The organism is Albimonas donghaensis, assembly GCF_900106695.1.
GTDB lineage: Bacteria > Pseudomonadota > Alphaproteobacteria > Rhodobacterales > Rhodobacteraceae > Albimonas > Albimonas donghaensis.
Window position 1 is genome coordinate 1 of sequence record NZ_FNMZ01000010.1, and the last position, 112,111, is coordinate 112,111.

At 72.9% G+C, this 112,111-nt stretch carries 97 protein-coding genes, 1 tRNA gene and 1 other RNA gene (1 of these 99 cut by a window edge); 36 read left to right on the forward strand and 63 right to left on the reverse strand.

Features of this window, described 5'->3' with window-relative positions; genetic code table 11:
• Positions 1-283: 283 nt before the first annotated feature.
• Positions 284-1,207 (reverse strand): hypothetical protein, encoded by a 924-nt coding sequence (locus tag BLV24_RS18485; protein ID WP_092684605.1) that lies wholly within the window; start codon positions 1,205-1,207, stop codon positions 284-286.
• A 156-nt stretch (positions 1,208-1,363) separates the two neighbouring features.
• Between BLV24_RS18485 and BLV24_RS18490 the strand changes: the two genes are divergently transcribed.
• Entirely contained in the window at positions 1,364-2,089 is a 726-nt protein-coding gene (locus BLV24_RS18490) for a hypothetical protein (RefSeq protein WP_092684607.1), read from the forward strand.
• Positions 2,090-2,164: 75 nt separating this feature from the next.
• On the forward strand, positions 2,165-2,902 hold the full coding sequence (locus BLV24_RS18495; protein WP_143040360.1) for an FkbM family methyltransferase: 738 nt from the start codon (positions 2,165-2,167) through the stop codon (positions 2,900-2,902).
• Positions 2,903-2,965: 63 nt separating this feature from the next.
• Here BLV24_RS18495 and BLV24_RS18500 read toward each other — a convergent pair whose 3' ends face one another.
• Both BLV24_RS18500 and BLV24_RS18505 read right to left on the reverse strand, forming a co-directional pair.
• Positions 2,966-3,253 (reverse strand): SWEET family sugar transporter, encoded by a 288-nt coding sequence (locus BLV24_RS18500; RefSeq protein WP_092684611.1) that lies wholly within the window; start codon positions 3,251-3,253, stop codon positions 2,966-2,968.
• A gap of 426 nt (positions 3,254-3,679) precedes the next feature.
• On the reverse strand, positions 3,680-4,336 hold the full coding sequence (locus tag BLV24_RS18505) for an HAD-IA family hydrolase (protein WP_092684613.1): 657 nt from the start codon (positions 4,334-4,336) through the stop codon (positions 3,680-3,682).
• Between the two features lie 513 nt (positions 4,337-4,849).
• Between BLV24_RS18505 and murA the strand changes: the two genes are divergently transcribed.
• From murA to BLV24_RS18530, 5 genes are all read left to right on the forward strand, one after another.
• Positions 4,850-6,115 (forward strand): UDP-N-acetylglucosamine 1-carboxyvinyltransferase, encoded by a 1,266-nt coding sequence (murA, locus tag BLV24_RS18510; protein WP_092684615.1) that lies wholly within the window; start codon positions 4,850-4,852, stop codon positions 6,113-6,115.
• 213 nt (positions 6,116-6,328) lie between these two features.
• Positions 6,329-7,189, forward strand: coding sequence for a sulfotransferase family protein (locus BLV24_RS18515; RefSeq protein WP_092684617.1), 861 nt, complete (start codon positions 6,329-6,331; stop codon positions 7,187-7,189).
• A 215-nt stretch (positions 7,190-7,404) separates the two neighbouring features.
• Entirely contained in the window at positions 7,405-7,602 is a 198-nt protein-coding gene (locus BLV24_RS18520; RefSeq protein WP_092684619.1) for a zinc-finger domain-containing protein, read from the forward strand.
• 2 nt (positions 7,603-7,604) lie between these two features.
• Entirely contained in the window at positions 7,605-10,505 is a 2,901-nt protein-coding gene (gene polA, locus BLV24_RS18525) for a DNA polymerase I (RefSeq protein WP_092684621.1), read from the forward strand.
• Between the two features lie 321 nt (positions 10,506-10,826).
• Positions 10,827-11,219 carry a histidine triad nucleotide-binding protein gene (locus tag BLV24_RS18530; RefSeq protein ID WP_092684623.1) on the forward strand — a complete coding sequence of 131 codons (393 nt, stop codon included), beginning with the start codon at positions 10,827-10,829 and terminating at the stop codon, positions 11,217-11,219.
• 60 nt (positions 11,220-11,279) lie between these two features.
• Here BLV24_RS18530 and BLV24_RS18535 read toward each other — a convergent pair whose 3' ends face one another.
• The 3 genes from BLV24_RS18535 to BLV24_RS18545 all read right to left on the reverse strand — a co-directional run bounded on the left by BLV24_RS18535 (position 11,280) and on the right by BLV24_RS18545 (position 14,166).
• Positions 11,280-11,936, reverse strand: coding sequence for a DUF1194 domain-containing protein (locus BLV24_RS18535; protein ID WP_176954824.1), 657 nt, complete (start codon positions 11,934-11,936; stop codon positions 11,280-11,282).
• A gap of 659 nt (positions 11,937-12,595) precedes the next feature.
• A complete protein-coding gene (locus tag BLV24_RS18540; RefSeq protein ID WP_245710660.1) occupies positions 12,596-13,297 on the reverse strand; it encodes a DUF1194 domain-containing protein in 702 nt (233 codons plus the stop codon).
• A 440-nt stretch (positions 13,298-13,737) separates the two neighbouring features.
• A complete protein-coding gene (locus BLV24_RS18545) occupies positions 13,738-14,166 on the reverse strand; it encodes a VOC family protein (RefSeq protein WP_092684629.1) in 429 nt (142 codons plus the stop codon).
• Positions 14,167-14,401: 235 nt separating this feature from the next.
• On the opposite strand from BLV24_RS18545, the gene thyX reads away from it, so the two are divergent.
• The gene (thyX, locus tag BLV24_RS18550; RefSeq protein ID WP_092684630.1) at positions 14,402-15,334 is read left to right on the forward strand and encodes an FAD-dependent thymidylate synthase; all 933 of its coding nucleotides are present in this window, start codon (positions 14,402-14,404) and stop codon (positions 15,332-15,334) included.
• Positions 15,335-15,684: 350 nt separating this feature from the next.
• Here thyX and BLV24_RS18555 read toward each other — a convergent pair whose 3' ends face one another.
• A complete protein-coding gene (locus BLV24_RS18555; protein WP_176954825.1) occupies positions 15,685-16,125 on the reverse strand; it encodes an acyl-CoA thioesterase in 441 nt (146 codons plus the stop codon).
• Positions 16,126-16,446: 321 nt separating this feature from the next.
• Here BLV24_RS18555 and BLV24_RS18560 point away from each other — a divergent pair, with 321 nt between their 5' ends.
• Entirely contained in the window at positions 16,447-17,157 is a 711-nt protein-coding gene (locus BLV24_RS18560; protein ID WP_092684634.1) for an HAD family hydrolase, read from the forward strand.
• 983 nt (positions 17,158-18,140) lie between these two features.
• Here BLV24_RS18560 and BLV24_RS22095 read toward each other — a convergent pair.
• Complete coding sequence (locus BLV24_RS22095; protein WP_176954826.1) at positions 18,141-18,758, reverse strand: hypothetical protein; 618 nt, start codon at positions 18,756-18,758, stop codon at positions 18,141-18,143.
• 234 nt (positions 18,759-18,992) lie between these two features.
• On the opposite strand from BLV24_RS22095, the gene BLV24_RS18570 reads away from it, so the two are divergent.
• Positions 18,993-21,281 (forward strand): xanthine dehydrogenase family protein molybdopterin-binding subunit, encoded by a 2,289-nt coding sequence (locus BLV24_RS18570; RefSeq protein ID WP_092684638.1) that lies wholly within the window; start codon positions 18,993-18,995, stop codon positions 21,279-21,281.
• A gap of 222 nt (positions 21,282-21,503) precedes the next feature.
• Here the strand turns inward: BLV24_RS18570 and BLV24_RS18575 are convergent, their stop codons facing one another.
• On the reverse strand, positions 21,504-21,851 hold the full coding sequence (locus tag BLV24_RS18575; RefSeq protein WP_092684640.1) for a hypothetical protein: 348 nt from the start codon (positions 21,849-21,851) through the stop codon (positions 21,504-21,506).
• A gap of 263 nt (positions 21,852-22,114) precedes the next feature.
• On the opposite strand from BLV24_RS18575, the gene BLV24_RS18580 reads away from it, so the two are divergent.
• Together BLV24_RS18580 and aat are read left to right on the forward strand one after the other, a co-directional pair.
• The gene (locus tag BLV24_RS18580) at positions 22,115-23,452 is read left to right on the forward strand and encodes a T6SS phospholipase effector Tle1-like catalytic domain-containing protein (RefSeq protein ID WP_092684642.1); all 1,338 of its coding nucleotides are present in this window, start codon (positions 22,115-22,117) and stop codon (positions 23,450-23,452) included.
• 344 nt (positions 23,453-23,796) lie between these two features.
• Positions 23,797-24,453 (forward strand): leucyl/phenylalanyl-tRNA--protein transferase, encoded by a 657-nt coding sequence (aat, locus tag BLV24_RS18585; protein WP_176954827.1) that lies wholly within the window; start codon positions 23,797-23,799, stop codon positions 24,451-24,453.
• Here aat and BLV24_RS18590 read toward each other — a convergent pair.
• The 4 genes from BLV24_RS18590 to BLV24_RS18605 all read right to left on the reverse strand — a co-directional run bounded on the left by BLV24_RS18590 (position 24,390) and on the right by BLV24_RS18605 (position 26,980).
• Positions 24,390-24,959 carry a DUF2155 domain-containing protein gene (locus BLV24_RS18590; RefSeq protein ID WP_092684644.1) on the reverse strand — a complete coding sequence of 190 codons (570 nt, stop codon included), beginning with the start codon at positions 24,957-24,959 and terminating at the stop codon, positions 24,390-24,392. The genes aat and BLV24_RS18590 overlap by 64 nt on opposite strands.
• Positions 24,956-25,780, reverse strand: coding sequence for a class I SAM-dependent methyltransferase (locus BLV24_RS18595; protein WP_092684646.1), 825 nt, complete (start codon positions 25,778-25,780; stop codon positions 24,956-24,958). Before BLV24_RS18595 ends, BLV24_RS18590 begins: the two co-directional genes overlap by 4 nt.
• Positions 25,777-26,235: an outer membrane lipid asymmetry maintenance protein MlaD gene (gene mlaD, locus BLV24_RS18600; protein WP_092684648.1), complete on the reverse strand. Its 459-nt coding sequence runs from the start codon at positions 26,233-26,235 to the stop codon at positions 25,777-25,779. The genes BLV24_RS18595 and mlaD overlap by 4 nt, the downstream gene beginning before the upstream one ends.
• Positions 26,236-26,599: 364 nt before the next feature.
• The gene (locus BLV24_RS18605; RefSeq protein WP_092684650.1) at positions 26,600-26,980 is read right to left on the reverse strand and encodes an NADH:ubiquinone oxidoreductase subunit NDUFA12; all 381 of its coding nucleotides are present in this window, start codon (positions 26,978-26,980) and stop codon (positions 26,600-26,602) included.
• A 311-nt stretch (positions 26,981-27,291) separates the two neighbouring features.
• Between BLV24_RS18605 and BLV24_RS18610 the strand changes: the two genes are divergently transcribed.
• Positions 27,292-28,785 (forward strand): phosphomannomutase/phosphoglucomutase, encoded by a 1,494-nt coding sequence (locus BLV24_RS18610; RefSeq protein WP_092684652.1) that lies wholly within the window; start codon positions 27,292-27,294, stop codon positions 28,783-28,785.
• A gap of 14 nt (positions 28,786-28,799) precedes the next feature.
• The gene (locus tag BLV24_RS18615) at positions 28,800-29,486 is read left to right on the forward strand and encodes an SDR family oxidoreductase (protein ID WP_092684654.1); all 687 of its coding nucleotides are present in this window, start codon (positions 28,800-28,802) and stop codon (positions 29,484-29,486) included.
• A gap of 283 nt (positions 29,487-29,769) precedes the next feature.
• Here BLV24_RS18615 and BLV24_RS18620 read toward each other — a convergent pair whose 3' ends face one another.
• Positions 29,770-30,399, reverse strand: coding sequence for a YqgE/AlgH family protein (locus BLV24_RS18620; RefSeq protein WP_092684843.1), 630 nt, complete (start codon positions 30,397-30,399; stop codon positions 29,770-29,772).
• 355 nt (positions 30,400-30,754) lie between these two features.
• Between BLV24_RS18620 and BLV24_RS18625 the strand changes: the two genes are divergently transcribed.
• The 3 genes from BLV24_RS18625 to BLV24_RS18635 all read left to right on the forward strand — a co-directional run bounded on the left by BLV24_RS18625 (position 30,755) and on the right by BLV24_RS18635 (position 33,316).
• On the forward strand, positions 30,755-31,654 hold the full coding sequence (locus BLV24_RS18625; RefSeq protein ID WP_176954828.1) for a protein-disulfide reductase DsbD domain-containing protein: 900 nt from the start codon (positions 30,755-30,757) through the stop codon (positions 31,652-31,654).
• A gap of 207 nt (positions 31,655-31,861) precedes the next feature.
• On the forward strand, positions 31,862-32,305 hold the full coding sequence (locus tag BLV24_RS18630; RefSeq protein ID WP_092684658.1) for a MaoC family dehydratase: 444 nt from the start codon (positions 31,862-31,864) through the stop codon (positions 32,303-32,305).
• Between the two features lie 57 nt (positions 32,306-32,362).
• A complete protein-coding gene (locus tag BLV24_RS18635; protein WP_092684661.1) occupies positions 32,363-33,316 on the forward strand; it encodes a bifunctional riboflavin kinase/FAD synthetase in 954 nt (317 codons plus the stop codon).
• A 136-nt stretch (positions 33,317-33,452) separates the two neighbouring features.
• Here the strand turns inward: BLV24_RS18635 and BLV24_RS18640 are convergent.
• The 3 genes from BLV24_RS18640 to BLV24_RS22930 all read right to left on the reverse strand — a co-directional run bounded on the left by BLV24_RS18640 (position 33,453) and on the right by BLV24_RS22930 (position 34,636).
• A tRNA-Pro gene (locus tag BLV24_RS18640) sits at positions 33,453-33,529 on the reverse strand.
• A gap of 103 nt (positions 33,530-33,632) precedes the next feature.
• Positions 33,633-34,043, reverse strand: a complete 411-nt coding sequence (locus tag BLV24_RS18645; RefSeq protein WP_245710661.1) for a DUF192 domain-containing protein — start codon at positions 34,041-34,043, stop codon at positions 33,633-33,635.
• 74 nt (positions 34,044-34,117) lie between these two features.
• A complete protein-coding gene (locus BLV24_RS22930; protein WP_281242943.1) occupies positions 34,118-34,636 on the reverse strand; it encodes a cold-shock protein in 519 nt (172 codons plus the stop codon).
• Between the two features lie 464 nt (positions 34,637-35,100).
• Between BLV24_RS22930 and BLV24_RS18655 the strand changes: the two genes are divergently transcribed.
• From BLV24_RS18655 to BLV24_RS18670, 4 genes are all read left to right on the forward strand, one after another.
• A complete protein-coding gene (locus BLV24_RS18655; protein WP_092684665.1) occupies positions 35,101-35,655 on the forward strand; it encodes a hypothetical protein in 555 nt (184 codons plus the stop codon).
• Between the two features lie 204 nt (positions 35,656-35,859).
• The gene (locus BLV24_RS18660) at positions 35,860-37,671 is read left to right on the forward strand and encodes an aminopeptidase P family protein (protein ID WP_092684667.1); all 1,812 of its coding nucleotides are present in this window, start codon (positions 35,860-35,862) and stop codon (positions 37,669-37,671) included.
• A gap of 16 nt (positions 37,672-37,687) precedes the next feature.
• Positions 37,688-38,056, forward strand: coding sequence for a DUF427 domain-containing protein (locus tag BLV24_RS18665; protein WP_092684670.1), 369 nt, complete (start codon positions 37,688-37,690; stop codon positions 38,054-38,056).
• A gap of 108 nt (positions 38,057-38,164) precedes the next feature.
• Positions 38,165-38,743 (forward strand): GNAT family N-acetyltransferase, encoded by a 579-nt coding sequence (locus BLV24_RS18670; RefSeq protein WP_092684672.1) that lies wholly within the window; start codon positions 38,165-38,167, stop codon positions 38,741-38,743.
• A gap of 136 nt (positions 38,744-38,879) precedes the next feature.
• Here BLV24_RS18670 and BLV24_RS18675 read toward each other — a convergent pair whose 3' ends face one another.
• From BLV24_RS18675 to BLV24_RS22100, 3 genes are all read right to left on the reverse strand, one after another.
• Positions 38,880-39,053, reverse strand: coding sequence for a DUF1328 domain-containing protein (locus BLV24_RS18675; protein WP_092684674.1), 174 nt, complete (start codon positions 39,051-39,053; stop codon positions 38,880-38,882).
• A 191-nt stretch (positions 39,054-39,244) separates the two neighbouring features.
• Positions 39,245-40,993, reverse strand: a complete 1,749-nt coding sequence (locus BLV24_RS18680; protein WP_092684676.1) for a chloride channel protein — start codon at positions 40,991-40,993, stop codon at positions 39,245-39,247.
• 102 nt (positions 40,994-41,095) lie between these two features.
• Entirely contained in the window at positions 41,096-41,641 is a 546-nt protein-coding gene (locus BLV24_RS22100; protein ID WP_176954829.1) for a thioesterase family protein, read from the reverse strand.
• A 438-nt stretch (positions 41,642-42,079) separates the two neighbouring features.
• On the opposite strand from BLV24_RS22100, the gene BLV24_RS18690 reads away from it, so the two are divergent.
• The 5 genes from BLV24_RS18690 (at position 42,080) to BLV24_RS18710 (ending at position 46,592) form a co-directional block, all read left to right on the forward strand.
• Positions 42,080-42,523 carry a DUF2946 family protein gene (locus tag BLV24_RS18690; RefSeq protein WP_176954830.1) on the forward strand — a complete coding sequence of 148 codons (444 nt, stop codon included), beginning with the start codon at positions 42,080-42,082 and terminating at the stop codon, positions 42,521-42,523.
• 149 nt (positions 42,524-42,672) lie between these two features.
• Positions 42,673-44,142, forward strand: coding sequence for a PepSY-associated TM helix domain-containing protein (locus BLV24_RS18695; RefSeq protein ID WP_092684682.1), 1,470 nt, complete (start codon positions 42,673-42,675; stop codon positions 44,140-44,142).
• Positions 44,143-44,234: 92 nt separating this feature from the next.
• On the forward strand, positions 44,235-45,608 hold the full coding sequence (locus tag BLV24_RS18700) for an FAD-binding oxidoreductase (RefSeq protein WP_092684684.1): 1,374 nt from the start codon (positions 44,235-44,237) through the stop codon (positions 45,606-45,608).
• Positions 45,608-46,096: an SgcJ/EcaC family oxidoreductase gene (locus tag BLV24_RS18705; protein ID WP_092684686.1), complete on the forward strand. Its 489-nt coding sequence runs from the start codon at positions 45,608-45,610 to the stop codon at positions 46,094-46,096. Before BLV24_RS18700 ends, BLV24_RS18705 begins: the two co-directional genes overlap by 1 nt.
• Positions 46,097-46,157: 61 nt before the next feature.
• Entirely contained in the window at positions 46,158-46,592 is a 435-nt protein-coding gene (locus BLV24_RS18710; RefSeq protein ID WP_092684688.1) for a DUF1330 domain-containing protein, read from the forward strand.
• Between the two features lie 132 nt (positions 46,593-46,724).
• On the opposite strand, the gene recN is transcribed toward BLV24_RS18710, so the two are convergent.
• From recN to BLV24_RS23005, 27 genes are all read right to left on the reverse strand, one after another.
• Positions 46,725-48,383, reverse strand: a complete 1,659-nt coding sequence (gene recN / locus BLV24_RS18715) for a DNA repair protein RecN (RefSeq protein ID WP_092684690.1) — start codon at positions 48,381-48,383, stop codon at positions 46,725-46,727.
• Between the two features lie 20 nt (positions 48,384-48,403).
• On the reverse strand, positions 48,404-49,243 hold the full coding sequence (locus BLV24_RS18720; RefSeq protein WP_092684692.1) for an outer membrane protein assembly factor BamD: 840 nt from the start codon (positions 49,241-49,243) through the stop codon (positions 48,404-48,406).
• A 104-nt stretch (positions 49,244-49,347) separates the two neighbouring features.
• Positions 49,348-50,445, reverse strand: coding sequence for an NAD(P)/FAD-dependent oxidoreductase (locus tag BLV24_RS18725; protein WP_176954831.1), 1,098 nt, complete (start codon positions 50,443-50,445; stop codon positions 49,348-49,350).
• An 80-nt stretch (positions 50,446-50,525) separates the two neighbouring features.
• Complete coding sequence (lpxC, locus tag BLV24_RS18730) at positions 50,526-51,422, reverse strand: UDP-3-O-acyl-N-acetylglucosamine deacetylase (protein ID WP_092684696.1); 897 nt, start codon at positions 51,420-51,422, stop codon at positions 50,526-50,528.
• Between the two features lie 461 nt (positions 51,423-51,883).
• On the reverse strand, positions 51,884-53,563 hold the full coding sequence (gene ftsZ, locus BLV24_RS18735) for a cell division protein FtsZ (RefSeq protein ID WP_092684698.1): 1,680 nt from the start codon (positions 53,561-53,563) through the stop codon (positions 51,884-51,886).
• Between the two features lie 341 nt (positions 53,564-53,904).
• A complete protein-coding gene (ftsA, locus tag BLV24_RS18740) occupies positions 53,905-55,236 on the reverse strand; it encodes a cell division protein FtsA (RefSeq protein ID WP_092684700.1) in 1,332 nt (443 codons plus the stop codon).
• On the reverse strand, positions 55,233-56,171 hold the full coding sequence (locus BLV24_RS18745; RefSeq protein ID WP_092684702.1) for a cell division protein FtsQ/DivIB: 939 nt from the start codon (positions 56,169-56,171) through the stop codon (positions 55,233-55,235). Before BLV24_RS18745 ends, ftsA begins: the two co-directional genes overlap by 4 nt.
• 43 nt (positions 56,172-56,214) lie before the next feature.
• Positions 56,215-57,132, reverse strand: coding sequence for a D-alanine--D-alanine ligase (locus BLV24_RS18750; RefSeq protein WP_092684704.1), 918 nt, complete (start codon positions 57,130-57,132; stop codon positions 56,215-56,217).
• A 253-nt stretch (positions 57,133-57,385) separates the two neighbouring features.
• A complete protein-coding gene (gene murB / locus BLV24_RS18755; protein WP_176954837.1) occupies positions 57,386-58,348 on the reverse strand; it encodes a UDP-N-acetylmuramate dehydrogenase in 963 nt (320 codons plus the stop codon).
• A 372-nt stretch (positions 58,349-58,720) separates the two neighbouring features.
• Entirely contained in the window at positions 58,721-59,680 is a 960-nt protein-coding gene (locus BLV24_RS18760) for an N-carbamoyl-D-amino-acid hydrolase (protein WP_092684706.1), read from the reverse strand.
• Positions 59,677-61,467, reverse strand: a complete 1,791-nt coding sequence (locus BLV24_RS18765; RefSeq protein WP_092684709.1) for a hydantoinase B/oxoprolinase family protein — start codon at positions 61,465-61,467, stop codon at positions 59,677-59,679. Before BLV24_RS18765 ends, BLV24_RS18760 begins: the two co-directional genes overlap by 4 nt.
• A 3-nt stretch (positions 61,468-61,470) precedes the next feature.
• Positions 61,471-63,543, reverse strand: coding sequence for a hydantoinase/oxoprolinase family protein (locus BLV24_RS18770; protein ID WP_092684711.1), 2,073 nt, complete (start codon positions 63,541-63,543; stop codon positions 61,471-61,473).
• Entirely contained in the window at positions 63,540-65,027 is a 1,488-nt protein-coding gene (locus tag BLV24_RS18775) for an amidohydrolase family protein (RefSeq protein WP_092684713.1), read from the reverse strand. Before BLV24_RS18775 ends, BLV24_RS18770 begins: the two co-directional genes overlap by 4 nt.
• Before the next feature lie 30 nt (positions 65,028-65,057).
• Positions 65,058-65,783 (reverse strand): GntR family transcriptional regulator, encoded by a 726-nt coding sequence (locus tag BLV24_RS18780; protein ID WP_092684715.1) that lies wholly within the window; start codon positions 65,781-65,783, stop codon positions 65,058-65,060.
• A gap of 206 nt (positions 65,784-65,989) precedes the next feature.
• Positions 65,990-67,438: a UDP-N-acetylmuramate--L-alanine ligase gene (gene murC, locus BLV24_RS18785; RefSeq protein WP_092684717.1), complete on the reverse strand. Its 1,449-nt coding sequence runs from the start codon at positions 67,436-67,438 to the stop codon at positions 65,990-65,992.
• A 50-nt stretch (positions 67,439-67,488) separates the two neighbouring features.
• Positions 67,489-68,595, reverse strand: coding sequence for a UDP-N-acetylglucosamine--N-acetylmuramyl-(pentapeptide) pyrophosphoryl-undecaprenol N-acetylglucosamine transferase (locus BLV24_RS18790; protein WP_092684719.1), 1,107 nt, complete (start codon positions 68,593-68,595; stop codon positions 67,489-67,491).
• Between the two features lie 142 nt (positions 68,596-68,737).
• On the reverse strand, positions 68,738-69,901 hold the full coding sequence (locus tag BLV24_RS18795; RefSeq protein ID WP_092684721.1) for an FtsW/RodA/SpoVE family cell cycle protein: 1,164 nt from the start codon (positions 69,899-69,901) through the stop codon (positions 68,738-68,740).
• Entirely contained in the window at positions 69,898-71,388 is a 1,491-nt protein-coding gene (gene murD, locus BLV24_RS18800; RefSeq protein WP_092684723.1) for a UDP-N-acetylmuramoyl-L-alanine--D-glutamate ligase, read from the reverse strand. The genes BLV24_RS18795 and murD overlap by 4 nt, the downstream gene beginning before the upstream one ends.
• Before the next feature lie 58 nt (positions 71,389-71,446).
• On the reverse strand, positions 71,447-72,535 hold the full coding sequence (gene mraY, locus BLV24_RS18805) for a phospho-N-acetylmuramoyl-pentapeptide-transferase (protein ID WP_092684725.1): 1,089 nt from the start codon (positions 72,533-72,535) through the stop codon (positions 71,447-71,449).
• 17 nt (positions 72,536-72,552) lie between these two features.
• Positions 72,553-74,019 (reverse strand): UDP-N-acetylmuramoyl-tripeptide--D-alanyl-D-alanine ligase, encoded by a 1,467-nt coding sequence (locus BLV24_RS18810; protein WP_092684727.1) that lies wholly within the window; start codon positions 74,017-74,019, stop codon positions 72,553-72,555.
• Positions 74,016-75,578 carry a UDP-N-acetylmuramoyl-L-alanyl-D-glutamate--2,6-diaminopimelate ligase gene (locus BLV24_RS18815; RefSeq protein ID WP_092684730.1) on the reverse strand — a complete coding sequence of 521 codons (1,563 nt, stop codon included), beginning with the start codon at positions 75,576-75,578 and terminating at the stop codon, positions 74,016-74,018. Before BLV24_RS18815 ends, BLV24_RS18810 begins: the two co-directional genes overlap by 4 nt.
• On the reverse strand, positions 75,575-77,764 hold the full coding sequence (locus BLV24_RS18820) for a peptidoglycan D,D-transpeptidase FtsI family protein (RefSeq protein WP_218133471.1): 2,190 nt from the start codon (positions 77,762-77,764) through the stop codon (positions 75,575-75,577). Before BLV24_RS18820 ends, BLV24_RS18815 begins: the two co-directional genes overlap by 4 nt.
• A gap of 19 nt (positions 77,765-77,783) precedes the next feature.
• Positions 77,784-78,581 carry a cell division protein FtsL gene (gene ftsL, locus BLV24_RS18825; RefSeq protein WP_092684732.1) on the reverse strand — a complete coding sequence of 266 codons (798 nt, stop codon included), beginning with the start codon at positions 78,579-78,581 and terminating at the stop codon, positions 77,784-77,786.
• Entirely contained in the window at positions 78,581-79,669 is a 1,089-nt protein-coding gene (gene rsmH, locus BLV24_RS18830) for a 16S rRNA (cytosine(1402)-N(4))-methyltransferase RsmH (RefSeq protein WP_092684734.1), read from the reverse strand. Before rsmH ends, ftsL begins: the two co-directional genes overlap by 1 nt.
• A complete protein-coding gene (locus tag BLV24_RS18835) occupies positions 79,666-80,163 on the reverse strand; it encodes a division/cell wall cluster transcriptional repressor MraZ (RefSeq protein WP_092684736.1) in 498 nt (165 codons plus the stop codon). The genes rsmH and BLV24_RS18835 overlap by 4 nt, the downstream gene beginning before the upstream one ends.
• A 546-nt stretch (positions 80,164-80,709) precedes the next feature.
• An RNA gene (gene rnpB, locus BLV24_RS18840) (RNase P RNA component class A) lies at positions 80,710-81,144 on the reverse strand.
• A 25-nt stretch (positions 81,145-81,169) separates the two neighbouring features.
• The gene (locus tag BLV24_RS23005) at positions 81,170-82,129 is read right to left on the reverse strand and encodes an N-acetylmuramoyl-L-alanine amidase (RefSeq protein WP_092684738.1); all 960 of its coding nucleotides are present in this window, start codon (positions 82,127-82,129) and stop codon (positions 81,170-81,172) included.
• 47 nt (positions 82,130-82,176) lie between these two features.
• Here BLV24_RS23005 and BLV24_RS18850 point away from each other — a divergent pair, with 47 nt between their 5' ends.
• Positions 82,177-82,788, forward strand: a complete 612-nt coding sequence (locus BLV24_RS18850; RefSeq protein ID WP_092684740.1) for a hypothetical protein — start codon at positions 82,177-82,179, stop codon at positions 82,786-82,788.
• A gap of 215 nt (positions 82,789-83,003) precedes the next feature.
• On the opposite strand, the gene BLV24_RS18855 is transcribed toward BLV24_RS18850, so the two are convergent.
• Complete coding sequence (locus tag BLV24_RS18855; protein WP_143040363.1) at positions 83,004-84,452, reverse strand: pseudouridine synthase; 1,449 nt, start codon at positions 84,450-84,452, stop codon at positions 83,004-83,006.
• 81 nt (positions 84,453-84,533) lie between these two features.
• Here BLV24_RS18855 and BLV24_RS18860 point away from each other — a divergent pair, with 81 nt between their 5' ends.
• The gene (locus BLV24_RS18860) at positions 84,534-85,241 is read left to right on the forward strand and encodes a GNAT family N-acetyltransferase (protein WP_092684742.1); all 708 of its coding nucleotides are present in this window, start codon (positions 84,534-84,536) and stop codon (positions 85,239-85,241) included.
• Between the two features lie 83 nt (positions 85,242-85,324).
• Positions 85,325-85,765, forward strand: coding sequence for a nucleoside deaminase (locus BLV24_RS18865; protein ID WP_245710668.1), 441 nt, complete (start codon positions 85,325-85,327; stop codon positions 85,763-85,765).
• 337 nt (positions 85,766-86,102) lie between these two features.
• On the opposite strand, the gene BLV24_RS18870 is transcribed toward BLV24_RS18865, so the two are convergent.
• Positions 86,103-86,786 carry a metal-dependent hydrolase gene (locus BLV24_RS18870; RefSeq protein WP_092684746.1) on the reverse strand — a complete coding sequence of 228 codons (684 nt, stop codon included), beginning with the start codon at positions 86,784-86,786 and terminating at the stop codon, positions 86,103-86,105.
• A gap of 531 nt (positions 86,787-87,317) precedes the next feature.
• Here BLV24_RS18870 and BLV24_RS18875 point away from each other — a divergent pair.
• The 3 genes from BLV24_RS18875 to gatA all read left to right on the forward strand — a co-directional run bounded on the left by BLV24_RS18875 (position 87,318) and on the right by gatA (position 89,931).
• The gene (locus BLV24_RS18875; protein ID WP_092684748.1) at positions 87,318-88,049 is read left to right on the forward strand and encodes a ceramidase domain-containing protein; all 732 of its coding nucleotides are present in this window, start codon (positions 87,318-87,320) and stop codon (positions 88,047-88,049) included.
• Positions 88,050-88,088: 39 nt separating this feature from the next.
• Positions 88,089-88,376 (forward strand): Asp-tRNA(Asn)/Glu-tRNA(Gln) amidotransferase subunit GatC, encoded by a 288-nt coding sequence (gene gatC / locus BLV24_RS18880; protein ID WP_092684750.1) that lies wholly within the window; start codon positions 88,089-88,091, stop codon positions 88,374-88,376.
• A 64-nt stretch (positions 88,377-88,440) separates the two neighbouring features.
• Complete coding sequence (gene gatA, locus BLV24_RS18885) at positions 88,441-89,931, forward strand: Asp-tRNA(Asn)/Glu-tRNA(Gln) amidotransferase subunit GatA (protein WP_092684752.1); 1,491 nt, start codon at positions 88,441-88,443, stop codon at positions 89,929-89,931.
• Between the two features lie 72 nt (positions 89,932-90,003).
• Here gatA and BLV24_RS18890 read toward each other — a convergent pair whose 3' ends face one another.
• Complete coding sequence (locus BLV24_RS18890; RefSeq protein WP_092684754.1) at positions 90,004-92,391, reverse strand: hypothetical protein; 2,388 nt, start codon at positions 92,389-92,391, stop codon at positions 90,004-90,006.
• Between the two features lie 281 nt (positions 92,392-92,672).
• On the reverse strand, positions 92,673-93,680 hold the full coding sequence (locus BLV24_RS18895; RefSeq protein WP_092684756.1) for an NADP-dependent oxidoreductase: 1,008 nt from the start codon (positions 93,678-93,680) through the stop codon (positions 92,673-92,675).
• Between the two features lie 119 nt (positions 93,681-93,799).
• On the opposite strand from BLV24_RS18895, the gene BLV24_RS18900 reads away from it, so the two are divergent.
• Positions 93,800-94,312, forward strand: coding sequence for a winged helix-turn-helix transcriptional regulator (locus tag BLV24_RS18900; protein WP_092684757.1), 513 nt, complete (start codon positions 93,800-93,802; stop codon positions 94,310-94,312).
• Between the two features lie 66 nt (positions 94,313-94,378).
• On the forward strand, positions 94,379-95,356 hold the full coding sequence (locus BLV24_RS18905; protein ID WP_092684760.1) for an NAD(P)H-dependent flavin oxidoreductase: 978 nt from the start codon (positions 94,379-94,381) through the stop codon (positions 95,354-95,356).
• Between the two features lie 91 nt (positions 95,357-95,447).
• On the opposite strand, the gene BLV24_RS18910 is transcribed toward BLV24_RS18905, so the two are convergent.
• The 8 genes from BLV24_RS18910 to BLV24_RS18945 all read right to left on the reverse strand — a co-directional run bounded on the left by BLV24_RS18910 (position 95,448) and on the right by BLV24_RS18945 (position 103,980).
• Positions 95,448-96,746 carry an NAD(P)/FAD-dependent oxidoreductase gene (locus BLV24_RS18910; protein WP_176954832.1) on the reverse strand — a complete coding sequence of 433 codons (1,299 nt, stop codon included), beginning with the start codon at positions 96,744-96,746 and terminating at the stop codon, positions 95,448-95,450.
• Positions 96,743-97,504 (reverse strand): DUF1028 domain-containing protein, encoded by a 762-nt coding sequence (locus tag BLV24_RS18915; protein ID WP_092684764.1) that lies wholly within the window; start codon positions 97,502-97,504, stop codon positions 96,743-96,745. Before BLV24_RS18915 ends, BLV24_RS18910 begins: the two co-directional genes overlap by 4 nt.
• Positions 97,505-97,516: 12 nt before the next feature.
• A complete protein-coding gene (locus tag BLV24_RS18920) occupies positions 97,517-98,917 on the reverse strand; it encodes an amidohydrolase family protein (RefSeq protein WP_092684766.1) in 1,401 nt (466 codons plus the stop codon).
• Positions 98,914-99,726, reverse strand: a complete 813-nt coding sequence (locus tag BLV24_RS18925; protein WP_092684768.1) for an ABC transporter permease — start codon at positions 99,724-99,726, stop codon at positions 98,914-98,916. The genes BLV24_RS18920 and BLV24_RS18925 overlap by 4 nt, the downstream gene beginning before the upstream one ends.
• Complete coding sequence (locus BLV24_RS18930) at positions 99,726-100,562, reverse strand: ABC transporter permease (RefSeq protein ID WP_092684770.1); 837 nt, start codon at positions 100,560-100,562, stop codon at positions 99,726-99,728. The genes BLV24_RS18925 and BLV24_RS18930 overlap by 1 nt, the downstream gene beginning before the upstream one ends.
• A 109-nt stretch (positions 100,563-100,671) precedes the next feature.
• Complete coding sequence (locus tag BLV24_RS18935) at positions 100,672-101,811, reverse strand: ABC transporter substrate-binding protein (protein ID WP_092684772.1); 1,140 nt, start codon at positions 101,809-101,811, stop codon at positions 100,672-100,674.
• 66 nt (positions 101,812-101,877) lie between these two features.
• Positions 101,878-102,948 carry an ABC transporter ATP-binding protein gene (locus tag BLV24_RS18940; RefSeq protein WP_092684774.1) on the reverse strand — a complete coding sequence of 357 codons (1,071 nt, stop codon included), beginning with the start codon at positions 102,946-102,948 and terminating at the stop codon, positions 101,878-101,880.
• Between the two features lie 120 nt (positions 102,949-103,068).
• Positions 103,069-103,980, reverse strand: coding sequence for a LysR family transcriptional regulator (locus tag BLV24_RS18945; protein ID WP_092684776.1), 912 nt, complete (start codon positions 103,978-103,980; stop codon positions 103,069-103,071).
• 105 nt (positions 103,981-104,085) lie between these two features.
• On the opposite strand from BLV24_RS18945, the gene BLV24_RS18950 reads away from it, so the two are divergent.
• Positions 104,086-105,024: an N-carbamoyl-D-amino-acid hydrolase gene (locus BLV24_RS18950; protein ID WP_176954833.1), complete on the forward strand. Its 939-nt coding sequence runs from the start codon at positions 104,086-104,088 to the stop codon at positions 105,022-105,024.
• A 125-nt stretch (positions 105,025-105,149) separates the two neighbouring features.
• Here the strand turns inward: BLV24_RS18950 and BLV24_RS18955 are convergent, their stop codons facing one another.
• From BLV24_RS18955 to BLV24_RS18970, 4 genes are all read right to left on the reverse strand, one after another.
• The gene (locus BLV24_RS18955) at positions 105,150-106,073 is read right to left on the reverse strand and encodes a sugar kinase (protein ID WP_092684780.1); all 924 of its coding nucleotides are present in this window, start codon (positions 106,071-106,073) and stop codon (positions 105,150-105,152) included.
• Positions 106,074-106,177: 104 nt separating this feature from the next.
• A complete protein-coding gene (locus BLV24_RS18960) occupies positions 106,178-107,551 on the reverse strand; it encodes an aspartate aminotransferase family protein (protein WP_092684782.1) in 1,374 nt (457 codons plus the stop codon).
• Between the two features lie 422 nt (positions 107,552-107,973).
• Positions 107,974-108,462: a MaoC family dehydratase gene (locus tag BLV24_RS18965; protein WP_092684784.1), complete on the reverse strand. Its 489-nt coding sequence runs from the start codon at positions 108,460-108,462 to the stop codon at positions 107,974-107,976.
• A 25-nt stretch (positions 108,463-108,487) separates the two neighbouring features.
• Positions 108,488-109,609: a CaiB/BaiF CoA transferase family protein gene (locus BLV24_RS18970; protein ID WP_176954834.1), complete on the reverse strand. Its 1,122-nt coding sequence runs from the start codon at positions 109,607-109,609 to the stop codon at positions 108,488-108,490.
• Between the two features lie 218 nt (positions 109,610-109,827).
• On the opposite strand from BLV24_RS18970, the gene BLV24_RS18975 reads away from it, so the two are divergent.
• On the forward strand, positions 109,828-112,111 hold the 5' portion of the coding sequence (locus BLV24_RS18975; RefSeq protein ID WP_092684788.1) for a thiamine pyrophosphate-dependent enzyme. It continues 125 nt past the right edge of the window; 2,284 of the gene's 2,409 nt are visible here — the first part of the coding sequence; its start codon is at positions 109,828-109,830; the stop codon falls past the right edge of the window.

Consider the following 112,111-nt stretch of genomic DNA (forward strand, 5'->3'; position numbering starts at 1 on the left):
ACCGAGTGACGTGCAGTAGCGTCCTAAAACGCCGGTCAAACCCATTAGGCTCGAACCGCCCGCACGTCCCTTCCCATCCAAAACTGTCAAAGAGCAGGAGCCTTTCGGCCCCGCCGGTGAGATCCGCTTTCGCTTCCCTTCCGGCCCGTCCGCGGCGGCCTCGTTGTTGGCCGCCCCGTCTGTGAGGGCGGGGTATAAGGAGGTTCTCCGGGGGTGGCAACAGCTTTTTTGAAGAAACTGAGAATTCTTTCCCCTTTGATAAAAAGAGACTGATTTCAAAGGCTTACAAACCGCCCTCCGGCGCGGTGCGGGCTTCCGTGACGGAAGCATCTCGGTTTTCCAACTGGTTTTCGACGGCCGCGAGACGGGTTCGCGACAGCGGGTCCGACTCCGCTTCAGCCGTTATGGCGACAGGGATTTCCGGGGCCAGAAGACGGACGCAAAGGGCCTCCGACTCGCCCCCTGCGAACGCCTCCGGCGCGGCGGCGGCGGCGGCGACGATCTCGAAAAGACTCGCCGCCGACGGATCGAGCCCCCGCGCCCCGCGAGTCACCGCCTCCGCCATCCCCGGCGCATCGGGCCGCCCGAGCGCCAGAGCAGGACCGGAGCGGGGCGCGTCGGGCGCGATGCCGAAGCAGGCGCGCAGATGCGAGGCCACGCCCCGCATCTCCGCCGCCCCGGGGACAGGACAGGGGTGGACCGCATCGGCCCCGATGAGCTTGTCCCAGGCGTGGACCCGCAGGGGCCGTGGCGCGAACACCCCGGCGGCCAGCGCGTCCTGCACGCAGTCGAGCCGCCCCAGTCCAAGCGAGATCACCGAGACCGCGTCTTCCGGGATCCCCGCAGCCTCGCGCGCCAGGTGACGGGGCAGCGCCTCGCCCAGCAGGGCCAGCAGGTCGGGCCGCGCGCCATACCAGAGGGGAATGGCGCGCGTAACGCGCGCGCGCGCGGGGAAGGCCTGCACGATCCAGTCGGAGGGCGGGGCCGCGCGCCCGCCCCGCCCGCCGCCATCGGGGCCGGCGGCGATGGGGGTCAGCCCGCGGAACAGCGCGCCGGAGCCGGGGTTGATCCAGACCCGCGTCCCGGCGCTCTCCCCCGGAGGGGCCGTGTCCGGCGCCGGGCGCAGCGCGTCGCCGGCCCGCCCGACGACCCCGCGCAACGGGGCGAAGTCGGCCCGCGCCCAGGCGGCGCGCAGCGCGGTCAGCATGATCCCCCCTTCCCGACACGCGGGCGCGACCCGCGGCCGCCTCCCTTCTGGATGACGAGGGGGCGTTGCTCCGACATGCGCGCGCTCCTAGGGTCCGGATCGGGGGGAGACGGGAGGCGGGACGCCTCGCGCGCCCCCGATGTGGCGGGAGGCACGATGGCGCGCGCAGCGTTCAACCTCAACCTGTTCTCCAACGTGGCCTCGCCCGATCCGGGCCGCTGCCTGGGCGGGCACGCGGCGCGCTCCTTCCTGGAGACGTTTCCCGACGCGGCGGATCTCGACCTGCGCATCCGCCTGTTCTGCGACCCCAACCCCAACCCCGACGCGTTCGAGCCCTGGGTGGAGACCGTGCGCGCCGCCCTGCCCGGCCATGAGGTGGAGGTGCATCGCAGCCGCGGGCTCGCCGACGGCTATCGTCGGTCGGTCGAGCTGTCGGAGGGCGCCTATGCCTGCCAGCTCGAACATGACTTCGTGTTCCGGGCCGATCGCATCCCCCACGCGCTCCGCACCCTGACCGGGGCGATGGCGGCGGGCGGCATCACGCATCTGCGGTTCAACAAGCGCTGGAACCGGGCGGTGGGCTACGATCACTTCATGCGTCCGGCGGAGGGGCTGGCGGCGCCGATGTGCCGGGTCTCGGGCCGGTCGAACAATCCGCACCTGCTGGACGTCGCCCATGCGCGCGCCCGGGTGCTGCCCTTCATCCCCCGCGACGCGGCGAAGGCCGAGGGGCTGGAGGGCGTGGTCGAACTCTATGCCGGGGGCGGGCATGTCTACGGCCCGCTGGGCCATCCGGCGACGGTGGGACACCTGGACGGACGGGCGCTGCGCTGGCGGGACGGGCTGTTCCGGCGGCTGTGGCTGGCGCGGCGGACCGGCTGACCCGGGGCGCGGCGTCGGCGGCGGCGGCGGCGCGAAGACCCGCGCAAGCGGGCGATGGGGGGAAAGAGGGAACCTATGCGGAGATTGTGGTGGAGCCTGCGCAAGCGGGTGGCGGGGCTGGGGCGGCGCCCGCGCGTGGTCGCCCGGCTGGGCGCGCAGTGGGAGCTGGACCCCCGCGACTGGCTGGACCGGCGGATGCTGGCCGGCCAGCCCTTCGAGGCCGCGCAGCGCGCCCGCTTCGCCGAACGGGTCGAGGCGGCCGGGGCCGATCTGCTGTTCGATATCGGCGCCAATTTCGGGCTCTATTCCGTGACGCTCGGGCTCGCCCGGTCCGCGATGCGGATCGAGGCCTTCGAGCCGGTCGCCCGCACCCGCGCCAAGCTGGTCCGCAATCTCGGGCTCAACGGGCTGGAGGGGCGGGCGCGGGTGCATGCGCTGGCGCTCTCGGACCGCGGGGGGGAGGCGGAGATCGCCATCGACCCGCGGTCCTCGGGCCTGTCCACGCTGTCCGCCTCGGACGCGGAGGCGGCGCGGCGGGATTTCTCGGCCTCGGAGACGGTGCGGGTGGCGCGGCTCGACGACCTGGACTGCGCGCGCGGGGTCGAAGCGCGCGTGCTGGCGATCAAAATCGACGTCGAAGGGCACGAGACCGCGACCCTGGCCGGGATGGCGGGCCTTCTCGCGCGCAATCGCGGCGTGGCCATGATCGAGACGCGGGCCCGCAACCTCGACGCGGTGATCGCGGCGATGGCGTCGGCCGGCTGGCGCCCGACCGGCGAGATCGAGGAGGAGCGATTCTTCGAAAAGGCCTGAGCGCGTCTTCGCAAGGGGCTGCGCGCGTCTTCGAAAAGGACTGGGCGCGCGGGCCCGCGACCGTCAGCCGGCGCGGGCGCGATTACGGTCGCGCGCCATTTCCCGCAGTTTCAGGAACAGCAGCGAGGCGACCAGCGCCGCCGTCACCCCGTTGGCGGCGGCGAGCGGCCCGTCCCCGATGGCCAGCCCGTAGACCAGCCACAGGTCCACCCCGGCGAAGAAGGCCAGGAGCATCCCAAGCGACAGGTCGCGGGCCGAGCCCGAGGCCCAGGTCTTGAAGACCTGCGGCAGGAAGGAGAGCGTGGTCAGCGCCGCGGCGGCGTAGCCCATCATTTCGATCGGATCGGTCATCGGCGCCTCGGGGCTCGGTTCGGTTGCGTTCGGCTTGCGCGGTGCGGGGGCGTCGCGCCCGGCGCATTGGACGCGCGGGACCCGCGCGCGCAAGCGGTCAGCCGGGCGCGGGGCGGCATGTCGCGGAGGCCGCGCGCCGGCCCGTCCGCCAGGCCGCCCGGTTCCGCCCGCGCGGCGGTCAGGCGACGGCGAGAGCGGCGAGGTCTTCGCGTCAAGCGCCGGGCCCGCGCGGAACCGCCCGCCCGGTCCGGAACGGGCGCCCCGCCCGGGTCGCCTGCGGGGCGGAGCGCGGCGAAGCGGACCGCGACGCCGCTCCGACGCGAGAGGATGGTGCGCGCGGGCGTGTTCGCGGGGGGTGTTCGCGGGGCCTCCCCGCCGAACGCCGCCCGGGGCGTCGTCGCCGCGCCCTCCGATCAGCGCGCCGGCTCAGACCGCGAGCCCCGCCGCGCGCATCGCCCGGGCGAGACCCTCGGCGCCCTCGACCGCATCGACCACATGGCCGCGCCATCCGCGGGCCCGCGCGGCGGCGATGTTCTCGGGCTTGTCATCCGCGAAGAACAGGTCGGGGCCCGCGAGGCCGGTGCGCGCCTCGACAATCTCGTAGATGGCGGGCTCGGGCTTGATCGTCCCCTCGCGGCCGCTGACCACCTCGATGTCGAACTCCGCCAGAATCGGGAATCGCCGCTGGGCGACCAGGAACGTGTCGGCGGCGAAATTGGTCAAGGCGACCACCGGCAGGCCCAGCGCCCTGGTGGCGCGGAACAGCGCCTCGACGCCCGGCAGGACCGGGCCGAACATCTCGTCCCAGCGCGCCCGCCAGGCCCGGATCAGCGCGGCGTCCTCGGGGTGGCGTGCGGCGAGGGCCTCGACCTCGGCGGCGAGATCGCCGTTGCGGTCCCCGGCGAGGTTCATGTTGTGGAAGTCGACCCGCTCGAACAGCGCGGCGCGGGCGGCGGGATCGGGGATCAGCGCCTCGTAGACGCGGGCGGGTTGCCAGTCGACCAGGACGTTGCCGATGTCGAAGACCATGGCGCGGGGCGGCGTGACGGCGGCGGGTGAGGGAACGGTGGCGGTCGGGGTCATGGCGAAGTTCCTGGCGCGGGCGCCGGCGCAGGAAGGCCGGACAGCGGAAGGGGGCGGCGGAGAGGGCGGCGGGACGGCTGCGGTCGCCGCGCACCCTGTCGCGGCGCTCTCCGCGCTGGCAAGCGACGCGGCGACGCGGAACGCCGACGGGTCGCCGCGGGGTGGGGGGGCGCGCGGGCCCCCGAGAGGGACGACGCCCCGGCGGGCCGCCCCTTCCCGCGCCTACCCTCCCCGCGCCGTCCCGTCTCTTCGCGCTCGCTTCGCTCGCACCCGGCGCGCAACGCCGCCGCCGCGGACCTGTCCACCCGCGCCCCGGCCCGAGGGCCGCGCCGGCGCCCGATCTCCAGCGGCGCGACGGCGGAGGCGCGGCCTCCCGCCCACGCGGCGTCACGGCGCCGGCCCCCTCGGCGCCCCGCCCTATCCCGGCCACGGCGTCGTCATTGCGCCGCCCCGAGGGGAGGGATACCACCGGCCTCCACGGCAGCTTGGCGCGCAGGAACGGGAGACGGGCGGATGGACAGGATCGCGGTCACGGGCGGACGCCCGCTTTCGGGCGAAATCGCCGTCTCGGGCGCCAAGAACGCCTGCCTCGCGCTGATGCCCGCGGCGCTGCTCACCGACGCGCCGCTGACGCTGACCAACGCGCCGCGGCTCGCCGATATCGCCACCATGACCGAACTGCTCGCCTCGCTGGGCTGCGAGGTCGCCCCCCTGCAGGGCGGCCGCGTCCTGGCCATCGGCGCCGAGACCATCGCCTCGCACCGCGCCGACTACGACATCGTGCGCAAGATGCGCGCCTCGATCCTGGTGCTGGGTCCGCTGCTGGCGCGTCACGGCCATGCCGAGGTGTCGCTGCCCGGCGGCTGCGCCATCGGCGCCCGGCCCGTCGACCTGCACCTGATGGCCTTCGAGGCGATGGGCGCCGAACTGGAGCTGCGCGACGGCTATGTCCACGCCCGCGCCCCCGCCGGCGGTCTCAAGGGGGCGGTGATCCGCTTCCCGCTGGTCTCGGTCGGGGCCACCGAGAACGCGCTGATGGCCGCCACGCTGGCCCGCGGCACGACCGTCATCGAGAACGCCGCGCAGGAGCCCGAGATCGCCGACCTCGCCGCCTGCCTGACCGCCATGGGCGCCCGCATCTCCGGCGCCGGGACCGCGACCCTCACCATCGAGGGCGTCGACGCCCTGCACGGCGCCACCCACCCGGTGATCGCCGACCGGATCGAGATGGGCACCTACATGATCGCCCCCGCCATCGCCGGCGGCTCGGTGGAGCTGACCGGCGCCGGCCGGCCGCTGATCGGCGCGCTCTGGGACCGGCTGGAGGAAGCCGGCCTCGGCCTGGAGGAGACCGCCCGCGGCGTCCGCGTGACCCGGGGCGAGTCCCCGCTGCGTCCCCTGCACGTGATAACCGAGCCCTATCCGGGCTTCCCCACCGACCTTCAGGCGCAGCTGATGGCGATGCTGACGCTGGCCGGCGGCGAAAGCGTGCTGGAGGAGCGGATCTTCGAGAACCGCTTCATGCACGCGCCCGAGCTGATCCGCATGGGCGCGCGCATCGACGTGCATGGCGGCACGGCGAAGATCAACGGCGTGGCCGGGTTGCGCGGCGCGCCGGTGATGGCGACGGACCTGAGGGCCTCGGTGTCGCTGATCCTCGCCGGGCTCGCGGCGGAGGGGGAGACGGTGGTGAGCCGCGTCTACCATCTCGACCGCGGCTATGAACGGCTGGAGGAGAAGCTGTCGGCCTGCGGCGCCCAGGTCGAACGCCTGCGCTGACCGCCTCGGGCGGGAGCCGCGCGCCCGACCGGACAAGCGCGGCGCCGCGGCGCCCGCGCGGCGCTGGACCGGGGCGCCCGGCGGCGCCGTCCCCCCGCCCCAGGCGGCGCGCCCCGCGATCCGGGCGCTTGCATCCCGCCGCCGGGCTCATCACCTTGTCCCACGGCGTCCCCCGGCGCCTCCGCGCCCCGAGAGCCGCCCGAGGAGCCCGTCATGCCCGCCCCCGCCCCGACCTCCGACGCGCCCCCGGTCCATTTCTTCCTGCACGTCCCCAAATGCGCCGGCACCACCGTCGAGCGGCATTTCGAGCGGACGCTGGGCGCGGGCTTCCTGCTCGCTCCCCGCTGGCGCCACCCGCTGCGCGACGTGATCGGCAACCGCTACCCGTCCCTTTCCCCCGCAGACCTGACCGGGGTGCGCGCGGTCTCCGGCCACTCCCTCTCCCGCTCGCTCGCCGACAAGTTCCCGGGGCGCGCGGTGCGGCCCTCGGTGCTGATCCGCGACCCGGTGGGATTCCTCGTGTCCTTCTGGAACTACCGCTGGATGCGCCACGAGACCCGCGGCCAGCCCGCGCCCCCGCCCTTCGCCGAATGGCGGCGCACCCAGCGGCGCAACCCGATCACCCGTTTCCTGCTGCACCGCTACTTCGAAATCGGCTACCCCGCGCTCTACCGCCATTCCACCCGCGCGCGGTTCCTGTATCTGGACGCGGCCTTCACCGGCTTCCACTTCGTCGGCTCCTACCGCCGCTGCGACGAGGCGCTGGCCGGGATCTCGGCGGAGCTCGGCGTGGATGAAACCGTCGAATCCGAGAATGTCGGCGAGGCCAAACGCCTGCGCGCGGCGGACCTGTCCCCCGAGGAGGTGGCGGAGATCGAGACGCAGAACGCCGCCGACGCCCTGCTCTTCGCCCGCTGGAAGGATCGCGGCTTCGGCGACGGCGCGGCGGGCGGGCTTCCCGCCGGCGCCCTGCCCGCCGCGGACGCCGCCGCGCACCTGCCCGACCATGACGGGCTGACGAATCTCGTCTCCGACATCGACAGCGCCGTGCGCCGCAAGCTCTGGCGGCGGTAGCGAAGACGCGCCCTCCCGCCCCCTGCCCCCCTCCCCTGCCCCCTGCCCCCCTCCCCCCCGCACCCGGCGCCGCATTCCCGACGGCCGCCACGCCGCGCGGGCGCCCCCGCGACACCCTTGTCCGGGTGGTCGCGCGGCCCCTTCCCCGCCTTGCCCGCGCCCGCCACGCCGCTATGATGCGCGGCCAACGCCTCCAGCTGATGCGAGACCCGCCCATGACCCTCGACGCGCCCGAAACCGAGATCGTCGCCAAATCGCGCATCGCCTGCGACGGACCGGGCCCGGCCCTCGGCCATCCCCGCGTCTGGCTGCAGATCCCCGTCGACTCCGGCTTCGTGGAATGCGGCTATTGCGACAAGCGCTTCATTCTGAAGGGCGGTCCCGCCGACACGTCCTCCACTCCGGAATCGTGACCATGGCCGAGCCCGCGATCGGCCCCGGCGACCATCTGGAGCTGATCGACGGGTCCGGCTTCATCTTCCGCGCCTATCACGCCCTGCCCGCGCTGACCCGCAAGTCCGACGGCCTGCCCATCGGCGCGGTCGCCGGCTTCTGCAACATGCTGCAGAAGATGCTGGAGGCCCGCGTCCAGGCCGCCGCCGACGCCCCCACCCATGCGGCGGTGATCTTCGACCATTCCTCGAAGACCTTCCGCTCCGACATCTATCCCGAATACAAGGCCCACCGGCCCGAGCCGCCCGAGGACCTGCGTCCCCAGTTCGGCCTGATCCGCGACGCCACCCGCGCCTTCAACCTGCCCTGCATCGAGATGGAGGGCTACGAGGCCGACGACCTCATCGCCACCTACGCCCGCATGGCCGAGGAGGCCGGCGCCCGCGTGACCATCGTCAGCTCCGACAAGGATCTGATGCAGCTGGTCACCGACCTGGTGTCGATCTGCAAACCCGGTCTCAAGGGCCAGGGCGACGAGATCATCGGGGCCGAGGGCGTGCGCGAGAAATTCGGCGTCGGCCCGGATCGGGTGATCGACGTGCAGGCGCTGGCCGGGGATTCGGTCGACAACGTGCCCGGCGCGCCCGGCATCGGCCTGAAGACCGCGGCCCTGCTGATCAACGAATACGGAGACCTCGACACGCTGCTTGCCCGCGCCGAGGAGATCAAGCAGCCCAAGCGCCGCCAGACCCTGATCGACAACGCCGACCAGGTCCGCACCTCGCGCGAGCTGGTGACGCTCTGCGCCGAGGCGCCCGTCACCGACGGCCCGGCCGATTTCGCCCTGCGCGACCCGGACCCGGACACGCTGCTGGGCTTCCTGCGGCTGATGGAGTTCCGCACCCTGACCGCGCGGGTGGCCGAGCGGCTCGGCGTCTCCGACCTGCCCCCCGCCGCGGCGCCCGAAGGCTCGTCCGCCGCCGCCGCCGCCGGTCCCAAATCCGCCGAATCCGGCGCCGCGGCCTCCGCCGACTGGGAAGACCCCGCGCTGAAGGCGCCCATCGACCCGGAGGCCTACGAGGTCGTGCGCGACGCCGCCGCCCTCCAGGTCTGGCTCGACCGCATCGAGGCCCGCGGCTGGGTGGCGGTGGACACCGAGACCACCTCGCTCGACGAGATGCAGGCCGATCTGGTCGGCGTGTCGCTCTCGGTCGAGCCCGGCCAGGCCTGCTACATCCCGCTGGCGCATATGGAGGGGGGGACCGCCGACGGCGACCTGCTCTCCGCCCCCGCCGCCCGCGCGCCCGGCCAGATGGACCGGGAGGAGGCGTTGGCGATGCTGCGCCCGATGCTGGCCGATCCGGCGATCCTCAAGATCGGGCAGAACCTGAAATACGACCTCAAGGTGCTGGCCCGCCACGGCACGCCCGTCGCGCCCATCGACGACACCATGCTGATGAGCTACGCGCTCGGCTCCGGCCTGCATTCCCACGGCATGGACGCGCTGTCCGACCGCTTCCTGTCGCACCAGCCGATCCCGATCAAGACCCTGCTGGGGACCGGCAAATCCGCGATCACCTTCGACCGCGTGCCCATCGACAAGGCCGCCCCCTACGCGGCCGAGGACGCCGACGTCACCCTTCGCCTGCACCGCATCCTCAAGCCCCGGCTGGCGAAGGAGAAAGTGGCGGCGGTCTACGAGGTGATGGAACGCCCCCTGGTCCCCGTGCTCGCGCGCATGGAGATGGCGGGGATCAAGGTCGACCGAGACCAGCTCTCGCGCCTGTCCTCCCGCTTCGCCCAGCGCATGGCGGGGCTGGAGGCGGAGATCCAGGAGCTGGCGGGGCAGAGCTTCAACGTCGGCTCCCCCAAGCAGCTCGGCGAGATCCTGTTCGAGAAAATGGAGATGCCGGGCGGCAAGAAGGGCAAGAACGGCGCCTGGGGCACGGGGGCGGATGTGCTGGAGACGCTGGCCGCCGAACAGGGCTCGGACCTCGCGGCGCGGGTGCTGGACTGGCGCCAGGTCTCCAAGCTGAAATCCACCTATACCGACGCGCTGCAGACCCATATCAACCCGGATACGGGGCGGGTCCACACGTCGTTCAGCCTCGCCGCCACCTCGACCGGGCGGCTCGCCTCCACCGATCCGAACCTGCAGAACATCCCCGTCCGCTCGGAAGAGGGCCGCGAGATCCGCGAGGCCTTCGTGGCCGAGCCGGGGAACGTGATCGTCAGCCTCGACTATTCCCAGATCGAACTGCGCATCCTCGCCCATATCGCCGGAATCGACGCGCTGAAGCAGGCGTTCAAGGACGGGCAGGACATCCACGCCATGACCGCCTCGGAAGTGTTCGGCGTGCCGATGGACCAGATGACGCCGGAGATCCGCCGCCAGGCCAAGGCGATCAATTTCGGGGTGATCTACGGGATCTCGGCCTTCGGGCTGGCCAACAACCTGCGCATCCCCCGCGACGAGGCCAAGGCCTTCATCGACGCCTATTTCGCGAAGTTCCCCGGCATCCGCGCCTATATGGACGCGACCGTCGCGGGGGCGAAGGAGAAGGGCTATGTCGAAACCCTGTTCGGCCGGCGCATCCACATGCCCGAGATCGGCGCCAAGGGCCCGCGGGCGAGCTTCGCCCAGCGCGCCGCGATCAACGCGCCGATCCAGGGCTCCGCGGCGGACGTGATCCGGCGGGCGATGGTGCGGGTGGAGCCGGCGATGGAAGCCGCCGGGCTTTCGGGCCGGATGCTGCTCCAGGTCCATGACGAACTGCTGTTCGAGGTTCCCGAGGCCGAAGCCGAAAAGACCATCGACGTGGTGCGCGCGGCGATGGAGGGCGCGGCCCATCCCGCCGTCTCGCTGGCCACGCCGCTGGTGGTGGACGCGGGCCAGGGCAAGAACTGGGCCGCCGCGCACTGATCCCCTGCGCGGGCGCCGCGCGTCCCGCATCCGCCAGGCCGCGCCGTCCCGCCCGCGCGGCGGGGCGCCGGGGTCGCGCGCGACGCCGTTTCCCGACCCGAAACCGATCCGCGCGACGTCAGCCGATGGAAGCGCCGCCTACCCCTCCCCCACGGGGAGGGGCGCCCGAAGGCCATTCATGGCCGGAGAGATAGGAATGCCCCGGCACGGGGCGCCGATGCGGTGCCGATGCGGTGGACGCCCGCCCACGCCTTGCGCTACGCCTGACCGGCCATGACCCGGGGCCGCCGCGCCCCGCCCGTTCCCGCTCCGGAGCCTTCGATGCCCTACGCCTATGACGACCAGAACATCTTCGCCAAGATCCTGCGCGGCGAGATCCCCTGCAAGAAGGTGCACGAGACCGAGCGCTCGCTCGCCTTCCACGACATCAACCCGCAGGCCCCGACCCATGTGCTGGTGATCCCCAAGGGCGCCTATGTGAACTACGACCATTTCGCGCTGGAGGCCTCGGCCGAGGAGATCGTCGATTTCACCCGCTGCGTGGGCGAGGTCGCGAAGATGCTCGGCCATCCCGAGAGCGAGGGCGGGAACGGCTACCGGATCCTGTCCAATGCCGGCCCGGACGCGCATCAGGAGGTGCCGCACCTGCACATCCACATCTTCGGGGGGGCCTTCCTGGGCCGCATGGTCTCGGTCCCCGGCCGGGCGCGCTGACCCCGCCGTCCGGGATGTCCTCCCGCCCGGGTCCCGCCCCGGCCCCGCCCGGCATTTCGATCAGCGGCGCGGCGCGGGTGCGAGGCCCGCGAGACGCGGCGCCTTCGGCGTCGCGGCTCGCGAGATCAGGGCGTCGGCCCGGATCTCGCGCAGCAGCTTGCGGAGAATGGCGGGAGGATAGGCCTCGAAGTCCCTGGCGGTCTCCACGAAGGCGCGGGGGCCGATGATGACCTCGGCCCGGTAATGCGCGGCAGGGGGCGGATCGGCCCCGGCGATGGCGAGACCGTTGATCGTCCAGCCCTCGGCCAGCGCGCGCAGGCGGGCGGCGGCGGGGGCGGCGCCCTCGTTGCTGGCGCCGTCGCCGGAGACGTCGATCACCTTGCGCGCGCAGTCCTCGGGGGCGGCCCGGCCGACGCCCACCGCATGATCTATGGCGTCGCCGATGGCGGTGGAGAAATGCCGCCAGGCGCGCGGCATGGCGCCCAGCGCCACGGCGAAGCCGCGCATCGAGGCGGGGCTGGAGAGCCGCGTCCAGCCCAACGCCAGATGCTGGCGCCCGGCGCCGGTCCATTGCGTGACGGCGACGGCGAGGTCCCCGTCCAGCGCGCTCACCACCTCCTGCAGATCCGGGCTGCGGAAGGCGTCGGCGAGGCCGTCGGCCTGCAGGCGCCATTCGCCCGGATCAACGGAGCCGGAAACGTCGAGCGCCAGGACCAACGCCAGGGCGCAACCGGGTCCCGCGCTCTGCGCCTGGGCCCGCGCCGGGCCGGGGAGGCTCCAGGCGGCGACGCAGACGAGCAGCGCAAGCGCCGCGCCGCGCCCCCGACGTCGGACGCCGCGCGACGACCCGGGCGCCTGGCGGCTGCGGAGCGCCCGCGCGGCGGTGTCGATGGGGCGCCGGGCGGAGACGTCTCGGAGCGGCTCGCGCACGCGAAACCGCGGCATGGGGCGAAAGCGGACGCCCGGCGACAGGCGAGCCGGGGGCGGAACGCCCCGGCGCAGGATCATCCGCATTCCCGACAGCGGCCTCCAAGCCCGCGGCGGGCGGGCGCGGCTTGGCGCAGACGCGCGCCGCCTGGGCGAGACGGGTCGGGGAGCCCCCGTCGGTCGCCGCAACGCCTCGAAGCAGGACAACAAGCCAACACGCGCGGAACGGGTGGCGGAACGGCGGAGGGAGCCCGGGGCGCCGCCGCCGCGCGGTTCGGTCGCCGGGGCGGCGGAAGGCGCCTCGGAAGAAGGCCGGATGACGGTCCATCGCGCGACAGGGGGGAGCGACGCCGAAGGGACGGGGCGCGACGGCGCGCGGCGCGCCGCGCCCGACCGACCCGGGCCGCCGAAACCGCGTGCCGGCCCGCGTCCCGCCCCGCCGCGCGGGCTCACCCCGGGCCGTCCCGCATCAGCAGGCCGATGGCCATGGGCGGCCGGATCTCCCGCAGCAGCTTGCGCTTCATGGCGCGGGCGTAGTCTCGGTAGTCGCGCGCCACCTCCACGAAGGCGCCGGGGCCCTTGATGACCGTGGTCTCGAAATAGCGCCGCAGCTGCGGGCGGGCGATGCCGCCGACCACCAGCGCGTTCACCGTCACGTCCTGAAGCTCGAAATTGCGATAGGCGTGCAGGGGTTCGTAGCCGTCGTTGTTGGCGCCGTCGCCCGATATGTCGAGCACCCTGCGATCGCAGACCGGCGCCTCCTTCAGCAGGCGCGCGGCGAAGCCGATGGCATGGCCCAGCGCGGTCGGGTAGTCGGCATGGCTGCGCCCGAAGCCGCGGATGCGGGCGGCGAGCGCGTCGATCTCAGCGGGGGTGTTGAGCGCGGTCCAGCCGGCGACGACCTCGTGCTGCCAGCGTCCCGACCATTCGTAGACGGCGATGGTCACGAACCCGCCGGGGGCCAGGATCGCCTCCTTCACATCCGGATCCTCCAGCGCCGAGGCGAGACCGTCGGCCTGCAGCCCGTATTCGGTCGGATCGACGGAGGAGGAGACGTCGAGCGCCAGAGCCAGCGCCAGCGAGCACGCCGAGGCCGGGGCCGCCGCCCCCGCGCCGACGGCGAGGACCGCGCCCGCGACGGCGCAGCGCAACGCGGCGACGGGCGCGCCGGGTCGCCGGGGAGCGAGGGCGCCCGGCCGGGGGGCGCGGCGCGGGATCGGGCGAAACGGGGAAGACGGAAGGACCGCCGGGAGAACCGCGGCGAGCCCGGCGGGGATGGCGGCGACGCGCCTTGCGTGCGGGGGTCTCTCCGCCGGCGGATCAACGGGGGCTGGATCGGCGCGATCCCCGACGCCGCGGCGCCCCGCGGCACGGCCGTTGACGAACGCGCCAGGAAGACGGAGGGCGCTCCCGCCCCCGGCGCGCGGGCTGACCGGGGCGGGCGCTGGGGCCATCAGCCCCCGCGCCCGCCCCTCCGCATCCCCCGGCCCGCGTCGTCGCTCCTCCCGCCTCGCGCCGACCGGACGCGCGCGGCGCCGGGGCGAAAACCGGGAGAGGAAGGCGCGGAGGCCGGGGGGATGCGGCATGCGGATCACCAGGTTCCGGTGTTCTCCATGCTCGCCCACGGCTCGGCGGGCGGCAGGGACTCGCCCATCTGCAGAAGCTCGACCGAGATCCCGTCGGGGCTTTTCACGAAGGCCATGCGCCCGTCGCGCGGCGGACGGTTGATCACCACCCCGCCGGCCTGAAGCTTCGCGCACATGTCGTAGATATTCTCGACCGCATAGGCGAGGTGGCCGAAGTTGCGGCCGCCCTGGTAGTCCTCATCGGACCCCCAGTTGTAGGTCAGTTCCACCGCCGCGTCCTCCTGCCCCGGGGGGGCGAGGAAAACCAACGTGAATTTCCCGGCTTCGCTGTCCACGCGGCGGACCTCCTCCAACCCCAGCAGGTCGCAGTAGAAGGCCTTTGAGGCTTCTATGTCCTTAACGCGCACCATGGTGTGGAGATATTCGATCTTCATCTGGGGGCTCCTTCTGCGCCCGCCGCGCCGGACGCGGGAGAGGGCGCGAAAATTCGGTCTGGCGGCGGACGCCCGCTCGGCGCCGGCCCATGGACTACACTAGCCTGCTATCGGCGCCGGTCCACCGCCCTGACGCCGGTCGTCATGCCGCGGGCGGTTCCTCCGACAGCACGCCTTTGCGACGTCGGCTCATCCGGTATAAAGCCGGAATGCGCTGACAAGGGAGATCGTGCGGATGACGTTGAGCCCCGAACACCAGGCCGAGATCGACGCCAGCCGCGCCGCCACGCGGACCACCTTGCGGCCCGTGGCCGAGGGACTGGAGCAGCGGCTATACGAGGCGCTGCCGGCGCTCGACCACGGCTTCGTGCGCGTGGTGGACTACATGGGCGACGACGCGGCCATCGTGCAGGCGGCCCGCGTGTCCTACGGCGCCGGCACCCGCAAGGCCCGCGACGACCGCGGCCTGATCCGCTACCTCATGCGCCACTGGCACTCGACCCCCTTCGAGATGTGCGAGATCAAGCTGCATGTGAAGCTGCCGATCTTCGTGGCCCGGCAATGGATCCGGCACCGCACCGCCAACGTCAACGAGTACTCGGCGCGCTATTCGATCCTGGACCGGGAGTTCTACATCCCGGCGCCGGAGCATCTGGCGGCCCAGGCGTCCAATAACCGGCAGGGCCGGGGCGACGTGCTGGAGGGGGCGGAGGCCGAGGCCGTCCTGCGCATGCTGCGCGAGGACAGCGCGCGTTGCTACGACCACTACGCCGGCATGCTGAACGAGACGGCGGACGGCTCGCCCGCCGATCCGGACAAGGCCGGGCTGGCGCGGGAGCTGGCGCGGATGAACCTGACCGCCAACGTCTACACCCAGTGGTACTGGAAGATCGACCTGCACAACCTGTTCCACTTCCTGCGGCTGCGGGCCGATCCCCATGCGCAGTACGAGATCCGGGTCTATGCGGACATCATGTGCGAGCTGGCCAGGGCCTGGGTCCCGGCGGCCTACGAGGCGTTCGAGGAATACCGGCTGGGCTCGGTGCAGTTCTCGGCCTCGGCCATGGGCTGCCTGAAGCGGATGCTGGCCGGCGAGTCGGTGACGCAGGAGAGCTCGGGGATGAGCCCGGGCGAATGGCGGGAGTTCCAGGCGGCGCTGGCCGACTGACGCGCCCGCCGCCGCGCGGGCTTCGGCGGGGGGAGCCGCGCGACGACCGGATCAAGGGATGCGCCGGGGCGCCCGCGCGGCGCGGCGCCGGGGTCGCGAGCCGCGGCGTCCCGGGCGGCGCCGGCGCGATCCCGCGTCACCCGGGCGCCGGCGGCCCACCGGCCCACCGGCTCAACGGCGCCCCGCGCGATCAGGCGGCGCCCCCACTCTCCCGTCCAAGCTCGCGCGCGCCCCGCCGCGGGGGGGCGTTCACCGCCCTCGCGACGGCGCTACGCCGCGCGGGCGCCCCGGGGCGGCCTGGCGAAACGGTCGTCGCGCGGCCTCCTCGCGCAGCGGCGCGCGCCCTCGCCTCACCCTTTCGCGACCACCAGCGTGTTGGCCGCATCGATGAGGAATTGCGGCAGCGGCTCGGGCCGACGGATCTTGCCGTCGCAATAGACATGCACGTAGCGGCATGCGGCGTTGGCCAGCTCCTCGCCCTCGGCGAACATGGCCAGCCCGTAGGTCAGCGAGGAATTGCCGATCCGATCCATCCGCATCGCCACCTCGACCCGCTGCGGCCACTTCACCTCGGCGTAGAAGGTGCATTGCGTGTCGGCGACGATGCCGATGCAGGGGCCGTCGGGAAGGATCAGCTTGGGGACCTCCATCAGCCACTCGTTCACGGCGGAATCGAAGTATTCGTAATACACGACATTGTTCATGTGCATGTACTGATCGTTGTCCCTCAGCCGCGTGGTCATCGGCACGAAGCGCGCGTAGTCGGCGCGAGAGGGGCGCGGGGCTTTCATCTGGGCGGTTTCCTCGGGTTGTCTTGCAGGGCGTCGGCCGAAGCGCGTCTGCGCGCGCTTCCGGCCATCGGGCGGGCCGGACGGGCCGGCGGGAAGAACCGCGCGGGCGACATACCCGCGGGAATGCATCCTCCAACGCCGCCCGCCCCGGGGCAAGCCCCGCAGGCCCCGCGCCCGCCGGACGCCTTGCCGCGGCGGCGCCCGCCCCGTCCCCCGCCCGCGTCCCGCACTCCATCGCCCCCGCCCGCCTTCCGTCGCCCCCCGCTCCGCGCTATCACCTCGGACGACCCAGACGCCCCGCAGCCGCACCCGGAGCCGCCGATGATCCGCGCCATCCTGTTCGACAAGGACGGAACCCTGCTCGACTTCGACGCCACCTGGCGGGGCTTCGTGCGCGAGGTGCTGACCGATCTCGTCCCCGGCGACGGCCCCGACCGCGCCGCCCTGCGCGACCGGCTGTCGGACATTGCCGGGCTCGATCCGGTTTCCGGGCGGTTCCGGGCGGGGTCGCCGATCGTGGCGGGTTCGACGGCCGAGGTCGCGGCGATCTGGGCCGCCGAACTGCCCGGCGCCGACGCCCGCCGCATCGAGATCGAGGCCAACCGCCGCGCCGCGGAGGCCGCGCAGGCCGGCCCCCAGCCCGCGGCCCCCGACATGGCCGGGCTGATGGCCGGGTTCCGCGCCCGCGGCCTGAAGCTGGGCATCGCCACCCATGACGCCGAGGCCCCGGCCCGCGCCCACATGGCCGCGCTGGGCATCGCCGAGGCCTTCGATTTCGTCGCCGGCTATGACAGCGGCCATGGCCTGAAGCCGGGTCCCGGCATGGTGCTGGCCTTCGCCGAGGCGGTGGGCGTTGCGCCGGGCGAAGTCGCGATGATCGGCGACAGCATCCACGACCTCGGCGCCGGGCGCGCGGCAGGGGCGGGGCTGGTGGTCGGCGTGCTGACCGGCCCGGCCGACGCCGCGACCCTGGCCCCCGGCGCCGACCACGTCATCGCCTCGATCGCCGACCTGCCCGCCCTGCTGGGCTGAGACCGCGGCGCGCGGAGCCCCCCTATCGCCCGCGCGAACGGCGGAGGGCGCCGCCCGCCGCGACGGAGAGGCCCCGTCCCGGTCCGCGTCGCTTAGGAGCCCGCGCCCGGCCGGCCGCCGCTCCCGCAGGGCCGGTCCACCGGACTTGCCTTCGACCAGCCCCTGCCCCAGCCTGATCGACCCTGCCGCCCGACCGAACCGCGCCCCCGCCCTTCCGGGCCCGGTTCCGTTCAGCGCCCCCCACGCCGCGCCGCGCGGGCGCTCCTTCCGCCACCCTCGGGCCCGACGACGCGCGGCCCCCGGCCCCGCCGCGCTCCGCCCGCAAGCTGGGCCTGACGGGGCGCGAACATGGAAAGGCCAAGGCGCTCGCCCACCGCCCCGATGACGGGATCGCGAGCCGCGACCGGGGGGAACACGTGGACAACGCCGGCCGCCTCCGGGCGCGGGCATTCGGGCGGAAGAGGCGGCCTCGAACGCCCCGTTCCGGCGATGGCGCCCCCCTGCCGGCAGGCCAAGGACATCCCCGAGACCGCCGCCGACAAGGTTCGCACCTGCGAAAAATCGTTCCCCATCTTCGACTTAGAGGCCAGGATCCTTTCGCGCCCTGATCAACGTCGCCTTCGCCGTCGCCCCGGAGGGCGACCCGCTGACAGGCGCCCTGCGCGCCCCCCCGGCTTCCGGGCCGCCGGCACGGCCATGACGAAGATCTCGCAGGGTGGCGCCGCGTTCGGCCTCAGCCCTTCCGACTGCGCGCGCTCAACGCCCTGCGGCGGGAGGATGGCTGGGGCCTTTGGGTCCGCGAACGCCGTCCCGCGCCCGCCCCGCGCCCCCTGCCCGCAAACGCAAAACGCCGGACACGCTCCCCTGCGTCTCCGGCGCGGACGGGGCGAACCCCGCCTTCCCCCGGCCAGTCCCGGACGCCTTTCGGCGCCGGTCAGGCCATCTGGTGTCTGCGTGCCCCGCCAGCGCGCGGCGCGGCGGGATCAATCGGCGTTTGGCCGCGCCTCCGCCATTCCGTCGTCCGTGCCCGAAACCTCCGTCCCGGCGTCCGGCGCCAGCGATCCCAGCGCCGAGGTCAGGCCGGCCAGCGGCCGCTCGTCCGCGCGGCGCTCGGGCGCATCGCTGAACCCGCCCCGCGACGGCGTGGCCGAAACCGAGGCCAGCCACTCATGCGACGGCGCCTCCGCCAGTCTGGTCACGGGCGTGTCGGAAACGCTGGACGGCGCGGCCATGGCCGCATCCTCGCCCTCGCGCAGAAGAATGGTCAGCTCGGCGCCCCGGCAGTCGTCGCCCTGGGCGACGCAGTAGCTCAGCCGCTGGGCGCCGATGCAGCCGGCGCCGTCGTAAAGCACCTGGCCGTCGCGCCGATAGGCGACGCCGCATCCGGGGGCGGCGAGGATCAGCACGCGGTGGCCATCCTCGCGCGTTGCGCCGCGATCATTGGCCGTCACGTCGATCATGTAGGCGCCGTCGGCCGCCGCCGCGACGACATCGTCGCGCGGGTCGAAGCCAGGCCCGACGCCAAGATTTCCGAAGATTTCGCCACGCTGCGCCACTGCGCCGAGCGCGACGGTCAATACGATCCCGGTCAGGATCGTCATGAGTCTGTCGTCACCACGCACGCCAAACACTCCACACCAGGCAACACTACAACTACGCCTTGTACACGGTCCGAGGTTAACGAAGCCCCTGCCTCATGACCAGATAATTGTTCATGATTCCTTCAGAAACCGCCGGACGCGCGGCGATTGCCCTTCATGCGCGCTCCGGGTTAGGTTGAACGCGGCGCGTCGTTCGACCCTGCCGCCATACCCATATAACGCCCGGAGATTGCGATGAAATTCGGTCTTGGCCAGCCCATCCGCCGCAAGGAGGACGCCCGGTTCCTGCGCGGCGAGGGGCAATACCTGGACGACCTCAGCCAGCCGAGCGATCTCAGCGCCTATATTTTTCGCTCCCCGGTCGGACATGGGCGAATCGCGACGCTCGACGTGACCGAGGCCCGCGCCGCCCCCGGCGTGAAGCTGGTCTGGACCCATGCCGACATCGCGGACCGGCTCAACCCGCTGACCAACGACTTCCCGATGGAATCGACCGGCGCCGATCCGGTGAAGCCGGTGACCATGCCCCATCTCGCCTCCGACGCGGTGCGCTTCGCCGGCCAGCCGGTGGCCTTCATCGTCGCCGAGAGCCTCGCCCAGGCCCGCGACGCGGCGGAACTGATCGAATTCGACGTGGACGACGCCCCGGTGGTCATCGACGGCGCCGCGGCGCTGGAGGAGGGCGCCCCCGAACTGCACGAGGAGGCCCCCGGCAACCTCGCCTACACCTGGGCGATCGGGGACAAGGACGCCACCGACGCCGCCTTCGCCTCCGCCCCGCGCACCGTGTCGGTGGAGGTCATCAACCAGCGCGTCGTCGTCGCCTCGATGGAGCCCCGCGCCTGCCGGGCCGAGTGGCTGGCCGGCGAATCCCGCTGGTCGATCTTCGCCGGCACCCAGGGGTCGCACAACCTGCGCGGCAAGCTCGCCCGCCAGCTCGGCGTCGAGCCCGCGATGATCCGCGTGCAGACCCCCGACGTGGGCGGCGGCTTCGGCATGAAGCTCCAGGCCCATCCCGAGGACGCGCTGGTGGTGCTCGCCGCGCGTGAGACCGGGACGCCGGTGCGCTGGACCGCCGACCGCTCGGAGGCGTTCCTCTCCGACGCCCAGGCCCGCGACCTGCGCACCTGGGCCGAGGGCGCCTTCGACGAGACCGGCCGCGTGCTGGCGATGCGCATGCGCTCGGTCTCCAATCTCGGGGCCTATTATTCGACCTTCGGGGCGGCGATCCACTCGTTCTTCTCGTCCCCCATCACCGGCGGCATGTATGACGTGCCGGTGTTCTGGCACGAAACCCGGGGCGCCTTCACCAACACCACGCCCACCGACGCCTATCGCGGCGCCGGGCGCCCGGAGATGATCCACATCACCGAGCAGCTGATGGAGGAGGCCGCCCTCGCCTTCGGCATGGACCGGGCCGAGTTCCGGCGGATCAACCTGATCACTCCGGCGCAGATCCCCTACACCACCCATGGCGGCTGCGTGTTCGATTCGGCCGATCCGGGCCGCAACCTCGACGATGCGCTGGCCGCCGCCGACTGGTCGGGCTTCGCCGCCCGCCGGGCCGAGGCGGAGGCCCGCGGCAAGCTGCTGGGCACGGCGGTGGTCTATTACTTCGAGCGCACCGGCGGCGGCCCGCAGGAGCGCGCGATTCTCGACGTGCGCCCGGAGGGCAAGGTCCGCACCGCCGTCGGCACCCAGTCCACCGGCCAGGGGCATGAGACGGTCTGGGCGCAGGTCATCCACGACAAGCTGGGCGTCAGCCTCGACCAGGTGGAGCTTCTGGCCGGCGATTCGGACCTGCTGGAGACCGGCGGCGGGACCGGGGGCTCGCGCTCTCTGATCATGGCGAGCCGGGTGTTCATCCAGGCCGCCGACCAGATCATCGAGAAGGGCATGGACGGCGCCGCCGAACTGCTGGAGGCCGCCGTCGGCGACATCGAATATTCGGTGGAGGAAGGCGGCCGCTACCGGATCAAGGGCACCGACAAGTCGGTGACGCTGTTCGACGTGGCCGGCCAGATGAACGGGCTGCAAGGCGAAGGCGGGGTCGACGACCGCACCGCCACCTTCCCCAACGGCTGCCATGTGGCGGAGATGGAGGTGGACCCGGAGACCGGCGAATCCTGCCTGACCCGCTACACGATCGTCGACGATTTCGGGGTCATCGTGAATCCGCTGATGGTCGAGGGCCAGGTCCATGGCGGCATCGCCCAGGGCGTCGGCCAGGCGATGGGCGAGACCATGGCCTGGGACCCGGAGACCGCGCAGCCGCTTTCGGGCAGCTTCATGGACTACCAGATGCCCCGGGCCGCGGATTTCCCCGAATTCTCGTTCAAGCTCAACGAGATCCCCTGCACGACCAATCCCCTGGGCGTGAAGGGCTGCGGCGAGGCCGGCTGCGTCGGCGGCATCCCCGCGGTATCGCTCGCCATGCAGGACGCCTTGCGCTCGCGCGGGGTGAAGATCGCCACGCCGCCCTTCACCCCGCAGCGGGTGTGGAAGGCGCTGCAGGCCGCCTGAGCCGGACCCCGCGGGTCGGCGCGCGCCGCCGCCCCGCGACCCCGCCGTCCGGACGCGCGATTCGGAGGCGAACGCGCTGAGCGGAGGGGCTTCGACACGCGAATACGCGAAAGGGCGCCGTCCCCGCCGGGACGGCGCCCTTATCTGTCTGCGCCCGCGGGCGCCGCCCGTTTTCAAAGCGTGCGGCCGCCTTGCGGCTTCGGACGCGCGCGGGGCCCGGACTCAGGCCCGGGCGGGCATCCGCAGCCGAAAGGCGTTGCCGCCGGCGACGCGCCGTTCGGCCACCCAGCTCGCCTCGGCGCAGGCCTGCGCCGCGCCGCGGGCCGGATCGCCGTCGGCGACCAGCTCGAAGCTCAGCGCGCCGTCTTCGTCGGTCAGCACCAGCATGGCCTGCGGCGCGGAGCCCGAGGCGTAGACCCCGGCGGCGACGCGCACCCCTTCGGCCAGACGCAGCGCCGCCTCGCCCGCTTCGCATGCCGGCAGCCCGGCCCGCGCCAGCGCGGCCCCCGCCCAGTCGCCCGCCTTCTCCGCCGCATCGGCGGCGCAGTCGATAAACACAAGATCGCGCATGTCACGCTCCCCTCTTACCCCAGTTCCCACTGGCTCCTGGATGCCACGTGGGCGGTAAATGAGGCGGAAAGCCGACCCCCATTCGGCGGAATTGAAATTCCGCGCATTTTAAATGAAGAGTAAGTCAACATGGCCTCGAACGACCGGGGCCGGCCCGTGCGGATCCCGGGCGCCGGCGCCGGCGCCGTTCCGCGCGGCGCCGTGCGGGGCCGATGCGGGCGGGCCGCCACGGGTTCTCAACTTCCGCCGTGCAGATTGCCCCGATGACCGCCTGTCCGCCGCCCTCCGCTTTCGGCTCCGACGCCGCGTCCCCCTCGTTCGCCGAGGCCGAGGCCGAAGCCAGCGGCGGCGGCCCGGCCCTGGGGCGCCCAGGCCCGGCGCTGCTGACCCGCCGGGCCCTGCGCCGCGGCGCGCTCCGCCCCGACGACGCCCCTTCGGCCCTGCGCGACGCCGCCCCCCGCCCCGCGCGCCGCGGCCGGGCGCTGGTCTGGGTGGTGGACGGCACCCTGTCATCCCGCGAGGAGGGGGAGGAGACCCATTGCGGCCGTCTCATGGGGTTGCTGGAGGCGCGCGGCCGGCGCGCCGACGTCTCCTACGGCTACCATCCCGGCGTGCAGGGCCAGGGCGCGCGGCGCTGGCTGCGCGCGGCGCTGGGGCTCGGGCTCAACGACGCCATCGTCGAGGGCTACGCCCGGCTCGCCTCGCAATGGGCGCCGGGGGACCGGATCTTCCTGTTCGGCTATTCGCGGGGGGCCTATGCCGTGCGCTCGCTGGCCGGGCTGATCGGCCGGGTCGGGCTGCTGCGCCCGGAGGCGGCGCTGGAACGACGCGTGATCCGGGCCTTCCGGCTTTACCAGTCCGGCTCGCCCGAGGCGATCCGCGGCTTCGCGCGACGCTATTGCCATCCGGGGCCGACGCCGGTGCGGATGATCGGGGTCTGGGACACGGTGAAGGCGCTGGGGGCGCCCTGGCCGGTGCTGAGCTTCCTGCACCCGATGGCCACCGAATTCCACGACCACCGGCTGAGCCCGGTGGTGCGCAACGGCTTCCAGGCGCTGGCGCTGGACGAGGACCGGATCGCCTTCGCCCCCGAGATGTGGGAGCGGGCGCCGGGCTGGGGCGGGCGGCTGGAGCAGGTGTGGTTCCCGGGCGCCCATGCCGATGTCGGGGGCCAGGTGGGCGCGTTCCCGGCCGCCGCCGGGCTGGCCGCGGCGCCCTTCCAGTGGATGATGGAACGGGCGGAGGAACTGGGCATGCCCCTGCCCGACGGCTGGCGGGCGGCGCATCCGGTGGATCCGGCGGCGCCGATGCTGGGGCCGCGCAAGGGCATCGGGCGGCTGTTCCTGCTGCGCGCCCCGCGGCGACCCGAGCTGCGGGACGGCCAGCGCCTGCATGAATCCGTCGTCGCCCGCGCCGCCGCCACCGGCTACGCGCCCGCCGCCGCGCTGGCGCCCGAGATGCAGGCCCTGCTGAGCGCCCAGACCCTCGCCCTGCGGGCCGAGGCGGAAGCGGAGGCGGAGGCGGAGGCGGAGACGCCGGACGACGCCCCGCCCGCAACGGCGACGGCGGCGGCCCCTCGCCGCGACGTCTCCGCGGCCTGACCCGGCCCCCCCCGTCGGCCTGACCTGCGCAGGCGCCGCGCCCAAGGTCGCGCCGACAGAACCGGCTTGCACCGCGGCGGTTGAAACGGGGGCGCCCGCGGCCCCGGTCTCCAGCGGCCCGGTCTTCAGCGGCCCGGTCTCCAGCGGCGCCGCAGGCCGTTCCCGCCCCCCCGCGCGCACCCCGCGACCCTCGCGGCCTTCCCGCCCTCTCAACGCCGCGCCGGCGCCACGGCCCCACCCGCGCGCGGGCCGAGGCGCGGCTCCCGCGTCCTCCGCCCGCGCCGCCCTTGGCCATTGCGCCTGACGCGCTCCGCCCCCTAGACTGCGGGAAACGGGAGCCTCGCATGAGCGAACCGGTCGAACCGCTGCGCATCACGCCGACCCTGCTCCTGCGGGCCTACGCCGCCGGGGTCTTCCCCATGGCGCAGAGCGCGGACGCCGAGGACATTTTCTGGGTCGATCCCAAGCGCCGCGGGATCCTGCCGCTCGACGGGCTCCACGTCCCCCGATCGCTCGCCCGCACCCTGCGCCGCGGCGGCCACGAGGTCGCCGTCGACCGGGACTTCGAGGGCGTGCTCGACGGGTGCGCCGGGCGCGAGGAAACCTGGATCAACCCCGAGATCCGCGAGCTCTACGGCACCCTCCACCGGCTCGGCTACGCGCATTCGGTGGAAGTGCGCATGGACGGGGCCCTCGTCGGCGGGCTCTACGGCGTGCAGCTCGGCGCGGCGTTTTTCGGGGAGAGCATGTTCTCCCGCCGCACCGATGCGTCCAAGATCGCGCTGGTTCACCTGGTGGCGCGGCTCCGGGCGGGCGGATTCAGCCTGCTCGACACCCAGTTCGTCACCGACCACCTGCGCAAGCTGGGCGCGGCCGAGGTCAGCCGCGACGTCTATCACCGGATGCTGGAAACGGCGCTGCGGACGCCGGCGGATTTCTACTCGTTGCCCGACGCGCCGGAGGCCGAGCTGGTGCTGCAGCTCTCCACCCAGACATCATAACGCGCGTGGTCCAGCGCCGAAAGCGCGGGCGAGGCGGCGAACATCCACCCGGTGAAGCGCGGCGCGTCCTCGCGCAGGTCCCGGATCTCCAGATAGGCCACGGCGTCGCCGCGCTCATCCCCCACCGGCACGCGGCAGGTGCGCAACGCCAGTTCCAGCCGGTCCTCGACCAGGGTCTCGCCGGCGTCGATCTCCAGCGTCTCGACCTGGCCGGTCATCTTGTCGAGCATCCGCAGCCTGGCGTGGCGCACATCGGTCATGTCCGGGCGCGGCAGGGTCGGCGGCTCGTATTCGCGCAGCCGGCCCTCGGCGTCACGCGGAACCTGGCGGAAGTTGCCCTCCAGCCCGCCGCGGTCGCCGGAACCGCCGGCGCCGTCCAGCCGGTCGGTCCCGCCGGTGGCGCCCTCGGCCTGGGCCAGCGCCAGGGCGGGGATCGCCACGGCCAGCGACATCAGCCCGCCCAGCACGCGGCGGGAAAGACGGAGGCGGAGTTCGAGGCGGCTCATGTCGCGGCCTTTCCGGAGAGGGCGTCGGGGTGGTCGCCGCGTCCGGCCAGCCGCGCACGGAAGCGCAGACGGACGTAATCCGCGGTCCAGCGGCCGCCCGCATCGCACAGCGCGGGGCGGGCCAGCGCGGCGGCGCGCGCGCGGGCCGGGGCCCGGCGCGCCTCCGGCAGCAGCGCCAGCGCGGGGGCGGCGAGGGTGGCCAGCCAGGCCTCCATCCCGGCCGCGACCGGGGTCGGGCGGGGGATCAGCTCGATCCGCTCCACCACGAAGCCGGCGGCTTCCAGACGGGCGGTCTGCTCGGCGGGGGAGGGGAAGCTCCAGATCTCGTGCAGGGTGGTCTCGACGCCTTCCTCGGCCAGCACGGCGATCAGCGCAGTGCGGATGGCGGCGACGTTGCCCATGCCGCCCTGCTCCGCCACGAAGCGGCCGCCGGGGCGCAGGGCGCGGGCGACGCCGGCCAGCACCGCGTCGGGGTCGGTCATCCAGTGCAGGGCCGCGTTGGAAAACACCGCGTCGAACGCGCCGTCGAAGGGCAGCGCGTGGCCATCGCCGACCTGCGCGTCCAGACCCCGCGCGCGCGCCGCCGCCACCATGTCGGGCGAGGCGTCGTAGCCGGTCACATGCGCGCCCGCCGCGACCAGCGCCTCGGTCAGCGCGCCGTCGCCGCAGCCGAGGTCGAGGATCCGCTCCCCCGCCGCCGGGTCCAGCAGCGCCACCACCGGCGCCCCGAGATCGGAGACGAAGCGCGCCGTGGAGGCGTAGCCCGCGGCCGACCAGTGGTCGGCGTCGGCGTCGGCGGTATGCGCGGGGGCGCCGGTCACTGGCTGGTCGAGCCCGACGAGGAGATCGCCCGCCCCACCAGGTCCATGAAATCCACCGAGCCCTGGGTGAACATGATCTCCTCGCCGGGGGCGAGCATGATGTCCGACCCGCCCGGCGTGACGGAGATGTAGTTGCCGCCCAGCAGCCCCTCGGCCGAGATCGCGGCGTCCGAGTCGTCGGGCAGCTTGATGGCGTCGTCGATGGAAAGCGTGACCTGCGCCCGGTAGGTCCGGGGATCGAGCGACATGGCCGAGACCGCGCCGACCTTCACGCCCGCGATGCGCACGTCGGTGCCCACCGACACGCCGACCGCCTTGCGGAAGCCCGCGGTGATCTCGTAGCGGGACCCGCCGCCGGCCGACAGCTCGGTGGTCTGGGCGGCGTAGGCGATGAAGCCGGCGGCGGCCGCCAGGACCGCCGCGCCGATGAGGGTTTCGGCCGCGCTGCTCGCCATGCTTCGCCTCGTCCTTCCTGTCGCGCGGGGCGTCGCCCGCGTCGGATCGCCGTCCGACCCGCGGCCGGCGCCGCGAGCCTGTCGAGTTTTCGCGCGCCGACCCGCAGGGCGCGCGCATCTTGCAACCGTCCCTATCTGGGGAAGCCGAGGGCGAATGTCACCTCTCGTTCCGGTGATGGCGGAGCGGAAACCCGAGCCATGCCCGGAAGGCGCCGACACGCGGGAGACGATCTCTCGGCCCCGCCCCGCCCCGCGCCCCGTGGCAGGAGCCGCCGCGGGGGGGCGTCGCAGGCGCCGTCGAGGTCGTCGTCGGGGGCCGCGTCACGTCGCGCGCGCCCCTCTCCCGACCCGCGGCGCGGGCGGCTTATTCGGGGGACCAGGCCTCGTAATCGCCGGCGACCCGGGGGCGCACGGCCGGGGTCAGCACCGAGCCCGGCGGGTGATAGGCCGCCTCGGTTCCGGTCAGGTTGGGCATATGCGGCTTCTCCCAGGCCTGGCGCTTCAGCGGCGCCTCGGTCGGGGGCTGATCCCAGGTGAAATGCAGCCAGCCATGCCAGTCGGCCGGCACGGAGGAAGCCTCGGCCTCGCCCTTGTAGAGCACCCAGCGGCGCTTGCCGTCGGCGGTGCTCCAGTAGGTGTTGCCCATCTCGTCCTCGCCGACCCGGGTCTGCTTGGAGACGGAGAGACGGGTGGTCAGGGGGGCGCCGTTCCACCAGGTGAAGATGCTCTTGAGCGTGTCGATCATCGCGGCCTCGGCATGATTGTCGCCCTGCTTTTAGCACGGAATGCCGTCAGGTCCATAAACGACGCCGCGGCGCAGCGCCGCCTTTGGACCGGGAAGCGCGCTCCGCCCGCGCCCGACGCGACGCCCGCCCGCGCGCCGTCCCCACGCCAGCCACGGGCCGACCACGGACCGACATCGGGCCGACATCGGGGCGGAACGCCGCCCGAACGGACCCGCGGCGCTCGGGCGCAGTTCGCATCCGGCCTCGCCATCGCCCCATCCGTGGGCCATAAATCGGCCCGACCCTTACCGTCCAGACCGGAGCCCAGACGATGACCAAGCCGCTTCCCGCCGTCGCCCCCAACACCTGGGACGAGCTGCGCGAGCCCATGATCACGCCCCATGGCTTCCGCGAATACGACGCCCGCTGGCGGTTCCCGGACGACATCAACCTGCCCGGCATCACCGCGCTGGGCCTGGGCATCGGCACGCAGATGATCGAGTCCGGCGTGCCCCCGCGCATCGCGGTCGGCAACGACTACCGATCCTATTCGCTGTCGATCAAGAACGCGCTGTCCATCGGCCTGATGCAGGCGGGGATCGAGGTGCTCGACATCGGCCCCTGCATCACGCCCATGGCCTATTTCGCCCAGTTCCACCTGGACTGCGCCGTGGCCATGGTCACCGCCTCGCACAATCCCAACGGCTGGACCGGCGTGAAGATGGGCTTCCACCGCCCCCTCACCCATGGCCCGGACGAGATGGGACGCCTCAAGGACATCGTGCTGAACGGCGAGGGCAAGGAGGCCCCCGGCGGCTCGATCAAGCGCGTCGACGGGGTGATGGACGCCTATATCGACGACCTCTGCGGCGACTTCAAAATGTCCCGCAAGCTGCGGGTGGTCTGCGCCACCGGCAACGGCACCGCCTCCGCCTACGCCACCCGGGTGCTGGAGCGGATCGGGGTCGAGGTCGTGCCCCTGCACACCGAGCTCGACTACACCTTCCCCCACTACAACCCCAACCCCGAGGCCATGGAGATGCTCCACGACATGGCCCGCGCGGTGAAGGAGGCCGGCGCGGATCTGGCGCTCGGCTTCGACGGCGACGGCGACCGCTGCGGCGTGGTGGACGACGAGTGCGACGAGATCTTCGCCGACAAGGTCGGGGTGATCATGGCCCGCGATCTCGCGCCCATGCATCCCGGCGCGACCTTCGTGGCCGACGTGAAGTCCACCGGCCTCTTCGCCTCGGACCCCGAGCTGCTCAAGCACGGCATCAAGGCGGATTACTGGAAGACCGGCCATTCCCACATGAAGCGCCGGGTGGCCGAGATCGGCGCGCTGGCGGGCTTCGAGAAGTCCGGCCACTACTTCCTGGCCGAGCCGATCGGGCGCGGCTACGACGACGGCATGCGCGTGGCGGTGGAGATGTGCAAGGTCCTGGACCGCAACCCCTCCAAGTCCATGTCGGACCTCAAGCACGCCCTGCCCAAGACCTGGTCCACCCCCACCATGTCGCCCTTCTGCCCGGACGGGGAGAAGTATCAGGTGCTGGAGCGCCTGCAGAAGAAGCTGGTCGAACTGGCCGAGTCGGGCGGCAAGCTGGCCGGTCGCGACATCAAGGAGGTCATCACCGTCAACGGCGCCCGCCTGATGCTCGACAACGGCGCCTGGGGGCTGGTGCGCGCCTCCTCCAACACCCCCAATCTGGTGGTGGTCTGCGAGAGCCCGGAATCCGAGGCCGAGATGCGGGCGATCTTCGCCGACCTCGACGCGGTGATCCAGACCGAGCCCTCGGTCGGCGAATACGACCAGAAGATCTGAGGGAGGCGGAGCTCATGACCGACCCCCGGACGATTCTCATCACCGGCGCCGCGCGCGGCATCGGGCTGGAAATGGCCCGGCAGGCCGTGGCGCGGGGCGACCGGGTGATCGCGGCGGTCCGCGATCCGGGCGCGGCGGGGCTGGCCTCGCTTCCCGCCGGCGTGCGGGTCGAGACGCTGGACGTGACCGACCCCGCCTCCTGCGCGGCGCTGGCCGCGCGGCTGGAGGGGGAGACGCTCGATCTCGTGGTCTGCAACGCCGGGGTCTATATCGGCCGGGGCAAGCTGGGCGACGACGTCTTCCCCGTCGAGGCCTGGGCCCGGAGCTTCGCGGTCAACGTCGCCGGGGTGTTCCTGACGGTGGAGGCGCTGTCCCCGCGCCTGCGCCGTCCCGGTGGCCGCATCGCGGTGGTGTCCTCGCAGATGGGCGGCTCGGGGCGGGCGCCGGGCGGCAGCTACATCTACCGCGCCTCCAAGGCGGCGGCGACCAATCTGGCGCGCAACCTGGCCGCGGATCTCGCGCCCGAGGGCGTCTCGGTCGGCGCCTATCACCCCGGCTGGGTGCGCACCGACATGGGCGGCGGCGGCGCCGACATCTCGGTGGAGGAGAGCGCCGCGGGCCTGTTGGCCCGTTTCGACGCCCTGGGCCCCGAGACGACCGGCGCCTTCGAAAGCTATGACGGAACCGCGCTGCCGTTCTGAACCCGCGCGGACGAAAATCGCGGGGGCCTCCGGGCCCCCGTTCGCGCATCGGCGCGATGCGGAAAAAGCGCGGAGGGCGGCCCATGGCGGCGCCTTCGCTTTCCGGCTCCTCCCCTTCTCTCCACGTCCGTTCTCTCGACGTCCCGGGTTGCGACCGCGCCCGCCGGTCCGGTCTTTCGCGTTCGGCGCCGCGGGAAACCTCTCCTCCCGCGCCCCCGGCTCAACGCCGCGCGGGCGCCTCGGGGGCCAGCGGCGCGCGGGTCGGCGCGCGGCTCCCTCCCCTTCAGGCGGACCCGCCCTTCGAGGACAGGAGCGCCGGGTCCACCCCGATCTTGCGCATCGCCGTCTCCCACTTCGCCTCGTCGGCCTCGCCGAAGACCAGCTCGGAATCGGAGGGGCAGGTCAGCCAGCCATTGGCCTGAAGCTCCGCCTCCAGCTGCCCCGGCGCCCAGCCCGCATAGCCCAGCGCCAGCACCGCCTGCCGCGGCCCGCGCCCGGCCGAGATGTCGCGCAGGATGTCCACCGTCGCGGTCAGCGCCAGCCCGCGGGGCAGCGGCTTGGTCGCGCCCGGCGCCTCCCAGTCGTCGGAATGCAGCACGAAACCCCGCGCCCGCTCCACCGGCCCGCCGAAATGCACGGCGAGCCCGGCCGCCTGCTCGCCCGGGTTCACCCCCACCTGTCGCAGCAGATCGGCGAAGCTCAGCCCCTCCGCGCGCTTGTTGACGATCAGGCCCATGGCCCCCTCGTCGCCATGCGCGCACAGGAAGATCACCGATTGGGTGAAGCGCGGGTCGCCCATGCCCGGCATGGCCACCAGCAGTTCGCCTTCCAGCGGGCCGGGCTCGGCCAGGCCCAGCGCCTCGGGCGAGGGCGGGTCGAAGGGCGGATCGGTCGGAGCATCGCGGTCAGGCATGGGCGGGATGATGGACCGCCCCCCCCGCGCGATCAACGGGGGATCGTGGATTCGGTTCCCGGAAACGGCGCCCCGGGGCGCGACCTGACCGCGCCGGGAACGCGCCCTCCGGACGCCCGCGCCCATGGAGCGCCCAGGCGCCGGAACGCCCCGCCGCGACCACGCGCCCGCCCCCCGCACGCGAGGTTCCCCGTTTCGTGACTTCGACCCCGGCCCGCGGCGCGCTATGGGAAGGACCATGATCTCAGCCGCCCCCTCACACGCCGCCCGGCCCATCGCCCGGATCCCCGCCGCCCGACCGCGGCCCGTATCCCCCGATGGGCGATCCCCCGACCTCCGCGCGCCGCGCCGGGTCATGGGGCGGGCTCTGTCCCGCGCGCTCGCCGGCGCGGCGGCCGCGGCCCTGCTCGGCCTGGCCGCGCCGGCGTCCGCCGGCGGCGGGCTCATCGCCACCTGGCGCGTGACCCAGACCCCGGCCGCCCCGCCGGCCCCCAGCGCCGAGGGTCAGCGCTCGCGCACCGCCCTGCTCGCCGGCTGGCCAACCGCCGAGGGCGCGCGCGTCGCCGGCCTGAGCATCGCCATGGAGCCCGGCTGGAAGACCTATTGGCGCGTCCCCGGCGACGCCGGCATCCCGCCCGCCTTCGACTGGTCCGGCTCGACCAACGTCGCGGCCGTCGCCGTGCGCTGGCCGCGCCCTCATGCGTTCGAGAGCTTCGGGATGCTCACGCTGGGCTACAAGGACGCGGTGGTGCTGCCGCTGGAGGTCACCCCCATCGACCCCGCCCAGCCCGTCGCCCTGCGGCTGGAGTTCGCCTACGGCGTCTGCTCGGACATCTGCATGCCCGAGATGACCGAAATGGCGCTCGACCTCCCGCCCGACGCGAAGGCCGACGCCGGGCCGATCCGCGCCGCGCTCGCCGAGCTGCCGCGGCAGGCCTCGGCGGAGGGCGCCGCGCTGGGCGATTGCGCGCTGCACGTGTCGGGCGCCCACAAGGGGGCCGAGGGCGGAGCCCGGACCGATCGCCGGCTGGAGGCCGACCTGCGCCTGCCCTTCGCCGTCCCCGCCGGGGCGGTGGCCGTGGTCGAGGGGGCCGAGCCCGGGCTCTTCGCCCCGGCCAGCCTCGAACCCGCGCCCGGCGGCCTGCGGCTGGCGGCGCGGGTGTCGCCGGGGGCCGGCGCCTGGATCGACCGCGAGGCGATCACCGTCACCCTGGTCGAACCCCACCGCGCCACCGAGTTCCGCGGCTGCCGCTGATCCGCGCCCGGCCGAGCGCCTCCCGATGACGACCAGGCGCATTCGGCGCGAAACAATCTTACGACCTTAGACCACGATCCCGCAGTTTATTGCGCAACATAGTTGCGTGCTCATTTCCCACGCGCTATGTGCAATGCAACACGAGGGGCGAATCCTTCCGCCTCCCGGCCCATTCCCCCGCCCCTCTCTCCCGACGGAGCGCATGACATGCTGGACAACCTCCCCCGCGGAACGATCTGCATCGAGGACATGGAAATCGGCATGTCCCGCTACCTGCTCAAGACCATCACCGACCGCGACATCGAGCTGTTCGCCGAGGTCTCGACCGACCGCAACCCGGTGCATCTGGACGACGACTACGCCCGCGACACCATCTTCGGCGGGCGCATCGCGCACGGGATGCTGACCGCCGGCCTGATCTCCGCCGTGATCGGGGAGCAGCTGCCCGGCCACGGCACGGTCTATATGGGCCAGACCATGAAGTTCCTCGCCCCCGTGCGCCCCGGCGACACGGTCGAGGCGCGGGTCACGGTGCGCGAGATCGAGCACCCCAAGCGTCGGGTCACTCTTGATTGCGCCTGCCGCGTGGGCGATAGGGTCGTGCTCAAGGGCGAGGCGCTGGTGCTCGCGCCCTCCGCCAAGTTCGACTGAGGCCCGCTTCCCCGCCCCGGCGGGGGCTCTGATCCGGGCCGGAAAACCGGGGAGACGATGCGGATCATCCAGTCCGTGGCCGAGGTCCGGCCCGAGGACCGCGGCGCCTCCGCCGCCATGGGGAATTTCGACGGCGTGCATCGCGGCCACCGCTCGGTCATCGACCTGGCGCGGCGTGATGGCGTGCCGCTCGGCGTGGTGACGTTCGAGCCGCATCCCCGCCAGGTCTTCGCGCCCGACGCGCCCCCCTTCCGCCTGATGAACGCGGCCTCCCGCGCGCATCGGCTGGAGCGGATCGGCGTCGACACCCTCTTCGCCCTGCCCTTCGACCGCGCGCTGGCGGGGCTGGAGGCCGAGGCCTTCGCCCGCGATGTGCTGGCCGAGGGGCTGGGTCTGTCCCATGTCGTGGTCGGCGAGGATTTCCGCTTCGGCAAGGCCCGCGGCGGCGATGTGGAGGCCCTGGAGCGCTTCGGCCGCCGCTACGGGTTCGAGGTCACCGCCGCCCCGATGCTGGCCGGAGAGACCGCGGCGGGCGAGACCGCGCGCGTCTCCTCCACCGCCATCCGCGAGGCGCTGACCGAGGGCCATCCCGAGACCGCCGCCGAGATGCTGGGCCACTGGCACCGCATCGACGGCGTGGTGGCGCATGGCGATGCGCGCGGCCGCGACCTCGGCTTCCCGACCGCCAACATGGCGCTGGACGGGCTGCTGCTGCCGAAATTCGGGGTCTATGCGGTGGAGGTCCGGGTGCTGACCGGCCCCCATGCGGGGACCTATGGCGGGGCCGCCAGCCTCGGCGTGCGGCCGACCTTCGGGGTCAACGCCCCGAATCTCGAAACCTACCTGTTCGACTTCTCCGGCGACCTCTACGGGGCGGAGATCTCGGTGGCGCTGGTCAGCTATCTGCGCGATGAGCTGAAATTCGACGGGATCGAGCCGCTGATCGCCCAGATGCACGCGGATTGCGACCTGGCGAAGGCCCGGCTGGCCGAAAAGCGCGACCCCGCCTGAGCGCGCGCTTTCCCCGTGTCCCGCCGGGGCAGGCGAGGGCATTCCGCCCCCCTGCCGTCATCCGCAAGCGGGGACGCGGCGCACGGGGCGCCCGCGGCGTCCGATCGGAGAAGAGGGGTTTGGGCGGGGTGGAGGCTGGTCGGGGCGGCGAGATTCGAACTCGCGGCCTCCGGTTCCCAAAACCGGCGCGCTACCAGGCTACGCTACGCCCCGACGCGCCTCGGATAGCCTCTGCGGGAGCGCCGCACAAGAGCGAGGGCGCGAGGACGGGGTCATGGAGCGGGTCGGCCCCGGACCGGCGGCGCGCGCGGGTCTCTCAGCAGGGCCAGTCGGCCTCGGCCCCGAAGCCGGGATGGCGGGCCTCGGCGCCCGGACCGATGCCGTAGCGCGCGGCGAGGCCGGCATTGACCTCGAGCACCGCCCGGGTGACGCCGTCGGAGGGCAGATGCTCCTCCGAGAAGGGCACGGCGTCGGCGATGACGTTCAGCACCCGCCCCGACGCGTCGAGAAAGATCAGGTCAAGCGGCAGCGGGGTGTTGCGCATCCAGAAGGCGACCGGCCGGGGCGGGTCGAACAGGAACAGCATTCCGTGCGACCGGGCCATTTCCTCGCGGAACATCAGGCCGCGGGCGCGTTCTTCGTCGTCATCGGCGATTTCCACGACGAAGCGCGCGGCGCCCTGGGGGCCGCGCAGATCGATCTGGTCCACCCGGCAAGCCGCGGCCACGGCCTGAGAGGCTCCCGCCGCGACCAGCGTCGCCGCCAGGAGCCAGGTTCGTCCGCGCCGGAGCCATGCGCCGATCACGGGCGCACGACCTCCTCCCAGCGACAGATCTCGCCGGCCATGGCCCCGCGGGGGCCTTCGACCAGACGCACGCAGAGGGCTTCGCCCGGCTGGAGATCCTGGAAGCCGTGTCGGCGCAGGGTCTCCATGTGGACGAAGACGTCGGCGGGATCCCCGAACACGTTGAGGAACCCGAACCCCTTCTGCTTGTTGAACCACTTGACGCGAGCCGCGAGGAACTCCCCCTGCGGCTCGGCCTCGGCCGCGATCTCGGTCGGGCGGGCTTCCTTGGACTCGGAAGTCTCTTCGACCTCCTCGGCCTCGGTCATGCCAACCACCTCCGTCGCCTGCAGTCCGCGATCACCCCTGACCACGGTTAGCGAAACCTTCGCGCCTTCCTCGAGATGTGTGAGCCCCGCCGCGCGCACGCAAGCCGCATGCACCATGACGTCCGGTCCGCCCTCGACCGGAACGACGAACCCATACCCTTTTTCGGCGTCATACCACTTGACCTTGCCGGTCACGAACCGGGACACCTTGATGACTTCCCCAGTCAAAATACTAACCCCAGACTCTGAACGTATCTTACCCGATAGCTCGATATACGTCATTCATGTGACGTGCCGCAACAGTATGCGCACATGCGCATCCCGTCGCTTCCCCACACCTAAATGGCGCGAAAATGCTGAAACGTCCACCTTTTCTGCTCGGGCTTGTCGTCGCGGCGCTGTTGACCTCAGGTTGCTCAAGCGCTCGGAATCAAGCGGATTCCGGTGAACGAGGCCCGCGTTCGTTCATCTACGCCCCCGCCGCGGCGGGGGGCGCATCGCTGCGCGCGGCCTCCGAATCCGACGCAGCGGAAGTTGCGCGCACCGCGGAGCGAATCGCCGAGGCCCCGCATCTGGTCCCCGGCTACCGTCCGCGGCGGGTCGAAAGCGCGGCGATTCCCCTGATCCACGATTCGCCGGAAGGGCGCGCCCTGGCCCTGTTTCCGGCCCCGGTGGCGCTGGCCGAAGGCGATCCCGCCGAACGCTGCGCCGCCCGCGCCGCCGTCGCGGGGCGGGACCTGCGCGGTTCGATCGAGGGCGCGCTGAACATCTGCCTCGCCCAGCTGGCCGAGCTGAGCCCGCCGGCGGGGCCGGAGTGCGGCTGCCGGCTGCTGGCGGCGGGCGACAAGCTTTTCGCCCCGCCCGCGGCGTTCCGCTACGCGCCGGGGATCTCGGCGCGGGTGGTGTCGCGGGGCGCGGGGCTGGACCTGACGCTGGTGGCGGAGGAGCGCTACGACGCCGATGGCGAGCGGGTGCTGCTGCTGCGCCCCGCGCCCGGCGGCGGCGAGGCGGCCGCGCGGATCGGCGAGGACGGGACCGCCACCCTGGTGCTGGACGGCCGCACCTGGAAGGGCCGGGCCATCGCGGAGGGCTTCGAGCGCGGCCGTCGGCGCGAGCGGTTGTATCTGACCCGCGAAGACGGCGCCCGCCTGGCCCTGATCGTGGGCTGGGAGCCCGTCGCCTACGCGATGGAGCGCGACCGCCTGCTGACCTGGCCGGCCTCCTGACGCGGCGCGCGCCCGACGCCGGGCCCCGGCCTCGTTCGACCCCTTCCGCCACCCGTCCGGGCCGCCCTCGCGCCGGCCCGGACGCCGTTGCGGACAACGCCCCGGATTGGGCCCCGGATTGCGCCCCGGATTGAGGCCCAACCTCCCCTTTCCCCTCATCGGCTTTGGCCCTAGCCTCGCCGCGGATCGACAGGGAGGCCGCGCATGTTCCAGAATTTCGAGACCCAGGGCGACCGCGCCGCAGGCCCGGCCCGCCTCAAAGCCCTGCGCGCCGAGATGGCGCGCGTCGGGGCGGACGGGTTTCTCATCCCGCGCGGCGACGCCCATATGGGCGAGACCGTCGCCCCCCGCGACCAGCGCCTGCTCTGGCTCACCGGCTTCACCGGCTCGGCCGGGCTGGCCATCGCGCTGGCCGACCGGGCCGCGATCTGCGTCGACGGGCGCTACACGCTTCAGGTCCGCGACCAGGTGGACGGCGACGCCTTCGACTATGTGCAGATCGAGACCCAGCGCCCCGAAGCCTGGCTGAAAGCCGCCCTGCGGCCGGGCCGGAAGCTGGCCTACGACCCCTGGCTGCACGGCCATGACGGGCTGGAGGCGCTGCGCAAGGCCGCCGAGGAAGCCGGCGCCGAGCTGATCGCCACCGACAATCTCATCGACCGGATATGGGACGACCAGCCGGCCCCGCCCATGGGCCAGGTCATCGTCCAGCCCGAGGATCTGGCCGGCGAAAGCTCCGCCGCCAAGCGCGCCCGGCTGGGGCGGGAACTGGAGGAGGCCGGGCTCGACGCCGCCGTCATCACCCTGCCCGACTCGATCGCCTGGCTGCTCAACATCCGCGGCGCCGACGTCACCCGGATGCCCGCGCCCCACGCCTTCGCCCTGCTGCGCCCCTCCGGCGAGGCGCAGCTCTTCGTCGCCGCCGCCAAGCTGACCGACGAGGTCCGCGCCCATCTCGGCAACCAGGTGGAGATCGCGGAGCCCGAGGCGCTCGGCCCCGCGCTCGACGCGCTCAAGGGAGCGCAGGTGCTGGTGGACCGGGCTTCGGCGCCGGTCTGGGTCTCGCAGCGGCTGGAGGCGGCGGGGGCGACGCTGGAACGGGGCCAGGACCCCTGCGTCCTGCCCAAGGCCCGCAAGAACGCGGCCGAGCTCGACGGCGCCCGCGAGGCGCATCGCCGCGACGGCGCCGCGCTCGCCCGCTTCCTGCGCTGGCTGGAGCTGACCGCGCCCGAAGGCGACCTGACCGAGATCGACGTGGTTCAGGCGCTGGAGGGGTTTCGCCGCGAAACCGGCGTGCTGCGCGACATCTCCTTCGACACCATCTGCGGGGCGGGGCCTGACGGGGCCATCGTGCATTACCGCGTGACCGAAGCCACCGACCGGCGCATCGCGCCCGGGGACCTCGTGCTGGTCGATTCGGGCGCCCAGTATCAGGACGGGACCACCGACGTCACCCGCACCCTGGCCACCGGCCCGATCCCCGAAGGCGCCGCCCGCGCCTTCACCCTCGTGCTGCGCGGGATGATCGACATTTCGCGGGCCCGCTGGCCGAACGGGCTGGCCGGCCGCGATCTCGACGCCATGGCCCGCGCGGCGCTGTGGCGGGCCGGGCTCGACTACGACCACGGCACCGGCCACGGCGTCGGCGCCTATCTGGGCGTGCATGAAGGGCCGGCCGCGCTGTCGAAGCGCTCGACCGTGCCGATCGAGACAGGCATGATCCTGTCGAACGAGCCGGGCTATTACCGGGAGGGAGCCTTCGGGATCCGCATCGAGAACCTGCTGATCGTCACGCCGCCCTCCGTGCCCGACGGCGGCGAACGCGAGATGCTGGGATTCGAGACCCTCACCCTCGCGCCCATCGACCGCCGGCTGATCGAAACCGAATTGCTCGAGCCCGCGCAGCGCGCCTGGCTCGACGCCTATCACGCCCGGGTCGCGGCCGAGATCGCGCCCCTCCTGTCCGATCCCGCCGAGCGCGCCTGGCTGATCTCCGCCTGCGCGCCGCTGGGCTGAGACCGAAAGGCCCGACATGACCGACCAGACCCCCGCCTCCGCCGCGCCGTCCTCGCCGGGCATCTCGCCCGCCCCCGGCATCCGCGTGGTCCGCGCCTGGGGCGCCGTGATCGCCGAGACGACGCGCGCCCAGCTCGCCACGACGCCCGGGGTCGAGGAGCCCGAGGTCTGGTTTCCCAAGGAGGACGCGCTGACCTTCCTAGATCCGACCCAGACCACCGAGGACCGCCCCGGCCTGGGCCTGGTGCGGCTCTACGACATCATGGCGATGAACGGCGCCATCCGCGGCGCCGCCTGGGCGATGGAGACCCCGGCCCCGGGGGCCGAGGACCTCGCCGGCCATGTCGCCTTCGACCAGGAGCGGGTGACGGTCGAGCAGCTCTGAGGGCCGGCCGCCCCTGCGCCGCCCCTGCGCCGCCCCTGCGCCGCCACTGCGCCGCCACTGCGCCGCCACTGCGCCGCCACTGCGCCGCCATTGCGCCGAAAGCAAGCCATGGCACGACGCGAGATCACCACCGAGCGGCTGCGGCTCAGGGGCTGGAAGCCCGAGGACCACGCCCCTTTCGCGGCGATCTGCGGCGACGCGGAGGTCATGCGCCATATCGGAAACGGCGCGACCCGGACCCCGGCCGAGGCGGCGCGATCCATCCGGTCGTTCGAGCATGAGTGGCGCGCGCGAGGCTTCGGCTTGTTCGCGGTCGAGCGCAGGCGCACCGGCGAGCTGATCGGCTTCGCCGGGTTGTCCTGGCCGGGCTTTCTGCCGGAAATCCTGCCTGCGGTCGAAATCGGCTGGAGGTTCTCCAGGGCGAGCTGGGGGCGGGGCTACGCGACCGAGGCCGCTTCCGCCGCGCTGTCCTTCGGCGTGCACGACCTGAGCCTCACGGACATCGTGAGCGTTCATCAGGTCGCGAACCAGGCGTCGGCGCGCATCATGCGCAAGCTCGGCATGGTGTTCGACCGCAGAACGGTCGACCCGACCTGCGGGCGCGAGGTCGGGGTGTATCGTCTGCCGCAGCCGCAGGAGCAGGCCGACGCGACACGGACGGCCGGCCGCCTGCGCGCCCCGACTTGAGCCCGTCGCGCCGGGTCCCGCTCCGCCGGCCGGGCGCCGGCCCCCGGAACGCCGAAAGCCGCCGGCCCCTGGGGGGGACCGGCGGCGTCCGTTTCGGTCGATCCTGCGTCAGTCGATCCTGCGCGGGGCGCCGGCGTCAGACCGGCGGACGGCCGCGCACGGCGCGGGCGATCATGGCGATGATGAACAACACCGCGAAGACGAAGAAGATGATCTTGGCGATGCCCGCCGAGGCCGCGGCGACGCCGCCGAAGCCAAGAACGCCGGCGATGATCGCAACGATCAGAAAAGTCAGGGCCCAACCCAGCATGTCGTGTTCTCCTCGTTTTCAGGACGGTTGTCGAAACCGCGTCTGAGGAGAGAGCTAAGTCGGCCTGTGACGACTTTGCGGCGACGATGCGGACAAACGTGACCATCGCTCGATGATTTGGAGGCTTTTCGGCCCCCTCCCCCGCGCCCGCCTCCCACGCGCGCCCGCCAGACCGGGTTAGGCCGCGCGGCTCAGGAATGCTCCTCGCGGTGGGTCTCGATCAGGGCGCGGTTGAAGGCCTTGAGCGCATCCACGTGGTAGACCGCCCCGATCAGGTCCATGCGCCCGTCGGCATGGGTCTCCACCACCGGGATCATGGTCATGCCCTTGGCGGACTCGAACATCGGCAGCGCCTTCTCCAGCGTGTCCGTGCGCTCCAGCCGCGCGCCCTGCTCCACCAGCGCCCAGCAGGCGCTGTCCGACGCGCAGTCATCCGCCCCCCGCGGCCTCAGCACATGGCGCACCGGGATGGTGCCGGGCACCCAGCTCTCGGGCCCGCCCGCGATGCGGATGTTGCGCTTGGCCAGCAGGGTCAGGAAAAAGCTCTTCTCCACGAACCGGGCCGAAACCACCGTCGCCATCGACACCGAGGCCAGGATCGCGATCCCCGCCTGCCAGTCGCCGGTCAGCTCGAACACGATCATCGCCGTGGACAGCGGCGCCCCCAGCACGGCGGCCGCGAAAGCGCCCATGCCGGCCAGCGCGTAAAGCGACTCGGACCCCGAGACCGACGGGAAGATGTTCACCGCCACATGCCCGAAGGCGAGCCCGGTCATCGCTCCCAGCATCAGCGAGGGCGAGAAAACGCCGCCCCCCATGCGCCCGGCCAGCGTGATGGCCAGCGCCACCGCCTTGATCACCGCGAAGACCACCGCGTCCTGGAAGCCCAGATCGCCCTTGAGCACGCGGGTCGTCGTCTCGTAGCCGACGCCGATGATGTGGGGGAACTGCAGCGCGATCACGCCCAGGATCGCCCCCGCCACGCCGGGCCGCAGCCAGCCGGGCATGCGCAGGCGGCTCTGCACCGCGTCGCCGAAGCTCTCGGCCCGGAACACCGCCTTCATCACCGCCACCGCCGCCAACCCGCTGACCAGGCCGAGGATCAGGAAGGCCGGAAGCTCCTGGTAGAAGGCGAGCGAATGCTCGGGCAGGCGGAACTCGGCGACGTTGCCCATCTGGAGGCGCGAGATCACCGTGCCCGCGATGGCCGCGATGACGATGGGCGCGAAGGCGTGCAGCGCGAAATGGCGCAGCACCACCTCCAGCGCGAACAGGGCGCCGGCGATCGGGGCGTTGAAGCTGGCGGCCACCGCCGCGGCCACCGCGCAGCCCAGCAGGTCGCGGGCGGTGACCGGCGCCGCGTGGATGCGGTCCGACACCCAGGTCGAGATCACCGAGGCCAGGTGCACCACCGGCCCTTCCCGCCCCGTCGAGCCGCCCGTCGACAGCGTGATCAGCGACGCCGCGGCCGAAGCCAGCCCCGAGCGGATCGGCACCCGCCCGTTGCGCAGGGCCGCGGCCTCGATCACCTGGGCGACGGAACCCGCCCGCCCGTCCGGCGTGAACAGGTGCAGGATCACCCCCACCGCCAGCCCGCCGAGGATCGGCACCCCCACCACGATCACCGGGTCCAGCCCGGCCAGCGTGGTGTGCAGCCGATGGTCGTCGGCCCCGTAGATCAGCGTCTGGATCGAGGAGATCGCCAGCCGGAACCCCAGCGCCGCGGCCCCGCCCCCGATGCCCACCAGCAGCGCGATCAGCCAGAACTGCGCCTGGCTCGGCCCGTCCCGGCGCACCGCCGCCCGGGCGCGGGCGAAACGGTCGCGGACATGGCTCAGGGTCTGGGTCCGCAGCGCGCCCAGGCGCGCGAGGATCGATGCGCCCGGGCGCGTGGGCACCGAGGCGCGCAGGCGCGCGAAGATGGAGGGCCGGTCGGCCATGTTCGTCTGGGTCTCCGGAGGGGCGCGGCCCCGCATGGCGGTGCCCGGAACGGGATCGGGGGGCGAGGCCCCCTGCCCCGTCCGCCGGATCGGGAACGGGCCTCAGCCCTTGCGGCGGATGCCGATGGCGGAGCCCGCGCGCTCGGGCCGCGGCAGGCCGGCCTGCGCGTCGCCCAGCGCCGCGATCCGCGCCTGCGCCCAGTCCGGATAGGGCGCGGACTTGCGCGCGTCCAGATCGACGTTGATCGACAGCGATTCCGACACCGCGCAGAGCGAGCCGTCCGAGACCTTCAGCATCTCGCCGTAGAAATGCAGGCGCTTGGCGTCCCAGTCGAGCAGCCGGTAGGCGCAGTGGAAACGCTCGCCCTCCAGCAGTTCGCCGATGTAGTGCAGCGTCTGCTGCAGGATCATCGGACCCATGCGGTCGCGCTTGGCGAAGGCCTCGCCGACGCCGAGGATCGGGCCGAAGATATGTTCGGAGCTGACGTCGAAGGCCCGCGTGTAATAGGCGACGTTCATGTGGCCGTTATAGTCGATCCACTCGGGCGGGACGGCCATTTCCGGCGTCAGGATCGGCGCCGCCTCGAAGACCGGGATCGGGTCTCCGGGCCCGGGGGCGGCGGTTGAGGCGGGATAGCTGACGGACATGGGCGGGCTCCTCCGTGTCCCGCGTCGGTGCGCGGGCGGTCGACGTTTCTTGGCGGCGGCGCGCGGCCGGCCGTGGGGCAGCATGACCCGGCGGCGAGGGGGTTGCAAACCGGATGGGGCGGTCGCGGGGTCGCATTGGAAGCGCGCAGGCGGTGACGGGAGCGCGTTCGGGGGCGCGTTCGGGGGCGCCGTGGCCAGACCCGCCGCCGCGCAAGGATGCGGCCGGCCCCGTGGCCGGCGCGCCCCCGCGCCCCAAGCCCTCGGGACAGGGACGCACGCGCCGGTCGCGGAGCCTGCGCAGCCGGCGCCCCGCCCGGTGCGCAAGGCCCGGCGACGGGCGAGGCGCGGGACAAGCCGCGGCGCTTTCGCGGGACCGGGCGCATGCGGACCCGGGGTCGCATTGAGCGCGCGCGCCCGCCCGGCGCAGAGTGCCCGACCATGATCCGATCTCCGCGCCCCCGCCCGGCCTCGCCGCGCGCCTCGCGCCGTCCCGCGCGGGCGGTCGGGCCGGTCATGTTCGCCACGCTCGCCGCCCTGCTGCTGTCGCTGCGCGCCGTCGGGGCCGCGCTGGCGATGGTTCCCGGCGGCGCGGCGCATGAGGGGCAGGTCCCGATCTGCTCGGGCGCCGGGACCGTGCTGTGGATCTCGCTGGAGACGCTGGCCCCCGTCGCCGAGAACGGCGAAGCTCCGGCCGGGATCGCCGCCGATCCCTGCCCCTGGTTCGGTCTCGCCGCCGCGCTGGAGGCCCCGGCCCCGCCCGAGGCCCCGGTCCCGGCCCCCGAAGCCGCCTCCGTCGTCCCCCACGCGCCACGCGCGCCCCCGGCCTCCGCCCCGGCCGCCGCCTACCGATCGCGCGCGCCCCCGGTCCCGGTCCTGCCCTGATCCTTTCAGCCTGACCCAGAAACCGGGGCCGCGCCGCGCGCGCCGCCGACATCCCCGAACCGCCCCCGCCCGCCGGCACGTCCCGGCGCGGCGCGGCGCGCGTCGGCGCCTGTCGGAACGCGCCGCCGGTCCGATCCAGGACGACCTCCATGACCGACGCTTCCATCCAGGCCCGGCCCGCGCGCCGGGCGCCGGGCGACAACGCCCTCTACCGCGCCGTCTGGCGCTGGCACTTCTATGCGGGGCTTCTGGTCCTGCCCTTCGTGATCCTGCTTTCCGTCACCGGGGGGCTCTACCTCTTCAAGGACGAGATCAACGACCTGCTCCACGGCGACCTGCGCATCGTCGAGGCCCCGGCGGCCGGCGACGCCGCTCCCCCGCCCCCTTCCGCCCTCGTCGCCGCGGCGCTCGCCGCCCATCCGGGCGAGGCCCGCGGCATGGCCCCCGCCCCCGCCCCCGACCGCGCGGCCGCGGTGAAGGTGCGGGGCGCCGACGGCGAGACCTCGCTGGTCTACGTGAACCCCCATGACGGCCAGGTGCTGGGCGCGCTGTGGGACGGCGGCGCCGCCGGCTCGCCCGAGATGTGGACGGTGCGGAAACTGCACTCGCTGGCCCTGCTGGGTTGGGGCGGCGAGCGCGTGATCGAGGCCGCGGCCGGCTGGGTCCTGATGCTCTGCGTCACCGGGATCTACCTGTGGTGGCCGCGGGGCCGGGGGCTGGGCGTCTTCCGCCTGCGCCGCGGCGCGACCGGCCGGCCCTTCTGGCGCGACCTGCACGCGGTGACCGGCCTCTGGGCCGGGGTGGTGATCGTGTTCCTGGCCTTGTCCGGGATGCCCTGGTCGGGCTTCTGGGGGGCGAAGTTCTACGAAACCGCCGACGCGCTGGGGCTCGGCATGCCCGCGGGCTACTGGGGGAGCTATCCCGAATCGACCCCGACCCAGGGCGCCGTGCTCGACCGGACCGCGTGGCTGCTGGAAAAGGCGCCGATGCCGGCCTCCACGGTGCCCGACGCGGCCCCCGATGCGGGCGCCGGCGCGCATGACCACGCCGCCCATGGCGACGTGCCCGCCGCCGCCAGCCCCGCCATGCCCGTCGAGGGCGTCCCCGCAGGGCTCGACCAGGTGGTGGCGATCGTCGAGGCCCGCGGCATCCATCCCGGCTACACGCTGAACTTCCCGCGGGGCGAGACCGGCGTGTTCACCGCCTCGGTCTATCCCGACGACATCACCCGCGAGCAGGTGATCCACGTGGACCGCTATTCCGGCGAGGTGCTGTTCGACATGGGTCTCGCGGATCTCGGCGCGCTGGGGGCGGCGGCGGAATGGGGGGTCTCGATCCACATGGGCCAGGCCTTCGGGCGCACCAACCAGCTGGTGATGCTGGCCGCCTGCCTCGGCATGCTGACCATGGCCGTCGCCGCCGTGGCGATGTGGTGGAAGCGGCGCCCGGCCGGCGGTCTCGGCGCCCCGCGCCCGCCCCGCGACTGGCGCGCCCCCCGCGCGGTGCTGGTCATCGGGGCGGTGTGCTGCGCGCTGTTCCCGCTGACCGGGCTCAGCCTGCTGGCGGTTCTGGCCCTCGACGCCGCGCTTCCCGGCGCCTGGCGGGCCCGGCTGGCCTAGGCGTCTCGGCGCGGGCGGGGCCCCGCTCCGCCCGCGCCACCTTCCCCCCGGCGTCGCACGGGACTAGGCTCCGCCCCGACGGGAGGACCCACATGACCATAGAAAACGCCATCGCCACCCTGCGCGACCGCTTCGGCGACCAGCTGAGCACCGCCCAGGTCATCCGCGAGCATCACGGCCACGACGAGAGCTGGCACCCCGACGCGCTCCCCGATGCGGTGATCTTCCCCGAGACCACCGAACAGGTCTCCGAGATCGTGAAGATCTGCGCGGCCGAATCCTGCCCGATCACGCCCTGGGGCGTGGGCACCAGCCTCGAAGGTCACGCGCTGGCGGTGCAGGGGGGGATCAGCCTCGACCTCGGGCGCATGAACAAGGTGCTGGAGGTCCACCAGGACGACATGGACGCCGTCGTCCAGCCCGGCATCACGCGTGAGGAGCTCAACGCCTATCTGCGCGACACCGGCCTGTTCTTCTCGGTCGATCCGGGCGCCAACGCCACGCTGGGCGGCATGGCGGCCACCCGCGCCTCGGGCACCAACGCCGTGCGCTACGGCACCATGCGCGAGAACGTCATGGCGCTGGAAGCCGTCCTGCCCGACGGCCGCGTCATCCGCGCCGGATCGCGGGCCCGCAAATCCTCCACCGGCTATGACCTGAAGGGGCTGCTGGTCGGCTCCGAGGGCACGCTGGGCATCATCACCGAACTGACCGTGCGGCTCTGGGGCCAGCCGGAGGCGGTGTCGGCGGCCACCTGCGCCTTCGAAACCATCGAGGGCGCCGTCAACGCGGTCATCCAGACCATCCAGATGGGCGTGCCCGTGGCGCGGATCGAGTTTCTCGACCGCCGCTCGATCTCGGCGGTCAACGACTGGGGCAAGCTCGGCCTGCCCGACCAGCCGCACCTGTTCCTGGAATTCCACGGCTCCGAATCCGGGGTGAAGGAGCAGGCGGAAGTGTTCGGAGAGATCGCCGCCGACCATGGCGGGCTCGGCTTCAAATGGACCTCCAACGCCGAGGAGCGCGCCAACCTGTGGAAGGCCCGGCACAACTTCTTCTACGCCATGCGCGCGCAGCGGCCGGGCGCAAAGGGGATCTCCACCGATGTCTGCGTGCCGATCTCGCGGCTGGCGGAGATGCTGCTGGGCGCGCGCGCCGACATGGAGGCGCTGGGCATGGACGGGGCGATCGTCGGCCATGTGGGGGACGGGAACTTCCACGCGGGTCTCAGCTTCGACCCCGACCGGCCGGAGGAGCTGAAGAAGGTCAAGCAGCTCGCCGGGACCTGGTGCGAGCGCGCGATCGCGCTGGGCGGCACCATGTCGGGGGAGCACGGGATCGGCGCCGGCAAGACGCCGTGGATGCGGGCCGAGCACGGGGCCGCGGTGGACCTGATGGTGGAGATCAAGCGGATGATCGACCCCAAGGGCATCTTCAATCCCGGCAAGATGCTGGACGTGAACTGATGGCCGGCGCCGCGCCCGGCCCGAACCCGAATCCGGACCCGGAGGGCGAGGCCGCCCGGCTGGCCCGCGCCTTCCTCGCCTGCTGGTCGGCCCATGACGCGGAGGCGCTGGCCGCGCTGTTCGCGCGCGACGCGGATTTCGTGAACGTGGCGGGGCTGTGGTGGCATGGCGCGGGGCGGATCGGGCGAACCCATGGCGTGGCCTTCCGGACCTATTTCGCCGGCGCCGTTCTGACCGAGGAACGGCTGGAGACCCGCGCGCTCGGCCCCTTCGCCGCCATCGCCCGGGTCCGCGCCCGGATGGAGGGCCAGATCGGCCCCGACGGCGCCGCCGCCGGTCCGCGCCGGGCGATGCTGATCTTCGTATGCGAGACGCGGCCCGAGGGCTGGCGCATCGTCGCCGCCCAGAACACCGACATCGCCCCGGGCGCCGAGACGCGGGTGGCGGACGCCGATACCGGCGCCCTCGCCCCCGCCCGCTACGCCTGACCGGCGCAAGACATCCCGGACCGGGGCGGATCAGATCCCGGCCAACCCAGGAGGAGTTCCCATGACCGAAGCCTGTATCGACCCGACCCGAAGCGCCTTCGAGGCCTTCAAGGCCCTGCCCCGCGACGAGCCGCTGGCGATGCTCAACCTGGTCCGTTTCCGCGACCGCGCCGAATACGAGGCGGGCCATGCGCTCGCCGGCGCCGGGCTCACGGGCGCCGAGGCCTATGCCAATTACGGCCGCGACAGCGCGCCGGTGTTCTCGAAGGTGGGCGGCGCCATCGCCTGGCGCGGGGATTTCCGCTGCGTGCTGATCGGGCCGGAGGACGAGGCCTGGGACGAGGTCTTCGTGGCCAGCTACCCGACCGCCTCCTCCTTCCTCGCGATGGTCACCGACCCGGTCTACCAGCAGGCGGTGAAGCACCGGCAGGCGGCGGTCGCGACGTCGCGCCTGATCCGCTGCGCGCCCGCCGAAGCCGGCGCCGTCTTCGGCTGAGCGCGGGCGCCCGGCCCCCGACGCGGCGCGTCCCTCAAGCGGGCGCCGCGCAGGCGGACCGGGCGCGGCCGGCGCGGTCGCGCAGGCGCGGCGCAGGACAGCGGCGGCGTGGGTCGAGAGGGGGGAGGGCGCCTAGCCCCCCAGCAGGGCGCGGGCGGCGTCGCGGGCGGCGTCGGTGACGGTCTCGCCGGCCAGCATGCGGGCGATCTCGTCCTCCCGCGCCGCGGGGGCCAGCACGGTGACTTCGGTGCGGGTCGTCTCCGCGTCCATCCGCTTTTCGATCCGGTAGTGCCGGTCCGCCCGCGCCGCCACCTGCGGCGAATGCGTGACCACCAGCACCTGCGCCCCGCCCGCGGCCAGCGCCGAGAGCCGCGCCCCCACCGCCGCCGCGGTGGCGCCGCCGACGCCGCGGTCGATCTCGTCGAAGATCATCGCCCGGCTGCCCTCGACCCCGCCGGAGAGACAGACCTTCAGCGCCAGCAGCACCCGACTCAGCTCGCCGCCCGAGGCGACCCTGGCCAGCGGCCCCGCCGGCGCGCCGGGATTGGCGGCGATGCGGAATTCCACGCGATCGAGCCCCTCCGGCCCCGGCGCGCCCTCGGCCACTTCGGTGGAGAACACCGCCCGGTCCAGCTTCAGGGGCGCCAACTCCCCCGTCACCGCCCGGTCGAGCCGGCCCGCCGCCTCGGCGCGAGCCGCGCGCAGACGCATCGCGCAGGCCCGCCAGCCCGCCTCGGCCTCCCGCGCCTCGGCCTCCAGCGCGCCCAGCCGGGCCTCGCCGCCGTCCAGCGCCTCCAGCCTCGCGGCGAAATCCGCGGCCAGCGCCGGCAGCGCCTCCACATCCACCCGATGCTTGCGCGCCAGCCCGCGCAGGGCGAAGAGCCGTTCCTCCGCCCGCTCCAGCCGCATCGGGTCGAATTCCAGCGCGTCCAGCGCGGCCTCGATCCCCGACTGGGCTTCGCCAAGCTCGGTCAGCGCGCGTTCCAGCGCGGAGAGCGGCGCCTCCAGCCGGCCCTCGGCCGCGTCGGCGGCGTCGACCAGCCAGCGGGCGGCGTCGGCCATGCGGCCCTCGGCGCCCTCGTCGGGGCCGAGCGCCTGGGCGGCGCGGGCCACGTCCTCGCGGATGCGCTCGGCGGCCTTCATCAGCCGGCGCTCGGCGTCCAGCGCCTCGTCCTCGCCGGGCTGCGGGTCCAGCTCCGCCAGCTCGCCCGCCGCATGGCGCAGGAAATCCGCGTCGCGCTCCGCCTCCGCCGCCGCGGCCCGCGCCGTCTCCAGCGCCCGTTCGGCGACCCGCGCCTTGTCCCAGGCCGCCCGGCACTCCGCCAACACCCCCGCCACCCCGGCGAACGCGTCCAGGATCGCCCGGTGCCCGCGCGGGTTCAGCAGCCCGCGGTCGTCATGCTGGCCATGGATCTCGATCAGGGTCTCGCCCACCGCCCGCAGCAGCTCCGCCGAGGCGCGCTGGTCGTTGACGAAGCCCGAGGCCCGCCCCCCCGACAGCCGCCGCCGCAGGATCACCGCGTCGCCCGAAGCCGAGATCCCGGCCTCGGCCATGATCTCTCGCGCCGGATGGCCTTCGGGACAGTCGAACTCGGCCGCGACCGAGCCCTCCTTCGCCCCGGCGCGCAGCATGTCGGCCCGCCCCGCGCCGCCCAGCGCCAGGCCCAGCGCGTCGAGCAGGATCGACTTGCCGGCCCCCGTCTCCCCGGTCAGTGCGTTCAGCCCCGCCGACAGGTCGAGCGAGAGCCGCTCGATCAGCACGATGTCCCTGATATCCAGGCTGCGAAGCATGGCGGGCCGCTCCCGCCGGCTCAGATCGTGTCGCCGGTGGTCACGCGGCGGAAGACCTTGGAGATCCAGCTCTCAGGGTCCTCGAACGGCGCGATGTCGGCGCCCTGCATCATGGCGTAGGTGGCCTCGTACCAGGGCGAGCCCGGATAATTGTGCCCCAGGATCGCCGCCGCGGTGCGGGCCTCGGATTCGATGCCCAGGCTCAGATAGGCCTCCACCAGCCGGTGCAGCGCCTCCGGCGTCTGCGAGGTGGTCTGGTAGAAGCTGAGCACCGCCTTGAAGCGGTTGATGGCGGCGATGTAGTTGCCCTGGCCCAGATAGTAGCGGCCGATGGCCATTTCCTTGCCCGCCAGCTGATCGCGGGCGAGGTCGATCTTCAGCCGCGCCTCGCGGGCGTATTCGCTGTTGGGATAGCGGCGGACCACTTCCTCCAGCTCCTGCAACGCGCGCTCGGTCGCGCCCTGGTCGCGGGCCACGTCGACGATCTGGTCGTAGAAGGACATGGCCACGATGTACTGGGCGTAGGCGGCTTCCGGGTCGGACGGGAAGAAGGAGATGTAGCGCTGGGCGGCGGCCACGGCGCTGTCGAACTCGCCCGCCTGGTAATAGGAGAAGGCGGCCATGATCATCGCCCGCTTGGACCACTCCGAATAGGGGTGGACGCGCTCCAGCTCCTCGAAGGCCTGGGCGGCCTGCATCTCGTCGCCGGCGTTCAGCAGCGCCTCGCCCTCGGCGTAGATCTCGGCGGCGGAGCGCCCGGCATAGGGGTCGTAGAACGGGTCCTTGTCGTCGTCGGAGCAGGCGGCCAGGGTCGCGAGAACGAGGGCCAGGGCCAGCCTGGCCGGAGAGAAGCGGATCATCGCGAGGCGGTCCTTTGTTCGGCTTCCAGCTTGGGTCCGCCCGCGGCGGGGCCCCGAATTCCGGCGGGGCGCGCGCTGGCGGCGCGCGGCCCCGGTCCCCGGGTTTACGCGGTCAGGCGGGGCGGTCGCAAGGGCGGGCGGACCGGATCGTCCAGGATCGCGCGGGCGTGACGGGCGGCGAGCCGGGGGGCGAGGATCAGGCCGGGATGCGCGAAGAGCAGGCCCAGCCCCTCCGCGCCCGCCACGGGGCCGAGGATCGGGGCGCCGCCCGCGGGCATGGGCCGCAGCCCGATCCGGGCCGCCGGCGGGCCGGGCCGGAGGGGACCGGCGAAGGCCGCGCGGATCGCCGCCGCCGCGCGGCGACCGGCGGCGGGCCCGTCGGAGGCGGAGGCCGCGCCGGTCAGCCCGCTCCCGAACCCGAAGCGCGTCCCGGCGCGCCCTCCCGGCCGGATCTCGAACCCGGGGCCGGAGATCACCGCATCGGGAACCCCCGCCCCGCCGGAGGGAAACTCCAGCCGGACCGCGGGGGAGAGGCGCAGGGCGCCCGCCGCCTCAGGCAAACCCGCCTCCGTCAGCAGCGCCGCGCTCCCCGCCCCGGCGCAGAGCGTCACGTGATCGGCGCGGATCGGGCCGGCGGCGGTCTCGATCCCCCGGACGCGGCCCGCCTCGATCACCAGGCGCTCGGCGCGCAGGCCGAAGGTGATGCAGGCGCCGGCGGCGCGGGCGGCGGTCAGCAGGGCGCGGACGGCGCGCTCGGGCTCGACCACCGCGCTGCGCGGCTCCAGCGCGGCGAGCGCGGGCGGGCGGCGAAGCTGCGGGAACCGCGCGGCGATGGCGGGGCGGGTCAGCAGACGGGCGCCGGCGCGACGGGCGAGCGCGCGGGTCTCCGCCGGGCGCGCCGCCCAGGTCAGCGCCGGAAGCTCCCGCAGTCCCGTGGCGCCGCGCAGGTCCCGGTCCAGCCGCCGCCAGTCGGCCAGCGCCGCGCGCCGCTCGGCCAGGGTCGCCGCGTCGGCGGAGGCCGGGGCCATCAGCATGTTGAGCCAGCCGAACGCGGCCCCGGTGCAGCCGGCGGCGGGGCCGGCCGCGGCCTCGACCAGCCGCACCCGCGCGCCGCGCCGGGCCAGGTCCAGCGCCAGCGCCGCGCCGGCGATTCCCGCGCCCACGATCAGCACGGCGGGGCGGGCGGCGGAGTCGCGGGACATGCGGGATGACCGGAACAGCGGATGCGGAAACGCCCGCCCCGCGGTCGGCGGGACGGGCGTGGAAAGCATGGCGTCGCGGATCAGGCGGCGGCGCGCAGGCCCATCACGTCATGAGCGGGCATGCCGTCGACCTCGAACCGCCAGGCGTCGGGCCGGGCGAACAGCGCGCGCAGGATGAGGTTGTTCATCTCGTGCCCGCCGCGCCGGCCGATATAGCGGCCGATGATCGGAGCGCCGGCCAGCGCCAGGTCGCCCACCGCGTCCAGCATCTTGTGGCGCACGAATTCGTCGGGACGGCGCAGCCCCTCGGGGTTCACCACCGCGTCGCCATCGACCACGATCGCATTGGCCAGCGACCCGCCCAGCGCCAGCCCCGCCTGCTGCATCGCCTCGACCTCGGCCTTGCGGCAGAAGGTGCGGCAGTCGGCGAGATGCTCCATGAAGGCGCCGTTGACCAGCGTCAGGTTCAGCGACTGGGCGCCGATGGCCTTGTCGGCGAAGTCGATGCCGAAATCGATCTCGAAGCGGGACGCGGGCTCAAGGCGCGCGGTGCGGCCGTGATCCTCGATCTCCACCGGGCGAAGGATGCGGATGGCCCGCGCCTCCCCATGCACGGCGCGCAGGCCGGCGCCGCGGATCGCCTCGGCGAAGGCCGCGGCGGAGCCGTCCATGATCGGGATCTCGGGGCCGTCGATCTCCACCAGCGCGTTGCCCACGCCGCAGCCGGCGAGCGCGGCCATGATGTGTTCGATGGTCGAGACCGAGACGCCTTCGCGGTTGGAGATCACGGTGCACAGGCGGGTGTCGGACACGAGGTCCCAGCGCGCCTGGATCATCGGATCGCGGTCGGTCACGTCGACCCGCTTGAACCAGATGCCGTAATTGCCCGAGGCGGGCAGGATGCGCAGCCGCGCCGGTCGGCCCGAGTGGAGCCCCTGGCCGCGGAATTCGATCGCGTTGCGTACCGTCGCCTGCATGTCGCCCTCTTGGTTCAAGAAGCTGCGCCCGCCTCGCCGTCCGGCTTGTCCGGCCCCGGTTTCCCGGCGCGTCCCCGCTTGGGGCCGCCCCTGTTTCCGAGCCGCGTCGGAGGCTTTTTCGTTGCTCTGGAGGTAGCGGCGGGGGGTCTCAAGGACAAATCAAGGTTTGCAACGCTTTGCGACAGAAAGCTCACAGAGGGGCGCCAAGTTTCTGAAATTGCTACAGAAACAATCATCACGGAGCGGTCACGAAACCCGAAAGCCAAGTGTCGGAACGCGCAGGAAAAATCGGGGCGAGAGGCGACGGAGAAAGGGGCGCCGCGCAAAAAGGCGCCCGACCTTGGGAGGCCGGGCGCCGCAGGTGCGTCGAGCGGTTCGGAATGGCGGCGGCGAGGCGCCCGCCCTCCCGGAGCGGAAAGACGCCTGCGGCCGGGGAAAGCGCCCGGCCGCAGGCGTCGGGGTCAGTTGGCCTGGCGGCGCAGGAAGGCCGGGATCTCGCGCTGGCGATCGGCTTCGGCCGGGTCGTCCTGGCGGGCGTTCAGGCTGGGCTCGCCCCGCGCCGGCTGGGCGCGGCCGGCCTCGGCCTGGTTGGCCCCGGTCATGCGGTGGATCAGGCTGTTGATCCCGAAGCGCGCCCGGTCGCCCTGCGGAGCGCCGGCGGCGACCGGCGCGGGGGCCGGCTGCGGCTGGGGCTGGGCCTGCGGGGCCGGACGCCGCGCCGCCGGATCGCCGGGATGCGCGACCGCGGCGTGCAGCCGGGCCCGGGTCGCCTCGCTCGGCTCGCCGCGGGGGGCGGGCGCCGCCTGGGTCGGGGCCGGGGCGCGGGCCGCGGTGGCCGCTGTCTCCGCCGCGGGGGCGATGAAGGCGCCGCCGTGGTCATAGGGGCTGGCCGGCTCCGGCGCGGGCTCGGCGCGGGCGGCGGTCATCGGGGCCTCGTCGAGGTCGAAGCTCGGCGAGGTCATCGGGGCCGCCGGCTGCGGGGCCGGAGCGACAGCGGCAGCGGGCGCGGGCTGGGGCGTGACCTGGGGCTGGGGCGCGGGGGCCTCGACCCTCTCGGCCGCGACGGGCGCGGGCTCGGCCGGCGCGGCGGCGACCGCAGGGGCCTCGGGCGCGGCCTGGCGCGGGGCCTCGAGCTCGACCCGGCGCACGGGACGCGGGGTCTCGCGCTGCACGTCCTCGGCCTCGATGCCGGTGGCCACCACCGACACGCGCATGACGCCGTCGATATCCGGGTCCAGCGTCGAGCCGACGATGATGTTCGCCTCCGGGTCCACTTCCTGACGGATGCGGTTGGCGGCCTCGTCCAGCTCGAACAGGGTCAGGTCGTAGCCGCCGGTGATGTTGATCAGCACGCCCTTGGCGCCCTTGAGGCTGATCTCGTCCAGCAGCGGGTTGGCGATGGCCTTCTCGGCGGCCTGGATGGCGCGATCCTCGCCCTCGGCCTCGCCGGTGCCCATCATGGCCTTGCCCATCTCGTCCATCACCGAGCGCACGTCGGCGAAGTCGAGGTTGATGAGGCCCGGACGGACCATCAGGTCGGTCACGCCCTTCACGCCCTGGTAGAGCACGTCGTCGGCCATCATGAAGGCGTCGGCGAAGGTGGTCCGCTCATTCGCCAGCCGGAACAGGTTCTGGTTGGGAATGATGATCAGCGTGTCGACGACGCGCTGCAGCTCCTCCACCCCGGACTCGGCGAAGCGCATGCGCTTGGTGCCCTCGAAGTGGAACGGCTTGGTCACGACGCCGACGGTCAGCACGCCCATTTCGCGCGCGGCGCGGGCGATCACGGGGGCGGCGCCGGTGCCGGTGCCGCCGCCCATGCCGGCGGTGATGAAGCACATATGGGCGCCGGCGAGGCTGTCGACGATCTCTTCGATCGATTCCTCGGCGGCCGAGCAGCCCACCGTCGGCTTGGCGCCCGCGCCCAGCCCCTGGGTGGTCGCGGCGCCGAGCTGGATCCGGCGGGTGGCCTGGCTCTGCTGCAGCGCCTGCGCGTCGGTGTTGGCCGCAACGAAATCGACGCCGTCGAGGGCCTTGTCGATCATGTTGTTGACGGCGTTGCCGCCGGCGCCGCCGACGCCGAAGACGGTGATCCGGGGCCGGAGCTCGGTCTGCTCCGGAATCATCAGAGTAAGGGACATGGCGCCCGCCTGTTATTTGCTGACGTCCCCGCCGGACACGCTCACGGAATCTGTCGCCCGGATGCGTGCAGGTAGGGAGGTCGGTTGCCGCTCGATTTCGCCGCGATCCTTTTTGGACGGATCGCGTCTTTCATTGCCGGCCAGACTACCGGATGTCGGGGCCTCGGTCACGCGGAAATCGGTTAATTTCATGGGTTTCCGGGGCGCGCCTCGTCCAGTTCCGCCACATTTGGAGGAATTTGCGTCGCATCAAGGACCTGCGGGCCGATCTTGATATGACGCCTCAACGACGGCCCCGCCGAAGGGTCCGGACGCGGCCCAGGCCGCGCCGGCGGCTCGGCTCACCAGTTGTCCTTGAACCAGCGCACCGCGCGGCGCATCCGGGTGCCGCCGGACAGGCCCGAAGGCGCCTCGAAATCCCAGAACTCGTCATGCGGCCGGACCGAGTAGACCGCGAGCCCGACCAGCGCCGAGAACGCCGGCCCGGTCACGTTCTGCGGCAGCCCCGCCACCCGCAGCGGCCGCCCCACCCGCACCCGCTGGCCCAGCACGCGGCGCGCCGCGTCCTCCAGCCCCGGAAGCTGGCTGCCGCCGCCCGTCAGCACGATCCGGCGCGAGGGCAGGCCTTGGAAACCGGCGCGGTCGAGCAGCATCCGCACTTCCTCGAAGATCTCCTCGACCCGCGGCCGGATCACCCCGATCAACGCCGCGCGGGTGAGCGTGCGCTCCTGCCCCTCGCCGCCGAGCACGGGGGCCGAGATCAGCTCCCGGTCATCCAGCCCCGTGGCCACGACGCCGCCATGCAGCACCTTCATGCGCTCGGCGATGGCGGTCTCCAGCGAGAACGCCTCGGAGATGTCGCGGGTCACATGGGCGCCGCCGACGCGGGCCGAATCGAGACAGATGAGCTGTTTGCGCAGGAAGATCGACACGCCGGTCGACCCCGCCCCCATGTCCACGCAGGCGGCGCCGAGCTCCTGCTCGTCCTCCACCAGGCTGGCGAGCCCCGCGGCGTAGGGCGCCGTCACCACGCCCGCCAGCTCCAGGTCGCAGCGGCGCACGCAGCGCGCCAGGTTGCGCAGGGGCGCGGAGGCGACGGAGAGCACATGCATGTCCACGGCCAGCGACTGGCCGTTCATGCCCCGCGGATCGCTCAGGAAACTGGCGCCGTCCAGGGTGAAGTTCACGGGCAGCGCGTGCAGGATCTCGCGCCCCTCCTCCAGCGGCGGCTCGGGGCAGCCGACCAGGGCCGCGGCCACGTCGGCCTCCGAGACCTCGCCCGACATCACCTCGGCGTCGCCGGTGGCCCCGAAGGACGTGGGCCGCCCGCCCGAGACCGCGGCGACCACCTGGTCGACCCGCACGCCGGCGTTCTTCTCGGCGCGCTGGAGGGCGGTGCGGATGGCGCGCTCGCATTCCTCCATGTCGGTGATCTCGCCCAGGCGCACGCCGCGCGACTGGGTGGTCCCGGCGCCGATCACGCGCATGGCGGCGAACCCGCCCAGCGCCCCGTTCTCCCGCGCGCCGGAGGCCAGCCGCGCCGGGTCGATGCGCAGGATCAGGCAGGAGGTCTTCTCGGTCCCGATATCGAGCACCGCCAGCAGCCCGCGCTTGAGCGCGGAGCGCAGCTGGTCGCGCATCAGGCGCTGGGAATCGAAAAGAGCGTGCCTCATGCGTCCTTGCCCTTGATCAGCGCCTTGGCGCGTTCCAGTTCCGCCACGGCGCGGGCGGTCAGCCGCAGCACCGGGCGCTGCGGGTCGCGAAAGTCGATCACCGAGATCTCCCGGTCCAGAAGATCGTCGGCGGCGTCGAGCGCCAGCAGCCGCTGCAGGGCGGCCTCGGGGTTCTCGGCGGGCAGATGCACCAGCACGTCGCCGCCCAGCGCCAGCGACCAGCGCCGCTCGCCCATCCGGATCAGGCCGCGCAGGCGGTCATGGATCGGCTCGGCCCGCTTCCACAGGACCAGCGCCTCGGCGACGGCGCGGTCGGCGCCCTCGCCCAGGATCAGCGGCAGGTCGGCGCGGTCGGCGCGATGCGCCACCGGGCTGATCAGCACCCCGTCCGCATCCACCAGGTGCAACTGCCCGTCCCAGCGCCACAGCGCCTCGGGCGCGCGCTGCACCAGGCCGATGCGCAGCGCGCCGTCGGGCATCACCTTGGGGACCGCGCGGGCGACGCCGGGCATGGTCTCGATCTCGGTTTTCAGCGCCGGCAGGTCCAGCCGCAGGGACGACACCGGAAAGCTCAGGCCCAGGCGATTCGACACGCGGGCCTGCAATTCGGGCGCCCCGCCCACGATCTCCAGCCGCGACACGGCGAATTCCGGGCGATCCATCAGCGAGGCGCGCAGGGACTCGACCCGTTCATGCACCGCCTCGCGCAGCGTCGCGCTCTGCCAGGCGCCCAGCGCCATCAGCATCAGCGCCGCCGGCGGCGCCAGCCGGCGCAGGGCGAAGCGCACATAGCCGCGCCGCCCCAGCCGGTCGAGCCGATAGCGCAACCGCGAGGGCGAGGGGTCGCGCCGGCGCCGCGGCGTCTCGAAGGGCGCGGGCGGGGCGGGGCGCAGGCGACGCGTCAGGCGCTGCGCGGCGCGCACCGGCGCGATCATCGCGCGCCCCCCCGGCCCGGAGGAGACAAGAGAGCGGAAAGCATCAACGCAGGCACGAGGCGTCCTCCACCATCCAGCGCATCAGGTCTTCGAAGGAGATCCCCGCATGGGCGGCCTGTTCGGGCGCCAGCGAGGTCGGGGTCATGCCGGGCTGGGTGTTGACCTCCAGCAGCGCCAGCCCCGCGACGCCCTTCGTGTCGTCCCAGCGGAAATCCGACCGGCTCAGCCCCCGGCAGCCCAGCGCCGCATGGGCGCGCACGGCGAAGTCCCGGCAGGCGGCCTCGATGTCGGCGGGGATGTCGGCGGGGATCACATGGGTCGACCCGCCATCGGCGTATTTCGCCTGGTAGTCGTACCAGCCGGTATTGGCGAAGATGTCGGTCACCGCCAGCGCCCGGTCGCCCATCACCGCCACGGTCAGCTCGCGACCGGGCACGAAGGCCTCGACCAGCAGCGTGTCGGGCGCGTCGGCGGCCAGCCGCGCCGGGCCGTTGGCGCCCTCGGTCACCAGGTAGACGCCGACCGAAGAGCCTTCGTTGTAGGGCTTCACCACATAGGGCGGCGGCATCGGGTGGCCGGCCTCGACCTCCTCGCGCGGGGCGAGCCGGCCTTCGGCGACCGGCAGCCCGGCGGCGGCGAAGATCTCCTTCGCCTTCACCTTGTCCATGGCCACGGAGGACGCCATGACCCCGGAATGCGTGTAGGGAATTTCGAGCCATTCGAGCAGGCCCTGGACGCAGCCGTCCTCGCCCCAGCGGCCATGAAGGGCGTTGAACACCACGTCGGGGCGGGCCTCGGCCAGGCGTGCGGGCAGGTCGGGGCCCGCGTCGATCTCGGTCACGTCGTAGCCCGCGGCGGCCAGGGCGCGCGCGCATTCGCGGCCCGAGACCAGCGAGACCTCGCGCTCGGCCGAGCGGCCGCCCTTCAGCACCGTGACCCGGGTGGATGCCTTGCCCGACATGCCTGCCTCGATCCCTCGTCCCTCTGCGGAGACGTTCCAGACGCCGCCCGGTCAGCCCGGAAACGACGCCGCGACAGGGAGTTGGCGCGCGCATCGCTGCGTCGCGTCGGTCGCCCTGCCCGCCTGTGATGACCTTCGCCCGGGTTTTCCCGGTGCGTCGGACTGCTCGCGTCCCGGCGAAGCGGGTTCGCGGGACGGGGCGAGCATACGCGGTCAGGGAGCGTTCGCAAACCCTTAAGAGGTTAAGCGAAGCTTAACTCGCAGCCTCTCGCGGCGGCAGGCCGATGCGCCGGATCTCCCATTCCAGCGCGATCCCGCAGGCTGCGCGCACCCGCGCGCGGACCTCCTCGCCCAGCCCTTCCAGGTCGGCGGCGGTGGCCCCTCCGGCATTGACCAGGAAGTTGGAATGCTTCTCCGACATCACCGCCCCGCCCCGGCGCAGGCCCCGGCAGCCGGCGGCGTCGATCAGGGTCCAGGCCTTGAGGTCCATCGGATCCCCCGCCTCGCCGGTCGAGGAATAGCCCGACGGGTTGCGGAAGGTGGACCCGCAGGAGCGGTCCCGGGTGGGCTGGCTGGCCTCGCGCCGGGCGATGTAGTCGGCCATTTTCGCCTCGATCTCCGCGGGGTCGCCGGGGCGGCCGCGCAGCACCGCTTCCACGATCACCGCGTCCTCGGGCAGGTCGGAGGACCGGTAGCCGAAGCCGATCTCCCCGCCCGGCACGGTGACGGAACGGCCGTCGCGCCCCAGATACGTCACCGTCTCCACCACGTCGGCGGCGTAGGCGCCGTAACAGCCGGCGTTCATGCGCACCGCGCCGCCGAGAGCGCCGGGGATCGTGCGCAGGAATTCCAGCCCCGCGATCCCCGCCTCCGCCGCCGCCATCGCCGCGCGCGAATCCAGCAGCGCCGCCCCGACCCGCAACCGGTGATCGGGCAGGACCTCCACCCCGTTGAACCCGCGCCCGAGCCGGACGGCCACGCCCGACAGCCCCCCGTCGCGGATGATGAGGTTGGAGCCCACGCCCAGCGGGGTCAGCGGAATATCCGCCGGCAGGGCCGCGAGAAACCCCGCGAGGTCGTCGCGGTCCGCCGGCTGGAACAGCGCCTCCGCCGGCCCGCCCACGCGCAGCCAGCACAGGTCGGCGAGCGGACGCATCGCGGCGATCCGCCCGCGCGCCACCGGCAGCCGCGCCGACAGCGCCGCCCCGTCGAGCATGGCGTCCCCGCGCTTCGCCTCGCCGGGCGGGGACGGCTCGGCGGCGTGGCTCGGCTGATCGGTCATGCGGGTCGGCTCCTGCGGCGGGGGTCGGCCCCTCCCACATAGCGCGCCCACGCCCCCCGCGCCAATCCACGTCCCCCGCACGGTCCCCCGCACGAATTTTCCGCCGCCGCGCTCAAGGACGGCCCTCGTCGTGGCCATGCAGGCGCACCGGCGCGCCGGCTTCCACGCTCGCCCGGCCCGCCGGTCACGGGGTCGACCGCCCTCCCGCTCCCCTCTCCCCGCTTGGGGAGAGGGACAGGGAGAGGGGCGCCCCGAAGGCCGCTTGCGGCCGAAAGCATGGGCATGCCCGGCACGGGCGCCGTCCGGCTACCCCTGCCCCGTGGGCCCGACGGCGCCCTTCTGGGCGGTGATCGGCCCGTACTGGCCGGGCTCGCGATGGGCGGCGAAGTTGAAATAGGTCTCGCGGTAGATCCGCGCGAGGTCGAGGTCGCAGCGCGCCCGCACCACCTCGTCCTCCAGCGTCGTGGCCATCGCCGCCACCTCGCCCGAGGGCGCCACGATCATCGACTGCCCGATCAGGTGCGAGCCCTCCTCGGTCCCGCATTTCGCCGTCCCCACCACCCAGGTCGCGTTCTGGTAGGCCCCCGCCTGCATGGCGAGCTGGTTGTGGAAATTCGACAGGTCGTCGATCTCCGCATGGCCCGTATGGTCGTTCGGCGTGTTGTAGCCCAGCAGCACCATCTCGACCGAGCGCAGCGCCATCACCCGATAGGTCTCCGGCCAGCGGCGGTCGTTGCAGATGCACATGCCCAGATTGGCGTCCATGCTCCGCCACACCGGAAAGCCCAGGTTCCCCGGCCGGAAATATTTCTTCTCCAGGTGCTGGAAGGCGCGGGCGGGGCGATGATCCGCATGCCCCGGCAGATGAACCTTCCGATACCTGCCGACGATCCGCCCCGTCGGGTCCACGAGAATCGACGTGTTGTAGCGCCGCTTCTCACCGTCCTCGACCGCCAGTTCCGCATAGCCCAGGTAGAACCCGACGCCGAGACGCGCCGCCTCCTCGAACAGGACGCGGGTCTCCTTCCCCGGCATCTCGGTCTCGAAGAAAGCGTCCAGCTCCGCCTCGTCCTCGATCCACCAGCGGGGGAAGAAGGTGGTCAGGCACAGCTCGGGGAACACCACCAGCCGGCACCCCGCCGCGGCGGCCTCGCGCAGCATCTCCAGCAGGCGGGCCACGCATTGCGCGCGCGTCTCCGACAGCGCGATCGGCCCCATCTGCGCCGCGGCCACCACCAGCGGGCGGGCGTCCCGACCGGCGCTCATGCCCGCCCTCCCTTCGCCCGCGTCCCCGCCCGCAACGCCTCGGTGGCCGCGAGGTCCAGCGCCCCGTCCTCCACCACCACCCCGTAAAGCGCCCGCGCCGAGGCCGGCGAAATCAGGTCATCCAGAACATCGTCCAGCACCCTTTCGGGCTCCCGCGCGCAGGGATCCCCATAGCCGCCCCCCGCCGGTCCGGTCGCCACATAGACCTCCCCCTTCTTCGCCGCCCGATAGGCGAGTTTGGAGGGCATGGCCCGCTCCGTCCCGTCCGGCGCGATGGCGGTCAGCGAGGCCGTCCCCCCCTCGCCCCCGCCCGCGAACCCCCAGGGGCGGAAGGCGTGGCCCTCGCCCTCGACCGAGGCGCCGCCGTCGGCCAGGAACTCGAACGCCCGGATCGAGCCGAAGCCGCCGCGCCATTCCCCCGCCCCGGCCACGTCCTCGTTCAGCTCGTAGCGGGTGACGCGCAGGGGGAGGTGTGTCTCGATATCCTCGATCGGGTTGTTGCGGGTGTTGGCGTAGAGCGTATCCACCGCGTCCATCCCGTCCATCCCGAAGCGCCCGCCATAGGCGCCTTCGAAGATCTCCATATGCACCCAGTGCTCCCCGCCCGAGAGGCCGGAGAAGGCGATGACCTTCAGGTTGCCGATGCCGGCCGAGACCATCTCCGGCGCGCATTGCGACAGCGCCTTCATGACCGTGTCGGCGAGCTGGTTGCCGCCGGTGAAGCGGGCGATGACCGGGGCCGGGAAACTGGGGTTGGCGAGGCAGCCCTTGGGCGCCTTGATCGTCACCGGCCGTGTCAGACCCGAATTCTGCGGGATGATCCCATGCACCGCGCTGTCCAGCAGGACCGAGCGCAGGGTCAGCCAGATCGCGATGTCGGTGGTCCCCACGAAGGGCATGTTCACCGGGCGGTCGTCGATCTGGGGCGAGGTCCCCTCCAGGTCCACCTCGATTTCGTCGCCCTTCACCGTCAGCGTCACCGCCATGGTCAGGTGGCGCCGCTCGGGGTCGTCCAGGAAGCCGTCGAGCATGGTGCTCGCCTTGTAGACCCCGTCGGGCAGCGCCGAGATCGCCTTGCGCATCATCGTCTCGGAATGGTCCATCAGCGCGTCCACGGCGGCGGTGACCTGCCCGGCGCCATGCTGGTCGATCAGCTCTCCGAACCGCGCGGCGCCGATTTCGGAGGCCGCGATCTGCGCCTCCATGTCCCCGACCACCAGGTTCGGCGCCCGCACGTTGTCGCGCAGGATCCGCCAGACCTGCGGGATGTCGCGCCCCGCCTCGCGGATCTTGATGGCCTTGAACTGAAGCCCCTCGGCATAGACGTCGATGGCCTCGACGATGCCGGCCGAACCCGGCGTCTGGGCGCCGACATCCAGGTGATGCGCGGTGGTGCAGGCGAATCCCTGCAGCGCCCCGTCGCGGAACACCGGCGACAGGAAGGCGAAATCCGGCCCGTGGGAGGCGCCCCCATAGGGGTCGTTATGCATGATGACGTCGCCGGGCTCGATGGTCTCGCCGCGTTCGGCCATCACCTTCAGGACGTTCTGCACATAGCCCGCGATGGGACCGGACTGCAGGGGGGTGGACTGCATGGATTCGGCGATCTGGCGACCCTGCGCGTCGGTCAGCGCGGCCCCGAAATCCTCCGACTCGCGGATGATCGAGGAATAGGACATGCGCATCAGCTTGTAGCCCATCTCCACCGCGATGGACTGCAACCCGCCCTGGATGACGGAGGCGGAGATCGGGTCGATGGACGAAGCGGTGCTTGCGGTGCGGCTCATGGCTCAGCCCTCCTGCGCGACGCGGATCAACAGGTTGCCGCCCTGGTCGGCGACGAGACTGTCGCCGGGCCGCAGCATCGAGGTCGTGTCCTTCTGGACGATCAGCGCCGGGCCGGGGATCTCGGTGTCGAGCGGCAGCGCCTCGCGCCGATAGACGGGCGTGGGAAGGCGGGTCACGGCCCCCGCCACGCGGAAGGCGACATGGGCGGTGCGGACCAACGCCTCGGCGAGGCTGCCGCCGGGAGGCGGCGCGGGGCGTTCCAGCACCGGCATGGCGCCGACGCCGCGGACCCGGACATTGACGATCTCGATGGCGGCGCCGGGATTGATGCGCCCGTATTCGCGGCGGTGCTGTTCGGTGAAATCGTCGAACACCGCCGCCAGCCCGTCGGCGTCGAGCGACGCGGGGAAGGCGCAGCGCAGCTCGTAGCCCTGCCCGACATAGCGCAGATCGCCGGCGCGCTCGAACGTCATGGCGTCCTCGTCGAAGCCGTCGGCCTCAAGCCGGTCGGTCAGCTCGCCCTGCATCTCGGACAACAACCCTTCCAGCCGGGCCGGATCGGGCTCGGCCGAGGTCGCGAAGACGGACCGCACGAGGTCGTATTTCATGTCCGTCGCCGCCAGCCCCATGGCCGAGGTGATGCCCGGCGCCGGCGGCACGATCACCTCCGGGATGCCCAGCATGGCGGCCACGTCCACCGCCTGAAGCGGCCCGCCGCCGCCGAAGGCCACCAGCGAGAAGGACCGCGGGTCCAGCCCCTTCTGCACGGTGCGCGACCGCACGAGGTTGGCCATGTTGGCGTTGACCACCCTGAGGATGCCGTCGGCGGTGTCCTCCAGCCCCAGGCCCAGGTCCCCGGCCAGCCCGCTCACCACGTCCCGCGCCGCGGCGATGTCGAGCGACATGGCCCCGCCGAGGAAGTTCTCGGGATCCAGCCGGCCCAGCGCCACGTTGGCGTCGGTGACGGTGGGCCGGGTTCCGCCCCGCCCGTAGGCCGCCGGCCCCGGCACGGCGCCGGCCGACCGCGGCCCAACGCGGAAGGCGCCCCCCGCGTCCACATGGGCGATGGAGCCGCCGCCCGCCCCGATGGTGTGAATGTCGATCATCGGGACCAGCACCGGAAATCCGGCGATGGCGGTGTCGCGGGCCGTGGCCTCGGCGAAGGCCCCGTCGCGCACGATGCCGATATCGGCCGAGGTCCCGCCCACGTCGAAGGTGATCAGGTCGCGCCGCCCCGACAGCGCCGCCGCCCAGGCCCCGCCGATGATCCCCGCGGCGGGGCCCGACAGCAGCGTGGCGACGGGCAGTTCCGCCACCATCCGCGCCGTGGCCGCCCCGCCGTTGGAGCCCATCACGTGCAGATCGGCGGAGAACCCGTTCTCCGCCAGCCGCGCCTCCAGCCGCGCCACGTAATCCCCGACCTTGGGGCCGATGAAGGCGTTCATGGCGGTGGTGGTGAAGCGCTCGAACTCCCGGAACTGGGGGGAGACGCCGGCGGAATGAGTGACGAAGAGGCCGGGGCACTCGGCCTCGACGATGGCGCGGGCGCGCAGTTCGTGCCGCGGGTCGAGATAGGAGAACAGGAAGCAGATGGCGATGGCGGCGACCCCGGCGTCGCGCAGCTCGCGGGCGGCCTGCGCGACGGCGGCCTCGTCCAGCGGCTCCAGCTCCACCCCCGGCGGCGCGATGCGCCCGCCCACGGTCTTGCGGAAGCGGCGCTTCACCAGGGGCCGGTCCTGCCACGGCACTTCCTGCCGGATCGAGTAATGCTGCGGGCGCTGGTGGCGGCCGATATGGAGGATGTCGCGAAAGCCGGAATTGGTGATCAGCCCGGCGACCGCGCCGTCATGCTCCAGCACCGCGTTGGTCGCCGTGGTGGTGCCGTGCAGCACGTGGTCCACCTCGCCCGGCGCCACGCCGGCCAGCGCGCACAGGCCGGTCATGCCGGCGAGCACGCCCTCGGACGGATCATGCGGCGTGGTGGGGACCTTGTGGATGACGGTGGTCCCGGCCTCGGTCTCCACCAGCACCAGGTCGGTGAAGGTGCCGCCCACATCGCAGCCGATCAGCTTCATTTCGCGCCCCCTTTGGCGAGCGGCGCGTTGTGGCCGCGCATGGGGAAGACCGGCGGCATCGCCGCGTCGGCGCTGCGCCCGGCCCAGTCGCGGGTGTGGACGAGGTCCATGGACCGCTTCTGCGCGGCCTCGACCCGGACCATGGCGCTTTCGTAGTCGATGAACATGGCGCGGCCATCGGCGACCACCTGCCGCCCGTCCACGTAGACGTCCTTGATCGGCCGCTCCCCGCCCGAGAAGATCAGCGCCCGGATCGGGTCGCGCAGCGGGCGCAGGGAGGCGTGGGTCAGGTCCACCAGCACCAGGTCCGCCTTCGCCCCCGGCGCGACTTTCCCGATATCGTCCCGCCGCAGCGCCTTGGCGCCCCCGACGGTGGCGGCGTGGAACACCATCTCCGCCGTCGGCTTGGCGGCGTTGCCGGAGATGGTGCGGGCGACGTAGATCGCGGTCTTCAGCTCCTCCACCATGTTCTGGGGATGGGTGTCGGTGCCGATGGTCATGTTGACCCCCCGCTCCACATAGCCCGCGAAATGCTGGAGCGAGATGCCCCGGCGCACGAAGACGGTGGGGCAATGCGCGACCGAGGCGCCGGCGTCCGCGATCATCCCCAGATCGTCCGAGGATGTGGTCCAGCCGACCTGCGGATGGCTGTCGAGGAAGATGCCGTGCCCGATCAGGGTGCGGTCGTTGAGGATCCCGATATCGTCCATCCACTGGATCGGCGTGCGCCCGTGGCGACGGATCATCTCGTTGAACTCAACGACTCCCTGGGCGGCGTGGATGGTGAAGGGGAGGTCGCGGGACTGGGCCTCGGACATCGCCTCGCGCAGAAGCCCTTCGAAGCAGGTGTCGATCTGCGACGGGCTGACCACGCCCGAAACCCGGCCCGACGGGTGCTTCGCCGCCGCGTCGAGGCAATCCATGGCGGCGCGCATCGACGCCTCGCCCGCCTTCTCGTCCAGTTCGTAATAGACCGAGTGGCCGTTGGCGGTCTTCCACGGCCCGTTGCGGAACATCGGCGCGGCGAAGGCCCGGATGCCGGTGGCCGCCAGCCCGTCCAGCCAGCCGTCATGCGCGAAGGAGATGTCGCACAGGCTGGTGACCCCGGATTGCAGCAGCTCCGCCAGCGCGACCTCGGTCGAGGCGCGCATGCCCTCCTCGTCGATCTCGAACAGGGTCAGGAATTCATAGAGCGAGCTCATGTAGAAGTTCGGGGAATAGACCTCCTCGGTCAGGCCCTTGAGCATGGTCTCGAAGCTGGGATGCGAGTGGACGTCCACGAAGCCCGGCATGACCATGCGGTCGCGGCCGTCGATCTCGGTGTCGAACGGGCCGGTCCAGGTCCCGTCCGAGGACACGATCCGGTCGCCCTGGAACACCACGTCGACGCCGCGGGCGTATTCGTGGCGCGCCGCCTCCTCGTTCCACACCACCGCCCAGTCGGCGTTTCGGATCACGGTGACGGGGGCTTCGGAGGCTGTCATGGGACGGTCCTTTCGAGAGAGAAGAGCGGGTCAGGAAGAGGCGGCGAGGTCGAGACCCACGAAGCGGGCGAAGGCCTCGACATGGTCGAGGAAGGCGTCGGCGAGCCGGCCGGCCTCGGCCTCCTCGCCCGCCGCCACGGCCTCGCCGATGCGGATGTGGAAATCGGTGATGGCGCCCGGCTCGAACCGGACCTGGCGCGCGTAATGCGCCAGCCAGAACCGGCGCGAGAGCGCGTAGAGCGGGATGATCGAGGCCAGGAACGGGTTGTCCGCGCTGTCCAGCAGCAGGTCCACGAAACGGCGGTCATGGCGCAGGGCGGGGACCGGGTCGGGGGCGTCGCGCATCCGGCGGAAGGCGGCGGCGGTCTCGCGCAGGCGGGCGGCCTGTTCGGGGCTGCGGCGCAGGGCGGCGCGGCGGACCAGCGTCCCCTCCAGCGCCCGGCGGGCCTCCAGCACCCGGAGCTGGGTGGCGAGGTCGATTTCGCGCACCCGCATCCCGCGCCGCGGCCGGGTGACGAGGATGCCGTCCCCCGCCAGCCGTTGCAGCGCCTCGCGCACCGGGGTGCGGCCGACGCCGATGCGCTCGGCGATCCCGTGCTCCGACACCCGGGCGCCGGGGGCGAGCTCCATGGTCACCACCAGATCCTCGACCCGCCGATAGGCCAGATCGGCGAGGCTTTCTCCGGTCGGGGGCGTTCCGGGCGTGAGGGCCTCGGGGTCGGGGGTCTCGGGGGCGGCGGGGTCGGCGAGCGGCATGGGGCGGAGCGTCCGTTACGTGGAGTCGGCTCCGAAAAGGCTAAGGGCAGGCTTCGCCGCGGCGCAACAAGATATGTGGAAATCGACAAACTGCATGCAGGAAAATTCGCCCATAGGCGTTCCTGACCCACGAACCACGCCCGCGGAACGCGAAACGGCCGGGCGCGAGGCCCGGCCGTCACCGATGTCCGCAGGCGGCGCCGTGGCTATTCGGCGGCCTCGCGCCCGGCCAGCGCCTCGGGCAGCGCCTGGGCCCATTGCGTGATCGACCCGGCGCCGAGGCAGACCACGATATCGCCGGGCCGCGCGCGGGCGGCGACGTAATCGGGCAGCGCCTCGGGCGAGGCCAGCGCCACCGCGTCGCGATGGCCGTGCCGGGTGAGACCGGCGACCAGCGCGTCGCGGTCCGCGCCCTCCACCGGCGCCTCGCCGGCGGCGTAGACCTCGGAGATCGCGACCATGTCGGCCTCGTTGAAGCATTTGCAGAAGTCTTCGAACAGCGAGGCGAGCCGCGAATAGCGATGCGGCTGGTGCACCGCGATCACCCTGCCCTGCGCCCCCACCGCCTGCCGGGCGGCGCGCAGCACGGCCGCGATCTCCACCGGGTGATGGCCGTAATCGTCGATGATCGGGGCGCCGTTCCATTCGCCGACCCGCGTGAAGCGCCGGTTCACGCCGCCGAAACGGGCCAGCGCGGCGCGGATGGAGTCGTCAGACAGCCCCAGCTCCAGCGCCACCGCGATGGCGGCGAGCGCGTTCTGCACGTTGTGGTCGCCGGGCATCGGCAGGGACAGACCCTCGATCCGCCGCTCGCCCCGCATCAGCCCGTCGCGCAGGCGGGCGATGACGTCGAATTTCGACACCGCCCCCTCATGGCGCAGGTTCACCGCCACCACGTCGGCCTGAAGCGAGAAGCCGTAGGTGATGACCCGACGGTCATCGACGCGGCCGACCAGGCTCTGCACCTCCGGATGGTCGATGCAGCAGATGGCGGCGCCGTAGAAGGGGAGGTTGGAGACGAACCGGTCGAAGGCCCGGCGCACCCCGTCGAAATCGCCGTAATGGTCCAGGTGCTCGGGGTCGATATTGGTGACGATGGCCAGCGTCGCCGGCAGGCGGATGAAGGTGCCGTCGCTCTCGTCCGCCTCGACCACCATCCATTCGCCGGCGCCCATGCGGGCGTTGGAGCCGTAGGCGTGGATGATGCCGCCGTTGATCACCGTCGGGTCCACGCCGCCCGCGTCCAGCAGCGCCGCGACCATCGAGGTGGTGGTGGTCTTGCCATGGGTGCCGGCCACCGCGACGTTGGATTTCAGGCGCATCAGCTCGGCCAGCATCTCGGCCCGGCGCACGATGGGCAGGCCGGCGGCGCGGGCGGCGTCGAGCTCGGCGTTGCCCGGCTTGATGGCCGACGAGATCACCACGACCTTGGCGCGCCCGATATTCTCCGCGGCCTGGCCGATGAAGACCCGGCCGCCGAGACCGCGGAGCCGCTCCAGGATCTGCGAGTCGCGCTGGTCCGAGCCCTGCACGTCATAGCCCAGGTTCAGCATCACCTCGGCGATGCCGGACATGCCGATGCCGCCCATGCCGACGAAATGGATCGGGCCGATATCCTGCGGCAGGCGGGTGGCGGCGGCTGCGGCGGCGTTCATGGGCGTCTCCGGGGGCGGCGTAGGGGGTGTGGGCGGGGGCCGGGTCGAGGTCAGGCGGGGGTCTCGCCGCGGGCGACGCGCTCGGTCAGGTCGGCCAGCCGCTCGGCGGCGTCGGGACGCCCGAGACCGGCGGCCGCCTGCGCCATGGTCGCGGCGCGGTCGGGATCGGCGAGAACGGCGGCGATGTGCCCCGAAAGCGACGTGGCCGTCAACCCGGCCTCGGGCGCCGCGATCGCCCCGCCGGCGGCGGCGAGCGGCGCCGCGTTGGCGGTCTGGTGATCGTCCATGGCCGAGGGATAGGGCACGAGGATCGAGGGCCGCCCGATCGCGGTCAGCTCCGCCACCGAGGACGCGCCAGCCCGCGCCACCACCAGCTGCGCCGCGGCTATGCGGGCGGGCATGTCGAGGAAGAAGGGCGCGACCTCCGCCCGGACCCCGGCGGCCTCGTAGCGGGCGGCGAGGCCGTCGACCTCCTCTGGGCGGGCCTGCTGGGTGAGCAGCAGGCGGGCGCGCAGGGGCTCGGGCAGCGCCTCGACCGCTTCGGGCACGAGGCGGGAGAACACGCTCGCCCCCTGGCTGCCGCCGAAGACCAGAAGGTTCAGCGCGCCCTCGGGGGAAGGGGGGGCGTAGGGCGTCGCCATCGCCTCGCGCGCCGCGTCGCGGATCGGGTTGCCGACATGCAGGGGCGCAGCGCCCTCGGGCGGGTTGGTCAGCGGCCAGGTCCCGCAGGCCAGCGCCTTCACCCGCGGCCCGAAGGCCTTGTTCACGCGCCCCAGCACGCCGTTCTGCTCATGGATCAGCGCCGGGACGCGAGCCACGGAGGCCGCGCCGAGCGCCGGGATGGAGGGATAGCCGCCGAAGCCCGCCACCGCCGCCGGGCGGTCGCGGCGGAACCAGCGCAGCGTCTCCCACAGCCCGAGCCCGATCAGGAAGGGCGCGCCCAGCTTCGCCAGCGCCCCGCCCCGCGCGAAGGTGGCGGAGCGGACGGGCTTCACCACCACCTCGGGCGGGAAGCCGCCGGCATAGCGGGCGCCGCGGTCGTCGGTGGTCAGGGTCACGCGCCAGCCCCGGCGCAGCATCTCCTGCGCCAGCGCCTGGGCGGGGAACATGTGGCCGCCGGTGCCCCCGGCGGCGATGACCAGATGGGGCGCGCTCATCCCGAGACCCCCGAACAAGCCCGCCCGCGCCTCGGCCCGAGGTCGGCGGGGCGGGCGGGTGGGGACGACCTCGGGCCGAGGCTCGGGCGGGCGGGGCGCGGGCGGGCGGGGCGCGGGCGGGCGGGGCGCGAACCGGGCATCCTCAGCCCCGTCCGACCAGCGCGTCGACCGCGCTGCGCTGCGGCCGCTTGCGGGTCATCGCCAGCAGCAGCCCCATGCCCACGCCCGCCGCGATCAGCGACGAGCCGCCATAGGAGATGAAGGGCAGCGTCATGCCCTTGGCCGGCAGCAGCCGGATGGCGACGCCCAGATTCACGAAGGCCTGCATCCCCACCAGCACCGCCATGCCGGTCCCCGCCAGCCGGGGGAAGGCGTCGCGCTCGTCCTGCAGGCGGCTCAGGGCGCGCAGCGTGATGAACAGGAACAGCCCGATCACCATCAGGCAGGCGACCAGCCCGTATTCCTCGGCCGCCACCGCGATGATGAAGTCGGTATGCGCATCCGGCAGCGTGTTCTTGACCGAACCCTCGCCGACGCCCACCCCGAAGATCCCGCCCTCCTGGATGGCGTTGGTGGCGTAGCCGATCTGGGTGCGCGGATCGACTTCCGCAGCCAGGAACCCGTCGATGCGGCGCGCGAAATGCTCGGAGTTCTCATAGGCGAAGGAGCCCACGGCCACCGCCGCCCCGGCCAGCCCCGCCAGCAGCGGCAGCGAGGCGCCGGCGACGAAATACATCCCGCCCCAGACCGCCATGACCAGCGCCGCCTGTCCGAAATCGGGCTGCAGCGCCAGCACCGCGGTGCAGGTCGCGGCCAGCAGGAAGGACAGCAGCTTGCCCGGAGGGCCGTGACGCTCGAACGTGCCGGCCATGATCCAGGCGGCCGTGCCCACGAAGGCGGGCTTGAGGAACTCCGACGGCTGCACCGACATGCCCCCGAGCGAGATCCAGCGCACCGCGCCCTTGCCGAAATCGGTGCCGATCGCCGGCAGCGCCAGGATCACCAGGAACGAGGCGCAGAAGCCCATCACCGCCAGTCGCCGCACGGTGCGCGGGTCCTGCATGGAGATCCCGACCATCACCGCCAGCGCCACCACCGCGAAGCCCGCCTGCCGGGCGACGAAGTAGAAGGTGGGCAGGTTCAGCTTGTCGGCCAGCGGCGCCGAGGCCGCCATGCCCACCACCAGCCCGATCACGATCAGCGCCAGCACCGCGCCCACCGTCCAGCGGTCGACGGTGCGCCACCAGCGGGTTAGGATCGGCTCGGAGGGGCGGGCCGGGGCCGCGCCGAACACCATCTCGGTCATGGGGTGGTCTCCTGGTCGGAACCGGTTTCGGAGGCGGGTCCGGCGCCGGCTTCGGCTTCGGGAGCGTCCTCCTCCGGCAGGCCGGCGATGCGGCGGGCGCGGGCGCGGAAGGCGTCGCCGCGGGCCTCGAAATTCGGATACTGGTCGAAACTGGCGCAGGCCGGCGACAGCAGGATGGTCTCGCCGGCGCCCGAGGCCGCCCAGGCCCGCTCCACCGCCGAGTCCAGATCCCCGCAGAATTCATGCGGGATCTCGCCCAGGGTCTGCGCGAAGTCCTCCGCCGCCTCGCCGATCAGATAGGCGCAGGCGACCCGGTCGAAGAGCGGGCGCAGGCTCTCGATCCCGCCCGCCTTGGGCACGCCGCCGGCGATCCAGCGGATCCGGTCGTAGGACAGCAGCGCCTTTTCGGCGGCGTCGGCGTTGGTGGCCTTGGAGTCGTTGACGAAGCTCACGCCCTCGCGCTCGGCCACCCGCTCCATGCGATGCGCCAGGCCGGGGAAGGTCCGCATCCCGGCCTCGATCACCTTGGGCGCCAGCCCCAGCGCCCGGCAGGCCGCCCAGGCGGCGCAGGCGTTCTGGTGGTTATGCGCGCCCTTCAGCGTCTCCATCTCCCGCAGGTCGGCGGAGGCCGTCTGCCGCCCGCCCCTGCGCTCGGCCAGGAACCCCTTGCGGGCGGTGACCGCGGGCTCATGGTCCGGCAGCTTGCGGCTGGCGGAGATGGCGACGACCGGGCTTTCGCCCTCCATCCCCCTGCCCCGCAGCCGGTCGGCCAGCGCGCGGCCCTCGGGCTCGTCCAGCCCGATCACCGCGCGCTCCGGCGCGCCGAGTTCGAACAGCCGCGCCTTGGCCGCGAAATAGCCGCCCCGCCCGCCATGCCGGTCCAGGTGATCGTCCGAGAGGTTGAGGAACACCGCCACGTCCGGGGCGAGGGAGCGCGCGGTCTCGATCTGGTAGGACGACAGCTCCAGCACCAGCACGTCGCCGTCATGGATGGGGTCGAGCGCCAGCACCCCCTTGCCGATATTGCCGCCCACCTGGCAGGGGACATGCGCCGTCTCCAGGATATGGCCGATCAGCGCCGTGGTCGTCGACTTGCCGTTGGAGCCGGTGACGCAGACCACCCGCGGGGGCGTGTCGAAATCGTCGAAATCGGAGGCCGCGAGCGCCCGGAACAAAAGCCCCACGTCGTTGTCCACCGGCACGCCGCGGGCCCGGGCCTGCTCCACCGCCGGATGCGGCGCGGGATAGAGCGCGGGGATGCCGGGCGAGACGACGAGCAGCGCCAGCCCCGCCTCCCACGCCCCGTCGCGGGACAGGTCGGCGATCTCGAAGAACTGGGCCTCGGCCCGGGTCCGGGCGGCCTCGCCGTCGTCCCAGCACAGCACCCTGGCGCCGCCCGCCTCCAGCGCCCGGGCGGCGGCGAGCCCGGAGCGGCCCAGCCCCAGCACGCCGACGACGCGGCCTTCGTATCCGGTCACGGGGATCATGCGGCGGCCCTTTCGGAGCGGGAGACGAGCGAGACGCGGAACCGGGAGGTCATGGTCCTCACCGCACCTTCAGCGTGGCGAGGCCGACCAGCGCCAGGATCACCGAGATGATCCAGAAGCGGATCACGATGGTCGGCTCCTGCCAGCCCAGTTTCTCGAAATGGTGGTGGATGGGCGCCATCAGGAACACCCGCCGCTTGGTCAGCTTGTAATAGCCCACCTGGATGATGACCGACAAAGCCTCGACCACGAAGAGCCCGCCGATGATGGCGAGCACGATCTCATGCTTGGTGACCACCGCGATGGCCCCCAGCGCGCCGCCGAGCGCGAGGCTGCCGGTGTCGCCCATGAACACCATGGCGGGCGGCGCGTTGTACCACAGGAAGCCCAGCCCCGCGCCGATCAGGGCGGCGGCGAAGATCACGATCTCTCCGGCGCCCTCGACATAGTGCAGGCCCAGATATTCGGTGAAATCGGTGCGCCCGACCACATAGGCGATGATGCCGAGCGCGCCGCCCGCGATCATCACCGGCATGATCGCCAGCCCGTCCAGCCCGTCGGTCAGGTTCACCGCATTGGCCGCGCCCACGATCACGATCATCGCGAAGGGCACGAACAGCAGGCCCATGTCCCACATCAGATCCTTGAGGATCGGAAAGGCGAGCCGGCCCGTCAGGTCGTCGGGCTGAAGATACATGGTCGCCGCCGACGCCGCCAGCGCGATGGCGAAGCCCGCCCCCAGCCGGATCCTGCCCGGCACGCCGCGCACGTCGAACTTGGAGACCTTGAGGTAGTCGTCCGCGAAGCCGATGGCCCCGAACCCCGCCGTCACCCCCATCACGATCCACACATAGCCCACGTCCAGCCGGCTCCACAGCAGGGTGGAGACCAGCAGCGCGAACAGGATCAGCACGCCCCCCATGGTCGGCGTGCCGGCCTTGGTCAGCAGGTGCCCCTCCGGCCCGTCCTTGCGGATCGGCTGGCCCTTCTTCTGCATCCGGCGCAGGGCGTTGATGATCGGCGTGCCGAACACGAAGCCGAAGATCAGCGCGGTCAGGAAAGCGCCGCCCGCCCGAAAGGTCAGGTAGCGGAAGAGGTTGAAGACGTCCCCCCCCTCCGACAGCGGCGTGAGCAGATGGTAGAGCATGTGACCGGTCGTCCTTCCTAATCCGCATCGCCGTCGGGATCGCCCGCGGCGCGTTCGGGCGCGGGGCGGCCCATCGCCTTCAGCCCGTCGACCACCCGCGCCATGCGCGCGCCCAGCGAGCCCTTGACCATGACCACGTCGCCCGCATCCACGAGCCGCCCGATCTGGTCGGCGAGCTTCGCCGAATCCGCGACCTGGACGCCGCGTTTCGCGGGCGGCAGGGCGGCGTGCATGGCCTTCATCAGCGGCCCGCAGCAATGAACGACGTCGATCCTGTCCAGCGCGGGGTGGGTGGCGAGGCCGGCATGCAACGCCTCCGCCTCCGGCCCCATCTCCAGCATGTCGCCGAGCATGGCGATGCGGCGCGATCGCCCGATGCGCCCCACCCCGTCCTCGCCCTCGGCGCAGGCCAGCACGTCGAGCGCGGCGCCGACCGAGGTCGGGTTGGCGTTGTAGCTTTCGTCGATCAGGTGGACCGCGCCGTCCAGCCCGACCTCCCCCATCTCGATCCGCCAGCGCGAGCCGCGGCCGTCGGGCGCCGTCCAGGTTCCCAGCGCCACCGCGGCGCGGGCCGGGTCGGCGCCCACGGCCTCGACCGCCAGCAGCACGGCCAGCGCGTTGACCGCGAAATGCCGGCCGGGCGCGCCGACCTTGACCAGCGCCTCGCGCCCATGCAGCCGGGCCGAGACCGTGGTCTCCGCGGCGCCCAGCGCCAGCCCGGTCATGCGCGCCTGGCAGCGCGGCGCCTCGCCGAAGCGCAGCACGCGGGCGCCGAAACGGCGGGCGCGGCGGGCGAGGCGCTCGTAATGCGGGTTGTCGCGGTAGAGGATGGCGGCGCCGCCGGGTTCCAGCCCCTCGAAGATCTCGGCCTTGGCGAAGGCGATCTCGCGCTCGTCGCGGAAATGCGCCAGATGCACCGGGGCGACCGTGGTGACGATGGCGGCGTGCGGACGGGCGAGCCGGGTCAGGGGGCGGATCTCTCCGGCATGGTTCATGCCGATCTCGATCACCGCGTAATCCGTCTCCGCCGGCATCCGGGCCAGCGTCAGGGGCACGCCCCAGTGGTTGTTGTAGCTCTTTTCCGCCGCGTGGACCCGGCCCTGGGCGCCCAGCGCCGCGCGCAGCATCTCCTTGGTCGAGGTCTTGCCGACCGAGCCCGTCACTCCGATCACCTTCGCCCCGGTCCGCGCACGGGCGGCGGCGGCCAGCGCCTCCAGCCCCTTCAGCGGATCGTCGACGATCAGCAGGGGCGCGTCGGCGGGCGCCCCTTCGGGGATGCGGGAGACGAGCGCCGCGGCGGCGCCGGCCTCCAGCGCGGCGACGACGAAATCATGGCCGTCGCGCACGTCCTTGAGCGCCACGAACAGGTCGCCCTTCGCCACCGCCCGGCTGTCGATGGAGACGCCGGTCGCGACGAAGGCGCGGGTCGCGCGCCCGCCCGTCGCGGCTTCGGCCGCCTCGCTGGTCCACAGGGGCGTGGTCATGGGGCTGTCCCCTCCTGTCCGTCGCTCTCCGCCAGGCCGTCCAGCGCCGCGACCGCGGCGCGCGCCTGTTCGGCATCGTCGAAGGGATGGGTGATCCCCGCGACGGTCTGCCCGGTCTCGTGTCCCTTTCCGGCGATCAGAAGGCGGTCGGAAGACCCCAGCATGTCAACCCCGGCGAGGATCGCCTCGCCCCGGTCGCCGATCTCCACGGGGGCGGAGTCGGGGGCGGAATCGGCGCCCGCCATACCGGCGATGATCGCGGCCCGGATCGCTTCGGGCGGCTCCGAGCGCGGGTTGTCGTCGGTCACGATGGCGATGTCGGCGGCGCGTGCGGCCTCTCCCATCAGGGGGCGCTTGCCGGGGTCGCGGTCGCCCCCGGCGCCGAAGGCCACGATCAGCCGGCCGGGCGTGTGCAGGCGCAGGGCGGCGATGGCGGTCTCGAGGCTGGCGGCGGTGTGGGAATAGTCCACATAGATGCGCGCGCCGTTGGCGCGGGTCGCCACATGCTCCATCCGCCCCTTCACCGCGCGCAGGGAGGGGAGGGTGGCGAAAACGGCGTCGGCGTCCTCCCCGCAGCCGATGGCGAGGGCGGCGGCCATCAGCGCGTTCTCGCCCTGGAACCCGCCGACGGCGTGGATCGAGGCGCGGCGAGACCGCCCCCGCCAGGTGAAGTCCAGGTCCTGCCCGGTCTCATGATAGGCGGCGCCGGTCAGGCGCAGGTCGGCGTGTTCGCCCCGCCCCACCGCGATCACCCGCTGGCCGCGGGACCGGGCGAGCGCCGCGGCCTGCGCGAAGACCGGATCGTCGGCGTTGAGCGCGGCGGTCCCGCCCTCCGGCAGCACCCGGCCGAACAGGGCGAGCTTCGCCGCCACGTAGTCGGCGTGGTCGCGGTGATAATCCATGTGGTCGCGGGTGATGTTGGTCAGCCCCGCTGCGGTCAGCCGCACCCCGTCGGCGCGGAACTGGGCGAGCCCGTGGGACGACGCCTCCATCGCCGCATGGGTGACGCCGGCCCCGGCCAGTTCCGCCAGCAGGGCGTGCAGCGCCATCGGGTCGGGCGTGGTCAGGCCGCCCGCGCGCTCCACCGCGCCCTCCACGCCCACGGTGCCGAAGGCGGCGGCGCGGCGGCCGAGCCCCTCCCACACCTGCCGCAGGAAGGAGGCGACGGAGGTCTTGCCGTTGGTCCCGGTCACCGCCGCCATGACGGCCGGCTGCGCGTCGAAGAAGGCCGCGGCGGCGCGGGCCAGCGCCAGGCGCGGCTCGGGGACCACCACCAGCGGGAGCGCCTCGGCCGGCGGCGCGGGGCGGTCCCAGAGCCGGCGGACGGTCTCGGCGCCCGGCGCGGAGCACACCACCGCCAGCGCCTGCTGACGCAGGGCGAAGGGCGCGAACTCGGCCCCGTCCATGACGCCCTTGAGCGCGAAGAACACCCATCCCGGCTTCACCTGCCGGCTGTCCGCGGTCAGCCCCGCCACGGGCGCATCGGGCGCGAGCCCGGCCGCGGCGAGATCCGCCGCCGGCAGGCCGAGCCCGGCCAGGGTGATCCCGGCCCCGCTCATCGGCTGGCGATCAGGCCGCCGCCGGCCTGCTCCGCCTCGGCCTCGGCCTCCAGCATCGGGCGCATGCCCAGGATCGGGGCGATGCGGGTGATCGCCTCCTTGACCGAGGGCGCGGCGGTCCAGCCGGCGGGGCGGCGCGGGCCCCATTTGGTTTGGGCCACGGCCTCGTCATAGGTGACGATGATGACATAGCGCGGATCGTGCATCGGGAAGGCGCCCGCGAAGGTCGCCACCACCCGGTTGGCGGCGTAGCCCCCGCCCGACGCCTTTTCGGCCGTGCCGGTCTTGCCGCCGAGATAGTAGCCCGGCACGTCGGCGTTGCGCCCGGTGCCGTCGGTGACCACGCCGCGCAGCATGTCGCGCATCGCGAGGCTGGTCTCCTCCGAGATCACCCGCGCCTCCTCGCCCGGCGGCTGGGCGCCGGCCAACAAGGTCGGCGCCACCCGCAGGCCGCCGTTGACCATGGTCGCGTAGGCCGAGGCCAGGTGCAGCGGCGACGCCGACAGGCCGTGGCCGTAGGAAATGGTGATCACCGAGATCTCGGACCAGTTCGACGGATAGAGCGGCGCCGCGCGCCCGGCCTCCGACAGCTCCACCGGCAGCGGCTCCAGCAGGCCGAGCCGGCCCAGAAGATCCTTCTGCCGCACGCCCCCCGCCATCAGCGCCAGCCGCGCGGTTCCGACATTCGAGCTTTCCACGATCACGTCGCGCATGGTCATGCGCGCCGGCATGGCGTGGCTGTCCGAGATCTTGAACCGGCGCCAGTGCATCGGCCCCTTGGTGTCGACCATGGTGTCGGCGTTGGCGAGCCCCTCCTCCACCATCAGGGCCGCGGTGAAGATCTTGAAGGTGGAGCCGAGTTCGTAGAGCCCCTGAGCCGCGCGGTTGAAGGTCGGGAAATCCGCCGCCTTCACGTCGCCGAAGGGGATCGGCCGCTCGTTCGGGTCGAAATCGGGAAGCGAGACCAGCGACAGCACCTCGCCGGTGCGCGCGTCCATCAGCACGCCCGCGGCGCCCTTGGCGGTGTAGCGCTCCATCCCCTCGCGCAGCACGTCGGCCATGGCGCGCTGCACCCGCAGGTCCAGCGACAGGCGCAGCGGCGCGCCGGCGCGGGCGGGGTCGCGCAGCTCGGCGTCCAGCTTGGCCTCTATGCCGCCGACGCCCACGATCTCGGCCGCGTTCACGCCCTCGCGCCCGAAGCTGGCGCCGCCCAGCACATGCGCGGCCAGCCGGCCGCCGGGATAGACCCGCATCTCGCGCCGGCCGAACTGCAGGCCGGGGTCGCCGATGTCATGGACCCGCACGCGCTCGGCCGGGGTGATGGACTTCTTGATCCACAGGAACCGGCGGCCGTCCTTGAAGCGGGCCTTCAGCTCGTCCGCGTCCAGGTCGGGGAACACCGTCGCCAGCTTCTCGGCGGCGTTGTCGGGGTCCACCATCTCCTGCGGATGGGCGAAGAGCGACCAGACCGGAAGGTTGACGGCCAGCAGCTCGCCGTTGCGGTCGGTGATCTCGGCGCGCATGGCGCTGACCGTGTCGGAGGCGCCGGCGAAGCGGGGCTCCTCGGGTTCGGAGGCCGCGATCAGGCCCATGCGCCCGGCGACCGAGGCGTAGGCGAGGATGAAGGCGAAGCTCAGCAGCTTGAGCCGCCAGCGGGACCGGCCGCGGGCGTCGGCCTCGGCCTTGCGGCGGCTGTCGGCGCGCTTGCGGGCGGCGGCCTCGTTGGGGTCGATGCCGCTTTCGCGGGCCGCGATCAGGTCGGCGAGCCGGGCGCCCTCGGGGCCGTGGCCGTGGACGGCGTCCTCGTCCTCCTCGACATGGCCGAAGGGGACCGCGGCGCCGGTGGCGCGCGGGGCGTCGGGGTCATGCGCGATGGGGGCGCCGCCGTCCGCGGGCCCATGACTGGCGGCGTATTCGGCGGCGACTTCCGGGGCGTCGAGCGGGGCGGCGAGCGGAACGGGGGCCAGGGGGCCGTGAATCTCGTGGCGGAGATCCTCGTCCACGGGCCCCGCGGCCGCGGGGTCGAGCCCGCGCGCCGGACCGAAATCGCGGGCCGAGGCCGGACGCTCCACCAGGCAGGGAGGGCCGGGCAGAAACGCCGGCGCCGCCGGATCGGCGGCGAGTGCGTCGGGGTCGCGACCGCCCGGATCGCCGGGGTTCGCACCGTCCTCGGGAAAGCGGGTCATGGCGCGCGCATCTCCCCTGTCAGCGCCCGGCCGGGCGTGGCGGCGGCATCCAGACGCCGCCCTGGGCCTGCATGACCAGCGACTGGATCAGGTCGGCTTCGCTCATCGGCGCCGGCGCCGAGACGCCCGCGTCCAGCGAGGCCACCTGGACCGGCGCCTCCGACGCGGCATCCGAGGCGGGCTCGACCGGCTCCCCGAGATCCCGGCGCATCCCCTGGCTCAGCCCGTCGAGCCCGGCGACCAGCGCCCCGGCGTCGCCGTCCGGCTCGGGCGCCGCGGCGGGCGCGTCGAAGGCCGGCGCGGGCGAGGGGCCGGAGGTCGCGGCGGCCGGGTCCTGCGGGCCGTCGGGGGCCTTGTCCGCATCCTCGGCGGCGGCCATGGCGGCGGCGTCGGGCGCCTGGACGGGGGCGGCGGGTCCGCGGGTCTCCACCGCCGCCTCCGCCCCGCCCAGCGGCCCGCCGGCCATGGCGAAGACCGCGAGGTTCGGGCTCCGCAGCGGCGCGGGCGCCGGGCCCGGCGCATGCGGCGGCGGCGGCTGGAAGGCGACCGCGGTGGCGGCGCCGAAATGATCCGGGGTCATGGGCGCGAGGCCCAGCGTGTCGGCGTTGATCTCGGCCAGCCGCTCCAGCCGCTCGGGCCGGTTCAGCCAGGCCCATTCGGCGCGCAGCACCGAGATCGATTCGCGTTCCCGCGCGATGCGGGTGTGCAGGCGCTCCACGTCCTCCAGCAGGACGCGGGTGTCGTTGATCACCTGGTAGGCCCAGATCGCCACGAAGCAGACCAGCCCCAGGGCGGCGACATAAAGGATGGACCGCATCACGCCTCTCCTTCCGAACGGGCCCCGGCGCGGGCGCCGGCGGCGGCGAGCCCCGGCAGGCCCAGTCCGCGAGGGTCGAGCGCCATGGCCGGCGCCGAGGTGCGCCGTCCGGCCCGCAGACGGGCGGAGCGGGCGCGGGGGTTGGCCGCAAGCTCGTCCTCGCCGGGCGAGGCGGGCTTGCGCAGGATCGGCTCGAAGCGCGCGGGCTCGCCGGCCTCGACCGGGGCGTGGCGGGATCCCGACGGGGCCCGCCCGGCGCGGGCGGCGAAATAGCGCTTCACGATCCGGTCCTCCAGGGAATGAAAGGTCACCACGGCCAGCACCCCGCCGGGGGCGAGCGCGCGTTCCGCCGCCGCCAGCCCGCGGGCCAGCTCCCCCAGCTCGTCATTCACCGCGATGCGCAGGGCCTGGAAGCTGCGGGTGGCGGGATGCGGCTGGCCGGGGCGGGCGCGGGGCAGACAGGCCCCGATGATCTCCGCCAGGCGCCCGGTGGTCTCGATCGGGCCGGCGCGGCGGGCCTCGACCAGCGCGCGGGCGATGCGGCGGGAGGCGCGCTCCTCCCCATACTGGAACAGGATGTCGGCCAGCGCGGCCTCGGACAGGCGGTTGACCAGATCGGCGGCGGAGGGGCCGTCCTGCTCCATCCGCATGTCGAGCGGCCCGTCGCGCAGGAAGGAGAAGCCGCGCTCGGCCTCGTCGAGCTGCATCGAGGACACCCCGATATCGAGCGCCACGCCCATCAGCCCGCCGGGGACCGGGCCTGCGCCGGCCTCGGCCGCCACCTCGTCCAGCGCGCCGAAGCGGCCGGGCGCGAGGGTCAGCCGGTCGCCGTATTCGCCCGCCCAGGACGCGGCGCGGGCCAGCGCGGCCGGGTCGCGGTCCACCGCGATGACGCGCGAGGCGCCGGCGCCCAGCAGCGCGCGGGTATAGCCGCCGTCGCCCAGCGTGCCGTCTAGGATCACGCCCGGCCAGGCCGCGCCCGGGGCGGCGTCGGCGGGCGCCAGCGCGGCCAGCACCTCGGCCAGAAGCACGGGGACATGGCCTTCGCCGGGGGCGGACGCAGTGGGGGCGATGGGGGCGGAGGTCATTGCAGCATCCCCCCCGGCCCGCCGTTCGATCCCGGCCAGGGCATCGCCGCCAGCGGATCGCCGTCATCCTCGTCGTCGTCCATCATCGGAGCGACATGAAGGTCATAGGCGGCCCGGCTCCACAGCTGGAAGCCTTCGCCCATGCCCACGAACACCGCTTCCGGCTCCAGCCCGAAGGCGTTGCGCAGGTCGGCGCCGATGACGATGCGGCCGTTCTCGTCGACCTGAAGCGGCACGGCGCGGCCCATCAGCCGGTATTCCAGCTTGCGCCGCTTGGGATCGGAGGGGTGCATGTTGGAGATGGCGACGGCCAGCGTCTCGTAGGTGTCGGGGGCGTAGCCCTCGATGCAGCGACGGTCGCGGAAGCCGGGGACCAGGATCAGGTTGCCGTCGGCGCCGCGCGCCTCCAGCGTCTTGCGCCACGCCGCGGGGACGGAGACGCGACCCTTCGCGTCCACCTTGTTGAAGAAACTCGATGTGAACCGCCGCCACATCGGCCGCCAACCCCCCTCGGTTCGGGTCGCCCAAAATACAAAAGCGGACCGCGCGTTTGCCTCGACGCGCGGCCCGCCCTTTTGTCCCTCGGATCTACCTCCTACAATCGCAGCGCCTTTTGGCGTCTTTCAATTGTGGGGCCGATTTTTCTCCGAGTATTGGAGGGCCTGCATGAAACCTGCTCGTTTTTGCTTTGGCCTTGTCTCCGCCTGTTGAAGATTTTCTAGCATGGGCGTTCGTGGGGAACAATGGAAAATTGTGGTCATCCATGGCCCAGTTTGGGATCGCGCCTCATCGCCCCAGATGTGGAGCGTATGGCGTCCAGACCTACCAGATAAGGGGCCGGAGGCGGTTTCGGGTGTGGCGAGCGGGCCTCAGTCACCCCCCTGCCCCGCGCCGAGGCGGGGCCGAAAAGCCACGCGGCCCCGGTTCGGCCCATGCCCGCCCACGCGGTTCCACGCGAATCCCGGGCTTTGACGAATACGGCTCGATTCGCCGCTTCCGTCGTTGATTCGGCGCCTTTTGCGCCTGTTAAGCAAGTTTAATGCAGCGAACGGCCTGTAAGCCGGGTTCTGTCCGGGGCCTCGAAAGACCCCTGGGCGACCATTCATCTGGAACCGGGGTCGCCCCCGGCTTCTCGCGATCCACCATGGCCGGCGGGGCGAAGGCCACCCCTTGCGGCGCATCCGAGGATACCCGCGGCCGGCCCAACTTGATCTTGCTCCCGGCGGGGCTTGCCGTGCCGTCCCCGTCGCCGGGGACGCGGTGGGCTCTTACCCCACCGTTTCAGCCTTGCCGTCCCATGCCGTTCCATGACGGAACGGGGAGAACGGCGGTCTCATCTCTGTGGCGCTTTCCCTCGGCTCGGGGTCACCCCTTCGCCGGCCGGGCGTTACCCGGCGCCGCGCCTCCGTGGAGCCCGGACTTTCCTCACCCCCGCGGGCGCGAGGCCCGGGAAGCGCGGCCGCCCGGCCATCCGCTGCGCCCTTCCGATAGCGCGGCGGGCTACTCGGTGTCGAGATCGAAGTCGGGGCCGAAATCCAGCGGATCCTCGTCCGGGTCTCCTCCCCCGCCCAGCAACGGCGCGGCCGCGGTGGCGCCGCGGGGCGCGCGGGCGGCGCCCTCCGCCCGCGGCGGCTCGCGCAGCGACGGCAGCACGGGGGAGCGGCGGGCGCCGGTGTCCACCGGGAAACGCTCGGCCAGGTCGGCGATGCGCGCGGCCAGCCGGGGGGAGGCCGCGGCCCCGGTCTCCTCGGGGGCGAAGCGCATCTGCAGGGCGCGCAGCAGGTCCGGCCAGCCGGCGTCGCCCTCCGGCATCCGGTAGCCCAGCTTCAGCGCGTTGATGGCGATGGAGGCCTCGGGCGGCAGCATGGCGGTCATGCCCTGCGGGGTCTCGGCCTCGGACCACACGGCATGGCCGCGGGCGGCGAGCCGCGCCCAGGGGAAGCTCTCGCCCGGGTCGATCTTGCGCCCCACGGCGATGTCGGAATGCCCCAGCACCCGCGCCGCCGGAATCCCCCAGCGCAGGCGGATGGCGGCCAGCAGCCGCTCCAGCGCCGCGATCTGGGCTTCGGGGAACGGGGGCGGGGTCCCGCCATCCCCGTCCCCGTGGCCGTGGCCGTCCCCGTGGCCGGGATGGGCGAGCTCGATGCCCAGCGAATGCGAGTTCACGTCCTCGATCGAGCCCCAGGCCGCCGCCCCCGCATGCCAGGCCCGCCGCATCTCCGACACCAGGCGGAACACCTGACCGCTTTCGTCGATCAGGTAGTGGCAGGAGACCTCGGCCTCCTCCGAGCACAGCCGCGCCAGCGCCAGCGCCGCGGAGGCCATGGCGGTGTAGTGCAGCACGACCATGCTGGGAGCCTGCGCCCCGCGGCGCGGCCCGTGATTGGGAGAGGGGAAGTCGACGATGGCGAGGTCGTCGCGGCGGCCTGCCGACTTGCCCGGAGCGCTTGTCGGACCCATGCTGTCCATTCCTTGAAGTCGCCCGATCACATCATTGGCGGACGGTCATGTCGAGCCCGCTGCAGAATCGAGTCACGCCGTTCGGCGACATCGCGGCGGTGTCGGCGCGGGGCGGGATGATGGGCAATCGCGGCGGGCGGCTGCACGGGCCGGAGCGGCGGCTGGGGCGGCGACGCTGGGCTTCCAAGGCGTGGATCTGCTGCGAGCTGGCGTTTCGGGGGCGTCAGAGGGTCGTGATGGGGGAGAGCTACACCGAGCTGTTCTTCCTGGACGAGGCCGTGGCGCTGGCCGCCGGGCACCGCCCCTGTTTCGAATGTCGCAGGCGCGAGGCGCGCGCCTTCGCCGCCGCCTGGGCCGAGGCTTTCGACCTGCCCGCCCCGCCCCGCGCCCCCGCCATGGACGCTCGTCTGCATGCGGAGCGCCTGGGTCCGCGGCGGCGCGGCGCCCCCGCCGCCCTGCCCGAGGGCGCGATGTTCGCGGTCGGCGCGCAGGCGTTCCTGCGGGTCGGTGAGGGCGCGCAGGCCTGGAGCTGGTCCGGCTACGGCGCCTGCGCCCCGGCGCCGGAGGTCATGGCCGAGATCCTGACGCCCCCCGCCATGGTCGCCGCCCTGCGCCACGGGTTTCGCCCCCGCCTGCATCCGAGCGCCGAGGCCGGATGAGGCGGCGGGAGGATGTGACGGTCTCGACAGGTCGGGGCGAGCATCGGGACGGGCGGCCGCCCCTTCGCCATGCCCGAGAGGAAGGAACGGGCCGGCTCGGGAGGAGGGCCCGGACCGCGCCGCGCCGCGCCGGAGCGCCGATTCCCGCCCGCTCCCCCGTTGGCGAGGGGGGCGGGGGCGGGGCGCGTCGCCCCTCCGAAGGTTTTCGGCCCGGCTCAGCCCCGACGCTTGCCGCCCGGCCCCCTGGGGCCGCCGCCAGCGCCGCCCGTTGGCTTGCCTCCGCCCGGTCCGCCCCTGCTCTGGCCGCCCCCGCCGGGCTTGAACCCGCCGGGTTTGCCCCCACCGGACTTGAAACCGCCGGATTTGAAACCGCCGGGCTTCGCGTCGCCCGGCCGTCCGCCGCCCGGCTTCGGACCATCGGACCTGGGCCCATCCGGCTTGAAGCCCCCGGGTTTCGGACCGGCCCCGCGTCCCTCGAATTTCCGCGGGGCCGCGTCGGCGCCGCCGGCGACGCGGCCTCCGAAGCGGCGCGGCGCCGTGTCGTCGCGCGCGGCCTCAGGCTCGCCGCGGCGCGCCCCGCCGCCGGACCAGCCAGTCCCCGCCTTGCCCGTGCCCGCCTTGCCGGTTCCCGCCTTGCCGCCGCGCGCCGGGCCGGCGCCGGGCCGGCCCCCCGTCCGCCCCGGACGGGCGTCCTCGGGCTTGGGCAGGCCGGGACGGCCCGGGCCGGGGCTGCGGCCCCGGGGCGGACCGGGACGGCGGCGCGGGGCCTCGTCCTCGTCCGGGTCGGTCCGTCCCCCGCCCATGCCGGCGCCGACGCCCGATCCGGGCGCCCGGCTTTCCTTCGGCGCGGGGCCGAGGCCGAGCTGGTCGCGCATCACCTTGGGGCGAATCTCCTCGACCTCGCCGGCCGCGAGCTCGCCCAGCAGGAACGGCCCGTAGCTGACCCGGATCAGGCGGCTGACCTCGAATCCCAGCGCGCCCAGCGCCTTGCGGACCTCGCGGTTGCGGCCCTCGCGCAGGGACACCGTCAGCCAGGCGTTGCGCCCCTGAATGCGGTCGACCGACGCGGTCATCGGCTGAAACCGCTCGCCCTCCACCACCATGCCCTTGCGCAGCGGCTCCAGCGCCTTCTCATCCGGGGCGCCGAACACCCGCACCCGGTATTTGCGAAGCCAGCCGGTCGAGGGCAGTTCCAGCCGCCGCTTCAGGTCGCCGTCATTGGTGAGCAGCAGCAGCCCCTCGGAATTCAGGTCGAGCCGACCCACCGACATCACCCGCGGCAGGTCCGGGGGGAGATTGTCGAAAACCGTCGCCCGGCCTTTTTCGTCGGCTTCCGAGGTCACGAGGCCCGACGGCTTGTGATAGCGCCACATGCGGGTGCGCTCGGGCGCGGCGAGGGGGGCGCCGTCAAGCTCCACCAGGTCGTCGGGCGTGACGTTGAGCGCGGGGCTCTCCACCACCTTGCCGTTCACGCGGACCCGGCCCTCGGCGATGATCGCCTCCGCCGCGCGGCGCGAGGCGACGCCGGCGCGGGCCAGGCGGCGGGCAAGCCGCTCTCCCTTGTCGGGATCGCTGGCGGCGCCCGGCTCGGGGCGGGCGGCGGCGCCCTTGCGGGCGGGTTTGGGCGCGTCGGGGCGCGGGTCTGGCGACTTGGGCTTGGTCATGCGCCCTCATAGGCCCGCGCGGGCCGGGAGGGAAGCGGGAAGCGGCTTGGCCGCCGCCCCGGCTTCGGCGATAAGCGGGACATGACCGCGCTGCGCACCGCCCGCCTGACCGGCCGCCCGATCCGGGCCAGAGACGCGCGCTTCGCCGCGGCGCTCTTCGGTGATGACCAGGTCGGCCGCCAGGTCGCCGAGAGCCGCCGCCCCTGGTCGCGGCAACTGGCGCAGGACCGCGCCCAGGCCTTCGCCGCGCATTGGAGCGCCCATGGATTCGGCCTGCTCCTGTGGGAAACCGCGGGGGAGGGAGGGGAGGCGGGGGAGGAGGGGCCGGGGCCGCCCTCCGCATCCGCGCCGCCCGGCTTCGGGCCGGGCGCGGCGCTGCGTCGGCTGCCCGGCCGGGCGCTGGCGCCGGCGCCGCGGAAGATCGGCGTCGCCGGGCTGCAATTCTGCGTGCTCGGCGGGCGCGGAGCGGTCGAGGCGTCCTTCGCCTTCCTGCCCGAATTCTGGGGCCGGGGCCTGGCGCATGAGGCGATGGCGGCGGTGCTGCGGCAGGCATCGGGCGTGTGCCGGGAGATCGAGGCGGTGGCCCATCACGACAATGACCGCGCCGCGGCGCTGCTGGCCCGGCTGGGATTCGCGCCCCGCGAAGGCGACGCCGCCGGCGCCCCTCGCACCGCCGAAACGACGGGCGCGGCCTGCGCCGAGGCGGGGCCGGGCGCGAACGCGGGGGGCGCCGCTCCGGCGCCGGGCCGGGCGGTGATGCGGCGCTTTCTGCTCCGGGTGGAAGCATGAGCGGGCGGCGCGCAGGCGGCCCCGGTCCCGCGACCGACACGGGGACCGGCGTGGACTCCGGCGCCCCGGGATTCGTCTCCCACATGCCGGCGGCGCTGGAGGAGGCCCGCGCCGCCGCCGCCCGCCACGAGACCCCGGTGGGCGCGGTCATCGTCGATCCCGCCACCGGCGCCCCTGTCGCCCGCGCCGGCAACCGGACGCGGGAGCGGGCCGACCCCACCGCCCATGCCGAGATCCTGGCCATCCGCGAAGCCTGCGCCGCGCTCGGCTCCGAGCGCCTGCCCGGTCTCGACCTGTGGGTGACGCTGGAGCCCTGCGCCATGTGCGCCGGCGCCATCGCCGCGGCGCGGATCCGGCGGGTCTATTACGGCGCGGGCGACCCCAAGTCGGGCGGCGTGGACAACGGCGCGCGGGTCTTCGCCCATCCCCAGGCCCATCACGCGCCGGAGGTCTATTCCGGCATCGCCGAGGCCGAATGCGCCGCCCTGCTGCGCGCCTTCTTCGCGGCCCGCCGAAGGGCCTGAGCCGGACCGCGACGGCGCCCGGGCCGCGATCCGCGTCGTGACCCTTCGCGATTCGCCCCACCCGCGCGCCCCGCGGGCCCGAAGCGGGTTGATCGCCCCTCCTTCGTCGCCCCCGCCGCCGCCCCCGCTTGCATTCGGGGCCTGCGTTCGGGGCCTGCGCTCGGGGTGGGGGACGGCGCCGCCGGGCGCCCCCGTCCGACGCGCCGCGCGGGCGCGCCGGCGCCGCGCTCGCCACGGCGGACGCGCGGCCTCCGCCCCCGCCGATGCGAAAACGCCCCCGGACCTGGGCGGTCCGGGGGCGTTCGCGGTCACGGGTTCAAGACGCCGGGACCGGACCTCAGAGCTCGATGGCGGTCATCACCTCGGGCTCGATCACGTCGACCCCCGGCAGCCCGGCCTTGAGAACCTCGGCGTCCTGGGCCAGCAGCGGGAAGGTCTTGTAGTGGCACGGGATCACCGTCTTGAAGTCGAAGAAGGTCTTGGCCGCGTAGGCCGCCCGCTTCATGTCCATGGTGAAATGCCCGCCGCAGGACAGGATCCCGATCTCCGGCGCGTGCAGGGCCTGGTAGACGCCCATGTCCGCCATCACGTCGGTGTCGCCGGAGAAGTAGATGGTCTTGCCCTCGCCCGCGATCATGAAGCCGGCCTCGGTGCCCGCATAGCCGAGCCCGGGGAAGGAGGACGAGTGCCGGGCGCCGACCATGGTCACCTCGACCCCGCCGAGCGCCACCGTGCCGCCGAGGTTGAAGCCCACGGCCTCGACGCCTTCCTTCTCCGCGAAATATCCGACCAGCTCGTAGCCGCCGACCAGCTTGGCGCCGGTGGCCTTGGACACCTCCACCGCATTGCCGGCATGGTCGCCATGGCCATGGCTCAGCAGGATCGCGGTGGCGCCGGCGATGGCCTCGTCGAACTTCGATTCATCGAATGACGGGTTGCCGCGCAGCCACGGGTCCACGAGCAGGACCTGATCGGCGATCTCGATGCGGAAGCTGGAATGGCCGAGCCAGATGATCTTCATGCGGGTCTCCTCCCGGTATTTCATGCGCCGACGGGGCCGGCGCGGGTCGCGGTCGCGCACGGGCCGGGGCCCTCCGGGGTCGGGCGGCGGCGCGGCGCGCGCTCCCCACGGTTCTGCCGCACAGGGGCGCGGATTGAAAGACCGCCGCCGGCGCCGAGGCCGCCGCGCTTCCGCTGGGCGGAAAACCCGCGGGAAGGCTATTGTATACGGACCGCGCAACGTCATGTGAGGCTGCACCCGGCGAATGTTCAGCCGGAAACGGAGAAGGTCGGAGACGCGGGGGACGAGGGCCGGACGCTTCGGCCCCTCCGGAGCGGAGCGGACGGAGGCGCCGGCGCGGCGCGGCGCGGATGCGGCGCGGACGGTGACGCCGGATCCTGTGAATTCGGTCACAGTCGGGCCACAGCTTCGATATATCAGACCCCCGCGCCCGAGGGCGCGGCATACGGCGTGGCGGGTTTTGCGAGGCCGGAACGGACCGAGGCGCGGGCGACCGCCGCCCTCCGGACCGCGCAAGGAAGGAGAGTGACCATGGAAGGCCTGTTCGCGACGGTGGACGCCTATTGCGAGCGGCTGGGGCCGGAATTCTGGGCCGAGCCGCTGAACGCCGTCTCCAACGCCGCCTTCCTGATCGCGGCCGGGGTCGCCTGGATCCTGGCGCGCCGCTCCGGGCGCGACGGCGACTGGGCGGTGCGGGCGCTGGTCATCAACCTGTTCGCGATCGGCATCGGCTCGTTCCTGTTCCACACCTTCGCGCAGCGCTGGTCGGGCGCCGCCGACGTGCTGCCGATCATGCTTTTCATCCTGCTCTACCTCTACCTCGCCGTGGTCCGCTATATCGGGCTGCCGGTCTGGGCGGGGCTGCTGAAGGCGGCGATGTTCCTGCCGGTCTCGGCCGGGCTGGGGGCCTGGCTGACGCCGGCGCTGGGGACGCTCAACGGCTCCATCGGCTATGTGCCCACCTTCCTGGTGCTGGTCGCCTTCGCCACCGGGCTCGCGCTCGCCGCCCATAACAGCTGGCCGGGGCTGGCCGTCGCCGCCGGGCTCTTCGCCATGTCGCTGGCCTTCCGCACCGCCGACGACCAGGCCGGCGCGGTATGCGAGGCGCTGCCGATCGGCACCCACTGGGCCTGGCACCTGCTGAACGGAACGCTGCTGGGGGTGCTGGCGGTCACCTTCGTGCGCCATGGCGCGCCGGGAACGGGGCTGTTCTCCGCCCGCGGCGACGCCGCCCGGCTTGCGCGGGACGGGTCGGCGGGATAAGCCGCGGGGGCACAGCGCAGCCGCCGGAGACCCGCCCCCATGTCCATCGACAAGGCCACCGCCGCCCGCGTCGCCCATCTCGCCCGCATCCGCGTGGACGAGGGCGATCTCGACCGGATCGCCTCCGAGCTTTCGGGCATTCTCGACTGGGTCGAGCAGCTCGCCGAAGTCGACGTCGAGGGGGTCGAGCCGATGACCTCCGTCACGCCGATGGTCCTGCGCCGGCGCGAGGACGCGGTGACCGACGGCGGCATCCGCGAGCGTGTGCTGGCCAACGCACCGGCCACCCGCGAAGGGTTCTTCGCCGTGCCCAAGGTCGTCGAGTGAGCCTTCGGGCCGCTCCGACCCTTCCTTCCGACATCTCCGTTTCCGACGCCCGAGGCCCGCTCCCATGTCCGACCTGACCCGCCTGACCATCGCCGAGGCCCGCGACCGGCTGCGCGCGAAAGAGCTCACGTCGGTGGAGCTGACCGAGGCCTGCCTCGGCGCGATCGAGGCCGCCGGCCCGCTCAACGCCGTCTCCGCCGGAACCCCGGAGAAAGCGCGCGAGATGGCCGCCGCCGCCGATGCGCGCCTGGCCGCCGAGGGCGACGCCGCCCCGTCGCTCTGCGGCATCCCGCTGGGCATCAAGGACCTGTTCTGCACCGAGGGCGTCGCCTCGCAGGCCGCCTCGAACATCCTGAGCGACTTCAAGCCCCAGTACGAATCCACCGTCACCCAGCGCCTGTGGGACCGCGGCGCGGTGATGGTCGGCAAGCTCAACATGGACGAGTTCGCCATGGGCTCGTCGAACGAGACCTCGTGCTACGGCCCGGTGGTGAACCCGTGGCGCGCCAAGGGGTCGAACCGTGATCTCACGCCCGGCGGGTCCTCGGGCGGGTCGGCGGCGGCGGTCGCGGCGGATCTGTGCCTCGGCGCCACCGGCACCGATACCGGCGGCTCGATCCGTCAGCCCGCGGCCTTCACCGGCATCGTCGGCGTGAAGCCCACCTACGGGCGCTGCTCGCGCTGGGGGATCGTGGCCTTCGCCTCGTCGCTGGACCAGGCCGGGCCGATGGCCAAGACCGTGCGCGACGCCGCGATCATGCTGGAGGGGATGGCGGGCTTCGATCCGAAGGACTCCACCTCCGCCGAGCTGGCGGTTCCGGATTTCGAGGCGATGCTCACCGGCGACATCCGCGGCAAGCGCATCGGCCTGCCGGCGGAATACCGCATGGAGGGGATGCCCGCCGATATCGAGGCGCTGTGGGCCAAGGGCGCCGACATGCTGCGCGACGCGGGCGCGGAGATCATCGACATCTCCCTGCCCCACACCAAATACGCGCTGCCCGCCTATTACGTGATCGCCCCGGCCGAGGCCTCGTCCAACCTGGCCCGCTATGACGGCGTGCGTTTCGGGCGCAGGGCGGCGCTGGGGGCCGGCGACGGCATCACCGACCTCTATGAGAAATCCCGCGCCGAGGGCTTCGGCTCCGAGGTGCAGCGCCGGGTGATGATGGGGGCCTTCGTGCTGTCCGCCGGGTATTACGACGCCTATTATCTGCGCGCCCAGAAGGTCCGCACGCTGATCAAGCGCGACTTCGAGCAGGCCTTCGAGAAGGTCGACGCGATCCTCACCCCCGCCACGCCCTCCGCCGCCTTCGGGCTGGGCGAGATGGCGGATGCGGACCCGGTGAAGATGTATCTCAACGACGTGTTCACGGTGACGGTGAACCTGGCGGGCCTGCCCGGCGTGTCGGTGCCCGCGGGGATCGACCATGACGGGCTGCCGCTGGGCCTGCAGCTGATCGGCAAGCCCTGGGGCGAGGCCGAGATGCTCGACATCGCCTACGCCATGGAGCGCGCCGCAGGCTTCGACGCCCGCCCCGACCGCTGGTGGTGAGCCCGCGCGCCCGCGCCGTCTGAGCGCACGGCCCTGGATGGCGCCGGTCGGCGCCGTCCAGGGCCGGCGGGTTCAGGGGATGATGGCGCAGGCGAAGGGCGCGACGTCGGGCCGTCCCTCGGGGCGAAGCATGATCGCCCGGCCCCGAAGCTCCGAGATCCGGCGGGTCGGCAGTTTCGCGGTGACCGCGGCGATGCCGCCGGCGGCGATGCGGAAATCCGGCATCGCCTCCTCTGGATCGTTGGCCGCGCCGCGTCCCGCGATGCGGTCCAGAATGTCCGCCGGGTCGGTCAGGCGCAGGCCCAGGCTGCGGTCCACCACGCCTTTCGACTTGGCCTCGGCCCAGAGATCGGGCGCCGCGCATTCCGGCCGCGGGGCCAGGGTCGCCATCGCCACCCCTTCCGGCAAGCCGATGGCGGCGAGGTCCAGGATCAGGCCTTCCTCGGTCTCATTGAGGATCAGCGCGCCCAGAGCCTCGCCCGGCCCCTCCGGCCCCAGGCCGCGCAAGGTGGTCTCCAGCCGGCTGTCGGTGGCGGCGATGCGCAGCAGGACCTCGGCTTCCCGCTGCTGATGGGCGGCGAGCGCGCCGCTCAGCGCCCTCAGGGCGGCGCGGGACGCGGACGTCGCGTCGCCCCGCGCGGCCAGCAGGCGGCTCAGGTGCAGATGGGCCGCCAGGTCCCGCGCGCCGGCGCGCGACACCGCCAGCCGCAGCTCCGCCTCCGCCGCCTCGACCTCGCCCGAGGCGAACAGCGCCTGCCCCAGCGCATCGGCGCCGAAGGCCGCGTCCGGCGCGGCGCGACGGGCGAAGCGCGCATGGACGAGCGCCAGGTCGACGTCGCTCTGCGAGTCGACCAGCGCCACCGAGGCCGCCGCCCGGTCCACCGCCGCGCCCGGAGCCAGCGCGAAGGCCTCGGCATAACGTTCGGCCGCCGCGCCGGGGGCGCCGAGGTCGAACTCGGCGCGGGCCAGCACGGTCAGCAGCGCCGGGGAGCCGGGCGCGGCCCGCACGCCTTCGCGCAGGGTGTCGCGCCGCTCGACCCCCGTCCGCAGCCGCGCCAGCGCCAGCCACAGGGCGTCGGCGCCGGGATGCGCCTGAAGCCCGCGTTCCAGCGTCTCGACCGCGGCGGCGCGCCCTGAGCCGGCGGCGCGCGCGGCGGCGGTGATCAGCCAGGCCTCCGCGGCCCGGTCTCCGTCGTCCCCGGCGCCGTCCCCGGCGCCATCCTCGTCCAGATAGGGCCGCGCACGGGCGATCGCGGCCTCGGCGCGGTCCGCCGACAGCAGCGCCCGGGCCATCAGCATCGCCCCCTGGCCGGCGGGCAGATCCTCCGCCCGCCGCTCCAGCCAGTCCAGCGCGCCGGCGGGCCAGCCAGCCGCGGCCGCGGTCTCGGCGTAGATATCCAGCACCGAGGCCCGATCCGCCGGGCCGATATCCGACCAGGCGTCGCGCAGCAGGGCGAGGCCCACGGCGGGACGCCCGGCCTCGGTCTCGGCCCGGGCGCGGTCGGGGGCGAAGGCGGCGGCGAGCGCGGGCGTGCCGGCGGCGAGGTCGCCGAACAGCAGCGCCGCCTGCTCCGGCCGCCCTTCCAGCCGCGCCTGCCGGGCGCGCAGCACCGGCCAGGGCAGGTCGGTGCGGGTCTCGGCGGTCAGCAGGCGCTCGGCCACCAGCATCGCCAGCCCCGCCTGCCGGACCAGGCCCGCGGCCTGCGCCGCCTGGATCATCGGCGCCGCGGCGCGCAGGGCCAGAGGTTCGGGCCGCGGGGTGCGGTCGCCGCCGAAGGCGTGCGAGAGCTGGGCGATCACGTCGTCCGGGCGGCCCGCGCGCAGGTAGAGCTCGGCCAGGTCGACATCGACCGGGGTGAGCTCGACCTCCTCCGCCGGGGCGGCCGCCGCCAGCCGCTCGGCCCAGTCCAGCGCGGCGGCGACGTCGCCTTTCGCCATGGCCAGCCGGTAGCGCCCGCGCAGGGCGAGGGGCAGGTCCGGACGCTTGCCGAGGGCCGCGTCATAGGCCTCGGCCGCCGCCTGGGGACGCCCCTGGACCGCGAACGCCGCGCCCGTCGCCGCGCCCAGCCAGACCGGGTCGCCGCCAAGTTCGATGGCCTTGTCGAAACTGCGCGCCGCGCCGTCGCCGACCCCTTCGCCCAGGAGCGCGAGCCCGGCGATGGCGTAGGCGGCGGGGTCGCCGGGGCGGCGGCGGACATAGTCCTGAAGATCGTCGGCGATGCGCGGCGCCCGGTCGCGAACCTTGCGAAGCAGGTTGCGGATCTCGGTCCGATCGCCGCCGCCCCAGGCCGCGATCTCCGCATCGGAGGCCAGCCAGACGAGTTCCTCTCTCGGGAGCGCCGCGGCGGAGGGCGCGGCGATGGCCGCGGAGACCAGCCGGAAGCCCTGCCCCGCCTCGCCGCCTCCGGGAAGCCCGCGCGCCCCCCCCAGCAGCCCGAGGGCCAGCGCCGCCGCGATCACCGCGCCGCGGCCAAGGCGGAGCGGTGTCGACCCGGGCGCCGCCGGCGAGGCCGAATCGTGCGGAGGAAGAGCCGAACCCGGCCGAGACCCGTGCGGGATCTCGGCGTGGGGCGGACGGGCGGGCGTGCGAGAGCGGTCAGCTGTAATCATCTTGGCGGCATGATGACCGAGCCTGCGCCGCCGCGCCACCGTCACGAAGCCTCAGCCCCGCCTGACGGACGAGGATGTCACGGCGGCGCCTCCGCCGGGCGGCGCCCCGCCCCTGCTCGCGGCCCAGGCCTTCAGGCCGGGTCAGGCGCCACGCGGACCATGCGTTTGCCGCGATTCTCGCCCGCCAGCAGGCCGATGAGCGCGGCGGGGGCGTTCTCCAGCCCCTCCACCACGTCCTCCACGACCCGAATCGCGCCGGAGGCGACCCAGCCCGACAGCGCCGCCTCGGCCTCCGCGTCCTTGTCGGCGAAGTCCATGACGATGAACCCCTCCATCCGCAGGCGCTTGACCACCACCAGGCCAGGGAGATTGCGCGGGCCGGAGGGCGCGCCCTCGTCATACTGGCTCACCGCCCCGCAGCAGACCACGCGCCCCTTGAGGTTCATCAGGAACAACGCGGTCTCCAGCACGGCCCCGCCGACATTGTCGAAGTAGACGTCCACCCCGTCCGGGCAGGCCGCTTTCAGCGCCTTGAAGAAACCGGGATCGCGGTAGTCCACGCAGGCGTCGAAGCCCAGTTCCTCCATCACCCAGGCGCATTTCTCCGGGCCCCCGGCGATGCCCACCGCGCGGCAGCCCAGCGCCTTGGCGATCTGGCCCACATACATCCCGACCGAGCCCGCGGCGGCCGAGACCACGACCGTGTCCCCCGCCCTGGGCGCGCCCACCTGCACCAGCCCGTGATAGGCGGTCTTCCCGGCGATGCCGTAGACCGACATCAGGTTCGACAGCGGCCGCAGCCCCGGCAGCTTGACCGCGCCCCTGGCCCGGATGATCGCGTGTTCCGCCCAGCCGGCCTCCGCCGCCACCAGGTCGCCCGGGGACAGGGCGGGGTCCGCGCTCTCCATCACCTCGGCGATGGCGTAGGTGTGCATGACGTCGCCGGCCTTCACCGCCTCGCGGTAGGTGGCACCCTGCATCCAGGCGCGGTTGGCGGCGTCGATGGACATGAGGATGACCCGGACCAGCGCCTCGCCCGGACCGGGGGCGGGAAGGTCGGCCTCGGTCAGCTCGAAGTTCTCCTTCGAGAGCGGGCCCTTGGGCAAGGTTCGGATGACGACCTGGCGGGTGCGGGTCATGGCGGTCTCTCCTCCCGTGGAGCGTGTCGGGCGTTCTGTTTCCGGGCGGCGAGATCGGCGGAGTTGCGCCTCGCCTGTCATTGCGAATACGGTAACTTCACGTTTTGAAGCGAGTCAACATGAGCCGCGCCGACCTGACCCGAGACGCCTGCACCTTCGCCCGCGCCGCCGAGCTGCTGGGCGACCCGTGGACCCTTCTGGCGCTGCGCGAGCTGTTCCTGGGCACGCGCCGCTTCGACGATTTCCAGCGCCAGACCGGGGCCTCGCCGCATCTGCTGTCCCAGCGCCTCAAGCGGCTGGAGGCGGAGGGGATCGTGGCGCGTCGCCGCTATTCCCTGCGCCCGCCGCGGGACGAATACCGGCTGACCGCGCAGGGGCGCGACCTGTGGCCCGTGGTCGTGGCGCTGAAGGGCTGGGGGGACCGCTGGCGTCCGGCGGAGGAGGCCGACGCCCCGCCCCCGATGCGCCTGCGCCATCGCGGCTGCGGGCGGCCGACGGAACCCTGCATGACCTGTTCCGAATGCGGGGAGCCGATGGCGGCCCGGGACTCGATCGTCGAGGTCTCGGACGCCTGGGCCGAGGCCCGCGCCGCCCGCGCCCTGCCCCGCGACCGCGCGCCCCGGAGCGGCTGACCGTAAGACCGCCCCCCGCGCCCCCGCCGCCAATCCATAACCAGACGCTTCCAAGGGAGACCCCAGATGAAAACCCGCATCACCGAAATGCTCGGCATCCAGCACCCGATCATCCAGGGCGGCATGCACTATGTCGGCTTCGCCGAACTGGCCGCGGCCGTGTCCAACGCCGGCGGGCTCGGCGTGATCACCGGCCTGACCCAGAAGACCCCGGCGGATCTGGCGAACGAGATCGCCAAGTGCCGGGACCTGACCGACAAGCCCTTCGGCGTGAACCTGACCTTCCTGCCTACCGTCTCCTCGCCCGACTATCCGGGCTATGTGAAGGCGATCATCGAGGGCGGCGTGAAGGTGGTGGAGACCGCCGGGCGCAACCCGTCGGAGGTCATGCCCTACCTCAAGGACGCGGGCATCAAGGTGATCCACAAATGCACCTCGGTGCGCCACTCGCTCAAGGCGCAGTCGATCGGCTGCGACGCGGTTTCGGTCGACGGGTTCGAATGCGGCGGCCATCCGGGCGAGGACGACATTCCCAACATGATCCTGCTGCCCCGCGCGGCGGACGAGCTGGAGATCCCCTTCGTGGCCTCCGGCGGCATGGCGGATGCGCGCAGCCTCGTCGCCGCCCTGTCGATGGGGGCCGAGGGCATGAACATGGGCACCCGCTTCATCGCCACGAAAGAGGCGCCGGTGCATCAGAAGGTGAAGGAGGCGATCGTCGCGGCCTCCGAGCTGGACACCCGCCTGGTCATGCGCCCGCTGCGCAACACCGAGCGCGTGCTGACCAACGCCGCGGTGGAGCGGCTGCTGGAGAAGGAGCAGCGGCTGGGCAAGGACCTGAAGTTCGAGGACATCATCGACGAGGTCGCCGGCGTCTACCCCAAGATCATGATGGACGGCGACATGGAGGCCGGGGCCTGGTCCTGCGGCATGGTCGCGGGCCTGATCCACGACATCCCCACCTGCGAGGAGCTGATCTCCGGCATCATGGCCGAGGCGGAGATCATCGTGCGCAAGCGGCTCGAAGGCATGTGGGCGGCGTGATCCGGCCGACCTGATCCGCGCCCCATGATCTCGGGGCGGCCATGATCTCGGGGGGGGGGACGCCGCGGCGCCCCCCCTTCTCAGTCCCGCCTCAGTCCCGCCGCCGGTCGTCGATGACGTCGCGCAGGGCGCTCCACCGCGTCACGGCGGCGGCGGCGAGGGGGGCGAAGGGGCGGAACGGGATCCTGGGGAAATCCAGCCCGTCGAAGGCGGTTTCCGAGCCCGGCCGCTCCAGGATCTTCAGCGCCAGCTTGCGCGCGAAATAGAGGCTGCGGGTGACGCCCGAGCCGCAATAGCCGCCCGCATACCAGACCCCGTCGATGCGCCCCAGATGCGGGGCGTGATCCTGGGTGTAGGCGATCTTCCCCGTCCAGAGATGAGAGAAGTTCACGCCTTCCAGCTGCGGGAACACCCGCGTCGCCGCGGCCCGCACGGCGCGGGCGCGGCGGGCGTCGCCGGCCCGCATCGGGCCGATGCGGCCGCCGAAGATGAAACGCGAGTTGTCCGGCGTCGGGCGGAACCACATGAAGACCCGGCGGTTCTCGCCGAAGGCGCGGCCCTGGGGGGTCAGCTCCCCCATCAGGTTGGCCGAAAGCGGCTCGGTCGCCGCCACGCCGGTCAGGATCGGGACCACCCGCGGCCCCAGCGGCGCGGTGGCCTGGGCGGCGCCGTAGCCGTTGGTGGCCATCACCACATCGCGCGCGCGCATCACCCCGTCGGGCAGCCGCAGCGCCACGCCGCCCGCCTCGCGGGTGAGGCCGGAGACCGGCGTGCGCTCGAACAGCATGGCGCCGGCGTCCTCGGCCCGGCGGGCCAGCGCCTCGACCAGCATCCGGGGCTGGATCATGCCGTCGCGCAGATAGACCACGCCGCCCCGGTAGAAATCCGAGCCGATCTGGTCCTGCTGGCGCGCCCGCGGGACCATCTCGTAGGGGAGCCCCACGGCCTTCTCCAGCCGCTCGCATTCCCGCGCGGTGGCCTCGTAGCTGGCGGCGGTCGGGGCGCCGCGGAAACGGCCGGCCATGGTCAGGCCGCAGTCGATGCCCTCGGCCGCGAGGAAGGCCTCGAAATCGTCGAGCGCGGTCATGCCCTCGGTCATGATCGCGGCGGCGCGCTCGGCGCCGTAATGGGCGGTCAGGCCGGCCATGCCCAGCTTGTGAAAGCTCGGCCCCACCATGCCGCCATTGCGCGAGGACGCGCCGTGGCCGATGTCCTCGGCCTCCAGCACCGCCACCGAGCGCCCGCCCCGCGCCAGGTCCAGCGCCAGCCGCAACCCGGTGAAGCCGGAGCCGACCACCGCCACATCCACCGTCTCGGGCCGGGGATGGGCGCGGGGGACGTAGACCTCCCGCCCGTCGCGCCAGTAGTTGCGGGCGGGATCGTCGCTCACGCGGTCAGGGTCCAGGCGTTGCGCCGACGCTCGGCGGGGAAGCGGTCCTCCAGGCCGAGCTCCTTGATCCGGGCCACGGAGGCCTCGAAGATCTGGCGGCTCACCGGCACCGTGTCGGGGGCGAGCATGACCTTGCGCAGCGTCTCGCCCCGCGCGCCCCAGGCGGCGTGGAGCTTGGCCAGATCCCCGACCGCATCGCCGTCGGCGAGGTCCACGCGCAGGTCGCAGGTGTCGATCTCATGCGGGCCGGTGACCCGCAGGGCGGCGGAGACGAGCCTGTCGCCCACCTCTCCGCCCGCATCGCGCCCGGCCACCAGCGCCGCCATCAGCCGGTCGGCGAGCGCCGCGGCGGGGTCGGCGCCGAAAGCCGCGGCCATGGCGGCGGGCACGTCCGGATTGTCGAGGATGTTGCCCAGCGCCAGGCAGTCCGGGCCGGCGGAATGGGCGAAGATCGAATACATGGCCCGCCCGTGATGCACCGCGACGCGCCCCTGCGCGTCGATCACGCCCACCTGACGCCATTCGATGTCGGGGGTCGAGTCGCAGATCACGCCCAGCGTCGTCTCGGCGTCGTCGCCCTCGGCCAGCCGGCGGGCGCCGAGATCGCGCAGGCGGCTGTCGGTGCGGTGCTGGCTCAGCACCCCGCCCTTGCCATGCACGAGCCCGACGCAGCGCGAGCCCACCGCCAGGTCGGAAGTGGTGATCGCCGCGCCGAACGCGCCGGTGCGGGCGCAGCGCCCGACGATGGAGAAGGTCATGGAAGGCTCCCGTTATCCGCCCAGGTCGTCGAAGCGCGGCAGGGGCGCGTCATGGCCCTCCGCCTCGAACTTGCGCCACATCGACCGCGTGGCGGCCTGGGCCTCGTCCACGGCGGCGGTCTCGTCGATGGTGGTCAGCTTGCGGTCGCGCATCAGGAAGCGGCCGTCGGTCATGGTGTCGACCACCAGCCCCGGATGCCCGTAATGCGTGAGGTTGGAAATCAGCGACACCGCCGGCGCCATGGTCGCGTTCTTCAGGTCGATGGTCGCCAGATCCGCCTTGGCCCCGACCGCGATGCGCCCCAGGTCGGGCCGGTCCAGCGCGCGGGCCGCGTTGACGGTGGCGTAGTCGAAGACCCGCCCCGGAGACGGCCGCACCGACCGCCCCCAGGCCCCGCGATGCAGGGTCATGGCGGATTTCATCGACTGGAACATGTCCTCGGTCATGTTGTCGGAGCCGAGCGCGATGTTGATCCCCGCCTCCTGAATCGCCCGCACCGGCGCCGGATGCGGCCCCTTGGCGGACATCGAGGCGGGCGAATGGATGAAATGCACGCCGCGGCGGGCGAGGATCTCCACATCGCTTTCGGTGCAGAAGGTCCAGTGAACCGCCAGCAGGTCGTCGCCGAGAAAGCCGTTGCGGTCGAGATACTCGGTCGAGGTGCAGCCGTGCAGTTTCTCGACCTGCTCTTTCTCCGAGATGATCTGGGACAGGTGGATGGTCCGGCGCAGCCCGTGGCGCGCCGCCAGCCGCGACACCTCCCCCAGCATCCAGGGCGAGCAGTTGTCCGGCCCGTGGGCGGCCATCATCACCCGCACGCGGTCGTTCTCGGACCCGTGGAAACGCTCGATCAGCGCCTCGGTGCGGTTGACGAAGGTCTGCCCGAAGTCGCGGTCGAAGCGATAGGCGCCCTTGCCGACCTCGGTGGTCACGGCGTCCGCGCAGCTCTCGGCCAGCCACAGGCGCAGGCCGGTCGCGGCCATGGCGGGGGCGTAGTCAGCGACATGGCGCAGCGGATCGACGAGGGTCGTGGTCCCCGAGCGGATCGCCTCGGCGCAGGCCAGCCGCGCGATGGCGGCGCGCTCCTCCGGCGTCAGCAGGTAGGAGACGGGGACCATGTACTGGTAGACGAGGTTGCCCTCGATGTCCTCGATGGTCCCGCGCAGCGCCAGCAGCACGGCGTGGGTGTGGGCGTTGACCAGACCGGGAATGACCAGCTTGCCGGTGCAGTCCACCGGCTCGAAATCGGCGAACTCGGTCCCCTCGGGCGCGCGCTCCAGCACCGCGGCGATGCGGTCGCCCTCGATGGCCAGCGTGGCGGGGGCGATGCGGGGCCCGTCGATGGGAAGACCGTCGGTCCCGGCCTCTCCCGGCAGGGCGCAGACGCCCCCGGTCAGCAGCAGCCGGCTCATGTCCGGCGGACCGCCACGGCGCCGGCGAGGACCAGCGTCACCAGCACCAGCACCGTGGCCACCACGGCGATGGTCGGGTCGATATTGTCCTGGATGCCCTCCCAGATCAGCTTGGGCAGCGTCTCCACCCGGCGCACGGTGATGAACAGCACCGAGACGATCTCATCGAAGGACACGATGAAGGCGAAGACGGCGCCGGTGATCATGCCGGGCCGGGCGGCGGGCACCACGACCTCCCACACCGTCCGCCACACCGAGGCGCCGAGCGACCGCGCCGCCTGCGGCAGTTTCGGGTCCAGGTTGGCCAGCGCCGCGAACACGGAGATCGACACGTAAGGCAGCGCCAGCAGCGTGTGCGCCAGGATCACCCCGGTCCAGGTGTCGATCAGGCCGAGCGTCACCCAGAACCGGTAGAAGCCGAGGCTCTGCACCACCGGCGGCACCAGGATCGGCACGATCAGCACCCAGCGCGCGATGGTCGCCGCCCGGTTGCCCAGGAACCAGCAGCCGATGGAGAAGGCCGCGCCCAGCACCGTGGAGATCAGCGCCACCGCCAGCCCCACCAGGATCGAGGCCGCGGTCCCCCCCAGCCAGCGGGCGGAGGTGAAGTAGCTCTCGTAATGCTGAAGCGACAGGCCGTCCTTGGGCAGGCCGATATAGGAGGTGTCGGTCAGCGAGACCGGGATCACCACCAGGATCGGCAGCGCCAGGAAGGCCGCGACCAGCCAGCCGCCGGTGCCCATGGCGATGCGGAAGGCGGAGGCGGGGCCGCCGGGGACGGTCTCGGGGGCGGTCTTGGGGGCGCTCATCAGCTCCGCTCCAACAGGGCGCTGCGCAGGTTCACGAAGCGCGCGGCGACGATCAGGACCAGGGCCGTGGCGACCAGCAGCGCCACCGAGATGGCGGTGCCCAGCCCCCAGTTCAGGAATTCCTGGATCTGGTAGGTGATGTATTCGGAGACCATCAGCACGCGCCCCCCGCCCAGCAGCGCCGGCGTGATGTAGAAACCGAGGCTGAGCACGAAGACCAGCAGCGCGCCGGAGGCGACGCCGGGCAGGGTCTGGGGCAGGTAGACCATCCGGAAGGCGGTGAATTCCGAGGCGCCAAGCCCGCGGGCGGCTTCGGTATAGGCGCGGTCGATGCCGCGCATGTTGGCCATCATCGGCAGCACCGCGAAGGGCAGCATGACATGGACCATGGCCAGCACCACGCCGAATTCGTTGTGCATCAGGCGCATGGGCGCGTCGATGAGGCCGATGTCGCGCATCGCGTCGTTGACCAGGCCCGAGCGGCCCAGCAGCACGATCCACGCGAAGGACCGGATCAGCACCGACACCCAGAACGGCAGCAGCACCATGGCGATCAGCAGCGGCCGGGCGGAGCGGATGACGTTGGTGATGGAATAGGCGCAGATATAGCCGAGCAGCACGCAGATGACCGTGGTCAGCGCCGCCACCCGGAAGGTGATGACGAAGGAGGTCTGCACCGCCTGGCTCTCGGTCATCTTGACGTAGTTGCCGAAGCCGAGCGCGGGCTCGGTCATCGAGATCGCCCAGATGTTCACCAGCGGCCAGATGTAGAAGACGATCATCACGGCCAGCGCCGGGGCCGCCAGAAGCCAGTAACGCGTCTTGTCGGTCTGCATGGGGAACCCGGAGCTTTCGGTGTTGCGCAGGGCCCCCGGCGCGGGCGCGCCGGGGGCGAGGGTCAGGCGCGGGCGGCGGCGAGGTCGCCTGCGCGCCGCCCGCGGCCCATCAGTTGATGAGCGCGTTGACGTATTTCTCTTCGGCGGCGATCTGGTTCTTGGCGTACCATTCGTCGTTGTAGAGGATCTGCGTGGCCACGTTCTCGGGCGAGGTCGGGTTCCACTTGGCCATCGACTCGGGCACCAGCGACGCGGCGGCCGGGTTGATCGGGGCCGAGCCGATCAGCTCGAACCACTTGGCCTGCAGCTCGGGCGCCTGGGCGAACGCGATGAACTTCATCGCTTCCTCGGAGCCGGCCGGGTTGTCCTTGGGCACGACCCAGGTGCCCGGGGACATGACGCCGCCGTCGAAGGAGACGGCGAAGGAACCCTCGTCCATCTCGTCCTTCAGCAGGTGGGCGCGGGTCGACCAGATGTTGCCCATCGACACCTCTTCCTGGAGGAACAGGTTCTGGGACTCGGAGCCCGAGCCCCAGACGATGACGTTGTCGCGGATCTTGCGGAACTGATCGATGGCGGCGTCGATGCCGTCTTCGGTCGACAGCACGTCGTAGACGTCCTCAAGCGCCACGCCCTGGGCCATGGTGGCGCATTCCAGCTGGCCGCGGACGGCCTTGCGGAAGGTGCGCATGCCGGGGAAGTCCTTGACGTTGAACACGTCCGCCCAGTTCTGCGGCTGCGCGTCGCCGAGCAGCTTGGGGTTGGTGGCCAGCACGTAGGAATAGACGTAGTTGCCGCAGCCGAATTCCCAGTCGGTGCCGGGCATCAGCTTGGCGCGGTCGACGATGGAATAGTCGATGGGCTGGGTCATTCCCGCCTCGCCCAGGATGATCGCCGAGCCGGGGCCCGAGTCGCACACGTCCCAGACCACGGCGCCGCTCTCGACCATGGCGCGGATGCGGCCGGCGGAGGGGCCGGAGCCGTCGATCACCACGTCGACGCCGGTCTCGGCCTTGTAGGTCTCGCCCAGCACTTCCTTGATGATGTCGGCGGCCTTGCCGCCCCAGTTGACGATCACCAGCTCGGACGCGGCGGCGTTGGCGCGGCCGCCGAAGCCGACGGCCGGCAGCACGCCCAGGGCGGCCATGGCGGTCAGCAGGCCGCGACGGGTCAGGCGGCCTTCGCGGTAACGGTGGGCGGCGACTTCGGCCAGCTCCACGCTCATTTCATGGTCGAAATTGTCGGACATCGGGGTCGCTCCTTGTCGGTGGATGGGGGCGGCTTCTTGCGGCCGGGTTCGGGACGGTCCTGGGGCTCAGGCCTCTTCGAGGAACACGCAGGCGTCGCGATCCCAGGTCAGGGTCACGGGCAGGTCGCGTTCCGGATGGATCCCGGCCTTCCAGGTCGGGCGGGACACCAGCAGAGGCCCGAGCGTGTCGGTCTCCACGATCAGCTGGGCGCGCTCGCCCAGATAGGAGATCTGCGCCACGCGGCCGGGCACGCCCGGACCGCCGGCGGCGCCCAGCACGATGCGCTCGGGGCGCAGGGCGACGCGGGCGGTGGTCCCCACCGGGGGCGGGGCGGGGGAGTCGATCTCCACCGCCGCGCCGCCGAGATCGCAGGCCGCCGCGCCGGGCAGATGCGCCAGCACCTTGGCGTCGGCGAAGTTGGACTTGCCCAGAAAGTTCGCCACGAAGCCGGTGCGCGGACGATTATACAGCGTCTCGGGGTCGCCCGCCTGCTGGATCTTGCCGCCCGACAGGATGACGATGCGGTCCGACATGGACAGCGCCTCCTCCTGGTCATGGGTGACGTAGATGAAGGTCACGCCCAGCTTCTCGTGCAGGGCCTTCAGCTCCCATTGCAGGTCGGCGCGCAGCTTCTTGTCCAGCGCCGACAGCGGCTCGTCGAGCAGCAGCACCTGCGGGCGGAACGACAGCGCGCGCGCCAGCGCCACGCGCTGCTGCTGGCCGCCGGAAAGCTGGGAGGGCATGCGGTCGGCGAAGGCCGCCATCTGCACCAGGTCGAGGCATTCCTTCACCCGGTCGCGGATCTCGGCCTTGCCCACGCCGCGGACCTTGAGCGGGAAGCCGACGTTCTGGCCCACGGTCATGGTCGGGAACAGCGCGTAGCCCTGGAACACCATGCCGAAGCCGCGCTTTTCCGGCGGCAGGGAAGTGATGTTCGCGCCGCGCATCGACACCGTGCCGGCGGTGAGCTGGGTGAACCCGGCCACCGCCGTCAGCAGCGTGGTCTTGCCGGAGCCCGACGGCCCGAGCAGCGTGAGGAACTCGCCCTCCGCCACGTCGAGATCCACATGGTCGAGCGCGTTGGTCTCGCCATACGTCTTCAGAGCATTTCGGATCGAGAGGATCGCGTCGGTCATGTTGCCCCTGGTCCGGTGCTGCGTCTCGGAGCGGCGCCGAGGCCGCCTGTTGATCGCAAGCTCACCACGTGGAGGGCATCATGCAGAAATAAAAAAGAAGCGCGGGGGAATATCCTGCGGTTATACCCCTCCGCCCTCGCCCCGCCGCACCCCCTCCACGAAATCGCGGAAATGCGCCTGGAAGCGCAGGGCGAGGTTCGGCGTCGGGAACAGGGTGGAGGTCAGCGCGAAGACCTGGAGCGGGATGTCGGGCGTGGTCGGGCGGGCCGCGACGCCGGGAATGCTGCGCCCCATCAGCGCGAAATCATCGACCAGCGCCGCCCCCAGCCCGCCCGCCACCAGATCCAGCGCCGTGGTGGTGTGGCGGACCTCGCAGAAGTGCCGCCGCTCCAGCCCCTCGGCGGCGAAGGCGGCGTCGATGGTGCGGCCCAGCGGCGATTCCATCGCGTAGGAGATATGGGGGACGTGGTTCAGGTCGGTGATGCGGATGCGCTCGAACAGGGCCAGCTCGTGGGTCTCGGGCAGCGCGCAGACCAGCCGCCCCTCGGCCAGCTTCTGGATCGACAGGCCCACCTGCCGGGGCCGGGTGATCGACAGGCCCAGATCGGCCTCGCCCGACAGCAGCCGCGCCGCGATCTCGTCCACCGTGCCGACCTCGAACGAGATCCGGATCTTGCTGCGCCCCTTGAGAAACGCGCCCAGCGCCTGCGGCACGATCCCGTGGCCCAGCGAGGGCGTGGCGATGATCGACAACCGCCCCGCCGCGCCGTCGCGCATCTGCTCCACCAGCCCGCCGATTCGCTTTTGCTGGCGGAACAGGTGCCGGGCCTCGTCGGCGATGTGCAGCGCCTCGCGCGTCGGGGTCAGGCGGCCGCGCTCGCGGATGAACAGGGGGAAGCCGATCTGGTCCTCGGTATGGCGGATCATGTTGGACACCGCGGGCTGGCTGATCCCCAGCGATTCCGCCGCCATGGCGGTGGTCCCCATCTCGATCACCGCGCAGAGCACTTCCAGATTGCGGGCCTTCAGCATGGCGGGTCGATAACCTCGGATTATTCGATAGGGGCGCTTTCTGATTTCTGGATAATGCTTTCGATGGGTATCGGTAAAGTCGGACCATCAGGAGGATTGCCGGACATGAGCCGCAGGGAAGTCTTCGCCGTAGCCCAGCTCGGCCCCATCCATCTCGCCGACGACAAGGCCTCGGCCGTCGCCCGGCTGGTGGAGATGCTGCGCGAGGCGCATGCGCGCGGCGCCCGCTGGGTGACGTTTCCCGAGCTGGCGCTGACCACCTTTTTCCCCCGCTACATCTACGACGACCCCGCGGAATACGACCAGTTCTACGAGGAGGGGCTGCCCTCCCCCGCCATGGTCCCGCTGTTCGAGGAAGCGAAGCGGCTGGGCGTCGGCTTCTATCTCGGCTACGCGGAGAAGGTGACCGAGGGCGGGGAGACCCACCGGTTCAACACCGCCGTGCTGGTTTCGCCCAACGGCGACATCCTTGGGAAATACCGCAAAATCCACCTGCCCGGCACCAAGGACCCGATCGGGGACCTGGAGTTCGAGCACCTGGAGAAGCGGTATTTCGAGGTCGGCGACCTCGGCTTCCCGACCTTCGCCACGCCCTCGGGCCGCTTCGGCATGTGCATCTGCAACGACCGCCGCTGGCCGGAGACGTTCCGCACCATGGCGCTGCGGGGGGCGGAGGTGTTCATGCTCGGCTACAACACGCCGACGCGGAACATCCACCACCCCGAACCCGCCCATCTGCGCGAGTTCCACAACCGCCTGTCGCTGGAATCCGCCGCCTATCAGAACGGCGCCTGGGTGATGGCGGCGGCGAAATGCGGGGCCGAGGACGGGTTCGCGATGATCGGCGGCTCGGCCATCGTGGCCCCGACCGGCGAAACCGTGGCCCGCTGCGTGTCGGAGGAGGACGAGGTGATCTCCTACGCCTGCGACCTCGATCTGGGCGCCTATATCCGCCGCTCGGTCTTCGACTTCAAACGCCACCGGCGCCCGGAGCATTACGGCCCGATCACCGGCCAGGTGGGCGTCGAGATCCCCGAGGACTGAGACGGGGAGCGGGCGGGGAGCGTCGCGGCGCGGGCGGGGCGCGGCGGGTTCGCACCCGCCCTACCGCCGCGGCGCCGGCGCGAAGACCGCGTAGGGCGGGTGCGAACCCGCCGCTCCATGCCCCCTCACCCCTCGCGCGCGGCGAGAAAGGCTTCGACCTGCGCGCGGCTGGGCAGCGGCGCCACCGCGCCCTGCCCCATGACCGACAGCGCCGCGGCCGCGTTGGCGCGGCGCCCGGCGGCGAAGGGGTCCGCCCCCTCGGCCAGCGCCGCGAGGAAGGCGCCGTCGAAGGCGTCCCCCGCCCCGGTCGCGTCCACCGCCTCGACCCTGTGGCCGGGCAGGCGGTTCCGGGCGTCCGGCGTCGCCACCAGCGCGCCCTCCGCCCCCAGCGTCAACGCCACCACCTCCGCCCCCAGCCCCAGGTAGACATCCGCGATGGCGTCGGGATCGCTCAGGCCGGTGAGCCGCACCGCGTCCTCCAGCCCCGGCAGCGCGATCTGGCATCGCGCCATGGCGGCGTGGATGACCTCTCGCGCCCGATCCAGCCCCCACAGCTTCAGGCGCAGGTTGGGATCGCAGGAGACCCGGCCGCCCGCCTCCCGCGCCGTCTCGATGGCGGCGAAAACCGTCTCCGCCGCGCTGTCGGAGATCGCCAGTCCGATGCCCGAGACATGCAGTAGGCGGGTTTCCCGCAGCGCCTCCACGGCCAGGTCGGCCGGGGTCATCAGGCTCGCCGCCGAGCCGGCGCGGCGATAGGTGAAGACGTGGCCCTCAGGCCCGTGGGTGACGAAATAGACGCCGGTCGGGGCCTGCGGGTCCACGCGCACGCCCGTCGTGTCCACGCCCTCGGCCCGCCAGAGATCCAGCAGGTCGCGCCCGAACGGATCGTCCCCCGCCCGGCTGAGATAGCCGACCGAGGCCCCCTGACGCGCCGCCGCCACCGCGCAGTTGGAGCTGTCGCCGCCATGACCGCCGAGCCACAGCCCGTCCGGGCGGCGGTTGAACTCCACCAGCGGCTCGCCGAGGCAGAGGATGTCGGGCGTCGGCATCTCACGCGGCTCCGGGTCATCTGACGAAAAAGGCGCGGCCGGTGAACGGCCGCGCCTTTGGATATCATGCGGAGAGCGGCGAGGCCCCCCGGATCGGCCTCCGATTACTCGGCGGCCGCGGCGGCGCGGGCGGCGGCCACCTTGTCCAGCGCCGTGGCCACGCCGTCGAACATGGCGTTCACCTGCTCTTCGGTGATGATCAGCGGCGGGCAGAAGCACAGGGCCTCGCCGATATTGCGGCAGATCACGCCCTCTTCCATCATCGCCTCGGCCACCGCGGCGGCGGCGGCGTTCGGGGTCTCCCAGGGCTTGATCTCCAGCGCGCCCAGCAGCCCGACCCCGCGCGAGGCGGCGGCCAGCGGGTGCTTGGCCAGGTCGGCGAGGCGGGACAGGAACAGCGGCGCCAGCCGGGCCGCGTTGCCGACCAGGTCCTTCTCCTCGATGATCTTCACGTTCTCCAGCCCGACCGCGGTCGCGACCGGGTGGCCGGAAGCGGTGTAGCCATGGCCGAAGACGCCGATCTTGTGGCTCTCATCGGCGATCGGCTCGTAGAAGTCGTCCGAGATCAGGATCGCCGACAGCGGCATGTAGGAGGAGCTGATCTGCTTGGACAGCACCATGACGTCGGGGCGGATGTCGTAGGTCTCGCAGGCGAACATCTTGCCGGTGCGCCCGAAGCCGCAGATCACCTCGTCGGCGACCAGCAGGATGTCGTATTTCTTCAGCACCGCCTGGATCTCGGCCCAGTAGCCCTCGGGCGGGACGATCACGCCGCCGGCGCCCATCACCGGCTCGCCGAACATGGCGGCGATGGTGTCGGGGCCCTCGGCGAGGATCATCTCCTCCAGCGCGGCGGCCATGCGCTTGGAGAAGTCCAGCTCGCTCTCGCCCTCCTGCGCCTCGCGCCAGTAGTCGGGGGTGAGCGTGTGGATCATCCGGTCCAGCGGCAGGTCGAAGCTGCGGTGGTTGTTGGGCAGGCCGGTGACCGAGCCCGCGGCGATGGTCACGCCGTGATAGCCCTTGATGCGGCCGATGATCTTCTTCTTCTCCGGCTTGCCCAGCGCGTTGGAGCGATACCAGATCATCTTGACCACGAGGTCGTTGGCCTCGGAGCCCGAGGAGGTGAAATGCGCCCGCGTCAGGTGCTCGGGCGAGATCTGCACCAGCTTCTCGGCCAGGTCGATGGCCGGGCCGTGGGTGCGGTAGGCGAAGGTGTGGTAGTAGGGCAGCTTCTGCATCTGCTCATAGGCCACGTCGGCCAGCCGCTTTTCGCCGAAGCCCAGCGCCACCGACCACAGGCCGGCGAGCCCCTCGATATAGCGCTTGCCGGAGCTGTCGAAGACGTAGACGCCCTCGCCGCGCTCGATCACCAGGCCGCCGGTCTTCTCGTAGCGGCGCTGATCCACCATCGGGTGCATCTGGTAGGCGATGTCGCGGGCTTCGGGGGAATTCGGCTGCGGGACGCTGTCGAGGGTCATCGGAAGTTCCTTGGCGAGTGGGAGAACGGCTGCGTCCTCCGGCGATGAGGTGCGCCCCCGGGGTCCGCGGCGCCCGCGGTCGGGCGCCTTTTGCGCGAGCGCCGCCTCGGGCGGCTCTGCGGGCGGCGTCGGGGGCCGCCGCCGCGCGCTTGCGGCGGAGGTCGGGGCGCGGCGCCGCGTGACGGCGCCGAAGACCGAGGCAGGTTTCGCCTCGGCCCGGAGAAGGTCAAGCGGTTCCGGCCGCTCCGCGCCGGGTTAAGCCGCTTTTTGTAGAAGTGTCGACGATTCGACGCAGGCCGACAGCCGCTCCCCCGCCCCCGGACGCGCCGGTTTCCGCGCCGCCCGCCGGGAAACGGTCCGCGGCGCCCTGCCCGGGAGCGGGCGCCGCGAAGCTTCGCGCAGGGTGATTCCCCGCGCCCCGGTCAGGCCGGACGCTTGCGCAGCAGGTACTTGTGGAACCCCTCCATCACCAGCGTTCCGTCCTGATTGTGGACGGTCGCCTCGCAAGTCATCACCCCGGTGGAGCGGCCGGGCTTCAGCTCGGTGATCTTGAGCTGCGGATAGAGCGTGTCGCCCGCATAGACCGCGCCCAGGAACTTCGAGCCCTGCTCCAGGAACGCCACCAGCGCGTCGCCCATCACATGCGGCAGCTGCCCGGCGCCGGCGCAGGTCTGGATCACCACCTGGTAGCCATGGGCCAGCAGTTCCCGGTGGCCATGCGCCTTGCACCAGTGCCGGTCGTAATGGATCGGGTGATTGTCCCCCGAAGCCAGCTGGAACGCCGAGAACAGCGCGTCGGTCATGGTGCGCGAGGGGATGTAGAAGGTCTCGCCGATCTCGTAGTCGTCGAACCAGCGGGTCGGGCAGAGCTGGCGGGACATCGGATCGATGCGCGCGGCGGGATCGGTCATGCGGGGAGGCTCCGGGATCGTCGGGTCAAAGGTCGAGGCCGAATTCGGCCGCGATGCGGTCGGTGTCGGCGCCGGCGTCCGGCGACGCCGCGGCGAACACCTCCCGCGAGGGGGTGCGCGGCGTCGGCAGGCGCGCGCTTTCGCCGTAGTCGCGCTCCGGCGCGGCCTGCATGGCCTGCACCTGCTCCTCCGCCAGCCAGTCGCCGAAATCGTTGACCGGGCGGGCCATGACGCCCTCCGCCTGAAGCCGCGCGCTCCAGGCCGCGGCGGTGTCGGTGGCGAAAACCGCCTCCATCGCCGCGCGAAGGTCCTCCTTGTGGAGGTTGCGGGCGGCGAAGGAGCCGTAGCGCGGGTCCTCCAGCCATTCCGTCCGGCCCAGCGCCCGGCAGATGGCCGCCCATTCGGTCTCCCGCACCAGGGTCAGCGCCAGATGGCGGTCCGACGCCATGTAGATGCCGGCCGGCGGATTGATGTTCTCCGACCGTCCGCCGGTGATCGCCCATTCCAGGATCTTGGGCCCCATCAGCGCCGCCGCCGACTGGGTGAGCGAAATGTCGAGCCTGCGCCCCTCGGTCGGCCGCTCGGAGGGGTGGAGCGCGGCCAGCGCGGCCTGCGTGGCGTAGAGGCCGGTGACCGCGTCGATCAGCGGCTGGCCGAAGCGCACCGGGTCGCCGGAGATGTCGCGGTTGATCGACATCAGCCCGCTGAAGGCCTGGCCGTAGGTGTCCACCATCGGGTCCGGCGCCCGCGGGCCGACCAGCCCGAAGCCGGAGATGGTCAGGTAGACGATGCCGGGGTTGAGCGCGCGCACCGTATCGAACCCGAGCCCCATGGCCTCGGTCACGCCGGGCCGTCCGCTCTCGATCAGCAGGTCGGCCCGGGCGGCGAGCTTCAGGGCGGCGGCGAGCCCGGCCTCGGATTTGAGGTCGAGGGTCAGGCTCTCCTTCCCCCGGTTGTAATAGAGCGAAAAGGCCGTCGCCCCCGGCGCCGCGGCGGCGCCGAGCCCGCGGATCCAGTCGCCGGCGGGGGGCTCGACCTTGATGACGCGGGCGCCGTGCTCGGCCATGGCCATGCCGCAGGCCGGCCCGGCGATGCCTTGCGACAGGTCCAGCACAAGGCGGCCCTTGAGGGGGAGCGCGTCGGTCATGCCCGGCCCTCCCGGCGCGTGGCGCGCGCCGCCATGCCGCGCGGACCGCGCCCGGCCGAATGCGTGCCGCGCGCGTGGCGCGGCGAGGCTGAAGAGCCCATGCCGTTTCTCTCCCTGCCCGCGGTCCTTTCGCCCGGTTTGACCCCGGGGCGGCCGCGTGCTTGTTTTATTGCTGACAGTCGGCGCCAGCATAAGGCGCCGCGACAGGGAGGCAAGCGATGCGAGACGGGAGCCCTGCGGCCGAAACCGCGGAGACGGCGCGCCTGCGCGAAGCCTGGCGCCGGCATGGCTGGCGGGCGGCGCGGCTCGATCCGCTGGGGCTGCGCGCGCCGGAGCGCCCCGCCGCGCTCGACCTTCCCGGCCCCGACGATCTGCGCGCGGCGCTGGAGGCCGCCTATGCCGGGGGCCTGGGCTGGGAGATCGGGCATGTCCAGGACGCCGCCCGCTTCGCCTGGCTGGCCGAGGCCGCCGAGACCGCCGACCCGCCCCCGCGCGACGCGCGGCGCGAGGCCCTGCAACGCATCGCCGAGGCCGAGCGGGTCGAGGCCGACATCAAGCGCCGCCTGCCCACCACCAAGACCTTCGGCCTGTCGGGCGCGGAGGGCTTCGTCCTGCTGATGGAGGCGGTGATCCGCGGCGCCCGCGTCCCCCGCGTGGTCTGCGGCGGCATGCATCGCGGGCGCATCACGCAACTGGGCCTCGTGCTCGGCAAACCGCTGGCGCGGCTGGCGGCGGAGCTGCGCGGCGCGCCGGACCTGCCCCACGGGCTCGGCGCGGCGTCGGACGTGCCCTATCACCTGGGTCATGACGGGGTGCGCGACGACGGGGTGGAGGTCTGGACCGCCCCCCATCCCTCGCATCTGTCGATCGTGGCGCCGGTCGCGCTGGGACGCGCGCGCGGCGAGCGGGCGGCGGGGGCCGAGGTGCTGCCGCTCGCGCTCCACACCGACGCCGCCTTCGCCGGCCAGGGCGTGAACATGGAGACGCTTCAGCTTGCGCGCCTGCCGGGCTACGAGGTCGGGGGGACGGTTCACCTGGTGCTCGACAACCAGGTCGGCTTCACCACCGACGGGGCCGAGGCGCGCTCCGCCCGCACCGCCGCCGACGTCGCCAAGCTGACCGAGACGCCGATCCTGCACGTCAACGGCGACGACCCCGACGCCATCCTGCGCGCCGCCGCCGCCGCCGTCGCCTGGCGGGCGCGGTTCGGGGAGGACGTCGTGGTCCGCCTCGTCGCCTATCGCCGCCGCGGGCATAACGAGATGGACGAGGCGCGGTTCACCCAGCCGCGCATGTACGCCGCCATCGACGCCCTGCCCCCCCTGTCGGAGCGCTACGCGGAAGCCGCCGGCCTGCCCGCGCCCGACCTTTCCGCCCTTCAGGCCCGGCTCGACGACGCCTTCGCCGCGCCCCCCGCCACCCCCAACGCGCCCGAGGCGCCCGGCCTTGCGCCCGAGGCCGGGGCCCGCCTGCTGGCCTGGCGCGAAACGGGGATGGAGATCGCGCGGCTGCAACGGCTCGCCCGCGCGCTGGCCCGCATCCCCGATGGCTTCACGCTGCACCCGAAGGTGCGGGCGCTGCTCGACAAGCGGCGCAGGATGGCGCGGGGGGAGGCGCCCGTGGACTGGGCCTTCGCCGAGGCGCTGGCCTTCGCCTCGCTGCTGGACGAGGGGGTTCCCCTGCGTTTCTCCGGCCAGGACGCGGTGCGCGGGGCCTTCGCGCAGCGGCACCTGCGGCTGGCCGACCAGCCCTCCGGCGCGGTGCATGACGTGCTGGCCGGGTTCGGGGCGGCGGAGGTGTTCAACTCGCCGCTGATCGAGAACGCCACGCTGGGCTTCGAATACGGGCTTTCGACCGTGCATCCCGGCCTGCCGGTCTGGGAGGCGCAGTTCGGCGATTTCCTCAACGTCTGCCAGCCGATCTTCGACCAGTACGTGACGGGGGGGGAGGACCGCTGGCTGCTGACCTCCCGCCTGACGATGCTGCTGCCGCATGGCTGGGATGGCGGCGGGCCGGACCATTCGACCGGACATGTGGAGCGCGTGCTGGCGCGCTGCGCGCGGGCGAACGTCATCGCCGCCAATCCCTCGACGCCGGCCAACTATTTCCACCTGCTGCGCCGGCAGATGGCCCTGCCCGACCCGAAGCCGCTGGTGGCGTTCACCCCGAAACTGCTGCTGCGGCTGGGGGACTGCGCCTCGACCGCCGCGGATTTCGCGCCGGGAACCGGGTTCCGCACCGTGCTCGACGAGCCCGTGCAGGGGGCCGAACGGGTGATCCTGTGCAGCGGAAAGGTCTACTGGGCGCTGGCGAAGGCCCGGGCGGCGCGGGGCCTTGCGGGCCGGGTCGCCCTGATCCGGCTGGAGCAGCTGCACCCCTTCCCCGCCGAGGCGCTGGCGATGGCGTTGCAGGGCGCGGCCGGCGAGCTGGTCTTCGTGCAGGAGGAGCCGGAGAATCTCGGCCCCTTCGCATGGCTCGACCGCCGGATCGAGCGCGCGGCGG

Excerpts from the sequence above, each read along its gene's own strand:
- BLV24_RS18485 (WP_092684605.1), bottom strand. The coding sequence starts at position 1,207 with ATGCTGACCGCGCTGCGCGCCGCCTGGGCGCGGGCCGACTTCGCCCCG.
- BLV24_RS18490 (WP_092684607.1), top strand. The coding sequence starts at position 1,364 with ATGGCGCGCGCAGCGTTCAACCTCAACCTGTTCTCCAACGTGGCCTCG.
- BLV24_RS18495 (WP_143040360.1), top strand. The coding sequence starts at position 2,165 with ATGCGGAGATTGTGGTGGAGCCTGCGCAAGCGGGTGGCGGGGCTGGGG.
- BLV24_RS18500 (WP_092684611.1), bottom strand. The coding sequence starts at position 3,253 with ATGACCGATCCGATCGAAATGATGGGCTACGCCGCCGCGGCGCTGACC.
- BLV24_RS18505 (WP_092684613.1), bottom strand. The coding sequence starts at position 4,336 with ATGACCCCGACCGCCACCGTTCCCTCACCCGCCGCCGTCACGCCGCCC.
- murA (WP_092684615.1), top strand. The coding sequence starts at position 4,850 with ATGGACAGGATCGCGGTCACGGGCGGACGCCCGCTTTCGGGCGAAATC.
- BLV24_RS18515 (WP_092684617.1), top strand. The coding sequence starts at position 6,329 with ATGCCCGCCCCCGCCCCGACCTCCGACGCGCCCCCGGTCCATTTCTTC.
- BLV24_RS18520 (WP_092684619.1), top strand. The coding sequence starts at position 7,405 with ATGACCCTCGACGCGCCCGAAACCGAGATCGTCGCCAAATCGCGCATC.
- polA (WP_092684621.1), top strand. The coding sequence starts at position 7,605 with ATGGCCGAGCCCGCGATCGGCCCCGGCGACCATCTGGAGCTGATCGAC.
- BLV24_RS18530 (WP_092684623.1), top strand. The coding sequence starts at position 10,827 with ATGCCCTACGCCTATGACGACCAGAACATCTTCGCCAAGATCCTGCGC.
- BLV24_RS18545 (WP_092684629.1), bottom strand. The coding sequence starts at position 14,166 with ATGAAGATCGAATATCTCCACACCATGGTGCGCGTTAAGGACATAGAA.
- thyX (WP_092684630.1), top strand. The coding sequence starts at position 14,402 with ATGACGTTGAGCCCCGAACACCAGGCCGAGATCGACGCCAGCCGCGCC.
- BLV24_RS18555 (WP_176954825.1), bottom strand. The coding sequence starts at position 16,125 with ATGAAAGCCCCGCGCCCCTCTCGCGCCGACTACGCGCGCTTCGTGCCG.
- BLV24_RS18560 (WP_092684634.1), top strand. The coding sequence starts at position 16,447 with ATGATCCGCGCCATCCTGTTCGACAAGGACGGAACCCTGCTCGACTTC.
- BLV24_RS22095 (WP_176954826.1), bottom strand. The coding sequence starts at position 18,758 with ATGACGATCCTGACCGGGATCGTATTGACCGTCGCGCTCGGCGCAGTG.
- BLV24_RS18570 (WP_092684638.1), top strand. The coding sequence starts at position 18,993 with ATGAAATTCGGTCTTGGCCAGCCCATCCGCCGCAAGGAGGACGCCCGG.
- BLV24_RS18575 (WP_092684640.1), bottom strand. The coding sequence starts at position 21,851 with ATGCGCGATCTTGTGTTTATCGACTGCGCCGCCGATGCGGCGGAGAAG.
- BLV24_RS18580 (WP_092684642.1), top strand. The coding sequence starts at position 22,115 with ATGACCGCCTGTCCGCCGCCCTCCGCTTTCGGCTCCGACGCCGCGTCC.
- aat (WP_176954827.1), top strand. The coding sequence starts at position 23,797 with ATGAGCGAACCGGTCGAACCGCTGCGCATCACGCCGACCCTGCTCCTG.
- BLV24_RS18590 (WP_092684644.1), bottom strand. The coding sequence starts at position 24,959 with ATGAGCCGCCTCGAACTCCGCCTCCGTCTTTCCCGCCGCGTGCTGGGC.
- mlaD (WP_092684648.1), bottom strand. The coding sequence starts at position 26,235 with ATGGCGAGCAGCGCGGCCGAAACCCTCATCGGCGCGGCGGTCCTGGCG.
- BLV24_RS18605 (WP_092684650.1), bottom strand. The coding sequence starts at position 26,980 with ATGATCGACACGCTCAAGAGCATCTTCACCTGGTGGAACGGCGCCCCC.
- BLV24_RS18610 (WP_092684652.1), top strand. The coding sequence starts at position 27,292 with ATGACCAAGCCGCTTCCCGCCGTCGCCCCCAACACCTGGGACGAGCTG.
- BLV24_RS18615 (WP_092684654.1), top strand. The coding sequence starts at position 28,800 with ATGACCGACCCCCGGACGATTCTCATCACCGGCGCCGCGCGCGGCATC.
- BLV24_RS18620 (WP_092684843.1), bottom strand. The coding sequence starts at position 30,399 with ATGCCTGACCGCGATGCTCCGACCGATCCGCCCTTCGACCCGCCCTCG.
- BLV24_RS18625 (WP_176954828.1), top strand. The coding sequence starts at position 30,755 with ATGGGGCGGGCTCTGTCCCGCGCGCTCGCCGGCGCGGCGGCCGCGGCC.
- BLV24_RS18630 (WP_092684658.1), top strand. The coding sequence starts at position 31,862 with ATGCTGGACAACCTCCCCCGCGGAACGATCTGCATCGAGGACATGGAA.
- BLV24_RS18635 (WP_092684661.1), top strand. The coding sequence starts at position 32,363 with ATGCGGATCATCCAGTCCGTGGCCGAGGTCCGGCCCGAGGACCGCGGC.
- BLV24_RS18660 (WP_092684667.1), top strand. The coding sequence starts at position 35,860 with ATGTTCCAGAATTTCGAGACCCAGGGCGACCGCGCCGCAGGCCCGGCC.
- BLV24_RS18665 (WP_092684670.1), top strand. The coding sequence starts at position 37,688 with ATGACCGACCAGACCCCCGCCTCCGCCGCGCCGTCCTCGCCGGGCATC.
- BLV24_RS18670 (WP_092684672.1), top strand. The coding sequence starts at position 38,165 with ATGGCACGACGCGAGATCACCACCGAGCGGCTGCGGCTCAGGGGCTGG.
- BLV24_RS18675 (WP_092684674.1), bottom strand. The coding sequence starts at position 39,053 with ATGCTGGGTTGGGCCCTGACTTTTCTGATCGTTGCGATCATCGCCGGC.
- BLV24_RS18680 (WP_092684676.1), bottom strand. The coding sequence starts at position 40,993 with ATGGCCGACCGGCCCTCCATCTTCGCGCGCCTGCGCGCCTCGGTGCCC.
- BLV24_RS22100 (WP_176954829.1), bottom strand. The coding sequence starts at position 41,641 with ATGTCCGTCAGCTATCCCGCCTCAACCGCCGCCCCCGGGCCCGGAGAC.
- BLV24_RS18690 (WP_176954830.1), top strand. The coding sequence starts at position 42,080 with ATGATCCGATCTCCGCGCCCCCGCCCGGCCTCGCCGCGCGCCTCGCGC.
- BLV24_RS18695 (WP_092684682.1), top strand. The coding sequence starts at position 42,673 with ATGACCGACGCTTCCATCCAGGCCCGGCCCGCGCGCCGGGCGCCGGGC.
- BLV24_RS18700 (WP_092684684.1), top strand. The coding sequence starts at position 44,235 with ATGACCATAGAAAACGCCATCGCCACCCTGCGCGACCGCTTCGGCGAC.
- BLV24_RS18705 (WP_092684686.1), top strand. The coding sequence starts at position 45,608 with ATGGCCGGCGCCGCGCCCGGCCCGAACCCGAATCCGGACCCGGAGGGC.
- BLV24_RS18710 (WP_092684688.1), top strand. The coding sequence starts at position 46,158 with ATGACCGAAGCCTGTATCGACCCGACCCGAAGCGCCTTCGAGGCCTTC.
- recN (WP_092684690.1), bottom strand. The coding sequence starts at position 48,383 with ATGCTTCGCAGCCTGGATATCAGGGACATCGTGCTGATCGAGCGGCTC.
- BLV24_RS18720 (WP_092684692.1), bottom strand. The coding sequence starts at position 49,243 with ATGATCCGCTTCTCTCCGGCCAGGCTGGCCCTGGCCCTCGTTCTCGCG.
- BLV24_RS18725 (WP_176954831.1), bottom strand. The coding sequence starts at position 50,445 with ATGTCCCGCGACTCCGCCGCCCGCCCCGCCGTGCTGATCGTGGGCGCG.
- lpxC (WP_092684696.1), bottom strand. The coding sequence starts at position 51,422 with ATGCAGGCGACGGTACGCAACGCGATCGAATTCCGCGGCCAGGGGCTC.
- ftsZ (WP_092684698.1), bottom strand. The coding sequence starts at position 53,563 with ATGTCCCTTACTCTGATGATTCCGGAGCAGACCGAGCTCCGGCCCCGG.
- ftsA (WP_092684700.1), bottom strand. The coding sequence starts at position 55,236 with ATGAGGCACGCTCTTTTCGATTCCCAGCGCCTGATGCGCGACCAGCTG.
- BLV24_RS18745 (WP_092684702.1), bottom strand. The coding sequence starts at position 56,171 with ATGATCGCGCCGGTGCGCGCCGCGCAGCGCCTGACGCGTCGCCTGCGC.
- BLV24_RS18750 (WP_092684704.1), bottom strand. The coding sequence starts at position 57,132 with ATGTCGGGCAAGGCATCCACCCGGGTCACGGTGCTGAAGGGCGGCCGC.
- murB (WP_176954837.1), bottom strand. The coding sequence starts at position 58,348 with ATGCTCGACGGGGCGGCGCTGTCGGCGCGGCTGCCGGTGGCGCGCGGG.
- BLV24_RS18760 (WP_092684706.1), bottom strand. The coding sequence starts at position 59,680 with ATGAGCGCCGGTCGGGACGCCCGCCCGCTGGTGGTGGCCGCGGCGCAG.
- BLV24_RS18765 (WP_092684709.1), bottom strand. The coding sequence starts at position 61,467 with ATGAGCCGCACCGCAAGCACCGCTTCGTCCATCGACCCGATCTCCGCC.
- BLV24_RS18770 (WP_092684711.1), bottom strand. The coding sequence starts at position 63,543 with ATGAAGCTGATCGGCTGCGATGTGGGCGGCACCTTCACCGACCTGGTG.
- BLV24_RS18775 (WP_092684713.1), bottom strand. The coding sequence starts at position 65,027 with ATGACAGCCTCCGAAGCCCCCGTCACCGTGATCCGAAACGCCGACTGG.
- BLV24_RS18780 (WP_092684715.1), bottom strand. The coding sequence starts at position 65,783 with ATGCCGCTCGCCGACCCCGCCGCCCCCGAGACCCCCGACCCCGAGGCC.
- murC (WP_092684717.1), bottom strand. The coding sequence starts at position 67,438 with ATGAACGCCGCCGCAGCCGCCGCCACCCGCCTGCCGCAGGATATCGGC.
- BLV24_RS18790 (WP_092684719.1), bottom strand. The coding sequence starts at position 68,595 with ATGAGCGCGCCCCATCTGGTCATCGCCGCCGGGGGCACCGGCGGCCAC.
- BLV24_RS18795 (WP_092684721.1), bottom strand. The coding sequence starts at position 69,901 with ATGACCGAGATGGTGTTCGGCGCGGCCCCGGCCCGCCCCTCCGAGCCG.
- murD (WP_092684723.1), bottom strand. The coding sequence starts at position 71,388 with ATGATCCCCGTGACCGGATACGAAGGCCGCGTCGTCGGCGTGCTGGGG.
- mraY (WP_092684725.1), bottom strand. The coding sequence starts at position 72,535 with ATGCTCTACCATCTGCTCACGCCGCTGTCGGAGGGGGGGGACGTCTTC.
- BLV24_RS18810 (WP_092684727.1), bottom strand. The coding sequence starts at position 74,019 with ATGACCACGCCCCTGTGGACCAGCGAGGCGGCCGAAGCCGCGACGGGC.
- BLV24_RS18815 (WP_092684730.1), bottom strand. The coding sequence starts at position 75,578 with ATGAGCGGGGCCGGGATCACCCTGGCCGGGCTCGGCCTGCCGGCGGCG.
- BLV24_RS18820 (WP_218133471.1), bottom strand. The coding sequence starts at position 77,764 with ATGACCCGCTTTCCCGAGGACGGTGCGAACCCCGGCGATCCGGGCGGT.
- ftsL (WP_092684732.1), bottom strand. The coding sequence starts at position 78,581 with ATGCGGTCCATCCTTTATGTCGCCGCCCTGGGGCTGGTCTGCTTCGTG.
- rsmH (WP_092684734.1), bottom strand. The coding sequence starts at position 79,669 with ATGACCTCCGCCCCCATCGCCCCCACTGCGTCCGCCCCCGGCGAAGGC.
- BLV24_RS18835 (WP_092684736.1), bottom strand. The coding sequence starts at position 80,163 with ATGTGGCGGCGGTTCACATCGAGTTTCTTCAACAAGGTGGACGCGAAG.
- BLV24_RS23005 (WP_092684738.1), bottom strand. The coding sequence starts at position 82,129 with ATGGGTCCGACAAGCGCTCCGGGCAAGTCGGCAGGCCGCCGCGACGAC.
- BLV24_RS18850 (WP_092684740.1), top strand. The coding sequence starts at position 82,177 with ATGTCGAGCCCGCTGCAGAATCGAGTCACGCCGTTCGGCGACATCGCG.
- BLV24_RS18855 (WP_143040363.1), bottom strand. The coding sequence starts at position 84,452 with ATGACCAAGCCCAAGTCGCCAGACCCGCGCCCCGACGCGCCCAAACCC.
- BLV24_RS18860 (WP_092684742.1), top strand. The coding sequence starts at position 84,534 with ATGACCGCGCTGCGCACCGCCCGCCTGACCGGCCGCCCGATCCGGGCC.
- BLV24_RS18865 (WP_245710668.1), top strand. The coding sequence starts at position 85,325 with ATGCCGGCGGCGCTGGAGGAGGCCCGCGCCGCCGCCGCCCGCCACGAG.
- BLV24_RS18870 (WP_092684746.1), bottom strand. The coding sequence starts at position 86,786 with ATGAAGATCATCTGGCTCGGCCATTCCAGCTTCCGCATCGAGATCGCC.
- BLV24_RS18875 (WP_092684748.1), top strand. The coding sequence starts at position 87,318 with ATGGAAGGCCTGTTCGCGACGGTGGACGCCTATTGCGAGCGGCTGGGG.
- gatC (WP_092684750.1), top strand. The coding sequence starts at position 88,089 with ATGTCCATCGACAAGGCCACCGCCGCCCGCGTCGCCCATCTCGCCCGC.
- gatA (WP_092684752.1), top strand. The coding sequence starts at position 88,441 with ATGTCCGACCTGACCCGCCTGACCATCGCCGAGGCCCGCGACCGGCTG.
- BLV24_RS18895 (WP_092684756.1), bottom strand. The coding sequence starts at position 93,680 with ATGACCCGCACCCGCCAGGTCGTCATCCGAACCTTGCCCAAGGGCCCG.
- BLV24_RS18900 (WP_092684757.1), top strand. The coding sequence starts at position 93,800 with ATGAGCCGCGCCGACCTGACCCGAGACGCCTGCACCTTCGCCCGCGCC.
- BLV24_RS18905 (WP_092684760.1), top strand. The coding sequence starts at position 94,379 with ATGAAAACCCGCATCACCGAAATGCTCGGCATCCAGCACCCGATCATC.
- BLV24_RS18915 (WP_092684764.1), bottom strand. The coding sequence starts at position 97,504 with ATGACCTTCTCCATCGTCGGGCGCTGCGCCCGCACCGGCGCGTTCGGC.
- BLV24_RS18920 (WP_092684766.1), bottom strand. The coding sequence starts at position 98,917 with ATGAGCCGGCTGCTGCTGACCGGGGGCGTCTGCGCCCTGCCGGGAGAG.
- BLV24_RS18925 (WP_092684768.1), bottom strand. The coding sequence starts at position 99,726 with ATGAGCGCCCCCAAGACCGCCCCCGAGACCGTCCCCGGCGGCCCCGCC.
- BLV24_RS18930 (WP_092684770.1), bottom strand. The coding sequence starts at position 100,562 with ATGCAGACCGACAAGACGCGTTACTGGCTTCTGGCGGCCCCGGCGCTG.
- BLV24_RS18935 (WP_092684772.1), bottom strand. The coding sequence starts at position 101,811 with ATGTCCGACAATTTCGACCATGAAATGAGCGTGGAGCTGGCCGAAGTC.
- BLV24_RS18940 (WP_092684774.1), bottom strand. The coding sequence starts at position 102,948 with ATGACCGACGCGATCCTCTCGATCCGAAATGCTCTGAAGACGTATGGC.
- BLV24_RS18945 (WP_092684776.1), bottom strand. The coding sequence starts at position 103,980 with ATGCTGAAGGCCCGCAATCTGGAAGTGCTCTGCGCGGTGATCGAGATG.
- BLV24_RS18950 (WP_176954833.1), top strand. The coding sequence starts at position 104,086 with ATGAGCCGCAGGGAAGTCTTCGCCGTAGCCCAGCTCGGCCCCATCCAT.
- BLV24_RS18955 (WP_092684780.1), bottom strand. The coding sequence starts at position 106,073 with ATGCCGACGCCCGACATCCTCTGCCTCGGCGAGCCGCTGGTGGAGTTC.
- BLV24_RS18960 (WP_092684782.1), bottom strand. The coding sequence starts at position 107,551 with ATGACCCTCGACAGCGTCCCGCAGCCGAATTCCCCCGAAGCCCGCGAC.
- BLV24_RS18965 (WP_092684784.1), bottom strand. The coding sequence starts at position 108,462 with ATGACCGATCCCGCCGCGCGCATCGATCCGATGTCCCGCCAGCTCTGC.
- BLV24_RS18970 (WP_176954834.1), bottom strand. The coding sequence starts at position 109,609 with ATGACCGACGCGCTCCCCCTCAAGGGCCGCCTTGTGCTGGACCTGTCG.